The 115,343-nt window shown below is 50.3% G+C and carries 112 protein-coding genes, 4 tRNA genes and 4 pseudogenes (2 of these 120 running past the window's edge); 55 read left to right on the forward strand and 65 right to left on the reverse strand.

The genetic code is table 11. The features are described from left to right. Positions 1–422: the 5' portion of an acyl-CoA dehydrogenase family protein gene (locus JVX88_RS06225; RefSeq protein WP_211626468.1), read on the reverse strand. 382 nt of this gene lie to the left of the window's left edge; the window shows 422 of its 804 coding nt (coding positions 1–422); its start codon is at positions 420–422; its stop codon lies off the left edge, out of view. Then, positions 367–1,227, reverse strand: a complete 861-nt coding sequence (locus JVX88_RS06230; RefSeq protein WP_211626469.1) for a carboxypeptidase-like regulatory domain-containing protein — start codon at positions 1,225–1,227, stop codon at positions 367–369. Before JVX88_RS06230 ends, JVX88_RS06225 begins: the two co-directional genes overlap by 56 nt. A 526-nt stretch (positions 1,228–1,753) precedes the next feature. Between JVX88_RS06230 and JVX88_RS06235 the strand changes: the two genes are divergently transcribed. Genes JVX88_RS06235 through JVX88_RS06245 form a run of 3 tightly spaced genes read left to right on the forward strand, consistent with a single transcriptional unit; the run spans position 1,754 to position 4,644 of the window. Continuing rightward, positions 1,754–3,043, forward strand: a complete 1,290-nt coding sequence (locus JVX88_RS06235; RefSeq protein WP_211626470.1) for an HD domain-containing protein — start codon at positions 1,754–1,756, stop codon at positions 3,041–3,043. Further along, complete coding sequence (locus JVX88_RS06240) at positions 3,036–3,911, forward strand: energy transducer TonB (protein WP_211626471.1); 876 nt, start codon at positions 3,036–3,038, stop codon at positions 3,909–3,911. The genes JVX88_RS06235 and JVX88_RS06240 overlap by 8 nt, the downstream gene beginning before the upstream one ends. Further along, on the forward strand, positions 3,898–4,644 hold the full coding sequence (locus tag JVX88_RS06245; RefSeq protein WP_211626472.1) for a lysophospholipid acyltransferase family protein: 747 nt from the start codon (positions 3,898–3,900) through the stop codon (positions 4,642–4,644). The genes JVX88_RS06240 and JVX88_RS06245 overlap by 14 nt, the downstream gene beginning before the upstream one ends. A gap of 58 nt (positions 4,645–4,702) precedes the next feature. On the opposite strand, the gene rpoC is transcribed toward JVX88_RS06245, so the two are convergent. The 5 genes and pseudogenes from rpoC to JVX88_RS06270 form a co-directional block, all read right to left on the reverse strand. Continuing rightward, positions 4,703–9,010 (reverse strand): DNA-directed RNA polymerase subunit beta', encoded by a 4,308-nt coding sequence (gene rpoC / locus JVX88_RS06250; protein WP_211626473.1) that lies wholly within the window; start codon positions 9,008–9,010, stop codon positions 4,703–4,705. Positions 9,011–9,101: 91 nt separating this feature from the next. Next, positions 9,102–9,494: pseudogene (locus JVX88_RS06255) on the reverse strand (hypothetical protein); the annotation flags it as partial. Beyond that, on the reverse strand, positions 9,463–11,652 hold the full coding sequence (lon, locus tag JVX88_RS06260; RefSeq protein WP_211626475.1) for an endopeptidase La: 2,190 nt from the start codon (positions 11,650–11,652) through the stop codon (positions 9,463–9,465). The gene lon and the pseudogene JVX88_RS06255, both read right to left, overlap by 32 nt. Positions 11,653–11,769: 117 nt before the next feature. Then, the gene (gene nrdR, locus JVX88_RS06265; RefSeq protein WP_211626476.1) at positions 11,770–12,264 is read right to left on the reverse strand and encodes a transcriptional regulator NrdR; all 495 of its coding nucleotides are present in this window, start codon (positions 12,262–12,264) and stop codon (positions 11,770–11,772) included. A 16-nt stretch (positions 12,265–12,280) separates the two neighbouring features. Further along, entirely contained in the window at positions 12,281–13,360 is a 1,080-nt protein-coding gene (locus JVX88_RS06270; protein ID WP_211626477.1) for a lysylphosphatidylglycerol synthase transmembrane domain-containing protein, read from the reverse strand. Between the two features lie 242 nt (positions 13,361–13,602). On the opposite strand from JVX88_RS06270, the gene JVX88_RS06275 reads away from it, so the two are divergent. From JVX88_RS06275 to JVX88_RS06330, 12 genes are all read left to right on the forward strand, one after another. Further along, complete coding sequence (locus JVX88_RS06275; protein ID WP_211626478.1) at positions 13,603–14,196, forward strand: RNA polymerase sigma factor; 594 nt, start codon at positions 13,603–13,605, stop codon at positions 14,194–14,196. A 67-nt stretch (positions 14,197–14,263) separates the two neighbouring features. Continuing rightward, positions 14,264–15,037: an anti-sigma factor family protein gene (locus JVX88_RS06280; protein WP_211626479.1), complete on the forward strand. Its 774-nt coding sequence runs from the start codon at positions 14,264–14,266 to the stop codon at positions 15,035–15,037. 116 nt (positions 15,038–15,153) lie between these two features. Beyond that, positions 15,154–15,792 carry a LiaI-LiaF-like domain-containing protein gene (locus JVX88_RS06285; RefSeq protein ID WP_211626480.1) on the forward strand — a complete coding sequence of 213 codons (639 nt, stop codon included), beginning with the start codon at positions 15,154–15,156 and terminating at the stop codon, positions 15,790–15,792. A gap of 60 nt (positions 15,793–15,852) precedes the next feature. Continuing rightward, a complete protein-coding gene (locus JVX88_RS06290) occupies positions 15,853–16,065 on the forward strand; it encodes a hypothetical protein (RefSeq protein WP_211626481.1) in 213 nt (70 codons plus the stop codon). Positions 16,066–16,307: 242 nt separating this feature from the next. Further along, on the forward strand, positions 16,308–17,132 hold the full coding sequence (locus JVX88_RS06295) for a M23 family metallopeptidase (RefSeq protein WP_211626482.1): 825 nt from the start codon (positions 16,308–16,310) through the stop codon (positions 17,130–17,132). A gap of 130 nt (positions 17,133–17,262) precedes the next feature. Beyond that, complete coding sequence (locus JVX88_RS06300; protein ID WP_225931351.1) at positions 17,263–18,735, forward strand: S46 family peptidase; 1,473 nt, start codon at positions 17,263–17,265, stop codon at positions 18,733–18,735. Between the two features lie 54 nt (positions 18,736–18,789). After that, positions 18,790–19,494 carry an ankyrin repeat domain-containing protein gene (locus JVX88_RS06305; RefSeq protein WP_211626483.1) on the forward strand — a complete coding sequence of 235 codons (705 nt, stop codon included), beginning with the start codon at positions 18,790–18,792 and terminating at the stop codon, positions 19,492–19,494. Positions 19,495–19,762: 268 nt separating this feature from the next. Further along, positions 19,763–20,317: a phycobiliprotein lyase gene (locus JVX88_RS06310; protein WP_211626484.1), complete on the forward strand. Its 555-nt coding sequence runs from the start codon at positions 19,763–19,765 to the stop codon at positions 20,315–20,317. 346 nt (positions 20,318–20,663) lie between these two features. Next, a complete protein-coding gene (locus JVX88_RS06315) occupies positions 20,664–21,524 on the forward strand; it encodes a phycobilisome linker polypeptide (protein ID WP_211626485.1) in 861 nt (286 codons plus the stop codon). 141 nt (positions 21,525–21,665) lie between these two features. Then, positions 21,666–22,406, forward strand: a complete 741-nt coding sequence (locus JVX88_RS06320) for a phycobilisome rod-core linker polypeptide (protein ID WP_211626486.1) — start codon at positions 21,666–21,668, stop codon at positions 22,404–22,406. A 108-nt stretch (positions 22,407–22,514) separates the two neighbouring features. After that, positions 22,515–23,273 (forward strand): phycobilisome rod-core linker polypeptide, encoded by a 759-nt coding sequence (locus JVX88_RS06325; RefSeq protein ID WP_211626487.1) that lies wholly within the window; start codon positions 22,515–22,517, stop codon positions 23,271–23,273. 512 nt (positions 23,274–23,785) lie between these two features. Next, entirely contained in the window at positions 23,786–24,172 is a 387-nt protein-coding gene (locus JVX88_RS06330; protein ID WP_263975474.1) for a CpeR family transcriptional regulator, read from the forward strand. Positions 24,173–24,513: 341 nt separating this feature from the next. Here the strand turns inward: JVX88_RS06330 and JVX88_RS06335 are convergent, their stop codons facing one another. After that, positions 24,514–26,451: a protelomerase family protein gene (locus JVX88_RS06335; RefSeq protein WP_211626488.1), complete on the reverse strand. Its 1,938-nt coding sequence runs from the start codon at positions 26,449–26,451 to the stop codon at positions 24,514–24,516. A gap of 213 nt (positions 26,452–26,664) precedes the next feature. Between JVX88_RS06335 and JVX88_RS06340 the strand changes: the two are divergent. Both JVX88_RS06340 and JVX88_RS06345 read left to right on the forward strand, forming a co-directional pair. Continuing rightward, positions 26,665–26,970: pseudogene (locus JVX88_RS06340) on the forward strand (integrase core domain-containing protein); the annotation flags it as partial. Positions 26,971–26,974: 4 nt separating this feature from the next. Further along, positions 26,975–27,304 carry a transposase gene (locus tag JVX88_RS06345; RefSeq protein WP_211626490.1) on the forward strand — a complete coding sequence of 110 codons (330 nt, stop codon included), beginning with the start codon at positions 26,975–26,977 and terminating at the stop codon, positions 27,302–27,304. A gap of 106 nt (positions 27,305–27,410) precedes the next feature. Here the strand turns inward: JVX88_RS06345 and JVX88_RS06350 are convergent, their stop codons facing one another. The 3 genes from JVX88_RS06350 to JVX88_RS06360 form a co-directional block, all read right to left on the reverse strand. Next, positions 27,411–27,755: a hypothetical protein gene (locus tag JVX88_RS06350; RefSeq protein WP_211626491.1), complete on the reverse strand. Its 345-nt coding sequence runs from the start codon at positions 27,753–27,755 to the stop codon at positions 27,411–27,413. Between the two features lie 74 nt (positions 27,756–27,829). Beyond that, entirely contained in the window at positions 27,830–29,113 is a 1,284-nt protein-coding gene (locus JVX88_RS06355; protein WP_211626492.1) for an amidohydrolase family protein, read from the reverse strand. Further along, on the reverse strand, positions 29,113–30,435 hold the full coding sequence (locus JVX88_RS06360; RefSeq protein WP_211626493.1) for an amidohydrolase family protein: 1,323 nt from the start codon (positions 30,433–30,435) through the stop codon (positions 29,113–29,115). Before JVX88_RS06360 ends, JVX88_RS06355 begins: the two co-directional genes overlap by 1 nt. A gap of 267 nt (positions 30,436–30,702) precedes the next feature. Here JVX88_RS06360 and JVX88_RS06365 point away from each other — a divergent pair, with 267 nt between their 5' ends. Next, positions 30,703–31,137 (forward strand): hypothetical protein, encoded by a 435-nt coding sequence (locus JVX88_RS06365; protein ID WP_211626494.1) that lies wholly within the window; start codon positions 30,703–30,705, stop codon positions 31,135–31,137. Positions 31,138–31,241: 104 nt separating this feature from the next. Here JVX88_RS06365 and JVX88_RS06370 read toward each other — a convergent pair whose 3' ends face one another. From JVX88_RS06370 to JVX88_RS06385, 4 genes are all read right to left on the reverse strand, one after another. Beyond that, entirely contained in the window at positions 31,242–31,547 is a 306-nt protein-coding gene (locus JVX88_RS06370) for a hypothetical protein (protein ID WP_211626495.1), read from the reverse strand. A gap of 97 nt (positions 31,548–31,644) precedes the next feature. After that, positions 31,645–32,052, reverse strand: coding sequence for a cobalamin B12-binding domain-containing protein (locus JVX88_RS06375; RefSeq protein WP_211626496.1), 408 nt, complete (start codon positions 32,050–32,052; stop codon positions 31,645–31,647). A gap of 15 nt (positions 32,053–32,067) precedes the next feature. Further along, positions 32,068–32,796, reverse strand: coding sequence for a DUF3298 domain-containing protein (locus JVX88_RS06380; RefSeq protein ID WP_211626497.1), 729 nt, complete (start codon positions 32,794–32,796; stop codon positions 32,068–32,070). Further along, positions 32,793–33,644: a sterol desaturase family protein gene (locus JVX88_RS06385; protein WP_211626498.1), complete on the reverse strand. Its 852-nt coding sequence runs from the start codon at positions 33,642–33,644 to the stop codon at positions 32,793–32,795. The genes JVX88_RS06380 and JVX88_RS06385 overlap by 4 nt, the downstream gene beginning before the upstream one ends. Before the next feature lie 118 nt (positions 33,645–33,762). Between JVX88_RS06385 and def the strand changes: the two genes are divergently transcribed. Genes def through JVX88_RS06400 form a run of 3 tightly spaced genes read left to right on the forward strand, consistent with a single transcriptional unit; the run spans position 33,763 to position 36,427 of the window. Beyond that, entirely contained in the window at positions 33,763–34,284 is a 522-nt protein-coding gene (gene def / locus JVX88_RS06390) for a peptide deformylase (RefSeq protein WP_211626499.1), read from the forward strand. Positions 34,285–34,315: 31 nt separating this feature from the next. Continuing rightward, a complete protein-coding gene (gene pruA, locus JVX88_RS06395) occupies positions 34,316–35,884 on the forward strand; it encodes an L-glutamate gamma-semialdehyde dehydrogenase (RefSeq protein WP_211626500.1) in 1,569 nt (522 codons plus the stop codon). Positions 35,885–35,899: 15 nt separating this feature from the next. After that, positions 35,900–36,427: a hypothetical protein gene (locus tag JVX88_RS06400; protein WP_211626501.1), complete on the forward strand. Its 528-nt coding sequence runs from the start codon at positions 35,900–35,902 to the stop codon at positions 36,425–36,427. Here JVX88_RS06400 and JVX88_RS06405 read toward each other — a convergent pair. From JVX88_RS06405 to JVX88_RS06445, 9 genes are all read right to left on the reverse strand, one after another. Continuing rightward, entirely contained in the window at positions 36,347–37,594 is a 1,248-nt protein-coding gene (locus tag JVX88_RS06405) for an ABC1 kinase family protein (RefSeq protein WP_211626502.1), read from the reverse strand. The two genes, JVX88_RS06400 and JVX88_RS06405, sit on opposite strands and share 81 nt — an antisense overlap. 36 nt (positions 37,595–37,630) lie before the next feature. Next, positions 37,631–38,584, reverse strand: a complete 954-nt coding sequence (locus tag JVX88_RS06410) for a bifunctional riboflavin kinase/FAD synthetase (RefSeq protein ID WP_211626503.1) — start codon at positions 38,582–38,584, stop codon at positions 37,631–37,633. A 4-nt stretch (positions 38,585–38,588) separates the two neighbouring features. Next, entirely contained in the window at positions 38,589–38,759 is a 171-nt protein-coding gene (locus JVX88_RS06415) for a hypothetical protein (RefSeq protein WP_211626504.1), read from the reverse strand. Next, positions 38,743–39,597, reverse strand: coding sequence for a lysophospholipid acyltransferase family protein (locus JVX88_RS06420; protein ID WP_211626505.1), 855 nt, complete (start codon positions 39,595–39,597; stop codon positions 38,743–38,745). Before JVX88_RS06420 ends, JVX88_RS06415 begins: the two co-directional genes overlap by 17 nt. Next, a complete protein-coding gene (locus tag JVX88_RS06425) occupies positions 39,591–41,369 on the reverse strand; it encodes an FAD-binding oxidoreductase (RefSeq protein ID WP_211626506.1) in 1,779 nt (592 codons plus the stop codon). Before JVX88_RS06425 ends, JVX88_RS06420 begins: the two co-directional genes overlap by 7 nt. A 48-nt stretch (positions 41,370–41,417) precedes the next feature. Beyond that, positions 41,418–42,212 carry a helix-turn-helix domain-containing protein gene (locus tag JVX88_RS06430; protein ID WP_211626507.1) on the reverse strand — a complete coding sequence of 265 codons (795 nt, stop codon included), beginning with the start codon at positions 42,210–42,212 and terminating at the stop codon, positions 41,418–41,420. After that, positions 42,209–43,183 carry an ADP-glyceromanno-heptose 6-epimerase gene (rfaD, locus tag JVX88_RS06435; protein ID WP_211626508.1) on the reverse strand — a complete coding sequence of 325 codons (975 nt, stop codon included), beginning with the start codon at positions 43,181–43,183 and terminating at the stop codon, positions 42,209–42,211. Before rfaD ends, JVX88_RS06430 begins: the two co-directional genes overlap by 4 nt. 126 nt (positions 43,184–43,309) lie before the next feature. After that, the gene (locus tag JVX88_RS06440; protein ID WP_211626509.1) at positions 43,310–44,095 is read right to left on the reverse strand and encodes an SDR family oxidoreductase; all 786 of its coding nucleotides are present in this window, start codon (positions 44,093–44,095) and stop codon (positions 43,310–43,312) included. A 1,137-nt stretch (positions 44,096–45,232) separates the two neighbouring features. Continuing rightward, positions 45,233–45,958, reverse strand: a complete 726-nt coding sequence (locus tag JVX88_RS06445) for a SurA N-terminal domain-containing protein (RefSeq protein ID WP_211626510.1) — start codon at positions 45,956–45,958, stop codon at positions 45,233–45,235. Positions 45,959–46,045: 87 nt separating this feature from the next. On the opposite strand from JVX88_RS06445, the gene rpmB reads away from it, so the two are divergent. After that, positions 46,046–46,240 carry a 50S ribosomal protein L28 gene (gene rpmB / locus JVX88_RS06450; RefSeq protein ID WP_211626511.1) on the forward strand — a complete coding sequence of 65 codons (195 nt, stop codon included), beginning with the start codon at positions 46,046–46,048 and terminating at the stop codon, positions 46,238–46,240. A gap of 96 nt (positions 46,241–46,336) precedes the next feature. Here rpmB and JVX88_RS06455 read toward each other — a convergent pair whose 3' ends face one another. The 8 genes from JVX88_RS06455 to JVX88_RS06490 all read right to left on the reverse strand — a co-directional run bounded on the left by JVX88_RS06455 (position 46,337) and on the right by JVX88_RS06490 (position 54,176). Then, positions 46,337–46,717 (reverse strand): RidA family protein, encoded by a 381-nt coding sequence (locus tag JVX88_RS06455; protein WP_211626512.1) that lies wholly within the window; start codon positions 46,715–46,717, stop codon positions 46,337–46,339. Positions 46,718–46,856: 139 nt separating this feature from the next. Beyond that, positions 46,857–48,386 carry a S8 family serine peptidase gene (locus JVX88_RS06460; RefSeq protein ID WP_211626513.1) on the reverse strand — a complete coding sequence of 510 codons (1,530 nt, stop codon included), beginning with the start codon at positions 48,384–48,386 and terminating at the stop codon, positions 46,857–46,859. 246 nt (positions 48,387–48,632) lie between these two features. Next, a complete protein-coding gene (locus JVX88_RS06465) occupies positions 48,633–50,840 on the reverse strand; it encodes a RelA/SpoT family protein (protein ID WP_211626514.1) in 2,208 nt (735 codons plus the stop codon). Positions 50,841–50,965: 125 nt separating this feature from the next. Continuing rightward, a complete protein-coding gene (locus JVX88_RS06470; protein WP_211626515.1) occupies positions 50,966–52,021 on the reverse strand; it encodes a hypothetical protein in 1,056 nt (351 codons plus the stop codon). 70 nt (positions 52,022–52,091) lie between these two features. Continuing rightward, positions 52,092–52,568 (reverse strand): biopolymer transporter ExbD, encoded by a 477-nt coding sequence (locus JVX88_RS06475; RefSeq protein WP_211626516.1) that lies wholly within the window; start codon positions 52,566–52,568, stop codon positions 52,092–52,094. Positions 52,569–52,616: 48 nt separating this feature from the next. Beyond that, positions 52,617–53,066 (reverse strand): ExbD/TolR family protein, encoded by a 450-nt coding sequence (locus JVX88_RS06480; protein WP_211626517.1) that lies wholly within the window; start codon positions 53,064–53,066, stop codon positions 52,617–52,619. Positions 53,067–53,103: 37 nt separating this feature from the next. Further along, complete coding sequence (locus JVX88_RS06485) at positions 53,104–53,847, reverse strand: MotA/TolQ/ExbB proton channel family protein (protein WP_211626518.1); 744 nt, start codon at positions 53,845–53,847, stop codon at positions 53,104–53,106. Between the two features lie 107 nt (positions 53,848–53,954). Then, on the reverse strand, positions 53,955–54,176 hold the full coding sequence (locus JVX88_RS06490) for an energy transducer TonB (RefSeq protein ID WP_211626519.1): 222 nt from the start codon (positions 54,174–54,176) through the stop codon (positions 53,955–53,957). 19 nt (positions 54,177–54,195) lie between these two features. Between JVX88_RS06490 and JVX88_RS06495 the strand changes: the two genes are divergently transcribed. The 5 genes from JVX88_RS06495 (at position 54,196) to JVX88_RS40475 (ending at position 60,240) form a co-directional block, all read left to right on the forward strand. After that, complete coding sequence (locus JVX88_RS06495) at positions 54,196–56,067, forward strand: ATP-dependent helicase (protein WP_211626520.1); 1,872 nt, start codon at positions 54,196–54,198, stop codon at positions 56,065–56,067. A 55-nt stretch (positions 56,068–56,122) separates the two neighbouring features. Then, the gene (locus JVX88_RS06500) at positions 56,123–56,854 is read left to right on the forward strand and encodes a hypothetical protein (RefSeq protein ID WP_211626521.1); all 732 of its coding nucleotides are present in this window, start codon (positions 56,123–56,125) and stop codon (positions 56,852–56,854) included. A gap of 221 nt (positions 56,855–57,075) precedes the next feature. Continuing rightward, positions 57,076–58,506 carry an ankyrin repeat domain-containing protein gene (locus JVX88_RS06505; RefSeq protein ID WP_211626522.1) on the forward strand — a complete coding sequence of 477 codons (1,431 nt, stop codon included), beginning with the start codon at positions 57,076–57,078 and terminating at the stop codon, positions 58,504–58,506. Positions 58,507–58,679: 173 nt separating this feature from the next. Continuing rightward, positions 58,680–59,240, forward strand: coding sequence for a hypothetical protein (locus JVX88_RS06510; protein ID WP_211626523.1), 561 nt, complete (start codon positions 58,680–58,682; stop codon positions 59,238–59,240). Positions 59,241–59,445: 205 nt separating this feature from the next. Next, a complete protein-coding gene (locus tag JVX88_RS40475; RefSeq protein WP_211626524.1) occupies positions 59,446–60,240 on the forward strand; it encodes a hypothetical protein in 795 nt (264 codons plus the stop codon). A 14-nt stretch (positions 60,241–60,254) separates the two neighbouring features. On the opposite strand, the gene JVX88_RS06520 is transcribed toward JVX88_RS40475, so the two are convergent. Next, positions 60,255–61,631 (reverse strand): S8 family serine peptidase, encoded by a 1,377-nt coding sequence (locus JVX88_RS06520; protein WP_211626525.1) that lies wholly within the window; start codon positions 61,629–61,631, stop codon positions 60,255–60,257. A 62-nt stretch (positions 61,632–61,693) separates the two neighbouring features. Here JVX88_RS06520 and JVX88_RS06525 point away from each other — a divergent pair, with 62 nt between their 5' ends. From JVX88_RS06525 to JVX88_RS06545, 5 genes are all read left to right on the forward strand, one after another. After that, positions 61,694–62,470, forward strand: a complete 777-nt coding sequence (locus tag JVX88_RS06525) for a patatin-like phospholipase family protein (protein ID WP_211626526.1) — start codon at positions 61,694–61,696, stop codon at positions 62,468–62,470. A gap of 161 nt (positions 62,471–62,631) precedes the next feature. After that, positions 62,632–62,719, forward strand: a tRNA-Tyr gene (locus tag JVX88_RS06530). A 3-nt stretch (positions 62,720–62,722) separates the two neighbouring features. Next, positions 62,723–62,798: transfer RNA gene (locus JVX88_RS06535), tRNA-Gly, on the forward strand. 21 nt (positions 62,799–62,819) lie between these two features. Beyond that, a tRNA-Thr gene (locus JVX88_RS06540) sits at positions 62,820–62,894 on the forward strand. A 48-nt stretch (positions 62,895–62,942) separates the two neighbouring features. Further along, complete coding sequence (locus JVX88_RS06545) at positions 62,943–63,392, forward strand: hypothetical protein (RefSeq protein ID WP_211626527.1); 450 nt, start codon at positions 62,943–62,945, stop codon at positions 63,390–63,392. 133 nt (positions 63,393–63,525) lie between these two features. Here the strand turns inward: JVX88_RS06545 and JVX88_RS06550 are convergent, their stop codons facing one another. Both JVX88_RS06550 and JVX88_RS06555 read right to left on the reverse strand, forming a co-directional pair. Then, a complete protein-coding gene (locus JVX88_RS06550; RefSeq protein ID WP_211626528.1) occupies positions 63,526–64,065 on the reverse strand; it encodes an HD domain-containing protein in 540 nt (179 codons plus the stop codon). Positions 64,066–64,118: 53 nt separating this feature from the next. Further along, on the reverse strand, positions 64,119–65,918 hold the full coding sequence (locus JVX88_RS06555; RefSeq protein ID WP_211626529.1) for a SpoIVB peptidase S55 domain-containing protein: 1,800 nt from the start codon (positions 65,916–65,918) through the stop codon (positions 64,119–64,121). A gap of 192 nt (positions 65,919–66,110) precedes the next feature. On the opposite strand from JVX88_RS06555, the gene JVX88_RS06560 reads away from it, so the two are divergent. Then, positions 66,111–67,076, forward strand: coding sequence for an alpha/beta hydrolase (locus tag JVX88_RS06560; RefSeq protein WP_211626530.1), 966 nt, complete (start codon positions 66,111–66,113; stop codon positions 67,074–67,076). 14 nt (positions 67,077–67,090) lie between these two features. Here JVX88_RS06560 and JVX88_RS06565 read toward each other — a convergent pair whose 3' ends face one another. Further along, positions 67,091–67,774: an LON peptidase substrate-binding domain-containing protein gene (locus JVX88_RS06565; RefSeq protein WP_211626531.1), complete on the reverse strand. Its 684-nt coding sequence runs from the start codon at positions 67,772–67,774 to the stop codon at positions 67,091–67,093. Between the two features lie 4 nt (positions 67,775–67,778). Beyond that, on the reverse strand, positions 67,779–69,047 hold the full coding sequence (locus JVX88_RS06570) for an exonuclease SbcCD subunit D (RefSeq protein ID WP_211626532.1): 1,269 nt from the start codon (positions 69,045–69,047) through the stop codon (positions 67,779–67,781). An 82-nt stretch (positions 69,048–69,129) separates the two neighbouring features. Here JVX88_RS06570 and JVX88_RS06575 point away from each other — a divergent pair, with 82 nt between their 5' ends. Further along, positions 69,130–69,939, forward strand: coding sequence for an SDR family oxidoreductase (locus JVX88_RS06575; protein WP_211626533.1), 810 nt, complete (start codon positions 69,130–69,132; stop codon positions 69,937–69,939). A 2-nt stretch (positions 69,940–69,941) separates the two neighbouring features. Here the strand turns inward: JVX88_RS06575 and JVX88_RS06580 are convergent, their stop codons facing one another. The 9 genes and pseudogenes from JVX88_RS06580 to JVX88_RS06615 form a co-directional block, all read right to left on the reverse strand. Continuing rightward, the gene (locus tag JVX88_RS06580; protein WP_225931352.1) at positions 69,942–70,808 is read right to left on the reverse strand and encodes a 3'(2'),5'-bisphosphate nucleotidase CysQ; all 867 of its coding nucleotides are present in this window, start codon (positions 70,806–70,808) and stop codon (positions 69,942–69,944) included. Between the two features lie 279 nt (positions 70,809–71,087). Continuing rightward, complete coding sequence (locus tag JVX88_RS06585; protein ID WP_211626535.1) at positions 71,088–71,750, reverse strand: S1C family serine protease; 663 nt, start codon at positions 71,748–71,750, stop codon at positions 71,088–71,090. Next, positions 71,714–71,839 (reverse strand): annotated as a pseudogene (locus tag JVX88_RS40480) (amidohydrolase family protein); the annotation flags it as partial. The gene JVX88_RS06585 and the pseudogene JVX88_RS40480, both read right to left, overlap by 37 nt. Positions 71,840–71,875: 36 nt before the next feature. Further along, positions 71,876–72,094 (reverse strand): annotated as a pseudogene (locus JVX88_RS43895) (imidazolonepropionase-like domain-containing protein); the annotation flags it as partial. Positions 72,095–72,099: 5 nt separating this feature from the next. Next, a complete protein-coding gene (locus JVX88_RS06595; protein WP_211626537.1) occupies positions 72,100–72,498 on the reverse strand; it encodes a cytidine deaminase in 399 nt (132 codons plus the stop codon). Next, positions 72,495–73,124 carry a uridine kinase gene (udk, locus tag JVX88_RS06600; protein ID WP_211626538.1) on the reverse strand — a complete coding sequence of 210 codons (630 nt, stop codon included), beginning with the start codon at positions 73,122–73,124 and terminating at the stop codon, positions 72,495–72,497. The genes JVX88_RS06595 and udk overlap by 4 nt, the downstream gene beginning before the upstream one ends. After that, the gene (locus JVX88_RS06605; RefSeq protein ID WP_211626539.1) at positions 73,121–73,975 is read right to left on the reverse strand and encodes a purine-nucleoside phosphorylase; all 855 of its coding nucleotides are present in this window, start codon (positions 73,973–73,975) and stop codon (positions 73,121–73,123) included. The genes udk and JVX88_RS06605 overlap by 4 nt, the downstream gene beginning before the upstream one ends. 12 nt (positions 73,976–73,987) lie before the next feature. Further along, entirely contained in the window at positions 73,988–74,899 is a 912-nt protein-coding gene (locus tag JVX88_RS06610) for an ABC transporter permease (RefSeq protein WP_211626540.1), read from the reverse strand. Between the two features lie 9 nt (positions 74,900–74,908). Next, entirely contained in the window at positions 74,909–75,973 is a 1,065-nt protein-coding gene (locus JVX88_RS06615) for an ABC transporter permease (RefSeq protein ID WP_211626541.1), read from the reverse strand. A gap of 246 nt (positions 75,974–76,219) precedes the next feature. Between JVX88_RS06615 and JVX88_RS06620 the strand changes: the two genes are divergently transcribed. After that, complete coding sequence (locus tag JVX88_RS06620; protein ID WP_211626542.1) at positions 76,220–76,714, forward strand: Hsp20/alpha crystallin family protein; 495 nt, start codon at positions 76,220–76,222, stop codon at positions 76,712–76,714. A gap of 88 nt (positions 76,715–76,802) precedes the next feature. After that, a complete protein-coding gene (gene clpB / locus JVX88_RS06625; protein ID WP_211626543.1) occupies positions 76,803–79,418 on the forward strand; it encodes an ATP-dependent chaperone ClpB in 2,616 nt (871 codons plus the stop codon). A gap of 125 nt (positions 79,419–79,543) precedes the next feature. Here clpB and JVX88_RS06630 read toward each other — a convergent pair whose 3' ends face one another. Further along, positions 79,544–80,353: an FkbM family methyltransferase gene (locus JVX88_RS06630; RefSeq protein ID WP_211626544.1), complete on the reverse strand. Its 810-nt coding sequence runs from the start codon at positions 80,351–80,353 to the stop codon at positions 79,544–79,546. Between the two features lie 52 nt (positions 80,354–80,405). Between JVX88_RS06630 and JVX88_RS06635 the strand changes: the two genes are divergently transcribed. Next, a complete protein-coding gene (locus tag JVX88_RS06635) occupies positions 80,406–81,770 on the forward strand; it encodes a DUF512 domain-containing protein (RefSeq protein WP_211626545.1) in 1,365 nt (454 codons plus the stop codon). A 65-nt stretch (positions 81,771–81,835) separates the two neighbouring features. On the opposite strand, the gene JVX88_RS06640 is transcribed toward JVX88_RS06635, so the two are convergent. The 6 genes from JVX88_RS06640 to JVX88_RS06665 form a co-directional block, all read right to left on the reverse strand. After that, the gene (locus JVX88_RS06640) at positions 81,836–82,663 is read right to left on the reverse strand and encodes an energy transducer TonB (RefSeq protein WP_211626546.1); all 828 of its coding nucleotides are present in this window, start codon (positions 82,661–82,663) and stop codon (positions 81,836–81,838) included. A 115-nt stretch (positions 82,664–82,778) separates the two neighbouring features. Beyond that, the gene (locus tag JVX88_RS06645) at positions 82,779–83,228 is read right to left on the reverse strand and encodes a DMT family transporter (protein WP_211626547.1); all 450 of its coding nucleotides are present in this window, start codon (positions 83,226–83,228) and stop codon (positions 82,779–82,781) included. Between the two features lie 6 nt (positions 83,229–83,234). Next, positions 83,235–83,711 (reverse strand): nucleoside deaminase, encoded by a 477-nt coding sequence (locus JVX88_RS06650; protein ID WP_211626548.1) that lies wholly within the window; start codon positions 83,709–83,711, stop codon positions 83,235–83,237. Next, positions 83,712–84,554 carry a glutaminyl-peptide cyclotransferase gene (locus JVX88_RS06655; protein ID WP_211626549.1) on the reverse strand — a complete coding sequence of 281 codons (843 nt, stop codon included), beginning with the start codon at positions 84,552–84,554 and terminating at the stop codon, positions 83,712–83,714. 12 nt (positions 84,555–84,566) lie between these two features. Beyond that, positions 84,567–85,898 carry a DsbA family protein gene (locus tag JVX88_RS06660; RefSeq protein ID WP_211626550.1) on the reverse strand — a complete coding sequence of 444 codons (1,332 nt, stop codon included), beginning with the start codon at positions 85,896–85,898 and terminating at the stop codon, positions 84,567–84,569. Positions 85,899–85,967: 69 nt separating this feature from the next. Further along, positions 85,968–86,939 carry a cobalamin-binding protein gene (locus JVX88_RS06665; protein ID WP_211626551.1) on the reverse strand — a complete coding sequence of 324 codons (972 nt, stop codon included), beginning with the start codon at positions 86,937–86,939 and terminating at the stop codon, positions 85,968–85,970. 65 nt (positions 86,940–87,004) lie between these two features. Between JVX88_RS06665 and JVX88_RS06670 the strand changes: the two genes are divergently transcribed. Continuing rightward, the gene (locus JVX88_RS06670; protein ID WP_211626552.1) at positions 87,005–87,373 is read left to right on the forward strand and encodes a VOC family protein; all 369 of its coding nucleotides are present in this window, start codon (positions 87,005–87,007) and stop codon (positions 87,371–87,373) included. Positions 87,374–87,525: 152 nt separating this feature from the next. On the opposite strand, the gene JVX88_RS06675 is transcribed toward JVX88_RS06670, so the two are convergent. Further along, on the reverse strand, positions 87,526–87,831 hold the full coding sequence (locus JVX88_RS06675) for a DUF2695 domain-containing protein (protein ID WP_211626553.1): 306 nt from the start codon (positions 87,829–87,831) through the stop codon (positions 87,526–87,528). Between the two features lie 24 nt (positions 87,832–87,855). After that, the gene (locus JVX88_RS06680) at positions 87,856–89,106 is read right to left on the reverse strand and encodes a hypothetical protein (RefSeq protein WP_211626554.1); all 1,251 of its coding nucleotides are present in this window, start codon (positions 89,104–89,106) and stop codon (positions 87,856–87,858) included. Between JVX88_RS06680 and JVX88_RS06685 the strand changes: the two genes are divergently transcribed. The 6 genes from JVX88_RS06685 (at position 89,094) to JVX88_RS06710 (ending at position 95,363) form a co-directional block, all read left to right on the forward strand. After that, positions 89,094–89,393: a PA14 domain-containing protein gene (locus tag JVX88_RS06685; RefSeq protein ID WP_211626555.1), complete on the forward strand. Its 300-nt coding sequence runs from the start codon at positions 89,094–89,096 to the stop codon at positions 89,391–89,393. The genes JVX88_RS06680 and JVX88_RS06685 overlap by 13 nt on opposite strands. 29 nt (positions 89,394–89,422) lie before the next feature. Then, positions 89,423–92,290: a GH92 family glycosyl hydrolase gene (locus JVX88_RS06690; RefSeq protein ID WP_211626556.1), complete on the forward strand. Its 2,868-nt coding sequence runs from the start codon at positions 89,423–89,425 to the stop codon at positions 92,288–92,290. 9 nt (positions 92,291–92,299) lie between these two features. Next, the gene (locus JVX88_RS06695) at positions 92,300–92,548 is read left to right on the forward strand and encodes a hypothetical protein (protein ID WP_211626557.1); all 249 of its coding nucleotides are present in this window, start codon (positions 92,300–92,302) and stop codon (positions 92,546–92,548) included. A gap of 77 nt (positions 92,549–92,625) precedes the next feature. After that, positions 92,626–93,084, forward strand: a complete 459-nt coding sequence (nrfH, locus tag JVX88_RS06700) for a cytochrome c nitrite reductase small subunit (protein ID WP_211626558.1) — start codon at positions 92,626–92,628, stop codon at positions 93,082–93,084. A gap of 30 nt (positions 93,085–93,114) precedes the next feature. Beyond that, positions 93,115–94,584: an ammonia-forming cytochrome c nitrite reductase subunit c552 gene (locus JVX88_RS06705; RefSeq protein ID WP_211626559.1), complete on the forward strand. Its 1,470-nt coding sequence runs from the start codon at positions 93,115–93,117 to the stop codon at positions 94,582–94,584. A 68-nt stretch (positions 94,585–94,652) separates the two neighbouring features. Continuing rightward, positions 94,653–95,363 (forward strand): methyltransferase domain-containing protein, encoded by a 711-nt coding sequence (locus JVX88_RS06710; protein ID WP_211626560.1) that lies wholly within the window; start codon positions 94,653–94,655, stop codon positions 95,361–95,363. Here the strand turns inward: JVX88_RS06710 and JVX88_RS06715 are convergent. Both JVX88_RS06715 and JVX88_RS06720 read right to left on the reverse strand, forming a co-directional pair. Beyond that, a complete protein-coding gene (locus JVX88_RS06715) occupies positions 95,308–95,706 on the reverse strand; it encodes a nuclear transport factor 2 family protein (RefSeq protein ID WP_211626561.1) in 399 nt (132 codons plus the stop codon). The genes JVX88_RS06710 and JVX88_RS06715 overlap by 56 nt on opposite strands. Beyond that, complete coding sequence (locus JVX88_RS06720) at positions 95,707–96,906, reverse strand: argininosuccinate synthase (RefSeq protein WP_211626562.1); 1,200 nt, start codon at positions 96,904–96,906, stop codon at positions 95,707–95,709. A gap of 104 nt (positions 96,907–97,010) precedes the next feature. Here JVX88_RS06720 and JVX88_RS06725 point away from each other — a divergent pair, with 104 nt between their 5' ends. Both JVX88_RS06725 and JVX88_RS06730 read left to right on the forward strand, forming a co-directional pair. Beyond that, on the forward strand, positions 97,011–97,682 hold the full coding sequence (locus JVX88_RS06725) for a lyase family protein (RefSeq protein WP_211626563.1): 672 nt from the start codon (positions 97,011–97,013) through the stop codon (positions 97,680–97,682). Continuing rightward, a complete protein-coding gene (locus tag JVX88_RS06730) occupies positions 97,660–99,822 on the forward strand; it encodes an ABC transporter permease (RefSeq protein WP_211626564.1) in 2,163 nt (720 codons plus the stop codon). Before JVX88_RS06725 ends, JVX88_RS06730 begins: the two co-directional genes overlap by 23 nt. A gap of 20 nt (positions 99,823–99,842) precedes the next feature. On the opposite strand, the gene JVX88_RS06735 is transcribed toward JVX88_RS06730, so the two are convergent. Continuing rightward, positions 99,843–101,156 (reverse strand): hypothetical protein, encoded by a 1,314-nt coding sequence (locus tag JVX88_RS06735; RefSeq protein WP_211626565.1) that lies wholly within the window; start codon positions 101,154–101,156, stop codon positions 99,843–99,845. A gap of 157 nt (positions 101,157–101,313) precedes the next feature. Between JVX88_RS06735 and rdgB the strand changes: the two genes are divergently transcribed. The 4 genes from rdgB to JVX88_RS06755 all read left to right on the forward strand — a co-directional run bounded on the left by rdgB (position 101,314) and on the right by JVX88_RS06755 (position 102,987). Next, entirely contained in the window at positions 101,314–101,925 is a 612-nt protein-coding gene (gene rdgB, locus JVX88_RS06740; RefSeq protein WP_211626566.1) for an RdgB/HAM1 family non-canonical purine NTP pyrophosphatase, read from the forward strand. Between the two features lie 55 nt (positions 101,926–101,980). Next, a tRNA-Pro gene (locus JVX88_RS06745) sits at positions 101,981–102,057 on the forward strand. A gap of 108 nt (positions 102,058–102,165) precedes the next feature. Next, positions 102,166–102,447 (forward strand): HU family DNA-binding protein, encoded by a 282-nt coding sequence (locus JVX88_RS06750; RefSeq protein WP_211626567.1) that lies wholly within the window; start codon positions 102,166–102,168, stop codon positions 102,445–102,447. Positions 102,448–102,738: 291 nt separating this feature from the next. Further along, positions 102,739–102,987, forward strand: a complete 249-nt coding sequence (locus JVX88_RS06755) for a hypothetical protein (protein ID WP_211626568.1) — start codon at positions 102,739–102,741, stop codon at positions 102,985–102,987. Between the two features lie 64 nt (positions 102,988–103,051). On the opposite strand, the gene JVX88_RS06760 is transcribed toward JVX88_RS06755, so the two are convergent. From JVX88_RS06760 to JVX88_RS06770, 3 genes are all read right to left on the reverse strand, one after another. Beyond that, positions 103,052–104,884 carry a hypothetical protein gene (locus JVX88_RS06760; RefSeq protein WP_211626569.1) on the reverse strand — a complete coding sequence of 611 codons (1,833 nt, stop codon included), beginning with the start codon at positions 104,882–104,884 and terminating at the stop codon, positions 103,052–103,054. Between the two features lie 90 nt (positions 104,885–104,974). Next, positions 104,975–105,739 carry an MBL fold metallo-hydrolase gene (locus JVX88_RS06765; protein WP_211626570.1) on the reverse strand — a complete coding sequence of 255 codons (765 nt, stop codon included), beginning with the start codon at positions 105,737–105,739 and terminating at the stop codon, positions 104,975–104,977. Between the two features lie 70 nt (positions 105,740–105,809). Beyond that, entirely contained in the window at positions 105,810–106,199 is a 390-nt protein-coding gene (locus JVX88_RS06770) for a DUF1844 domain-containing protein (RefSeq protein WP_211626571.1), read from the reverse strand. On the opposite strand from JVX88_RS06770, the gene JVX88_RS06775 reads away from it, so the two are divergent. Continuing rightward, complete coding sequence (locus JVX88_RS06775) at positions 106,185–106,946, forward strand: asparagine synthetase B family protein (RefSeq protein ID WP_211626572.1); 762 nt, start codon at positions 106,185–106,187, stop codon at positions 106,944–106,946. The two genes, JVX88_RS06770 and JVX88_RS06775, sit on opposite strands and share 15 nt — an antisense overlap. A 34-nt stretch (positions 106,947–106,980) precedes the next feature. On the opposite strand, the gene JVX88_RS06780 is transcribed toward JVX88_RS06775, so the two are convergent. After that, positions 106,981–107,430: an SRPBCC family protein gene (locus JVX88_RS06780; RefSeq protein WP_211626573.1), complete on the reverse strand. Its 450-nt coding sequence runs from the start codon at positions 107,428–107,430 to the stop codon at positions 106,981–106,983. Between the two features lie 8 nt (positions 107,431–107,438). Beyond that, positions 107,439–108,614: a cyclic dehypoxanthinyl futalosine synthase gene (mqnC, locus tag JVX88_RS06785; protein WP_211626574.1), complete on the reverse strand. Its 1,176-nt coding sequence runs from the start codon at positions 108,612–108,614 to the stop codon at positions 107,439–107,441. Positions 108,615–108,727: 113 nt separating this feature from the next. Between mqnC and JVX88_RS06790 the strand changes: the two genes are divergently transcribed. Both JVX88_RS06790 and JVX88_RS06795 read left to right on the forward strand, forming a co-directional pair. Continuing rightward, on the forward strand, positions 108,728–109,258 hold the full coding sequence (locus tag JVX88_RS06790) for a DUF1905 domain-containing protein (RefSeq protein WP_211626575.1): 531 nt from the start codon (positions 108,728–108,730) through the stop codon (positions 109,256–109,258). A 365-nt stretch (positions 109,259–109,623) separates the two neighbouring features. Beyond that, positions 109,624–110,328 carry a DUF2306 domain-containing protein gene (locus JVX88_RS06795; RefSeq protein ID WP_211626576.1) on the forward strand — a complete coding sequence of 235 codons (705 nt, stop codon included), beginning with the start codon at positions 109,624–109,626 and terminating at the stop codon, positions 110,326–110,328. Here the strand turns inward: JVX88_RS06795 and JVX88_RS06800 are convergent. Next, positions 110,287–111,207: a menaquinone biosynthetic enzyme MqnA/MqnD family protein gene (locus JVX88_RS06800; protein ID WP_211626577.1), complete on the reverse strand. Its 921-nt coding sequence runs from the start codon at positions 111,205–111,207 to the stop codon at positions 110,287–110,289. The two genes, JVX88_RS06795 and JVX88_RS06800, sit on opposite strands and share 42 nt — an antisense overlap. Here JVX88_RS06800 and JVX88_RS06805 point away from each other — a divergent pair. Further along, complete coding sequence (locus JVX88_RS06805) at positions 111,194–112,618, forward strand: FAD-binding oxidoreductase (protein ID WP_211626578.1); 1,425 nt, start codon at positions 111,194–111,196, stop codon at positions 112,616–112,618. The genes JVX88_RS06800 and JVX88_RS06805 overlap by 14 nt on opposite strands. A 19-nt stretch (positions 112,619–112,637) precedes the next feature. Here JVX88_RS06805 and JVX88_RS06810 read toward each other — a convergent pair whose 3' ends face one another. Next, on the reverse strand, positions 112,638–114,671 hold the full coding sequence (locus JVX88_RS06810; RefSeq protein WP_211626579.1) for a DNA gyrase subunit B: 2,034 nt from the start codon (positions 114,669–114,671) through the stop codon (positions 112,638–112,640). Here JVX88_RS06810 and JVX88_RS06815 point away from each other — a divergent pair. Then, positions 114,631–115,343, forward strand: partial view of a serine/threonine-protein kinase gene (locus JVX88_RS06815; RefSeq protein ID WP_211626580.1) — the start only. 1,618 nt of this gene lie beyond the right edge of the window; only the first 713 of its 2,331 coding nucleotides appear in the window; it begins with the start codon at positions 114,631–114,633; its stop codon lies beyond the right edge, outside the window. The genes JVX88_RS06810 and JVX88_RS06815 overlap by 41 nt on opposite strands.

Raw genomic sequence — 115,343 nt, forward strand, 5'->3', positions numbered from 1 at the left:
TGTGCGATGCCGAGCATCTGTGCCCCAATGCCGATACGGCCTTCGTTGAGCGTTTCGATCGAGACCTTATAGCCTTTGCCGACCTCGCCCAGCACATTCTCTTTCGGCACCTTGCAGTTCTCAAAGACCAATTCTGTCGTTGACGAAGCCCGAATACCAAGCTTGTCCTCTTTCTTTCCTACAGAGAACCCTTCAAAGCCTTTTTCGACGATGAAAGCCGTAATACCCTTATAGCCTGCACTCGGATCGATCGTCGCAAAAACAATAAAGATCTCCGCCTCATTTCCGTTTGTTATCCAGAGCTTCTGTCCTGAGAGTTCATAATGGTCGCCCTTGTCAGCGGCTTTTGTCTTTAGTGCAAATGCGTCAGAGCCCGACCCCGCCTCGCTCAGCGCATAAGCGCCGACGCGGCTTTCGGCCATCTGCGTTGAATTTCTGCGTGTTGAATGCGATACCGAAATCACCGTGCCAATTGTTGCTGCCGCCTTTGGTTATCGCACTGATAACACCGCCGGTGGCTCCGCCGAACTCGGCTTCAAAACCACTGGACTTGACCTGCAATTCCTGAAGGAACTGGGTCGGAATGGCATTGTTAGCATTCAACGTACCTGTACGGAAGTTGGTAACTTCCTGACCATCAATGTAAAAAGCGTTCTCCGAACCGGATGCTCCGTCGATCGACACGCCGCCGGCAAGTCCTTCCGGACGCGTACCAGGGATCGTCTTCAGGACGCTGGTGAAATCGACACCCTTCGGAAGAAGTTCAATCCTTTCAGCGGAGATGGTTGTTTGAACCTTCGTTCCACCGCTATCGATAGGTGCCAGGTCAGATGCATCCACATCAACGACCGCGTCAGCACCGCTGACCGAAAGTTGAACTGTTACAGTTGTGGTATTATCAACGGCGACGCGGATATTATTGACAGCACCCGCTGCAAACCCTGAAACCGGATCCGTTGCAACATTGTAAACTCCCGGCGGAACCTGCGACAGCCGGAAAAACCCTTGACTATTTGATTGCACCGTCCGTCTGAAACCGCTGGTCGTACCAGCAGCACCCGTTGAGTCGGCGCTTGTAACGGTTACCGTTACATTTGGAACTGCTGCCCCTTGCGGGTCAGTTATAGTCCCTTCGATGTCGCCCGTCGTCCTCTGTCCCAAAACAAATGTTGAAAAACAGAGAACAAAGGCCGACGCGATAAAAAGTAGCTTTGACTTTTTAAGCATTTTCTTACTCCTAAGACTCTTAAGAATTCTTGATCTTTACTTCAGCCGAATACGCAAAACATATTTACTGCGTGCGCGGGAACGACTTCGTACATACTAAATGCAAAGATGATGCCATAGTTTGCTCGGTCATCCGGAACCGTCGGGATCGCGTGTTTTTGGGCATATTACAGCCGATTGACTGATTGACAGATCGAGTCCGGAAATGCGGTTCAACCCAAAATCCAGATTTTTGGATTTCCGATGATATTACTGGATATTGTTGGGGACTGTCGGAAATATGATGTTAGGTCATATAATTAGATCATGTTTGAAACTTAGCCGACGAGGTGCCATTAAATTGCTATAATTAAAGCGTTATCTTGAGGTTACGGGAGTTACATTACTGACTGGGAAGAACCTTTAGTCATCAATTTTTGTGTCTTCTTAATCTATTTTAAGGTCAGGGATTGGGCAACTTAACGCAGCTTGTTCATCTGTACTTCACCGCGGTGTTTTACGTATGAATATCGGTTGACGGAACGAAATGTTTACTTCTATAGAAAGAATTTACCGGGACTCGGTACATAACATTATCCGGTTGAAAACCGATACGCCCGAAGGCGAGCTGATCGCAGAGCTTATAGATTCGCGCGAGTTTCAGCGTCTTCGCCGAATCCGCCAGCTTGGGCTTGCCCATTTTGCTTATCAGGGGGCCGAACACACCCGTTTCACCCATTCGCTCGGCGCATTCCACCTGGCGACCCGGATACTTTTCAAGCTCGGCGTTTCGTATTCGGTTGATCCTGCCGATGCATTTGCGGTCCGCATTGCCGCCCTTTTGCATGACATCGGCCACGGACCATTTTCTCACGTGGTGGAGCCGATACTTAACTTTCATCACGAGGCATTTACCATCGCTGCGATAATTAGTGATGAGACAGAGATTGGCGCGCTTTTGCGCGAATTTGACAAAAGCCTTCCCGGGCGGGTTGCGGACATAATTCGCGGCAATTTTCGCCCGATGGCGCTTGCCCAGTTGGTCTCATCGCAGCTGGATGTCGATCGAATGGACTATCTTCTTCGTGATTCTCTGATGACCGGTGCCAAGTACGGCATTTTCGATATCGAGTGGATAATAAAATCACTTGAGATCAATGTCGAAGCCGATCACCTATATGTTTCTGCACCTGGCATCTCGGCCGTCGAGGACTATCTCCAAGCGCGCTACTATATGTTTCGGCAGGTATATTTCCACCGCACACTCCGCTCAGCTGAAGCGATCTTGCGCTCGCTTTTGAAGCGCGCGCTCGAGCTTTATTCCGAAGGCCGGGACCCCTGGTTCGCTGAGAACACCGCGTTTGAAAGTATCCTTGCGGGCCGTCCGCTTTCTCTCCGCGAACATCTTTCAGTTGACGATACCGATATGCTTTTCCACATCAAGCGATGGCAGTCTTCGACCGATCCGGTCTTATCTGATCTGTCAACTAGATTTCTTAACCGACGTCTTTTCAAGGGTTTCGATCTTGATATGCCTGAGCTGGAGCGGGCCGCTTTTGTTAAGCAAGCACAGGAATTGGTCGAAAGCCACGGAAAAGATCCCAGATATTATGTTATCGAAGATCGGGCCGGCGACGTCGCTCATAATTTCTATATTGCGGATAAAGGCCGCAAGAAAGACCTCATCTACGTTGAGGCCGGATTCTCTCGGCCAGAGATCCGCGAAATATCAGAGGTTAGTGCGGCCGTTCGCGGCCTTCAGGAAGGCTACCGCATCCACCGACTTTATTTTCCCGCGGAATTCAAAGACGAGATGCAGGTTCTATATCATGGCTGACCGGATCGGCATTTCAAACTTTAAAAGGACGCTCCTCTTCGCTGTCATCGGCTTGGCTGTGTGCTCTCATTATGTCGCGGCTCAGCGCGTTGCAATACTAACGCCAAGCGGGAATGAGCTCTCAGGCGAACTTGCGTCCGCCGTTGCCGAAAAGCTTGGATCCCGGATAAAGATAGATGACCTTGACCTCAGCCGTGCTGCCGCCGAATCCGTCTCTTTAAAAGAACCGTTTAACCTGCATCGTTCCGAAGCCGCCGCGCTAGGCCGTGTTCTTGGGACCACTCATTTCATCTTGCTGCGTGCGGAGGAGCTCCGCCGCACCTCTTCCGCGATAGAGGAATATTACGAAGCATATGCAGCCTTATATCTCGTGAGTTCGGCTACAGGCGAGCTGTTAAGTTGGCAGATATTCACCTCGGAAAGGCCCAGTTCATCAGAGGCCCGCAAAGAATTGATATCGCGATCCGATACTATTGCTGCCTATCTCACCGAGCAGGTCGTTACCTCAGCAAAAGTCGCTCAGCGAATAGATGGGAAAAAGTTTCCGGAGGTCCCTGAACCTGGAACGCCGGGCTTTCAGGACCTGCGGCCCCCGATGCCATATCGGCGTCTCCGTCCCGAATATACATTACAGGCAAATCTCTACGGCATATCCGCCACCGTCGAAGCGGAGGTCAGCATCGATACGGATGGCACTATCGTCCATTTGGATGTCGTTCGTTGGGCTGGCTTTGGATTGGATGAATCTGTTATTTCGGCGGTCCGATCAATGAATTGGCGACCTGCATCTATTGGGAATCGATTTTTGCCTATGCGGGTTTTGCTGCGATACAATTTCGTCAAGCTGGAAAAGGATGAAGACCGTTAGATCAACCGTCCGTTTTACGCTCCTATTTCTTTTAAGCTTCGGCATTTACGGCCTTTGGCTTCTTCTTAGCTTTGTCATTCCGAACAAGGTCTATTGGCGGCAGCTTATTTTTGAGCTTTGGTCGCGCGGGTTTCTGCGTATCGCCGGGATCGAGGTTGAAGTCATAGGAAGCCCGCCGCAGCCCCCATTCTTTTTGGTCAGCAACCATCTTGGCTATATCGATATTCCGGTCATTAGATCAGTTGTTCCCGGTGTTTTTGTTGCCAAACACGATATCGGCGATTGGCCTCTAGTAGGACGAATGATCACGAACATGGGAACCATCTTTGTGAACCGTGACCGTCGAAAGAGCATTCCCATCGCCGGCGAAAAGGTCATAGATCGGTTGAGCCAGGGAGAAGGCGTTATAGTTTTTCCGGAAGGAACAAGCACCAAGGGTGAATCCGTGCTTCCATTCAATTCCTCATTTCTTGAGTTTGCGGCAAGATCAGATGTTCCGGTCTCGTTCCTGTCGATCAGCTACAGAACACCGCCCGGCGAGCCGCCACCGAGCGAATCCGTCTGTTGGTGGGATGACACTCCTTTCATTAAGCACCTCTTAGGCATGTTTGGAGTGTCCCGATTCACCGCGATATTGAACTTTGGCGATCAGCCGATAACGGATCCAGATCGCAAGCAACTTGCGGCGCGGCTCCATTCAAACGTCTCCGGATCATTCATTCCGATGCTTTAACAAAAAAGGCCGGACATTGAGCCCGGCTTTTTTAGTTACTTACTTTACTTACTGCGGTCTAGAGTTCATCGTCATCGAGCTCGATCTTCATTGCCTCATCGATGTCGAACTCCTCGGTTCCTTCAAGATCGAGTGAATCCTCACTGATCTCTTCGTCATCCATACCGCTTGCCATGTCAGGATCCTCAACGCCCGGAATTTGTCCGAAATTCGGTAAGTCAAGCCCGCCGCGGATATTCGCAAGCTCGTCAAATTCATCTTCAACCTTGCGATTTTCCGTCGGGTCACGATCAACCTTAACGTTCCGATAGTATTTCATACCAGTACCGGCGGGGATCAGACGACCCATTATCACGTTCTCCTTCAGCCCGCGGAGATAATCCACGCGCCCGGAGATCGCCGCTTCCGTAAGCACGCGGGTCGTTTCCTGGAAGCTGGCAGCGGAAATAAATGAATCGGTCGAAAGCGATGCCTTGGTTATACCAAGAAGGAGCGGTTCACCAACAGCCGTCTTACCGCCTTCTTCTGCGACGCGGCGGTTCTCTGCCTCGTACCTGAACCGATCGACCTGTTCTTCCATAAGGAAATCTGTATCGCCAACCTCTTTTATCTTCACCCAGCGAAGCATCTGGCGGACGATAACTTCAATGTGCTTATCATTGATGTTCACACCCTGGAGCCGATAGACCTCCTGGATCTCGCTAACGAGATAGGTCTGTAAGGCCTCTGTTCCCAGGACGCGCAGGATGTCATGCGGGTTGAGCGGACCGTCCATCAACGGATCGCCGGCCTTTACATGATCGCCATCCTGAACGTTGATGTGCGTTCCGCGCGGTATATCGTATTCGCGTTCCGCACCATCCTCGCCGGTGATAATCACTTTCCGTTTGCCCTTTGAAATGGTTCCGATGGTAACGGTACCGTCTATCTCAGACATAACGGCAGTTTCGCTCGGTTTCCGCGCTTCGAAAAGCTCAACAACACGCGGAAGACCTCCGACGATATCCTTCGTCTTTGTGGTCTCGCGCGGGATCTTTGCGATGATATCACCGGCTTCGACCTCTTGACCGTCGGTAACCTGCAGGTTTGCCCGAATAGGCATCTGATAGGTCTTCAGCGTCTTATTTCCGCTCTTTATCTCAAGCCGAGGCTGATTCTTTTCGTCAGAGTCTTTGACCACAAGACGGATCTGGCCGGTTACTTTATCGATTTCCTGTTCGACGGTCCTGCCTTCCTTGAGATCCTGGAACTTCACGGTCCCGGTCGATTCTGTAAGGATCGCAAATGTAAACGGATCCCACGTCGCCAGCACGTCATCCTCCTTGACCTTTTGTCCGTCCTTTACGTGTAGCTGTGCACCGTAAACTATCTTGTAACGAGCGACCTCACGTCCGCGGTCATCAAGAAGACCTAGCTCGGACGGCTGCCGCCGCATCGAGATCATTTCTTTCTTGCGGTTCTTGATTATATTCCAATCGCCAATGAACTTGACCGTTCCATCCATCGCCGCAGTATGCTTGGTCTCTTGTTCGAGCCGAGCGGTACCGCCGACGTGGAAGGTACGCATTGTCAGCTGCGTTCCGGGTTCGCCGATGGATTGCGCCGCGATAACGCCGACAGCTTCGCCGATCTCTACAGTTTCGCCCGTTGCCAGATTTCGGCCGTAGCATTTCACGCAGATGCCGCGCCGTGATTCACACGTAAGCGGTGAACGAATCCGCACTTTCTGAAGACCGGAAAGCTGCACGGCCCCGGCAAGATCTTCATCTATCTCTTTATTCGCCTCAACAATGGTCGTTCCATCAACCGGATCGACGATATCGTCCAGTGAAGTGCAGCCAACTATCCGGTCGCGGAGCGATTCAACCTCCTCACCATTTCGGATGATCGCCTCAGCCCAAACACCTTTGAGCGTTCCGCAGTCTTCTTCAGAAACGATAACGTCTTGTGCAACGTCAACAAGTCGCCGCGTCAGGTATCCTGAGTCAGCCGTTTTGAGCGCCGTATCGGCCAGACCCTTTCGGGCTCCGTGCGTAGAGATGAAGTACTGCAGCACGTTCAGACCTTCGCGGAAATTCGCGACGATCGGCGTTTCGATGATCTCGCCGGAGGGTTTGGCCATAAGGCCGCGCATACCGGCAAGCTGGCGGATCTGAGCGTCAGAGCCTCTTGCGCCTGAATCAGCCATTACAAGGATCGGGTTCAATTCCTTTCGTTCCTTTTCCCGCTTCTTCATCGCATCGAACATCGCTCCGGCGACGCGGTCCGTAACCTCAGACCAGATAGCCGTAACTTTGTTCTCGCGTTCCATATTGGTCATCGTAGCTTCTTCGTATTGTTTCTGAAGCTTATCGACCTCTTTACGCGCTTCTTCAATGATGTCCCGCTTCGATGCCGGGGTAACCATGTCGTCAATACCGATCGACATTCCCGATTTCGTTGCATAAAGGAAGCCCATCGCCTTCAGGTCGTCAAGAAGAGCAACCGTCGCATCATCGCCGAGTCGAAGCTGACTAAAGCTGACAAGCGACTGAAGTCCCTTTTTCTTAAGGGTTCCGTTAACGAATGGAAGGCCATCGCGGGTCAGCCGTTCATTGAGGATCACACGGCCTGCGGTCGTTTCGATCACCTGATCGATGTTCTCGCGGACGGTCGCACGGATAACATCCTGCTGATTGTGTTCGACCGTAAGATCGATGAGGTCTCCGCGCCAGCGTAGTTTGATCTTGGACTGCGTCTCGATCACTTCCGCATCGAGAGCGAGCAGAACATCCTCGATCGAATTGAACGCCTTGCCCTCGCCTTTCATCTCGTCGCGCGCAAGCGTGAGGTAATAGCAGCCCAGGACGATATCCTGTGAGGGCACGGTGATAGGCTGTCCGCTCGCAGGCGATCGCAGATTCTTCGATGCAAGCATAAGAACACTTGCCTCGATCTGTGCTTCAGGAGAGAGCGGAATATGTACCGCCATTTGATCGCCGTCGAAGTCGGCATTGAAAGCCGTACAAACAAGCGGATGTATCTTGATGGCCTTACCTTCCACCAAAACCGGCTCGAAAGCCTGAATACCAAGACGGTGAAGCGTCGGTGCTCGATTCAAAAGGACCGGATGTTCTTGGATAACGCTGTCGAGGATTTCCCAAACGATGTCTTCCTGGCGTTCGACCATCTCGCGAGCCTGTTTGATAGTTGCCGCGTGCTGTTCCTTTTCAAGTTTGTGATAAATGAACGGCTTAAAAAGTTCGAGAGCCATCTTCTTCGGAAGACCGCACTGATGCAGCTTAAGCTCGGGGCCAACAACGATCACCGAACGACCCGAATAATCCACACGCTTTCCAAGCAAGTTCTGTCGGAATCGGCCCTGTTTACCCTTCAATGTTCCGGAAAGCGATTTCAGCGGACGGTTATTCGCACCGCGGAGAACGCGGCCGCGTCGGCCATTGTCAAAAAGCGCATCTACCGCTTCCTGAAGCATTCGTTTTTCATTGCGAACGATGACCTCAGGGGCGCGAAGCTCTATGAGCTTTTTCAACCGGTTGTTTCGGTTGATCACGCGGCGATAAAGATCGTTTAGATCGGAAGTGGCAAAACGTCCGCCATCGAGCGGCACCAGCGGACGCAGTTCCGGCGGGATTACCGGCAACACGTCAAGGATCATCCACTCAGGGTTGTTGCCGGAGCGTGCAAACGAATTAGCCACCTTGAGCCGTTTTGAAAACTTCAGCTTCTTCTGCTGCGACGTTTCATCGCGCATCTTCTGTCTAAGATCGTCCACCAATTCGTTGATATCGATCTTCATCAGAAGCTCTTTGATAGCCTCGGCCCCCATCTTGGCAACGAACTGGTTTGGATACTCACGCGAAAGTTCGCGATACCGTTCATCGGTCAGCAGGTCCTTTTCCTTCAGGTCAGTAACGTCGCCGGGATCGATAACGATGTACGTTTCGAAATAAAGTATCTTTTCCAAGTCCCGCAGTGTGATATCAAGCAAATGCCCGATCCGTGACGGCAAGCCTTTGAAAAACCAGACGTGCGAACACGGACTAGCAAGCTCGATATGCCCAAGCCTTTCGCGGCGGACCTTACTTTGCGTTACTTCAACACCGCATTTGTCGCAGATTACTCCTCGGTGCTTCATCCGCTTGTATTTTCCGCAGAGGCATTCCCAGTCTGAGACCGGGCCGAATATCCGCGCACAGAAGAGCCCATCGCGTTCCGGCTTGAACGTTCGATAGTTGATGGTTTCCGGCTTCGTGACCTCGCCATGGGACCACGAGCGGATCTTATCCGGCGACGCAAGCGAAATGCGGATCGCCTCATAGTTCGTGGTCAATTGTGTTTTGCTTTCAGTATTGAATCGAAACATTTTTTCTCCGTTAGTCCAGAAGTCTTGTCAGTTAGGGAAGTCCAGAGTTCCTGTAACCCTTATCGGACCTCCACTACTTTCCAGACCATGGTCAATCTGCCCCTACCAAAGTATCGACGCCCGCAGCAATAGCTTCCGGATCGATCTCGTCCTCTTGGATCAGTTCAACGTCAAGGCACAGGGACTGAAGCTCGCGCACCAGAACGTTGAACGATTCCGGGATGCCGGGCTCAAAATCCGACACGCCTTTCACGATCGTTTCATAGATCTTTGATCGGCCCGCGACGTCGTCAGACTTGCAGGTCAGCAATTCCTGAAGGATGTGAGCGGCTCCGTATGCTTCCAGAGCCCAAACCTCCATCTCACCAAACCGCTGTCCGCCGAATTGCGCCTTACCGCCGAGCGGCTGCTGGGTGATAAGCGAATACGGCCCAATCGAACGAGCATGGATTTTATCGTCCACAAGGTGCGACAACTTGAGCATCCTTCCGAACAGCACGCTGGGAGAGAACCGAAACAAGAGCGGTCGCCATGGTGATCCCTGCACTTGGACCATCCTTAGGGATAGCACCTTCAGGTATATGAATGTGAATGTCAAAATTCTCCAGAATATTTTGATCTATCCCTAATTCCTCCGCTCGAGCTTTAGCAAATGAGAAAGCCGCTTGGGCAGATTCCTGCATCACTTCGCCGAGCTGTCCGGTAAGCATAAGCTTTCCCTTACCCTTGGTCTTTATGGCTTCTATGAAAAGTATGTCTCCGCCGACCGCTGTCCAGGCGAGGCCTGTAACCGTGCCGATCTGGTCTTTTGCAAGGGCGGTCTCATTGTAAACTTTTGGTACCCTCAAATATTCAGGGACGGAATCTGCCGAGATCTTTACAGCCTTAAAATCACCTTCCAGTTCTGCTTTTTTGCGTGCGACCTTGCGGGCGATCTTTCCGATCTCTCGTTCCAACTGCCGTACCCCTGCTTCGCGGGTATATTCAGTTACGATCCGATTTATTGCCTGACGCTCAAATGAGACATCTTTTGGATCAAGGCCATTCTCAGAGATCTGTTTCGGTATAAGGTGGCGCCGGGCTATCTCAAGTTTTTCTTCGGCTGTGTAACCCGAAAGCTGAATCACCTCCATCCTGTCTCGAAGGGCGGGTTGGATCGTCTCCAGCATATTCGCCGTGGTCATGAACATAACGTTCGAAAGATCGAATGGCACGCCGAGATAGTTGTCGCGAAATGCAAAATTCTGTTCAGGGTCTAAAACCTCAAGAAGAGCAGAACTTGGATCACCGCGGAAATCCGCCCCGACCTTATCGATCTCATCAAGCATTATCAGCGGATTGTTCGTTCCGGCCTGCTGGATCCCCTGAATTATCCGTCCGGGCATTGCTCCGACATAAGTTCTTCGATGGCCTCGGATCTCCGCTTCGTCGTGAAGCCCACCCAGACTAAGTCGAACGAACTTACGGTTAAGAGCACGAGCGACAGAACGCCCCAAAGAAGTTTTTCCGACTCCGGGCGGGCCGACAAGACATAGGATAGAGCCTTTCGGTTTTTCGATAAGTTTTCTGACCGCAAGAGCCTCGATCATTCTTTCCTTCACCCGTTCAAGTCCGTAATGATCTTCATTTAGAATGCGTTCAGCTTTCTTCAGATTCAGATTATCTTCAGACCGTTTTGTCCAAGGTAGTTCGGTCATTATATCCAGCCAATTACGCAAGGTTGCTGTCTCGGCTGTATCGGGATGCATCCGCTCAAGTTTTTTTAACTGTCGAAGGGCTTCCTCTTCCGCCTGTTGGGGCATTTCGGCCTTCTGGATCTTTTCTCGATACAGTTCAATCTCTTCGTAAAGCTCGTTACCTTCGCCAAGTTCGGCTTGTATTGCTTTCAATTGCTGCCGCAAGAAATATTCACGCTGTGAGCGGTCCATATCTGCACGAGCCTGGCTATTGATCTCCTGCTGAACCGTAAGAACATCGATCTCTTTGCCCAATAGTTCGTTTACTCTGTGAAGCCTTTCAACAGGGTCCGATATATCCAAAACACTCTGGGCGTCTTCAACCTTGAGTTCCAGGTTTGATGCTGAAAGATCTGCAAGCCTTCCCGCATCGTCCAGATTTGCGATTATTGCAAGCACTTCGGGCGAGATGTTCTTGCCCATACTTGCGGCCCGATCCATCGCTGTCCGCACGTTTCGCATCAGGGCCTCGACTTCCAACGAATTCTCAGGTGCAAGCGGTTCTGAAACAGGTGTGATCTGGGCACGAATGTGATCGCCGCCAGTGTTGACCGCGTCGATACGCGTACGTGATAGACCCTGGATCAATATTCGGATACGCCCATCAGGGAGCTTGAGCATTCGCATTATTATCGCGACGGTTCCGGTAGAAAATAGATCGTTCTTTCCCGGATCTTCGACATTCACGTCCTTTTGCGAAACAAGCACGATCATCCGGTTGTCTTTCAGAGCCTCTTCAACGGCGCGGATCGACTTGTCCCGAGAAACAAAGAGCGGGACGATCATAAAGGGATAAATGACGATGTCGCGGAGCGGCAATGCGGGCAGATCACTCGGGATCTGCATCATCGGCTCAACAACCTCGCCTTCCGTAAGGGAAATTGGGAAATCTTCGATCTCGGCCATAAATTTTCAGTTTATGCGTAAGTGGGGTCGCAATCAAGGAAGGCTGTTCGCCTTGAGCGAGATAAGACGCTTGCTAAATTATCCTAGACAAAAATTCAGTGATAATGTTAGTAAGCCCTATTTCTTACTCTTAGAAGCTTTCGGGGCATTGCGTTTATCGCGGGCACGGACAAGATCCTTTAGCTCTGTCATAAATTCAGAGACATCTTCAAATTCAAGATAAACCGATGCAAATCGCACATAGGCAACCTTGTCCAACGACTTCAACCGACGCATTATTATCTTACCGATGTCGCTGGTAGGTACCTCACGGTCGGGCGAATCTTGGACCACCTTTTCGATATGGTCGGCTATGGCTTCAAGCTGACCTGTGGAGATCGGCCGCTTTTCGCAGGCCCTCAATAATCCGGCAAGGATCTTGTTTCGATCGAATGATTCCCGTTTCCCATCCTTTTTGACCACCATGTATGGGATCTCGTCGATCCGTTCGTAGGATGTGAATCGGCGTCCGCATTCAAGGCATTCTCTTCTTCGGCGGATGGCATCCCCCTCTTTCGTTTCGCGTGAATCAACGACCTTATCTTCAAGATGGGCACAAAATGGGCATCGCATAGATTTGAGCAGTGTTTCAATTCTCGACCATCTGGTCGATGGTTCCATTCGGAGGTTCCGAGACGATCTCTTCGACCGCCTGCTCGCTTGAGAGCAGACTCCGAAAGCGTTCAATACTTATATCGCCGTGAAGGAAATAATACAAACCGAAGATCAGTGCCGGAGCGAAATAGACAAGATGCATCGCGATCGAAACTGCTGCCGCATCTTCAACACGCATATCCGGTCGAAGCAGCAACAGGCTTGCAGCCGTAGCCGTGTGGAAAGCTCCTGCAGCACCGCCCGGTGTCGGAACAACGGAGCTTACAACGGCGAAGCCCATTATGAAAAGTGAATCGCTGAAATCGAACGGCAGTCCAAAAGCCAAGAGCACGAACCAAGTCGGGAAAGCGATAGAGAGCCAAAGAACGATGGTCCAGAAGGTTACAGAAAGCAGCTCTTTCCAATCTTTCAGTATCGACAGCGCCGCAGCAAGTTGCTTGAACAAACTCAAAACGATACGCCTGATCTTTGTTGGGATGAATTTTCGATCTGTCAGGCGATGAAGGCGTTGCAGAATTCGCGGGGCAACGCGCTGATACCAAAAGAGCAGGACAAACCCTACTATCACGATCCCGAGTATCACATAGCCGGCATTTGATACATAAGCGAACTGGTCTTCGCGGCCCGGAGGCGGAACGAGCCATAACAAGTTGATCGCAAAGAATGTGGCCAGCGCGGCCAGGTCAAAAAGCCGCTCAAGCCCAAGCGTAACAAGAGCCGCCGAGGGGCGGACACGTTTGTCACGCATTGGAAGCCACATTGGCCGAACTATCTCACCGGCCCGGCCGACAAGGAGTATCGCAGCGAAGCCGACCGTTGTTGTCGCGAAGAGCTCTTTCAGGCTTGAAGAAGTGATAGGTCCAAGTAAAACTTTCCATCTGACAGCGCGAAGCAGATAACCAAGACAGATAACAAGTACTGCGGCCCCAAGATAGAACGGATCTGCCCTAACGAGGCTTTGGCGGACCTGCTGCCAATCCAGGTCCTTTCCGAAGAACCAGAAAAGAAAAGCAGCAAAAAGGAGAAGAATTGTAAATCTAATGTACTTTTTCAAAACCCGGAGTCCGATCCAGTATTCAAATGTTCTCGGCCGTGCTTGCCCGACCAAACCTTTGAAGATACCGTAAAAGTGGAGAAATGGCTAATTGAGGCCTTTTAGCAGCGACCGGCGAGCCTTGGCTATGCGGCAGAGCAATTTGTTGGGAACTTCCACTATGATCGGTTCGTAGTTAATGTTCGGCTGGTAAGTTTTTTTGGCCGTTTCGCAGACTTTAATGCAGGCGGGAGATCGATATTTTGGAAGCTTTGAAGGCTGCCCCGCAGATCAATGGTGCTGAACTCGTGCGTAAAGCGCGGAGTGGTGATGCTATTGCGTGGGAAGAGATAGTGACCACATTTTCACGCAGGATATTCAATCTTGCGTATCGGTTCACTTCGAATGCCGAAGCTGCAGAAGATCTGACACAGGAAGTATTTATCCGGATATATCGAACGCTGGATCAATACGATCCAAGGCAAGGAGATCTTTCGAATTGGCTGATGCGGCTCGCGCGGAATTTGATAATTGATGATTATCGTCATCGGCAGCGAAATCCGCAGAATTCCATGGCTGATGCAGTAGATGATCATCAATATCATCTGCGTGCTATAGGTAATTCCGCACAGCGGGAAATGGAGCGGCGGGAACTTGCTGCACAGGTGCAGCAGGGTATTGATAAGTTGCCGCCCGACTTGAAGACTTGCGTCATCCTGCGGGACATCGAGGAGCTGAGTTATCAGGAGATCGTAGATGTTTTACAGATCCCGGAGGGAACGGTCAAATCGAGGATAAACAGAGGGCGAATCGAATTGGCGAAGATACTTAGACGGATGCGTGTTGTGGCGATGTAATGAAGGTCAGCAAAAAGAGAAGTTTCAAGGGGTCAGGTTAGTAATGGGAAGTGCATTTGAGAAAGCAATGAATTGTGCGGAGTTTGAATCGAGGCTATCGGAGTATGTAGAACGAACTCTGGATAAGCCTGCGCGTCGTGCCGCATCGGCCCATCTTCTCAAATGTCCCATCTGTCATGCTTTGGTCAATGATGTGAAGCGTTCGATATCCGTCTGCCGGGAGATGGCCGGCGGCCAGAACGCATTGTCCAGACTTGAAGCAAAGATACTCGCCAGTACCGTGCCGGACGCAGCTCTCCGGTGTTATGAATTTGAAGAAAGTCTCACAGACTATCTTGACGGGTTCCTGCCTGCTAATGTCTTTCATCGCTGGGAGCGGCATGCCGTTATATGCGAGCAATGCACTGACCTGCCCGGTGAGGTCGTTAGGTCGCTTGCAACGCTGGTTGCTTACAAGCAAGAGGAACTTCCCGTTCCCCTGGGATTGCACGAACGAATAATGAACTTGACGGCTTGGGCTGAAGGAAGGCAATGGCGAGGGAAGGATCGATCCTGGGGATCGCGTTTTGTTGATTGGATAAGCAGCATACGAGTTCCGGTCGCCGTTCCTCAGCTCGCACCTGTTGCGATGATGCTGATGTTCGCATTTCTGTTCATCAGCCAGACCGTTTCCTCTGATGGTTCCTTGAGTGATGTTTACGCAAAAAGCGTCCAGCTTGCGGAGAAGACCTATCGCCAAGGCACGGCCGCCTGGAATGGGCAGCCTGTACAGAACGGTGGGCTTGATGCTCCGATAAACAGTACGACATTCGTTGAGAACGAGGGGGGCAAAAAGGAATGAATTGCGCGTACCACACTCAGAATATTGCGGTTGTGCAGTGTAATAGCTGCGGACGACCGCTCTGCCCGACCTGTGACCACAGGATCAAAGGTTTTCCCTATTGTCAGGATTGTATTGTGCACGGCGTCGACCTTTTGAGGCAGAATTCACGCACTAATTACGTCCCGTTCGTGAAAAAGCGAACCTCACCATTTTTTGCTACGTTATTGTCTTTTATCTGTCCGGGGCTCGGGGCCGCCTATAATGGCCAGACAGTTAAAGCCCTCGTGTATTTTGGCGTTTTCGTCGGGCTCTTCCAGATGGCAGTGCTGACGGGATACGCTCTATTCTTTTTTGGCTTTATCGGCATGTGGCTGTTCTCGGCGTTAGATGCGTGGCGAACGGCACAAATGATACGCTCCGGTCTTACCCCGGATGTCGCTGAAGATATTTTTGTAAAGAGGTTCTCAGGCAATCCAAAGCTTTGGGGCATCATCCTAAGCGTGCTTGGATCACTTTTCCTTCTTCAGAACTTTTTCAATATGCGCGGATTGATGAGGGCACTTCTTCCGGCTTTGTTGATCGGATTGGGCATATATATTCTCCGAGGCTACATATTCAAGCCAAAGGAAGAGGAGTCCAGCTGGAAAGATTTTGATAGCGTTCGACCGCTTCCGGTATTTTCTGCGGCAACCGGCGAACACAGAGATACTACGGGCCGCTTTGACGGCGGGGGCGAAGATCGTTATCGGAGGGAACACGACCGCTGGAGTTGAGGAATATTTTTCTTTTGAACTTCGTGCAGTTGGATTAGTATAGAACAAGGAGTTTTCAGTATGTCAGTTTTCCTAAAAGCAGCAGGGATCGGTGGGAGCCTGTTGGCCCTGATCGCTCTTCTTATCGCCTTCTTTAAGAGTTTTATTGCCTTTATCGGTTTCTTGACCGGAGCCATAAAGGTCATCATCGTTCTTCTATTCATTGCCTTGATCGCGGCCATCGGCTATTTGGTCCTCAAAAGTTGGAATGAAGCGAAACGGGCTAGAGATTAGGTATTTTTGTTAAACTCTGTTACACTCTTTTCGGTTCGCGCAGGTTCCGCTCACTTGCCAAGCCGCGGACTGGAGGCTAAAATAAGACTTTCCGTTCAATTTCGAGCAGGCAGGGTAATCTAAAAATAAGTTTTTGTTCATTCAGGTCTCGCGTTAGTCGCTAGCGGCTTGCCCCACGTGATTCCGTTTGCCGGAACGATGGAATTCCGGTTCGAGATCAACTAAAGGAGCTTTACAGCATAATGCAGAAAGACTCAAGGTTCTTTTCATTTCTTTTCAAAAGCAGTTCAAAAAATAGAATTTATGTTCGCCGCGTTCTGGTCCCGAAAGGGATCGTTCAGAACGGGCTTCTTATTATTTCATTCGTTTTTATCATTTCGGTTTTTTCTTTAGGCGTTGTCGGTGTTTCCAATTTCAGTATTCCCAGTTTCGCTGAAATGGCCGGCAACGCGGTTCAAAACAATCAGACCATTTCCAAAGTTGAGATCAGCGCTTTACCAAGATCGATCGATTATTCCCGGCCTGATGGTGCGGCGGATATGGCGCTAAACAGCGGCGGACCGTATTCGCCAGAACAGTTGGTCTCTGATGACCCGGAAGTCGAAGATAGACTCAGATTGATACAGGTTACCAGCGACCCCATGACGATACCAAATATTTGGGCCGTTACCGGAAAGATCAATAATGAATTTGGTTTTAGACGAAATCCTTTCGGCGGACGCACGTACGAGTTCCATAACGGAATGGATATCGACGGTGAACGTGGAGACCAGATCGTTGCTCCAGCCTCAGGGACTGTTACCAAGTCCGGTTGGCAGGGAGGCTACGGGAACATGGTCGAGATCGATCATGGGAACGGACTTTTCACTCGATACGGTCATATGGCAAAAGTCGAGGTCGAAGTTGGCGATCGCGTGTCACGTGGGGTTTTGATCGGTTACGTTGGATCTACCGGCCGCTCGACAGGACCGCACCTTCATTATGAATTAAGGCTGGGAGATAGGCCGATAAATCCGCGCCGGTTTTTACCGCCGGAACCGACCGATATTTCGCGGGCTTCGCGATAAAGGGCTTTTGCATCAATAGATCTAGCGGGTCGAAACTTCGGCTCGCTTTTTCATTTGATGGAACACCTCATTAAAAACGGCTATACTTTATTGTCCTATATTTCCAATAAACTTTTGGGGAACTTACTGTATGAAACTTAGAAATCGCCCGTTCGTTGCCACTCTATTGGTGGCATCGATCATCTTTAGCAGCTTTACATTTGCCGTCGCCCGCGACGAGGGAATGTACAAGCCGGATATGATCGCAAGCCTCAATCTCAAAGATCGTGGACTGAGGATAAAACCTGAAGAGATATATAATCCGGCAGGTGGCGGATTGACCGATGCCGTGATCCGTTTAAGTATAGGCTGCACGGCAGAATTCGTATCGCCAGAAGGGCTGATACTTACCAATCACCACTGTGCGTTTGATGCGTTGGTCTCAGCCTCAACGCCGAACAATGATCTTGTTGAAAACGGATTTCGTACTGACAATCGGGCCGGAGAGATAAGCGCTAAGGATTATTCGATCTTCATCACTCAGCGAATAGAGGACGTAACAGCACGCATACGTCAGGGAACTGCCGGGTTGGCAGGAGAAGCTCTTGCAGCGGCCATCAAGAAAAACATAGATGAATTGACCGCAGCAGAACAGGCAAAAGCTCCGGCCGGTTCTACCGTTCGTATTCAGACACTTAACAACGGATATTTCCACTATCTTTACCAGATACAGCAGATAAAAGACATTCGTGTGGTTTATGCTCCGCCGAGGAACATTGGGGTATTCGGCGGCGATCCAGATAACTTTGAATGGACGCGACACACGGGTGATTTCGCATTTTTACGTGCGTACGTGGCCCCGGATGGCAGTTCCAAGGAATATTCGCCGTCAAATGTTCCATTCAAACCGCGCCGTTTTCTTTCGATGAATATAGGCGGGCTGAAAGAGAACGATTTTGTTTTCGTACTTGGTTATCCGGGAAATACCACCAGGTATCGGGAGTCGCAATCGATAGAATATGCACGCGATGCGAATTTTCCATTTCTTTCGAGCTGGTTGGCTGCCCGAGCTGATGCTCTTCGGCTGATCGGCGAAGGGGACGAAGCGAAACGCATAGAGCTGCAAAGTGACATAGCTAATTTCGACAACGCACGAAAGGTTTATCAAGGCGGCGAATGGCGTTTACGACGTTCAAAAGTCGTGGAGCAGAGGCGTGATGAAGAGGCCAAGTTTGCGGCCTGGGTATCACAGGATCCGGCTCGACGTGCAAAGTACGGCACCGTGCTTTCTGAGCTTGCGGCCGTATCTGCTGAATCGAATAAGTTCGCCAAACGCGACATACTCGTTCGCCGGATGCCGGATGCAAGCTGGCGCGATTTTTGGCATTTTCTGCGCTGCATCACCTACGGAATTGCGGGCCAGCATCTCGACTATACGAGTCCAGAAGGGCTGCACTATATGCGGTTGCTCTATCAGGAACTGCAGGTGCCGCTCGATGCAATGGTGGTGGGCCTCGAGGGCATTAAAACCGCCAGCCTCAACCGGGTAGAACTGGGTCAACCGGACGCCCTAGCGCCCTATTTTGATCACCTGATTGTCCAGTTAAGCCAGTTTCGCGCTTAGATTCTCACGGTCAATGGGGTCATTGTTGAATCGGCTGATGCGTTTGATTGATCTATGATTGCTGCGGATGATGAACTAATCAAAGCCTCAATTCAAGGCGATGCCGACAGGGCAGCGGTGCTGTTGGCACAAGGAGCAAATCCCAACACGACAGGGGTGACAACGGCCATTGGCCGCGGCAATACGGCGCTGATGTGGGCGGCCGTCGAGGGGCATTGGGCTGTGGTGCAGCTGTTGTTGCAGCAGGGCGCAGACCCCAATTGGCGCAATTCGGCGGGGTTCTCGGCCCTGATGTATGCGGCAGAATCGGATCGACGCGAGATTGTAATCACGCTTTTGGATGCCGGTGCCGCGATTGAGGGGACCAATGCTTACGGGGAAACGGTGCTGATGGCGATTGCTCGCAAAGGCCATGCCGATATTGTGCAGCGACTGGTTGCTTTGGGTGCCCCAATTAATGCCGGGAATAAGATTGGAGATACGGCGCTGTATTTAGCAGTAGATAACGGCCATGCTTATGTGGTGAAAACGTTAATCGCGTTGGGGGCTGAGGTCAATACCCATAATCTAGGTGGCTGGACACCTCTGATGATGGCCTCGGCTAGAGGTGACCTCGATACAATGGAAATTTTGATTCAAGCGGGGGCCGATCTGCATGCCAAAAACAACTGGGGGGCAACGGCCTTGAGTGAAGCCCGACGCTCGTTTCGTTCTCATCAAGCCGTGGCGTTACTCAAACAGGCCGGCGCGATGGAATGAGGTTTGAGGGATGCGCGTCGGGTCTTGGTCGGAGAATGGCTGCGGTCTGAGTGGGTGGCGCTACGTCAGAATCTGGCTCTCAGCAATCGCTGCGAGTCCGCTCGCCAATAGCACTTACAATATCTCCTAGCATCGGGTGCAAACCACCCTCGCCAAATTCAACCTTTGCAACTGAACCTGCAAAATCGAGACCGCAAACCGCAAACCGCAAAGGTCTCTGACCGAGATGCGACGCGAACCAACCTTAGCCCTTCATCCTCTCTTTTTCATGAGTACCCTATCAACGTTTCACCAATTTTTTGACCATTGTGTCGGCAGCTGGAAGACCGAGCGTACCTATCATTATTTGACTCAGCCGCTGGTGGAGCGCTCGCATACCGATTTTGTGATTCATCCGCTCACGGTAGAGCAAAAGCAAACGGTGTTGCGCGATAACCAGTATGAGCCGACGGCTGTCGAGGCGTTGCCGGGATTTCATCTGGAGTTTAATACGGTCTCGGAAACGGGTGAAACGGTGGCGCAGGCGTTGAATATGCTGTTTGTGCCGAAGGGCGAAGCAGAGACGATTCTGAGCGGAGATTATCTGCGAGACCGGGCCTACGAGGAAGCCCGTCCGATTATTTCCCAGTTTCGCTTTAACCCCAACACCGGGGAACTGCTAATGAAAACCTACTATACACGAGTGGTCTCGGTTGACTCGATTACGCTGGTCAATCCCCGCCTGCGGATTCGCAAAATCCTGAACTATCGCCGTCCGGCTGAGGGTGAACCGCTGACCGATGTGATGCTGGTGGGGTTTGGGGTTGAACAAAAAGCCGATTAAGCGATTGCATGCAGCGATTTGAGATATCCCTGAACTTTGCTTAGAACCGGCTGCTCAGTGGCCTCACCCTCTCAGCTACAAAGTTCACAATTCTTGATGAGCATTGTTACAACCTTGTATGAATATTAGATCATAACAATGCGTATAAAGCTTATAAAATAGCTGCAACGCTACTTCTACCGTGGGTTTCTGTGGGACTCTACGGTGGAATGGCACGATGGCCCTCTGGGCCGTGCGAAGCATGATCAAGACCAAGGAATCGAGTTGCACGTTTGGGTAATTCTGAAATTCCTTAACATCTTGAAACAATTCTTCTCAACCGCTGTTGTTTAACAGGAGATTGTGAATGGCTTTTGGACCAGCGTCCCGATTGGGGGTTAGCCTGTTTGATGAAACCCCGCCCCTGGAGCGGGTGCCCGGTAGTTCGGCCGACGAACTGGAAACGATGATTCGGGCGGTGTATCGGCAGGTGTTAGGCAATGCCTATGTGATGGAAAGCGAGCGGCTGGCAGTGCCGGAATCGCAGTTCAAGCAGGGCGATCTGAGTGTGCGCGAGTTTGTGCGGGCTGTGGCCAAGTCGGATTTGTATCGGTCTCGTTTCTTTGAGAATGTGCCGCGCTATCGCGCCATTGAGCTGAATTTTCGCCATTTGCTGGGGCGAGCACCGGATGGCTACGAGGAAATGAAGCAGCACAGTGCCATTCTCGATACGCAAGGCTTTGAGGCGGAAATCGATTCCTACCTCGATGGCGATGAGTACCAAAATCGGTATGGGGAAAACATCGTTCCTTACATTCATGGCTATAAGAGTCAAGGCAAGACGATGGTGCAGTTTACCCATACGTTTGAATTGGTGCGTGGCGCGTCGAGCAGCTCGCTGAAGGGCAACCTAGCCGGTAAAAGCCCGCGGTTGAACGCGCTGGTGATTCAGGCAACCCCCACGGCGGTCGTTTCTCCGGGTAGCAGTGGAGCGACCTTCCGCACGCCACCGGGTGTGGCCCGGACGCGCTTGGGTGTGGGCGCTAGTGAAGGCGGTAAGGTCTACCGGATTGAAGTGACCGGCTACCGCTCGAATACGGTCAACAACATTTCTAAATTCCGTCGCAGTAATCAGGTTTATCTGGTTCCTTACGAGAAGTTATCTCAAGAATATCAACGCATTCATCGTCAAGGTGGAGTGATCGCTAGTATCACGCCGATCGATTAACGGCGTTTCTGCGGTCGTTGCATTGTCTAAAGTGTGTGTACGCTTTAGACCTTTTTGCTATTCCTAAACTCGTATTTTGCGCTCTGCAATATGCGTTATTTCGCTGTGTTGACATTTCATAATTAGTCAGGAGATCCATCGATGTCATTAGAACTGTGGCCAACGAGCAGTCTCGAGGATGTAGAGACGATTATTCGCGCGGTGTATAAGCAGGTTTTGGGAAATCCGCATGTGATGGAGAGCGAGCGACTGGTGGCGGCTGAGTCTCAGTTGTGTAACCGCACGATCACGGTGCGAGAATTTGTGCGGATTGTGGCGAAATCTGACTTTTACCGGTCGCGCTACTTCGAGCCTTGTGCCCCTTATCGGTTTGTTGAACTCAATTTCAAGCATTTGCTGGGCCGTGCGCCGCAAGATCAAGCGGAAGTGTCTGAGCATATCCGCCGCTGTGTGGAACAGGGCTACGATGCGGAGATCGATTCGTATATTGATAGCGAAGAGTATCAGTCGGCATTTGGGGAAAATATGGTGCCCTATTTCCGGGGCACGGTCAGCCAACCGGGCCAAAAGCAGGTGGTCTACAACCGCATGTTTGCCCTCGATCGGGGTCCGAGCCAAATTGACAGCGCGGTGCGCAGCTCGCAGCTCGTCTATGCGGTCGCTACCAATAGCCCGACGCCAATTCGGCCTGCAACGAGCCGCGGGGGAGCCTATGCTGCGACTGAAAAGCTGTTTAAGATCGTGGCCACTGGCGCAAAATTCGATAGTCCGCGTCGTCGCAGCACCACTGAATACATTGTTTCTGGCAGCAAAATGACGCCCCAAATCCAGCGGATTAACCGCACGGGGGCTCGGATTGTCAGCATTACTGAAATTGCCTAAGCAATGATCTGAAATCGTCTGAATCGGTCTGACTCTGGATCTGTGGGTGGGCTATGCTCACCCCACTGGTCTCAACTTCAATCATATTCACCTTTAGGAGCGTTGCATATGGCACTTTGGGTAATGGCATCCGAGCCAGTGGAACTGCGGCCAGCGGCTAGCGAAGCAGAGTTGCAAACGGTGATTCGTGCGGTTTATCGCCAGGTGTTGGGCAATCGACACCTGATGGAAAGTCAGCGACTTACCGAGGCCGAATCGCTGCTGCGCCAAGGCGAACTGACGGTGCGAGGGTTTGTGCGGCAGGTGGCGCAATCGGATCTGTATCGGTCGCTGTTTTTTGAACCGTCTTCGCCTTATCGTTTTATTGAACTGAATTTTAAGCATTTACTAGGGCGTGCCCCGATTGATCAAACGGAAATTGCAGAACATGTGCAGCGCTATGTTTGCGATGGCTATGCGGCCGAAATTGATTCCTATCTCGATAGCAACGAATACCAGCGCAGTTTTGGTGAACATCAAGTCCCCTATGAGCGCGGTAGCCAAACTCAAGCGGGACTAAAAGCGGTTGCCTTTAATCGCAGTTTGGCGTTGATGCGTGGTTTCGCCGCTAGCGATAGCGGCAGGTCTGCTCAGTTGATTACGGATCTGGCGGCTAATTTGCCCACTCCGATTCTGGCCCCAACGGGCGCAGGAGCCTATACTAATTCGAACAAACGGTTCCGGCTTACGATCGCGGCGGCCAATCTCGGTCCACGCACCAATCGTAGTCGATTCACCGTAGAGGTTAATTATGAGCAGTTGTCATCCAAAATTCAAAGCATTCATAGAACGGGTGGCAAAATTGTTCGCATCAGCGAAGTGACTTGAGTGGAGGATAGGGGCTAGCTGTCAACTCTTGGAGTGGAGCTAGTCCATGGCTGCACGATGGTTGGGCAATCAAGAGTCTGCGAAACCGTGGCAACGGTCGAATATCGTCGTGCGGAAACCCGCTCGTCTGGGACGGCATCGATTAATTAGGGTCGGATTATCAAATTTATATCGCAATCTATGGCTGCAGAATGTAACTTTATACGCTGAAGCTGAATAAAAAACGATGCTTAAACCGATTAAGTTCGGGTGTTTAAAGTGTCGCGACCATGGTTCGGTAATAGTCAAGCGAAAAAGTTTGCTGTTTCGGGGCTGCGTTGAATCTGTCTATCTATGGTGGATTGAGTGTAATGGTTGTTAAACGTATTCAGTGAGTGAGGTAGAAGTGATCGAGACGCGCTGGGCAAGTTGGAAATGCGGATTGGGTGTGCGAACGTACGAATCAACGCACACCCCTGTCTGGGATTCAGGCTTTGGCACTCTATGGTTTGAGAAACGGGAGAGTTTTACTGATGACATCCCCCTCATTCAAGCCCTCGCTTAACCCTCTGCTCCCGGTCGAGCTAGAGACCATTAAGGCTAAGATGCTGCCCCCTGTAGCGCAAAAGAAAATGCAAGGCTGGATCCGTAGTCGCCATCTGGTGTGCTCGGGACATTTTTTTGTGTTTGAGACGGTTGACTATAGTGCGGTAGAACGATTTACAGAATGTGTGACTGTGTTAGGAGGAACTCTAATATCTGTGGAGCCGATTGATAAGATCTGGATGGGCGGTCATCGGCAGGTGATCCTTTACCAGGCTAAGGCAAGTTTACATACACCGTGTCATGATCTTAGACATTATTGGGTTAAATACGGTAGTTTCAGAACTCGTTTTGATGGGCGTGAGTCCATCTCGTAAATTGCATCGATGCAGCTCCCCTACCCCCACAAAGGCGGATGTGAATTCTGCTTTTGATGCGTCTAAAGCGCTTGAAGCTATTTGGGGTTAGATTCCCCGACCCTTGGGGCGTTCGTATTTGGCCATGTGAACCGAAATACCCCGCCGCAAGCGGCAGGGTGCGTTTATTTGTAGGTTGATAGATAGCTCCAAGTGCTGCAGCTATCTATACTCGTTTAAATCTATCAAATTAAGTACGGTTAACATGGTTAACATCGCTATACTTAATAGTTTGCTTTGTACAAGTATGGATGTCTTTGCGAGCAATGGATTTGCCTTGATGGTGATTGCTCTGCTCGTATTTAGGCAGGATATTCTGCCTCAGTGCTGTCTTGTGCTGTCTTGTGCCAACGTCCGTTGGCGACATCCTCAATTGAAGGTAGGCCGGCAATGGTATTGCGCGACCGGTTTTGCATCAGTCCTAGGCCATAGTGACTGTGATGTGCTTCAATTTCTGCGGTGCGGGTTCCTGGCGCATTCGCCTTACCAATGACAGCTTCCCAAGTGGTCTGCCCACATAACTCACCCCGCACCCGGACCTTCTTCAGAGCAGCGACCCCAATCATGATTCTGTGGCTGCGCACTCGTCCGGGTGCATCATTATAGGCGATAATCTGGTCAATAGCGGCATTGACCTTTTCGAGTGCCACTTCACTGGAGCGATTAGGCTTGAGGGTGTCTCCTCTCATCTGCTTAGACTGAGTAGCATGCAGATTGATCGTGGATGCCCCAATCCCAATTGCTGGTTCATCCCCTTGCATCTGGGGCGATTGTAGCGGTATGGAGGGTGTGATTTGTGCTTGTCCTGGTTCAAGTGAGGTCTGCTGCTCACGAGATAGCAGTACCTCGGTCAAACGAGACATCTGCCGGGTTAGAGTCAGCATCTGCTGCGAGAGTTGTTCCCAGAGCGGTGGAGTAGTTTCAGGAGAAGGTGAAGTGACTGGTGTTTTGTCCACTGCTTCGATTGCCTTTGCTGAGATCCCAGTTGTTCCCTCATCGTGCTTCACTGTTTGATCTACCTGTTGCTCTGTTTTAACCAAATCAATCAAATGAATGATATCGGCATCTGGTTCTTCCGCCTGCTTGCCCGCAAGCTGCTGCTCGACCCAATCGAGGAAGCGGCTAATCCGGTCGGGCTGATTGTCTGCCACAATCCCTAATTGCTCCAGACACATCTGTAACCGTTCCACATCGGTGCGCCACAAACGCACCTTCGCCTCCCGCTGCTTCTTGGGTGGTAGTTGAGCCAGTGCTTCTGCCATCTGTGCTACTTGCTTGCGCTCAAATGCTTCAATCACTTCAATGCCTCCCAACCCCAACTTAATTCCCTGCCTGCCATCGAGATTGCCTTTACCATCGCCAATCTTGTAATCGTTGTAATGCCTACCCGCGGCCAGCGATCGGCGTAATTCTTTCCCTTGTGTATCCAACAGTGCAAAATGCCCTTGAATCTGTGCCTTAAATTCATCCGCATCGACAGTTGGTGGACAATACCAAAACACAGCAATTGCCCCATACACAGAGCGAAACAAATGGGTGTAAAGATTATCTTCCCCCTCGCGTACTGGCACTAACCCTGAAAAGTGCTTATCACAAGCTACTGCAACCGCATGGCTGTACTTAGCATTGATCTGCCGGACCGATAGTCCCTGACAGTTCACCCACCCTCGCAACTTCCTTAATGCTGCAATCACTCGGTCTGCTGTTGTCAGAGTGGGAATCTCAAACGACAGTCGCTGACTTTCGCCTTTGCGCTTGAGTGCTCCGGTAAAGCGCACACTCCACTGCGATTGCTTCTCGAACTCAGCCGTTGCCAAAATTTCACTCGATCTTCGCCCGGTAAGCACTGTCAGCCCTGCTGCCACTGCTGCCCAATCTCGTGATTCCAACAATCGTACTGCTTTTGCCACAATTGCTTCCGGGTCATCAATCAGCTTTACATGCTCATTACGTCGTGCGACTGCCTTCTGACTCAACTCATTAATGGCTATCCATTGCGCTGTTGAAAACTTCATTGATTCCAACGCTATATGTTCTGAGTCAATCGCCTTGAGTGCATTTCTCACCTCCTGCATCACCCCTGCCTGCTGCCGTAGTGTCGTCAATCCATGTTCTACCCACTGCTGCTTCATCCACTCTGCCCACTGCTTGGCAATTGTTTGACCTTCTGGTGTATCTTGAAGCGAACGAACCGCTGGCAAATACTGCTTCTCAAACAATTCTTTGAGCCACTGCCGCATCACTTACTCCACCTTCTTGCTCTCTATCTTGCAACTATTGCTATCCATACATAATAACACCTGAAAATATAAAATATATACCTGAATCTGTGCATATAAGCAATCTATATCTCATTCAAAAACTATTTATACCCGTATCTTTTTATTCGTGTATCTAACCTGTTGGCAGCTTGCATTTATATATGACATGCCTACTTAACTTTCTACTTTTTTAGGGCAAGTCAGTATGCTAGTGGCGATTACCGCAGAGCACTGCAAACAGCAGGAATTGGTTGTAGTATGAGTCGGAAGGGGAATTGCTGGGACAATGCAGTAGCTGAGAGTTTCTTTGGTACTCTAAAAATAGAATTAATTGATTCAAGGGGATTTATCACAAGAGAGGATGCAAAGAGTACGATAGTGGAATGGATAGAGGTATTCTACAATCGACAGAGATTGCATTCGACGTTGAACTATCTTTCCCCTGCTCAGTTCGAACAGCAGTATTGGGTATCCCTAAGACAACCCGCAGCAGCTTAACCTAATGGATTGGCAAGCAGAGATCGCCGGTCAACAGCTTCATCGAACGGGACAACTGACGGTAATCGTTCTCGACAATGCCTCAGTGCATCGCAGTAAGCTGAGGCAACTCCAGCAGCAGCGTTGGCAGCAGCAAGGACTGATTCTGTTTTTCCTGCCGCCGTACAGTCCTCAAATGAATCGGATTGAAGAGGAATGGTTGCATCTCAAACGGGATGAACTGGCGAGTCAGGTGTTTGAGGATGAGGTAGATTTAGCCGATGCAATTATCGAAGGAATGGAGAACAGAGGTAGGAATGGAGGGTATACCGTGAAGCGTTTTAAGTTTAATTAGGTTGAGCTACTTAAAAGAGAGTAACCATTATACAAACTGTTTATCTATACATACTTTATTCGGCCACATAAGAGCCTTGAAAAATATTTGTATGCATGAGATATACTTAATTATCTGCAAGCAATTTGTATGGATAGAACATCAACGGACGTGTTCGCTTATCTGAGATGCCGTCAACTGTATATGCCATATAAAAATAACGAGCTTCGGTCTCGCCTGATACAGCATTTCGTATCGGCATATATCCGGTCGTTACCGTGTAATTTATTTGACGGCCGCCGATGCGTGCAGAGTGTTTTGTAACTACCGGAGGATCATCATTTGGCAAGGGTGGGGCCGGCGTTCCCGATGCCGCAGGGCGCGGTGATTCGGCAGGACGCGGGGCAGTCTGCTGTGCAAACAAAACAGGGACGAAAAGTGCGAAAATGAATAAAGTTCGGATAAGCATCATTTCTGTCACAAAAGCTAGAGGTTAGATCGAAAATGATCGGGCTATGGGAGGTGCCCGATCATGCATAGCTAGAGTTAGCGAACAGTCTCGCTTACTATACGCCCGTTGATTATTGTACCGACACAATGTGTCGTCCACTCGAACGGATCACCGTCATAAAGAGCCAGATCGGCATCTTTACCGACAGCCAATGAGCCAACTCGGTTATCGATCCCGAGCAGTTTCGCTGCGTCAATTGTTATTGAGGCCAGGGCATCCCGCTTCGAAAGTCCGTTGGCTGCAGCCATTGCGGCCTCGAATAATACAACGCGCGTTTTTGGAACATAGCTCTCATAACCACTTTGGAGTGCGATCAGGATACCCGCAGCACGCAGCTTTGATGCAGTCTCCAGCGAGAGATTCTGTCGATCACCGCCGGGGCGGGCCATTGTCGGATGAACGATGACCGGAAAGCCTGATGCTTTTATCTCATCGATCAGCATATGTGCATCCGCCGCGCCGTCGAGAACGATCCGAATGTTGAACTCTTTAGCGATGCGGATCGCGGTCATAATATCGACGGCAGATTCCGCAGTGATCAGCATCGGTACCTCTCGCTTTATTACACGCACCATTATTTGGGTCTTGAGATCGGTTGATGGCTCCGTCTTTTTTGCGGCTTCCTGTGCCTTGATCAATTCGGCCCGAAGCATCGCAGCCTGTTTCGATCGTGACCCAGGCGAACGCCCCTGGCCGGCGTTGGCTGCGTTTCCAAGCGTTGCAGCGATCATCGCCGTTGGGATGATGGTTGCCTCATCAACGTTCTTTCCGGTCGTTTTTGCGATCATAGTCTGGCCGGAGACCAGAGCGGAAGGCTGATGCCCCGTGTGGATGGTCGTTACGCCGAATTCCCGCACCCATTCGACCAACTTTTCTTCTGCGTTATAAGCATCGATAGCCCGAAGTTCGGGCTGGAAACTTCCGCCGCCGTCAAGTGCCATTTGATCATGAGGTTGGTTCAAATAGCCGTTCAGGCCAATCACCGTGTGGGCATCGATAAGGCCGGGTGTTACAACCTTCGCCGTGATCACGCGGTAATTTGCCGGGATCGAGACTTGGGATTCGGTCCCGACCGCCTGGATCTTCCCGTTGTTTATGAGAACTACGCCATTGGTGATGGGTTCGCCGGCCATTGTCCACACAGTTTCACCTTTGACCGCGATCTGGGCAGATGCGAGGGAGGACATAAGCACCACGGCAAAGATGCCAAAGAACAGGGAAATGAAACGGCTGCGGCCGAGCTTAATTCTTATGGCTTCATCGAGGAATGCTAATGTTCCGGTTTTCTGCGAACTTGAGCTAAACATCTTGACTTTCATTAGTTTCCACCTCCCAGGTCGCCATCAAAACAGTGCAGATCAGAATGGGCGATCTCATCAGTCGTCGCTCCGCGTCCACCAACGGCAAAGATATAATCTTTCGGATCGTTTCGGTCGAAGACCTTTTGTCCGTCAACCCACGTTTCGAGAACGTGTGTGTAAACACTGAGCGGATCCCCGGATAGAATGACTATGTCTGCATCTTTACCGACCTCAAGCGAACCGATACGATCCTGAAGATCCATCATTATGGCGTTTGCCATCGTAACCGCGTATAAAGCTTTGTCCCGCGACATTCCGGCTCGAACGGCTAATCCGGCGGAGCGGAGAAACCAGCGGGAATCGGTGATACCATCATCGGTGTGAAATCCGACAAGAGCCCCGGCTTTCTCTAATGCGACCCCGTTCTTAAAATCTATATCGACAGTCTCAAGCTTTCCGCCGGGCGAATCAATAAAGATGATCGAAGCAGGAGCTTTGGCGGCCGCGATCTCATCTGCAACCTTCCACGCCTCAGATACGTGCTGAAGAACTATCCGGAATCCGAATTCTTTTTGTAATCTAAGAGCGGTGAGAATGTCGTCATGCCGATGTGTATGAAAATGCACCATCCGCTTTCCGTCAAGCACCTCTACAAGGGCTTCCATCGCAAGATCTCGCGGCGGTAATTTGCTCGCATCGTTGCCAGCCTTTTTGATCTTGTCACGATACTCCTGAGCCTTAATGAACTGGGCTCGGACGAGGGCTGCAGATTTGGCTCGTGTTCCGGGGAACGCACCGCCGCCGGTCCGCAGGGAATTCGTTCCATTCGCAAATTTGATGCCGCCCATATACTTGCCATCTTTATCGTAGATGAGCATATCGTCGATCTTGACTGCATTGTCACGGAGCTTCAAATAAAGCGTTTGGCCGCTGTCTAAGTGTCCTGAACCGGGCATCACGTTAACGGTCGTCAGGCCGCCTGCCTGTGCACGCTGGATACCGGCAGAACGGACGTTGAAGCTATCGAGTATCCTCACGTCAGGCTGGATCGGTGACGAAGCATCTGCTCCGGAACCGCCACCGATGTGGCTGTGGGTGTCAACAAGTCCGGGCATGATCGTCTTGCCGGCCATATCTCTGATCTGAGCTCCGGCAGGAGGTTGGACGTTCGCTCCGATCGAGATGATCTTTCCATTATGAATGACCAACGTTCCTCTCTCTATTGGCTGTCCGATTATCGGGATGATCCGAGCATTTGTAAATGCTATGGGCGTTTGTTGTCCGATTATCGGACACACGCAAAGCACTAATGCAGAAATGCATAAAAGAACTTTTTTCATTTTTGGTTCCTCATTTAAGCGGTTTATAGAAGGTGTGTATTGATAAAGTGCTACGAAATAGTGTTCGTGTCAAGAAATCGTGAACGAAATGGTGCGAATTCTTCCTTTGTTAGGTACATCAATATGCATTTTGTCGAATAGTGATGTTTGACGAGACGCCTGTAGAAGCGTGTAGAAACGGGAATTTTATGGATTGCTCAAGGAACTGGCACAAGAATTGTTGTAACTAAACATCGCAATAAACGCATACAGGGGGAATGTTGATGTATGAAGAAATTCTTTGTTTTTACTCTTTTGATAGTATTTGCCGTATCAATGGCAGTTCCTGAAGCATTTGGCCAGACGCGTCGCAAGAAGAAAAAGCATCCTGGGCTTGCAACAAATATCGCTATAGTTGCCGGCAGCACTGCGGCCGGAGCATTGATCGGCCGAGGTCGAAACGGTGCGATGATAGGAGCCGGAGCCGGATTGCTTTACGCTTCGAGCCGTAAAGGAAGCAAACGTCGAGCTTATAACTCGAATTATCGCCGCGGGGCGAAGATCGCGGGCGGCACGCTCCTTGGAGCAGGACTTGGTGCTTGGGCAGGAGGTAAAACCGGAATGGCGCTAGGCGCACTTGCCGGTGGCGGTGCAACGTACCTTTATACCAAGAATGGTAAAAGATATTACAGGGCAAGCAACGGAAGAGTTTTCTACCGATGATCGATCAATAAGCTCTGATCGCTTGAATATACAGACTAAAGATGGGCAGTCGATGTGATCGCTGCCCATTTCTCATGCATGCCTAGTTTTTTCCAATAAAAAGATCAATAAATAATCTTTTTACTTCGGCTTACGACCTTTCGTCCACCCTGCCATGTTCTCACAGTTACCCATCGGCCACCGCGATAAACGCGGCGAGTAACCCATCGGCCGCCGCGGTAAGTGGCGCGACCAACACGTTTTGTTCCGCGGGCAACGGTCCGAATAGCTCCTGGACGACGTTTCCGCTTAACACGTGTCTGAGCAGCATTTGCCTGCATAGAGGTGTCAGAAGAAGAAATGCTTCCGCCAATAAAAACTAGCGATAGCATCATAACGGTGGCAAAGAAGAGGGTCTTGAGTTTCAACATATTTTCAAATCGACTCCATGTGTAATTATCAGATTTAGTTCAACAAGCGTTCGAATCGTAATTCTCGGTAGCAGAATGAATAAAGATCAAAGATCGCTTAATTTATGCCGTTCCTTACATTTGCCCGGATGAAGGAAACAATATCTTCTGTGGATGTTCCTGGTAGAAATACTTCTGCGACGCCTTTTGATTTGAGTTCCGGAATGTCCTCTCCGGGAACAATGCCACCAACCAGTACTAACGTGTCGTCCATTCCGTTCTGCCGCAAAAGCTCAACGATACGTGGGCAAAGCGTTTTGTGTGCCCCACTAAGGATCGAAATACCCACAGCGTCAACATCTTCTTGTAGTGCAGCCGCCGCGATCATTTCAGGTGTTTGTCTAAGGCCGGTATAGATAACTTCCATCCCGGCATCGCGAAGGGCTCGGGCTATAACTTTTGCGCCGCGGTCGTGGCCGTCCAGCCCAGGCTTAGCCACTAAAACACGAATCTTTCTTTCGCTCATCTGCGGATTAGTATATTAACGAATAAACCTTCCGAGCAAACCGTCAGCACGTATGTAAGGGCGAAGTGTTTGCCAATCCAGTTGGAATTCTTCATTCGGCTCAAGTGGACGTATAACTCGCGGAAAGCCGAAATCATAGAAAAATGTTACGCCATCAGCCGTTACAGTAAAATCTTCCGTGTTTTCAACAGCAAACACTTTCCCCTCGAGGAGATCAGAAATATCAACATCGTCGATATCGGTTCGCTCTTTTGCTTCGGCGATTGCTTGCTGAATTGATCGCTGCAATTGGGCATCGATGGTTCTCGCAAGTCCTGTCAGATCTTTGAAAACGTCGGTCGGTCGTACACGTTTTCCAGTCTTACTATCGATCACCACGTGTTTTGTAGAACCGTCAGGATAGGCACTCGAACCTTCGATCCAAAGATCGACGGAAAGCAACCCGTCCCGATTGAATTTGACCGCGAAATCAGCTTCGTCTAACCACTGGATCTCGTTCAATTCGTCTTTTAGAGAAAAATCAAAAAGCTTGAAGTAATCAAGCTCTGCAGAAATACGTTTGGCGACCGCAGGCGTTGTCCCCCTGACAACCGGGTAGTTGATCTTGAACGTGCGTTTATATTCAGAGTGCGGTTTTGGCCTTTTATACGTCACTGGGCGTTTGGTGATGGTGAGCGTTTGGGCGAAAGCAGGTGTGATACATAAGAAAGCGAACAGGATTAAGAGAGTTATATGTTTGATCATGAATTTTGTGCAGCGCGGACGTTCTGTGCGAGTTCCTCAATATCCATATTTGGGGAGCCGAAAATACATTTCAATTTTCCGAGCAGCGTCCGACGTTGGCGCATAGCGTCGCGCATTTCCACCCATCCGTGCGTGTTGATCCAGAGCGGGTTAAAACTTTTGATCGGTTTGATTATTCCATATTTCGGCTCTTCTGATTCTGGGACAAAGCTGCCGAATAATCTATCCCAAATTATCAAAACACCGGCGTAGTTCTTGTCCAGATAGGGATTGTTAACCCCATGATGAACCCGATGATGTGAGGGTGTATTCAGCACATATTCCAATGGCCCAAGGGTCTTTATGAACTTGGTGTGTATCCAAAATTGATAAATCAGATTAAAACCGTGCATCAAGGCGAACATCCAGGGGGCAAAGCCCAGAAGCATTATTGGAGCATAGAATATCCAATGGAGGAGCCCTGAAAACCAACTCTGCCGGACGGCAACGCTTAGATTGTAATGTTCACTTGAATGATGTACGACGTGAAAGTTCCAAAAAAGCCGCATCTCGTGGCTTACGCGGTGGAACCAATAGTACGCAAGATCATCCACGAAAAACAGTAATACCCACGACCACCAGGCATCGGCTGGAAATTTATATGGAGCAAGTTCGTAAGCGGCTGTGTAAATCACCGCAACGAATACGCCAAATAGTATCCCGAAACCTACACTTACAAAACCGACGAAAATGTTCGTCCATGCATCACGTGCTTCATACGCATTCGCTCTACGCCGATGCGAGTACCATGCCTCGAGCCCGATTAAAAGGGCGAAGACCGGGATCGCGATTATCGTCGGCTTTAGCACAGCAGAAGCATTTTATAACGGATCGTTCAAAACGGAAAGGTAGTTCGTTGAGGCAGAGATCCATACGGACCTTTCGTTAAATTAAACTCACAGGAAAGGCGTGATATAATTATTCTTTATGTCCGAACTGAAGATCGTTCATTATCCCGACCCGGTCTTGTTATCCGTCGCCAAGCCGGTAACGGAAGAAGGTTTTGGCAGCCAGCTGAAAAAATTGGTTGACGATATGTTTGCGACGATGTACAAAGCTGGCGGCGTCGGGCTCGCAGCTCCTCAAGTTGGGATCTCAGAGCGGGTATTCGTTATGGACACGCCAAACAAAGAAGGCGGCTCCGATAAATATGCGTTCATCAATCCAAATATCATACACGTAGAAGGAGAACAGCTCGGAGATGAGGGCTGTCTTTCGTTTCCCGGACTATATCAACAGGTTAAACGCGATATGCGCGTTATAGTTCGGGCTCAAGACGTCGAAGGAACGGAGTTCGAATTAGATGTCAAAGACCTTGCCGCAAGGTGTGTTTTGCACGAGACAGATCATTGCGACGGTATTGTTTTTCTGGACAGAATGACCGTGTTGAAGCGAGAGTTAGCAAAAAGAAAGATAAAGCGATTACAACGAACAGGAAAATGGGAATGAGATCGGGCAAGATCCACAAAAGGTAAAAGCTATGCAAACACAAAGAGTATTAGACGAATTCAGGAACGAACCATTCACAGATTTTTCGAAGCCGGAGAACGCTAAGGCGATGAAAGCGGCGATCGAGCAGGTGCGGTCGGAGTTAGGCCGCGAATATCCATGTTTGATCGATGGTGAGAAGATCACGCTAGAGACCAAATTCCAGAGCTACAACCCGGCAAATAAAGATGAGGTGATCGGGGTGTTTTCTGAGACTGACGAGGATCTTTCGCTTGTTGAGAAGGCTATAGACGCGGCCACAGAAGCTTTCAAGACGTGGCGATTTGTTCCAGCTGCTGAGCGGGCGGAGTATCTTTTTAAGATCTCAGACATTATGCGAAAGCGAAAACATGAACTTTCCGCATTGATGGTGCTAGAAGTGGCGAAAACTTGGGCTGAGGCAGATGGAGATACCGCAGAAGCGATCGATTTCATGGAATTCTACGGACGGGAAATGCTCCGTTGGTCCCAAGAACAGCCGATCACAAAGATCCCTGGTGAAGATAATAGCCTTGAATATATACCGCTTGGAGTCGGAGCAATTATACCACCCTGGAATTTTCCGCTTGCAATAATGTCGGGTATGACGATGGCCGCTGTGGTTGCTGGAAACACCGTTGTTCTCAAGCCTTCCTCCGATTCTCCGACGATTGCGGCAAAGTTCATCGAGATCGTAGAGGAGGCAGGATTACCAAAGGGCGTGGTAAATTTTCTTACCGGTGGGCCGCCGACCGGCGAAGCAATGGTAACAAGCCCGAAAACACGATTTATCTCGTTCACAGGTTCTAAAGGAGTTGGACTCCACATCAACGAAGAAGCCGCAAAAACCCGACCTGGCCAGATCTGGATAAAGCGTGTCGTTGCAGAAATGGGAGGAAAGGATGCAATTATCGTAACAGATGATGCAGACCTAGAGTCAGCGGCTGTCGGCATTGTGCAAGCTGCCTACGGATTCCAAGGGCAAAAATGTTCGGCCTGCTCTCGTTTGATCGTGGATGAGAAGGTTCACGATGAGCTTCTCGAAAAGGTCATAAAGCTTACGGAAGACCTTAAGGTTGGGCAGCCTACGGAAGGTGATACGAATGTTGCGGCAGTGATAAACCAACGTGCTTTTGATAAGACGCTGGATTACATCAAAAAAGGTGTTGCCGAAGGTGGGGAAATCGTTACCGGCGGCACCGGTGATGATTCGCAGGGTTACTTTATTCTCCCAACAATAATCGACAACGTTAAGCCCGGAGACACGATCGAACAGGAAGAGATCTTTGCACCTGTTCTTGCCGTCATAAAAGCTCGTGATTACGATCATGCATTGGAGATCGCGAACGGTACGGAATTCGGCTTGACCGGTTCGGTGTATTCAGCTTCGCAGGAGCGATTGGATCGGGCGCGGCGTGAATTCCATGTAGGAAACCTTTATTTGAACCGCAAATGCACGGGTGCGCTGGTCGGGGTTCATCCGTTTGGCGGCTTCAATATGAGCGGCACGGATTCGAAGGCAGGCGGGCGTGAATACCTGCTGCAATTTATGCAGGGTAAGACGATCTCGCAAAAGATCTGAGGTTCGGAGGAATTGATGCAAGGCATATCAAAAGTATTTTTGTCAGGTTGTTTATTCGTGTTCCTTTTTGTGGGCCATGTGCCGGCCTCTGGTCAACAACGGACAACGAATGCTGTCATCCAAAAGCCGATCATTTTTGCAGTATTGAACGACGGCAAGATGATCGAACCCATCGGATACATCGATAAAGGGATGATGGAGGCTCCTGCGGATGGCTCTGATCCTGAGAGCGTAGTAAAGGAATTCAATTCCCGATATTATCGTCCAGGCACTCGATATGACCTTATCTTCGGCGGAGCAAGAAATGGTACTGTTACGGTGAAAAGTTCTGATCACACCTCCGAGTGTTCGAAGAATATGGCTCAGGTAACTGTTACATCGACTCGGACAAAACTTGCCGGAAAGGTGATGGCCCTCGCGACCAATGCGAAACTTTCTAAGCCTGGAAGCGGCGTACGTCGCTTACCGACACCTGCTGAACGTGTCGCTGCCGAGCAAATTGCCGGGATGCGGATCGGCGTGAAAGAACCCGTCTTCGAGTAATTGCTTCAAATAGGTCCGGATCAAAAGCCGATTGACCTTTTCCGGCGCGATACCCTGCGTGCGAAGCCGCTCAAGGTCAGTAACTTTGGTGCCGTGTATGTATTCCATCGTCAGCACTTTTGAGGTAGTAGCATTCCAATAGATCCGCGGCACGTGAACATTCTGCCAGTTGCTGAATGAAGCACGAAATCGTTCCGCATTCTGCCCCTCGGCAGCATAGTCCATCTCCTCGTGTATGGTCTCATTAAATTCGCGGAGCATCCCGGACCAATCAGCGTTCTCATTAAGCTGCGGAAAGCGTTCGGCAAAATCCGCTACCTTTCGCAGTATCTCAAGGTCGCCTTTGATCGTAGCCTCAAGGTTTGGCCGCTGTACTTTAACCGCAACTTCTTCACCGGTATGAAGCCGTGCCCGATAGACCTGTCCGAGCGACGCCGCTGCAACGGGTTTTAACTCAAATTCCTTATAGACATCGTTTATCTTCCGCCCTAATTCTTTCTCGATCCGAGCAAAAGCGATCTCGTTATCGAATGGCGGTACATTATCCTGCAATTCCCCGAGCGCAATAACGAACGGCAATGGAAGTAGGTCTGCCCGCGTGCCCATCGATTGTCCGATCTTTATAAAGGTAGGCCCAAGCTCGATCAGTTTTTCCTTGAGCCAAACGGCCTGTTTCTCTTGGTTCGCCTCGCGGTTTAGTTCGCCTCCAAGAAAAATGCGGCGAAGCAAGAGCATTATCTTATGAAAGAACCAAAGCCGAATACCGTATAGCTTTTCGCCATACACAGCTGCCCGGGTCAAACGCTCGGCCGTCTTCATTCGCTCGCGTGCGTGGCGAAGCTGGCCCTTACGATGCATTTCGTATTGGTCAAGGTAAAGATAAAGCGCCAGTTTACCGATCACCGCCGAGACATGCACAATTCGAAACCATCCGCGAATGCCGGTATAGCGTCGTTCGACCTCGGCTTCTTTCTTTGCAAGAAACTTCTCCTCTGCGATCCGCTGATCGTTCGTTACGTATTTTGCGATCGGCAATTTATCCGTGGCGATCATTGGGCGCGAGCCATTTCCTCCGTTACGGTCGAGGGGCATCGGCACCTTTTCGATCACTGCAATGGCTTGTTCTTCATTTACTTGCTTCATCCAGATAACGTCTTCGCTGTCCAAGCCTTTTTCGATGCGGTCCGATGCTAAGGATTTGCATCAAAGTATTTCAAGCATATTCTTTACGCCCGGACGTCTGAAATAGTTCCTTGCCTGATCGGTATCACGCTCGATCTGTGCCCGCAACTCATCTATTCCAGTGAATTTATGCTCGTCGCGAATGCGGTGCAGGAATCTTACGCGGAGTACGTCGCCGTAAAGATCACCATCGAAGTCAAAGATGTAAGATTCGATAGAGGGCTCAGCATCCTTTTCAAATGTAGGCCGGATACCAATGTTGGTTATACTTCTCCGCCACGTTCCTTCTACCAGCGTTGCTGTCGCATAAACGCCGAACTTAGGTATCACACGATTGTGCGGACGAAGATTCGCGGTCGGGAAGCCAATGGTCCGGCCGCGTTGTGCCCCGCGCTCGATCACGCCTTCAACGCCGTACGGCCGGCCGAGCATCCGCCGTGCAACATTTATCTTCCCTTCGCTCAAAAGCTGCCTGATCTTTGATGAGCTGATCCGATGTCCGCGGAGCCGAACTTCGGGAACTTCTTCGGCGTAAAACCCGAGTTCGCCGCTCATTCTCCTTAGAAGCTCGATGTTCCCGCCTCTACCACGCCCGAAGGCGAAGTCTTTGCCAAGATGCACCTCCTTCACCTGCAGCCTTTCGTGGAGTATTTCGCGGACAAAACCTTCGGCCGGCTTTTGGGCAAACTCACGGTCAAAGGCAATTACAATGGTCTGCTCGATGCCAAGCACCTCAAGATTCGCAAGCCGCTGGTCAAGGGTCTGCAAGAGCGGTGGTGCGGACTCCGGGTGCAAAACAGCACGTGGATGCGGGTCAAATGTGATCGCGGTCGCAACTGCCTCTACCGCTTTTCCACGTTCGACGACAGTCTGCATTATCCGTTGATGCCCCAGATGTAGCCCATCAAAAACGCCGAGCGTCAAGACGGTCGGCTTTTGAATATTCGCGTTCTCTGTACCGTGAAAGATCTTCATTCCGTCAATCGCCGCGATGCCTGTCCGTTACCAGGTAGTTTCTCACATAATCCGCGATGGTTAAATCAGGTGATATCATGTCGGCGATGTGATCAGGCATCCGGGTATCCGTAAACATCGCCCATTCTAGTCGCACAAAAACCAGATGATACAGATACTTACGAACTGTAATCATCTTCACGGCCTAATGCATTCGGATTTTCAAGAAAAAAACTGCATTCCATTTTTCGTATTTCCTCACCGATCTGTTTGACGATGCTGATACTCGCAATCTTTGGCGTATCCGCAGTATCGATCGTCGGTTCAATAACCTGAGTGCGTATCTGAAAATGTGCTCCTTTCGGTGGGTAATTTGAAAATGTTCTCTGTTTCGGACTGCGAATATGCACGCAGAGTACTTTCGCGCGTCCAAGAGCATTGATGATCTTTCCGGTGCCGAAACGCAATCGTTCAATATCAAATCGGCCGGTGCGGCTACGCTGGCCTTCTGGAAATATCAATACGATATTGCCCTTGCTGAGTAAATATCGGCAAAGATTGAGCACCGCATTTTTGTGTGCGGCTGAGCCTTTGCGGTCAATAAAAATGCATTTCGTCAGATAAAGGACGGCGTGATATACAGGATTTTTCTTAAAAAAATCGCCTGCCGGTATGTTCCACATCATCGCGCGGTAATTGCGGACGTACCAGAAGTTTGACGCAAATGCCCAGATCAGCAACGCTGAATCAATGAACGTAAGATGATTGGCACAGATCACTAGGGGTACATTCTCACGTTCGCGCATCGCCCATATTTCGCGAAATTGTCGGCGGATCGTCGCCATGTTTTCAATGCGATACCCCCGAACGTATTTCATCAAAAAGATGAGTAACGCACCGAGCGGCAATAAAGCAACGCGGCAAATGTTTGACTGAAACCGCGTTTTCTCTATCTGCCACAGTGGCGGGTCTGTAACGTCGCGACGTGGCAGTCGGCTATTGATAATTTCGATCAGTCGTTCAGCTCTCAACATCCTCTACCCAACTTCTGATTCCCAACCCCGAAAATATTGTTTGGGTCGAGGGCTCGTTTAACGTCGCCTTTCCATTTGAGCATCGCTTCGGACATTATTTCCGGCAGATACTGCTCACGGATCTTTCCAACGCCGTGATGATGCGAGAGTGATCCCCCGTTTGCCAAGATCTCTTCGCGGGCAATATTTTCAAGCTCCAAATAAACATGCGAGGGGTCATCGACTCCCTTGAAATAAAACCCGAAATAGAAATAAATAGCCACGCCGGTCTTATAAAGCTGGGTTATACGCGATGTAACAAAAGGTCGTCCCGGAAGGCCACGTTTTGCGTATTCATCAAGGAGGCGTTTTTTCACGTTCACGCAAATCGGGAGTGCATCACTCCAGGAACAGCTCGTCTCAAATGATTCGGCAATGATGTGGTAGTTCATCAAAAAATCGCGGATATATGCGATGCTATAAGTTAACTGATAGCCGCGACGCCCGTTCTCGCTTCCAGCTTTCATCCCGCCGTGGCGTTTTGCGATCCGGTACACGTCGCGTTTCTGCCCATCGACCTCATGCCGTGTGCCCTCAAAAACTAGCGTCAGCGCGACCATCTTATACGGGTCAAAACCTTTTACCTTTGTAACAAAAAATTTCTGAGCCTTGCCCTTTAGGGCGTCAAGCGAACTCTCGGATGCCGGTTTCAGTGCCTGTCCAAATTGAAACTGCAGATTATCAACTAGCCGGCAGCTTGCTGGCGGCGTCGATTCACGAACTAGATCACGCATGAATGCGAAGCCGCTCTCGTAATTCGGGAATATGACCGATCCGTATTCCTGAACTTCAGGTAGTGGGAAAAGTTTGACGATCGCAGACGTTACTATGCCTAATGTTCCCTCCGAACCAAACAGCAAACGGCGTAGGTCAATGCCGGTCGATTCACGCGGCGACGGTTTCCGGCGTTCAAGCTTTCCTTCGCTTCCGACTACGGTTACGTCAAGCACAATATCCTCGATATTCCCGTATTTATTCTTCTTCATCCCGCTCGCGTTGGTCGCGATCCAGCCGCCCAGTGTTGAAAATTCCACGCTGTCCGGCTCGTGGCCCATCGTAACGCCGTACCTTGCAAGGCCTTGCATTATATGACGGCCGACAGCACCAGCCTCGATACACGCCATCATATTCTCTTTGTCTATCCAGCGAATGCGATTCATCCGCCGCATATCGACCGATACGACCATACGCGATTCATCTTCACGGCAACGAAGCGCGTCGGTCACATTCGTACCGCCGCCAAACGGGATCAGCACAACATTGTTAGCATCGGCCGCAGTAACGAGTTCAGCAACCTCGTCTTCGCTGATCGGATAAACTACAAAATCTGGAATGCGCCCGATCCGACCGTATTTGATCGCGAACATTTCCTCCTGCGTGTGCCCGTGACCATGCCGCAAACGAATCTCGTCGTCGAAACTTATACGGTCTGCCGTAATTGTTTTCGTAATGTGGTCAAGAAAATCCTCATTGCGCACTGGAGCCGGCACCGCAGTCGGGTAAGAGCTTTTGAACACGTCGCTCGTATCAACATTGACATTCAAAACCTCGCGTATCCAAGGCAATAGTCGTGGTAATTCTTTTCCGCTCAATTCGTAACGTGTACCGAGTATGGTCACATTGCCACGTTCATTCACCGCAAACGCCGTATCGGCAAAGCCCCAATTTTCGTAACTTTCTCGTTCGTCCTCGCCGATTGCGATCGGTTCGGGCGTGATCAAATTATTTTCCACGATAAAAATATTAGCCGCCTGTTAAAAAGGATTGCTTGAACGAATCTGCTATCTAAGAAATGAGGTAACAGAGCTATGCCTGATCAGATCGCTCGGAGCAATACCGAGTGCAGATCGAAAAGTGCGGGTCAAATGAGCAGAATCTGAAAAGCCGGCAGAATGGGCAGCCGCTGTCAAGTTTTCGGCCGTAGCAAGCATATGTAGTGCATCGCGCAGCCTAAGCCATAAAAGATATCGGCGGACCGGCACACGCAGGTGCTCGGAAAAAAGGTGCGAGAAACGACTCTCTGAAAGATCGACCTCAGCAGCGATATCTTTGATCAAAATACCGCTTTCACGGCCAGATCGGATCCATTCGATACTTTGAGCAACCCTAGGATCGATCTCCGCGGGAAGAGAATCAGAGATACCACCGACCAGATATACAAGATCTGATAACATCCTTTGCAGTAGGACTGGCTCATTCGTATTTGCAATTGGTGAAAGTGAATCACAAAGAACTGAGTAATGTTTTGTCAGATCTTGCGTTCCGAGCTGTGGGGAAAAACCGCTCAGTTTTTGTCCGAGCTCACCTTCCGGTGCGACCAACAGCATATACATTTTCACACCGCCACCATTTATCGCGTGCGGCGTCCCAGCCGGTATGACACACGCTGTAAGTGGAGTATATTTGCCACTATCGCCATCGCGGATATAGAACTCGCCACCAAATGAAACACAGAGTTTTATCGCGGGGGATTCATGAAGATCAGCGTCACCCGAGTTTCCGAAAAAGATCCCGTAATCCTCCCAAAGCAGGACTTTACCGATCCATCGCGACCTTGCACTGCCGATTGAGGTCATAGATCTTCGTCACCAAGATATCTGCCTTTCAAGAGGTAATTCTGTACGTAGTCCTTAATGGCCGTATTGAGTGGTGTAGTTTCGGCAGCATAGCCGGCACGGCGAATGCTGGAAAGATCGGCCTGAGTCTGGTATTGATAACGATCGCGGAGATGTTCGGGCATATCGATGAACTCAACATTCTTTGGACGGTCAAGAGCATCAAAGATCGCATCAGCAAGAGCATTCCAGGTCTTCATTTGCCCCGAACCGACATTGAACAGCCCGCCGATCTTGTTTCCCATAAAATGCAGCGTCATATCGACCGCATCTTTCACATAAACGAAATCGCGACCAAATTCGCCATCCTCAAAGGCAGGGTTCGCGCTCTTGAACAGCTTCAAGCTCCCCGTCTCATTTATTTGGCTGAATGCTTTGTTCACTAGTGAACGCATATCGCCCTTGTGCCCTTCGTTCGGGCCAAAGACGTTGAAGTATTTCAGCCCGACGATCTTTTCAAACATTCCGTGTCGGGCCGCATATTGATCAAAGAGATGTTTCGAGTAGCCGTAAATGTTCAGCGGACGCAGCTTGTGCAACTCTTCGTGGCCGTCCTCCATCCCCGCCGACCCGTCACCGTATGTCGCTGCTGAAGATGCGTAAATGAACCTGATTCCTTTCTCGACGGAAAAATCTGCCAGGTCCTTTGTATATCCAAAGTTGTTAATCAACATGTATCGGGCGTCCTTCTCCGTGGTCGATGAACACGCCCCCATGTGAATGATCGCCTCGGCGTCGCGGAAGGCTTCGATGTAGTCTATGAAGTCATCCGCATCAATATAATCTTTAAATTTTAGCGGCACAAAATTCTTCCACTTGTCGGTCTCGTCCATTCGGTCAACGATCAATATGTCGTCGTGACCTAGCTCATTCAGCCGCCAAACAACAGCACTTCCTATAAACCCGGCCCCACCTGTAACAATGATACTCATACTAATTTTTTATTTTCCGATTTTTTCAGACCGAAACTACAATGGAACTTATTGAGCTCTTCTCAACACAAAAGGCTAACCACCGTAAATACAAGTTTTTTGTATAAATTATGATATAAGATCACATTATCCAAGACTGGTGCCAAGTAGCCACTGCCCGCCATCAACTACTAGTGTTACGCCGTTAATATAGCTTGCGGCGTCAGAGGTTAGAAACAAAGCAGCGTTTTCGATGTCAGCGATGCGTCCGAATCGGCCGAGAGGTATCTTTTTGGTTATCTTCTCCTTCAACGGTTCGGGCAGCAGCCGCTTCATTCCTTCTGTATCCTCGATCGGGCCGGGTGCGATCCCATTGACGCGGATGCCATATCGTCCCCATTCTACCGACAGATTCCGCGTGATCGCATCTACTCCGGCTTTTGCGGCAGAAACATGTATCTGCATAGGTGTCGCAAGGTAATGCAGCGTAGCCGAGATGTTAAGTATCTGGCCTCGTGTTCGCTTTAATTCCTCAAATGCCGCCCGACAAACATTAAATGTACCTTTCGTATCTATATCGACTACCGTTCCAAAACCATTGGGCGACAGTTGATCTGCGGCACAAAGGAAATTCCCCGCGGCTCCGTTCACCACTATGTCGATCTGGCCAAAATGTTCTATTGTTTTCGAGATGGCATTCTCAACCGCATCGAAATCCCGAACGTCAGCCGCAACGGAGAAGCATTCACCGCCTCCGGCTTCTATCATTGCCTTCATTGCGGCAAGGTTTTCTTCCTTTCGACTGGTTATTGCGACCTTGGCCCCATGTTCGGCAAACGCCCGGGCAACACCTCCGGTTATTCCCGTCCCTCCGCCTGTTACAAACGCGACCTTTCCCTGTAAAATGTCATCTGCAAATACTTTATCGGCCATATTCGCAAGATGTTATCACAGTTAGTTCGCCAAATTGATCTTGAGATGTGTGGAAGTGATGGCTCCGGCGCATATCAGAAAAGTAGCAGAGGTAAGCAAAGCCTTCCATTCCGATCTAAGTTATTAAATTCTATTTTTCCTGCCGCCTTATCGGCGATCCTTTTATCTCTGGCTTGTTCATCGCCGCCGACAGATGTCCGTTCGGTAATGCCGGCCGATGCCCTTGTTTATCTTGAAACAAAAGATCTTGGAAAGGCGGTCGGGATAATAACGAACAATCCGAAACTCAAGGCGTCATTAGCCCAACCGCCCGACACAAGCCTTCTAGACGGGATGGAAATGGCTATTTCCGTTACTGGCTTTGAGACCACCGAAGAACAGCTTAATGAAGAGAATTCGGTTCTGAACTTTCAGCCTCGCTTCGTAGCCGCTATCGAGACAAGACTTTGGAATTTTCAGGTGATCTCTTTCGTCGAAGAGCATCTTGGACTCTTCATTAGCGAAATGTATGGCGGTGAGGCGACACTTGAAACCTCTGATAAGTACGGGGGGAAGTATTTCGTTTGGTCCGGGCGAAATGGACGTAAGGCATACGGGCTTGTGGTAGGAAGCTTGATCCTGTTCGGAAATGACGAATCGGCTCTTGAACGTTGCATATCAGTAAAAAACGGTAATGAAGAAAGCATTCTGAAAGCACAGCGTGTTCCGGAATTGGATGGACATGCGGTTGGGCAAATATCCCCCGAAGGCATTGCACAGATCGCGAATCTCGCTTCGATCTCTCTTGCAAAGCGGGCAAGCGACGAAGCTGATGTTCAAAGTGTTGTCGCACGCATTCTACCAGAGATCCTTCGAGGTTCGGTTAAAGACGTGACTTGGGTCACGCGAGCAACGGAAACGGGAGTTGAGGACACGTACGATATCTCGCTCCAACCTGAATTAATAAAAGTGTTCCGTGAGACTATTGTTCCTTCGAAAACTGCACCTGACAGAAACCTGTCATCCAGGGTGGCGGGTCTTGGCGAAAGCATCACGCGCTATGATCTCCGTGATCCACAGATCGCCTGGCGGAGCATTCTGCTTTCGGCTCCGACAGTAACTGATCAGGTCGGTTCGGGATTGATAAATGCGTTCGCATCAAGTCTTTTTGAACCTTACGGCATTGACGACCCAGAAGTCTTTCTTGGATCGGTCGGGTCCCTCAATGTCGCTCTTTGTCGTATCACCTTCGCCAAGGTCACGCGGATCGAAGACGATCGCACCTAGCTGAGCTCCTCTTTTCCGCTTGAAAGCATCACGATTGGATTCAAAGAATTGAGTTATCTCACTGTCACGCGGCGGTTCGATCTTTCCAGTGATCTTATCCTGTAACTTTTGTATGGCGAGCCCCTTCTTGATCGCTGTGCGAGCGGAGGCTTCAGTCTCACCTATCTTTTTCATCTCCTCTTCGAACTGCTCCGCGGAAAGACGGCTCTCGGTCTTGCGGCGATTGAATTCTGCCGTAACCTCGTCTTCAGTCGGAACAGTACCCTCGGCCTCCGCCTTTTGATACATCACTTCTTGTTCGATAAGTGACTGGAGTATCTGGAGCCTTGCCCCTGCGAGTTCGAGCGGTGAGAATCGGCTTTCCTGACCTTGGGCTTGCTGTTTGACGGCCCTTTCGACATCTTCCATTTTGATCGGTTTGCCGTTTACGGTTGCCGCAGTCTCGTTAGGATTTACCCCAGTGCCGATGGTCGGACCACCGTTTCCACAGGCCAGAGAAAATACCGCACTTGCGATAAACGCAGCGAACGGAATTCGACGGAAAAGAAATTCTCGTGTTAACGAGACATACGCTTTATTTGAACGGATTTTCATCATTACTTGACTTAACTCTACAAAATTGCTATAAAACTTGTTTTTGAGTTTTTATAAACTCTCGACCCCGATACCGGAGGCAATGATCTAATGGCACAACGATGCGACGTTTGCGGGAAAGGACCGCAGTTTGGAAACAATGTTTCACACGCTAATAACAAGACCCGACGCCGATTCAACCCGAATCTGCAACCTGTAAGGGCTCAACTTCCACAAGGCGGAAATCGCCGAATGAAGGTCTGTACCCGTTGCATCAAATCGGGTAAAGTTGTCAAAGCTGCATAACTCCTTATTGAGTTATATTTTTATCGAACAGTTGCCAAATGCTCTGACTTCAAGTGCATTTGGCAATTCTTTTTCTTTAAAACCACTCGCCAGCTTCTATACCGTCGCAATACAGTCGATCTCGACCCGGGCATCGCGGGGTAAACGTGCCGCCTGCACAGTAGCACGAGCAGGTTTGTTTAGATCAAAAAATCGCCCATAAACCTCATTCATCGCCGCGAAGTCATTCATATCCGCAAGAAAAACGGTCGTCTTGACCACATTTCCCAAACTTGACCCGGCGGCCTCCAAAACGGCACTAAGATTTTTCAATACCTGTTCAGTTTGTTCCGCCACGTCTTCGGAAACAAACTCACCGGTCGATACGTCTATCGGGATCTGGCCAGAACAAAAAACCATTCCGCTGACCTTTATTGCCTGCGAATATGGGCCTATGGCTCCCGGTGCATTTTCGGTTGAGATACTTTCTATGCTCATGGCAGTGAACTTCCCCTTGTGGCAAACAAAAGTGAAATAATAACAGAGTTTTTCTAATTTTCAAAACGAAAGCGGCTCCAGTTATCTGTAGCCGCTTTTTGTAGTTTTGCAGGATCTTTCCTGCCTTCAGCCAAAGCAGTTATGGCCGTGAAGTACAAAGGCTGTAGCTACCGCTGCCGCTATAAGAGTTCACACGCCAATAATAATACCCCGCGGCACCATTATAGCTAATGCTTTCATTAGATGTCGTACCAGTAGAACTTGCCACAACTACCCACGAAGCACCATTCCACCGATAAAGCCTCAGATCAAAGTCGGCATTCGAAGGACCAGTCAAAACCCCTGAATGAATCCCAGAGATGGTGCTTTGATAGTATGTGCCGTTCGGATGGATATGTGCTTGACCAGACGAAAGTGTGCCGGTATATGTTCCCCCGCTGCATGTTGGCGGTGGCGTTCCGCCTCCACCTGACAGTAGCGAATAAACAAGGACATTGGGTGAATCTGTACCAATGCCTGTCAAGCGTCCCGTGGTACCGGTATTAACGATCGCATCTCTAACAGTATTGTTGGAAGCTCCTGTATTTCCCTGCAAATAAAGAGCTGCAACACCTGCCACATGCGGGGCCGCCATTGATGTTCCGCTAATTGTGTTTGTTGCCGTATTACTGGTATGCCATGCAGAGGTAATGGAAGATCCGGGTGCAAAGATATCCAGGCAGCTTCCATAATTTGAAAAGGACGACCTAGCATCTGTGTTGGTTGTTGACCCAACCGTTATGGCAGCGGGAACTCGTGCCGGTGATGAATTACAAGCGTTGGCGTTACTATTTCCAGCCGCTACGACATAGGTTACCCCGCTATTGATCGAGTTATTTACCGCATTATCGAGAGCAGTTGATGCCCCGCCTCCAAGACTCATATTCGCTACTGCCGGTTTTATATGGTTTGCGGTTACCCAATCGACTCCTGCAATTACACCAGAATTTGTCCCGCTACCGCTACAATTTAGGACGCGAACTGCGTAGAGCCTAACCGATTTTGCAACACCATAAATCGTTCCCCCGACAGTACCGGCTACATGCGTTCCATGTCCATTACAATCATTGGTATTTTGTCCGTCTCCGATCGCGTCATAGCCAATAAATGCCCGCGAGCCGAATTCAGTATGTGTACGCCGAATGCCAGTATCGATAATATAAGCATTGACCCCACTTCCGGTCGGCGTATACTCATATGTTCCATTAAGCGGTCTATCCCGTTGATCGATCCTGTCAAGTCCCCATGTCGCATTGGTCTGTGTTGCTTCGATGGAAACATATGCGTCTTCCTCGATGTGTTTCACCCTTACATCCTGACTTAATTCTATTGCCTGTTTCTCAGACATCTCGATAGAAAACCCGTTCAAAGAATTTTTGAAGACTTTGTCCACTCTACCCTGATAGGCAATCGACAACTCCGATGCAAGAGCCTCGGCATTTGAAGTAATACCACGTTCCCCAGCAGCCCAATCCTCTAAAATCACAATATATCGACCCGGTACAGGATTTTCGGCACGCTCGATCTTACTTTCCTTCCCTTTTTCCTGGCTCTCCACCGAAGGGGAGAACACCGCAAGCCCTACACTGATAATCACGGCAATTGCCACGACAAACATTGATTTTCTCATTGTTCTTAATTTTTCTCCTTCTGGGTTATGCCTGTTAGGACAAGCATATATTTTCGCACTGATAAAAGGTACGAAAGCGAGAGTAAAATAAATAAAAAGAGAAAAAACTTACGAACCTGTCGGGTTTGGATATTAGATAAGTTAGGATCCCGACAACGTCCGAGTGGGCTAATTTGGAGGGATATTACACAATCTAAGATAAAAAGTAAAGCTTATACTAGTATAAATTTTTCTTTATACTATGAGTCACGTATTTATACGCTCGACATCGATCACACCTGGCACTTGCTGAATAGAACTCAACACACGATCAAGATGTTTCTTATCAAACACTTCGACCGTTACCTCGATCAGTCCCCGGTCGTCACGCGAAACATTAGCCTTTGCATCGCGAATTCCAGTCTTTATCTCAGCTATGGCATTGGTGATGCCTGCCAGCATTCCCGTGCGGTTCTCCGTTGTAACAAGTATTCTAACCGACTGGATCTCGTCTTGATCCGTTTTTGCCCAATCCACTTCGACGATGCGGTCCTTATTTACCATCAGCTGCAGCACGTTCTTGCAGCGCTTGTTATGGACAACGATCCCCTTGCCAAGCGATATGTATCCAATTATCTCTTCGCCGCGGAGCGGATTGCAGCATCGGGCACGCGTGGTCAAAAGATTATCAACGCCCTTAACCACGATCGCATCTTCACCGAGCCCTATGAATTTCTTGACCGCCTTTACGCCACTTTCGATCCGTGTTTCCCTTCTCTTTTCCGGATCAAGCTCAGCAAATTTCTCAGCACCTAGATATTTGGAGATAACATTTCGTGGGAGGGTCTTGCCATATCCTATTGAGGCTAGCAAATCCTCAGGTCTGCCAAGACCATATTCATTTGCGATGCGTTTCATTTCCACATCGTTATTGATAAGTTTTTTGTGAGGTACACGAAAGCGGTCTGCTTCTTTCTCAAGTAATTTCCGACCTAGCTCTATTGAATCTGCACGCTGTTGTTCGGCGATCCAGTGTCTTATACGGCTACGTGCTTTGGCGGTAATGACGTAATTTAGCCAGTCGCGGGACGGCTTAGAATTTGCGGTCGTCATTATCTCTACGACATCGCCATTTTGCAGCTCTGATTTAAGCGGGACGATGCGTCCATTAATCTTGGCTCCCGTGCAGGTATCCCCGACTTCGGAGTGAATAGCGTAAGCGAAATCGATCGGTGACGCTCCGCGCGGAAGTTGGATGACCTTACCCATAGGGGTAAATGTGTAAACATCTTTCGGAAACAGATCAAGTTTCAAAGATTCTATAAACTCTTCCGAATCCTCATTTGTCTGTGTGGTCTCCACCAAAGGAAGAAGTAGTTTTTCGACCGTTTTTCTTAGTTCGTCCAAGCTAGCATCTTCTTCTGCCTGTCCTAGTTTTTTCTCTTTGTATTTCCAGTGTGCTGCGACGCCCTCTTCCGCAATATGGTGCATTTCCTCGGTCCGGATCTGCACCTCGAATGGCTGCCCTCCATCGCCGATAACCGATGTATGGAGAGACTGATAAAGATTATCGCGGGGGATAGCGATCCAGTCCTTAAAGCGTTCCGGGACCGGCGTCCATGTGTCGTGCATAACACTTAGGGTGAGATAGCAGTATTTTTTGTTATTAGGAGTGATTATTCGCGTTGCGATAAGGTCGTAAACCTGTTCGATTGTGATCTTCTGCTTCTTTAGTTTCTTCCAAAGCGAGTATAGCCTCTTAACACGTCCTTGTATCTCGACAAAAGGTACGTCATTGTCACGGAGACGGGTCTCTACGGTTTGCCTGATACGCTCCAGCGTAGCTTCGAGCTCGGGGCGACGGCTATCAACATCTTTTGCTAGTCGTTTATACTCTTCTGGGTATAGATTCTGAAATGATAGGTCCTCAAGTTCACTCCGGACCTTACCCATTCCAAGTCTATGAGCAATAGGAGCATAAATGTCGAGGGTTTCCTGTGCAATGCGCGCACGTTTCTCGGGTTTGAGAAACTGCATTGTTCGCATGTTATGAAGCCGATCCGCTAACTTGATCAGCACTACGCGAACATCCGTGATCATAGCAAGGACCATCTTGCGGACATTCTCAGCTTGCTGCTTCTCCTTTGAAAGATCGCTTATCTGGGCGATCTTTGTGAGCCCATCAACAAGATGAGTTATCTCATCACCAAAATATGATTTTATGGTGTCAAGATCGACAAGCGTATCCTCAACGACATCATGAAGCAATCCGGTTGATACGCTAACCTCGTCAAGCCGCATTTCGGCCAGTATATTTGCAACCTCCAGCGGATGTACCAAATAAGGTTCGCCTGACGCTCGTTTTTGTCCCTTGTGGTGAAGAGCGGAGAACATATACGCTCGGCGTATAAGCTCCAAGTCGGGGTTTGGCCGGTTCAATTCGACCTTATCAATAATGTCCTCGATACGGATCATCTTGATATCTCTTGATATATTCTATCGAACTTCAACACTGGGAATCCAAGAAAAAGTCACTGATCAGAAATATAAAAAGTGCCCGTCAGTAATAACGGGCACTCAAGATCACACAGACTAAAGATCTATTTCGCAGCATTCGCATTTCCGCTCACTGCTTCAAGTGCAGCAGCCTGTGCGGCGGCTATGCGCGCGTCTTTTTCTGCCTTAATGTTCCCGACCAAAGTCTTTAATTCATCGGATTCCTGTTTACGCCGGTCCGCTTCGGCACGAACAGCGGCAAGATCGGCCCTACCCTCCATCTCTGCTAGACGTGCCGCCTGGGCAGCCATGCTTGCACGATAAGAACGAGCAGACTCAAACGGGAGTATGCGTTCTTCAAGAAGGCTTAATTGATCGTCAGTCAGTGATTTCACATTGGTGTTCGCGGCGTTCTTTACAAAATCACTTTCTAACTGGTAGGCCTGGTTGAACAGTTTTTCCCCTTCGGAGATGCAATTTGTTAACTTGGTCATATCTTCAGGGTTTTCCGGTTTGACATACTGATAGACATCCTTCCCATCCCGTTTGACCGTTTTTCTGACCTTTTCGTTGTTAGTAATGTCGTTAGCACATGTATTGTATTCCAATCCGAGAGCCACGATCGCTCGTACCCTGGCAGTGTCTGGAAAGCTTTCATCACCAGCCACGCGCTGCTGCCATTCTTTCGCTGCGGCTTGCTGCTCAAGCGCATTGTTTAAGCTGGCGATCGCACTTGATGTGTTGTTAACTGCTGATAGCGCAGAGAAATACCGCTTGGTCTCAGCTTGACTTGTCGGATCAGCTTCATAAGCAGTCTTGGCAGCAGCATACTCACGAAGCGACTGTGGGATCGCTTTGTTATATTCGACGAGGGCCCTTTCCGCAAGCGATTTTTCACTACGATTAGCGCTGTATCGTTGATGAAGCGTTCTGGCAAGGAAAAGCTGTGCGGTTCGCCCTTCAAGCGTTTCCCCTTCAGGGTCGCGTTCTGCAGCCCTTCGGAAGAGATCCTCTGCCGTCTCAAACTTTCTATCGCGATAAGCTGTTGAACCATCGACCAGATTCTTTCTGGACATGATCCTGTTGTAATACGAGCAATTCGTAGTGACCAGGACCGCTAGAGCGATCAGCACAATTATCCCAAAACGAGATGATCTCATTTTCGACTCCATTATGATTCCGATTTTTTGAGCGCCGAAGAGCGGTCATGCCGTCCGGAGCTATAAAATACTAATTTGACAGATCGTCGATCTGTAGGCCAATAGGTGCGGCTCCCGCCATCTTAACGGCATCAATAACCTTGACAACATCACCGTATTTAACTGATCTTGGCGATTTGATGAACAAAGTCTTCTCCGTCTCATTTGAATTCGGACGGCGCACATTATCCCGCTCGCGCTGAGCAAATATCTCTTTTAAGCGATTGGTCAGCGCGTCTGGCTCCTCGATAGTGCCTTGGTTTTCATTGTTTAGTGAGAGGCCCCGAGTTGCAGGATTTATCGTTACCACAAGACTCAACGGATTCGGCTCAACGACCAGATTTTCCTGCTTCTTCGGCTCCGCTGGCACCTTTGCTTCAAACTTGCTAGGTTTGACCGGCGTAATGATCATGAAAATGATCAACAGTACGAGCAGTACGTCGATCAGCGGTGTGACGTTAATGTTCGGCGTTGCTCCATCTTTGGAGCCGCCAGTTGACATTCCCATAACTTCTCCTGATGGGAAATGGCCGTAATAAGAACGGCCATTTTGACCCTAATTTGCCGCTTGCTGCGGCGTCCCCTTCTTCTTATCCGCTACAAGTCCGATCTTGTCGATCTCTTGCTTGCGAATGGTATCTATCGCCCTGACAACCGTTCCGTAATCAACATCGATGCCCGCTTTTATATAAACGATGCGCTCCTCGGCGGTCTTATCTTTCATAAGGGTCTTGACGCGTTCACCAAGCTCCTCGATCGGATACGGATCCTTACCGATATAAAAATCGTTGTTGTTAGGGATAGCAAGCACCACCGAAGTATCTTTGGTAATATTTGCGTCCTCGTCAGGTGAATTCAGTTCTTTCGGGATATTAACTGTAACCCCCTGTTGGAGCAATGGTGTTACGATCATGAAGATGATCAGCAACACGAGCATTACATCCACCATTGGTGTTACGTTAATGTCCGAATTATATTCATCGGTCCCGCCGACCTTTGCACCCATGGCAATGAACCTCCAATGGTAAAACTAGACCAATAAACTAAGCCTTAAGGTTCTTCGTACGCTGGCGGATGAAGTAATCGACCAATTCCGAAGCCGAATTCTCCATTTCCACGCCGAAGCTCGTGACCTTGTTCGTAAAATAGTTGAACAGCCACACGGCCGGAACTGCCACGCCGATACCAAAGGCCGTTGCAACGAGAGCCTCAGCAATAGCTGCACCAACAGCACCGATACCAGCATTTTCAGCCTGTGCCAATGCAACGAACGCACCGATGATGCCCACGACCGTTCCGAATAGTCCGACGAACGGAGCAGTTGAACCTACAGTAGCAAGACCGGAAAGTCCACGCTTTAGTTCGGCCGTTTTGACAGCTATGGCTCGCTCAAGGGCACGCTTGGAAGCTTCCATCTCGTCAGCGGTTATCTCACCAGCCCCCTGATGTGCGCTAAACTCCTTCAAGCCAGACGATACAACCATCGCAAGGTGCGAATCTTTGTGGCGATCACTAATACTGATAGCCTCGTCAATATTGCTGTTCTTGAGAGCCTGGGCTACCTTCGGCGCATATTGGCGGGACTGCTGCTTCGCCTTGTTATAGGTAAGCCAGCGTTCGATACCGACGGCGATAAGATATACAGACTGGATGAGCAACGTGATAATGACCGCCCATCCGGGGATCGTCAAGCTTGAGATGATGTCGTAAAAGCCGAACGAGATCTTTCCGTCCGCCGAAGCAGAGAACAGTAGAAATGAGCCCATCAGGCTAGCGAAAAAAGTCATGGTTTTTCCTCCAAAGAATCGTGAAAAAGTCTATGTATTGCCGGATCTCCTTAAGATCTTATTGCGGAGAGGCACGAACTCTTCAGCCTCTCCACGATCGCCCCGATTTATGGAGCGACAAAGTTATACGTGATCACTCCCGAAACCTTTACTGGTTGTCCAGAAAGCATTGTCGGGCTGAACTTAGCCTGTCGGGCTGCCGCAGCGGCTGCTGCACGAAGCAACGGATGACCACTTACCGCGCTTGCCGAAACGACATTACCATCCTCATCGATCAGCACCTGGACCGTAACTGGGCCTTCAGCCCTGACAGCACGTGCTGCCGTCACAAATCGCGCAGCCCGCGAAATGCTAAGACGTGTGGAGGCTTTGACCGGTTCACAGAACGTTCATCGCGTGTGGGGCGGAACGTTTCACCGGATCGCAAATCTGATATTGCGGCGGCACGCAGTCTCACTTGGGTTCAATGCTAACTACTCGATACTTGACAGCGAAGACGCGAAGGACTTTATAAACGTATGCATTGATGATGCCGCGGTCGATACAAGGGCAAAGCGGTTTCCGAAGGCCGAAGTATTGCAGGACATCATAAGCTACGCTACAAATACTGACTTGCCAATAGAGAACGTCATTGCAGGAAAGTATCCGTATTTTGAGATGCTTACCGCGCAGATCAAGCGCGTGGATGCGATATATCACGCCAGAAAACTTGAGCGGAACGTGATGGACTATGACGATCTGTTACTGAAGCTCAAGCAGCTCTTGACCGAAAAGCGAGAGATCACCGAGCTTTACACCGAACAGTTTCAGCATATCCTGGTCGATGAATATCAGGACACGAATCGTTTGCAGGCGGAGATAATCGACCTGCTTGCCGCAAAGCATCGAAACGTAATGGTTGTCGGCGATGACGCTCAATCGATCTTTGCATGGCGCGGTGCTGAGTTCACGAACATCTACGAATTTCCGAAGCGCTATCCCGAAGCCGAGCTTTTCAAACTCGAAACTAATTATCGTTCAACACCAGAGATATTAGGGCTTGCGAACACTTCGATCGCATCGAACCGACGGCAATTTCCAAAGATGCTGAAGGCGGTAAAGCGTTCGCGGGACGTGAAGCCTGCGCTCGTTCCGTGTTCAGACGTTGATCAGCAATCGGCCTTTGTCGCATCGCGTATATTAGAGCTGCGCGATGAAGGGATCTCGCTTGAGGACATCGCCGTTTTATATCGATCACATTATCATTCGATCGAATTGCAGCTGGAACTTTCCCGACGGAACATTCCATACAGAGTTCGATCCGGCGTGCGCTTTTTTGAGCAAGCTCACATCAAAGACATTGTGTCATATCTGCGAGTGTTGGTGAATCCGCGCGATGAATTAGCTTGGAAACGGATACTAAAGCTATTGCCTGGCATTGGAAACATTACGGCAGATCGTGTTTTTGAGTCGATAGCTACAAGAATTTCCGGAACAGAGATATTGCCCGGAAGTTCACAGGGTCAGACCGGGCCTCTGACTACAGTAACGGCGCTAAAGAATGCCACTCAGGTGTCAAAAACCGGTCGTAAGGGGCTTGAAGATCTGGGCAGCTTACTTGAGATGCTTGTATCGAACGAATTCCGCGATCAACCCTCAAAACAGATAACTTATGTCTTCGAGAACGGTTACGAGCAATATCTGCTGGAAAACTTTGAGAATGCCGATGCCAGGAGCGAAGATATACGGGGGCTGGCCCAGTTCTCACAGCGTTATGAGACGACGGAGGCATTTCTTTCTGAACTCGCCCTTCTTGCTACAGAACGATTCAAGGAGCCGCAGCCGCTTGTCGGCGAAGAAGTGGTCGAAGGCGGCGACGAAGATGAACTTTTAACGCTTACTTCGGTACATCAGGCAAAGGGCCTTGAGTGGAAGGCGGTCTTTATCATTTGGGCTGCGGAGGGCAAGTTCCCAAGCCCGCGTTCGCTGAAAGAGATCGAATCTGAGGAAGAAGAACGTCGTCTCTGGTACGTTGCTCTGACACGTGCAAAAGATGAACTATATCTAACTTATCCGCTGTTGATGACGGATTATAATCGCCAGACCGTCCTGCAAAAGCCCTCACGTTTCATCAGCGAGTGCCCGCCAGAATTATTCGAGATCTGGGACCTTGAAGAAGAACTCCCCGCGCGAGACGCAATGCCGAGCATCAAGGACCTACCTACCGAATATCTAAATTGAGCTCCACTGATATGAATGCCGCTTGCGATCCGCGTATTGATGCGAGGGCAATTATATGGCTACGAATATCGCAGTTTTCAATCCGCGTCTTTCTGAGCGAAAGCTATTGTTGGCGACGGCGATAGGATTCCCGCTCGTTGTATTGGTAGGTTATGCGCGGACATATTACTTTAGTGCATTCTTCGATGTTCCGGCGGTGGCGAATAGATTGGTGCATACACACGGCGTGATCATGTCCGCTTGGGTGCTCTATTTCGTGATGCAGACCGTGTTTATTCGAACAAGAAACATCAAGCTCCATATGACGATGGGAATGATCGGTGTTGCGCTCGCTGCGTTGGTAATAGTGGTCGGGCTTTTGACCGCGTATGATGCACAATTGGTTCGCCATGCTGCTCCGCCGGGAGCCGATCCGCATGCGTTCTTCCTGCTGCCGGTAAGCGATATGGTGATCTTTGCGGCCTTATTCTCAGCAGCCATCTATTATCGAAAGAAAGCGACCGAACACAAGTGCCTGATGTTCCTGACGGCGATAGCCTTTATGCCCGCTGCATTGTTCAGACTCCCGGTAGCTCCTCCGCAATACGCGGAATTGTGGGCATTCGGGGTTCCGGGTTTGATAGCGTTGGGTGCGCTTGCTTGGCATTGGTATAAGACCGGCAAATTGAACCGTCCATTCGCGATCGGCACCGCTCTGATCGTTGTGATGATCCCGCTGCGGCCGGTTGTCGCGCATTCCAATGCTTGGCTTTCATTCGTAGCGTGGCTGGTACCGTCGGCCGGCTGAACATCTCAAAAAAACCATACTTCCAGGCCGGTAAATTTACCGGCCTTTTTGCGCCAAAAAATGTACATCCGCCAAAGCAACCAAATTTCCCGCTCAGGTAACTAACGCAACAAGACGACGAGCCGCTCCCGCACAGCCGGGAACATTAAGATCTAAAAATTGTCTATTTGTGTGTTTACGAATCAGCGCTGTTCGCACAGCCGTAAGCGGAGGTTACCCGTATGTCCAAGATACCATCTTTGAATTCGATCCGTGTCACAAAACCCTGTAATGAAGCATGGGAAGAGATGCACGGAAATGAAGGGGTGCGGTTCTGTTCGCATTGTGAAAAGAACGTTAATTTCATCTCCGCGATGACGCGGAAGGAGGCCCGTCGGCTGGTGCGCGCTTCCGGAGGAAACCTCTGTGTCCGCTACGTTGAACATCCTGAGACCAAAGAACCGCTGTTTTTGCCTCCGCTGTATAACATATCCCGAAGGGCTCCGGCGATGGCGGCGGGTGTGCTCGGCGCAGCGCTTAGCTTTGCCTCAACGGGCATCGCACAGGATCCGCCTGTTCGGGAGATCGTTGCTATCGAACGACCGGCGGATGAAAAAGAGGAAACGATCGCAAAAGCAGCGGTCGGGAATTCCAGGATCGCCGGAGTTATTGCTGACGCACTGGGTGCGGTCGTTCCCGGAACGAAGATAAAGCTGAGTAATGCTAACGGGGATTTTGAGGAAACGCGCGTAAGCAGCTTCGACGGAAGTTTTGAATTCAAAAACTTGCGCGCGGGCAATTATTCGATCGAGCTAAAGGCCGATGGATTTCGTGACCAAAACGTTGTAAATATCACCCTTGATGACAACTCTGATTGGTTTCGGACGCTATCTATAGATATCGGTGTTGTCCTTGCTGGGGCCGTTGCGGTCAGTTACGAAGTTGAATTCAAGAACGACCTTTCTCGGGCGGTCTATTCCGAAGAGCTTGATGACGTGCTTGAGCTTCTTGCCCGCGGTGCGGATCCAAACGAAGAAGAAGAGAACGGTGAAACGCCGCTATTCATATCGGTAGCCGATGGTACTACAGAGATCGCTCGTGCGCTTATTAACTTCGGCGCTCGTGCTGATGCCCGAAACAAGAAAGGTGAGAACGCGCTGTTCCGGGTTGATGAAGATACGCCGGTCGAACTGGTCGAATTGCTCCTTGAGCGCGGCGCGTCTATCGATATCGAGAATGAAGAAGGCGAAACGCCTCTTTTTGCCGCGATAATGAATGGTTCTACCGAGGTAATAAAGATGCTCGTCCGTCTCGGTGCCGATGTAAATGTAAAGAACAAGGACGGATTCACGGCGCTGATGGCAGCGGCGGAGAATTCCACCGTTGAGATCATGCGTCTCTTGTTAGAAAAAGGGGCGGATCCACGTGCCGTGGAAAATGACGGATGGACTGTTCTTATGCATGCCGCATACGAGGATGACATCGAAAAGGTCCGACTGATCTTATTCGCCGGGGCTGATGTAAATGCACGCAATCAGAAAGGCGAAACGGCTTGGGACATCACTGATGACGAGGATGTACGTGCGCTTCTGGTCGGGTTTGGGGCGACGCCGGGAAATTCTCGGTCGAGTGATGACGACGACGACGACGAAGATACAGATGGCAAGGGCTAAGCGCCGGCATAAGATCATCTCCTAGGACCGAAATAACCTTTAATCTGCGTAACTTTTCCCTTCGCCGAATATTTCGCTTGACTAGTCGCCGATTTAGCAGTATATCAAAGCTTCCGGCGGCGCTTTTGCGTTAGCCCTGACGCAGCTGGCATTTCTCCTGCAAGGAGTTGGAAATGGGCGCGAAAGAACAAATGATCGAGATCCTGCGGGACCGTGATACGGGCCGGATCAGGATTAATTATCGAAACTCGGGAACTACCGCTATTATCAATCGCGATTCTTTCATACGCGTAGCAGATGCTCTTGCCGCAGGCTCCCTACACGTTGTCGAAGGCAGACATTCGGCGAATATGATCACGTATAGTTCGCGCCGCGAAGGCAACAACGCCGCGAATACGTTCTATCTAGGAAACAATCGGCGCTGGTCGCGCGATTTCAACGCTCTTGTCGTACACGAAGCGGTTCACGCATTTTTCGATCTGGAACGAACAACGATCCCCTGGCTTGACAACGAGACCGTTGCCTATATCGCACAGGGATATTATTTGAGAAATTCGGGTTATCCGGCAGCTCGTCTTGAAGAGGATGAGCCATATGAGATCGGCTATCGGGTCGCTCAGGAACTTGCCCGCGGCCGCAGCGGTTCAGATTGGATTTTCGTGCTTCGCGACAAGCTCAACACAGATTCTAGGTATTCCTCTTACATTCACGGGACATTCACCGGCACGGGTTGATGGGAAGGCACACAAGCAGCATCAGCTCTCAGACTTTCGTTCATCTTGTGGTGTGAACGAGGTTCTCTTGGTCTGATCTGCTCGCATTCACGATCCACTCATTTCTTTCGCTTCGCCAATTTTCTTCGAATGATGTTAAAATCCGCCAAGAGCCGAACTATCAAGCTCCCCACAGCCAAGTTTGCGATCGGCACGGAAAATAAATATGAAATTTTGCCCGACCTGCGACACTCGCTACGACGAAGAGATACTACGCTTTTGTATGAAGGACGGCACACCTCTTGTTGACGAGGAAGAGCCTAAATTCATTGAAATGCCTAGCGAAAGCATCGATCATCCGGTCGAGGACGATCCGTCCGAAGTTACGGTGATCCGTAAGGTCAGGCCTCCCGTGCCCGGTCAGCCTGCAGGCGAGATCGAATTTGAGCCTAAAGAAGAACCGGCTCCGCGTATCGTTGTGCCGATGTCACAGCCCGAACCGCCGCGAACGCGAGTTGTGGCCGCTGCACCCGAAGCCAAGAGTTCCAATACAGTAATGGTAGTTCTGCTTACGATGTTTGGGACGATCACTCTTTTAGCTCTCGGGGCAGGTGCGCTTTGGCTTGCGTTGAAGTTCAGCGGGGATTCGAATACGAACGTAAATGTAAACACAAGCGCGCCGAACGCCAATGCCGGGCTGAACACTAATATGGATATTAGCAATGCCTTCGATTTCGGTAACGTGCCGGTTCAGATGTCCAACCAAAACACGAATGCGAATGCCCGCACGCCAACCCCGACGCCTTCTCCCTCGCCGACCGCGACCGCAACGCCGCGTCCTACCGAGACGCCAATGCCGGCATCTACGCCCGACGATGAAGAACCGAGACCTGCGCGCACGCCGACGCCGGCACCTGTGAGGACTCCGGTCCCAACGCCGACGCCTGTGATCATCCGGCCCGGAGCCACACCGACGCCCGCAGTCACTCCGAGACGAGTCCCAACGCCTCTAAATCGCTAAGGTACTTGGCGATCTCAGCTGCGAAGATCAAAGGCGGATCCGACCGCGCGCCGCGGATCGATAACCCCCCAGCCTTGCCGGTCAACTTCGTAATGCGGCAGGCGTTCGGCGGTTGCGATCAATATGCGCTTTATCTGTTGCGGCGAGAGGTGTGGATTTGCTTCGAGCATCTGGGCGGCCAGCGACGAAACGATCGGGGCTGAAAAAGATGTTCCGTCGACGTATTTATAATGCTTTGTTATAACGTTCTCACGGCGGAGCTTCAGCAAGATGATCTGCCGAATCGAGTGCACCGGCCGGTCGAGCGCGGCATCAAGTTCATCATCGATGCCCGGATTTGCGCGAATTATCGAATGCAGGTCATCGTCATTGGCCTTATCAAGCGTATCCAGGAGACTTGCCTGCTGAGCGGTTGGCGTGTTCGGCAATATGGGCGCCGGGACCCAGATCGAAGGGGCGATCACCTCCGGCTTTTGCAATCCGTCGATCGTTGGCCCATAGGATGAGCGATACATTCCGCGTTTCGCACGATTGACCGAATTATTGTCATCAAGACCGCCTACTGCTATAGCCGAAGGGGCGCTTGCCGGCGGCACGACGGGATGGTTAGGTAAATGTCCGGAGTTTCCCACCGCGCAAACCACCGTAATACCGGCAGCCGTGCAGCGTTCGACTGCCTGCGAAAGCGGATCGGACAAATAATGCTGCTCCTCATCACCGCCCGCCGATATATTTACGATCCGAATGTCATATTTGCCTTTGTTCGCAAGTACCCACTCCAATCCATCAAGAATGTTCTGGTCGGTAATGCGGCCTGTTCGTGCGAGCTTCACGAGAACGACGTCAGAATCTGGGGCGAGTCCGCGATAAAAGCCATTTGAAAGCGAGCCGTTGCCGGCGGCGACAACGGACGTCATCATTCCATGCCAGCTTGCGACGTCCGGCTGAAACAGCGAATTCAGGTCGCCGTCAGCATCAAGAAGATTTCGATACGCAATTATGCGATTCTTTGGCGTGGTCAGATCGACGTGCGGATAAAAACCCGAATCAAGGAAAGCGATCGTAACTCCTTTGCCGGTAAAACGTTCGTCGGCATCAAGTCTGAGCGGAGTTGAAAGGACGTGTGAGCCGTCCTTCTGCATCGCGGCATCTGCGATGATATGCTCTTTAGCCCTTTCAAATAACCGAACGCAGCGGGCACAGACCGCTTGGAATTCCTGAGTGTCCGGAGCATTTGCGCCAATCAGCTTTTGCAGGTCCTCTTCTAAGACGCGCAGCGGCACGAATTCGTCACGCGTTTCGCGTGAACATACGGGACAGACGGTATCGCCTGCGGCAATATCGGCCGAAGTTCTCGTCTTTTCGTGTGCTAGGGAGCCGGTCGAAGTCATCAGGGCGTTTCAAGTTTTCCATAATGGACGGTTAAAATCAACGCTGTCAGGAAATTGCCGATATGACAAAGGTCGGTCTTGCGTTATCGGGCGGCGGAGCCCGCGGATTTGCCCACATTGGCGTGCTAAAAGCGCTGGTGGAGAATGGTGTTCCTATCGATATGATCGCCGGTACGTCAGCCGGGTCATTTGTTGGCGGGGCATTTGCGTCTGGGCTTTCGGTCGATGAGTTGATAGAGATCGGCCGATCCGTGAGCTGGTTCGGTGTATCAAGCCTTTCTTATTCGCCACGGGGATTACTTTCAAATTCAGCAATGACGGGGTTTATTGAAAAGCATTTTCCGGTTTCGCGATTCGAATTGCTTTGTGTTCCATTTGCCGCGGTCGCGTGTGATCTGGAATCGGGGAGCGAGGTGATTTTTCGTGACGAGGGTGATCTGGCCACCGCTATCAGGGCAAGCTGTGCGATCCCGGGCGTTTTTGTGCCTGTAAAAGATAGCAGCGGTCGATATCTCGTCGATGGCGGTGTTACCTCGCCGATGCCGACAAAGGCGGTACGCAAACTCGGGGCTGATAAGGTGATAGCAGTTGACCTATTGTCATGCGGGACAGGTTTTGGCGGTGTTCCGACAACGTTTATCGGCACAATGATCCAATCTGCGATGATGCTTGTACGTACAGCTTCAAAAAACCAGCATTATCGTGCTGACGTAATAATAGAACCGCAAATCGCTCATATCCGGCCTGATGAACTCGGCAAGCGCGATGAACTTATTGAACTCGGCGAAAAAGCCGCACTTGAAAAGATCGAGGATATTCATCGTCTTGTTGTTAAATGAGTTATTCAGATGCACCAAACCGGCACCCCTTCAAACGTTTACTTTTGCTGCCTGGGACACCAGAAAACCTCCGATTTGCGCTTGCGCGCTTTCCGCGCCTTCGTTATTATTGGAAATTTGCTAATTAGCTCGAAAAGACGGCATTAGCAACACAAATAAAGGCAAGGGTGGTCGAGTGGTTAATGGCACCGGGCTGTAAACCCGGCGGAGTAACATCCTACGCAGGTTCGAATCCTGCCCCTTGCACCATGAGCGGGAGTAGCTCAGTTGGTAGAGCGTCAGCCTTCCAAGCTGAATGTCGCGAGTTCGAGTCTCGTCTCCCGCTCCATTGAGTTTTTTTAGGGCATTCGCCCGAGTAGCTCAGGGGTAGAGCGCTTCCTTGGTAAGGAAGAGGTCACGGGTTCAAATCCCGTCTTGGGCTCCAGAGTTGTTAGCAGTACGACCACTTTGATTTAGACCGGAGACAACACAGTTGCCCGACAACGAGCAGACGCTCGAGGCAGCGAAAGTGTTGGTCAAGGAAGGATTTATTGTTCTACCTTACTTTACCGACGACTTGATAATGGCAAAAAAGCTACTCGATGTCGGCTGCCCTGCGGTGATGCCGCTGGCCGCGCCGATCGGGTCGGGAATGGGCGTGCAGAATCCTGCAAATCTCCGCATAATGCGCGAGCAATTGCCGAACGCGACAATCATCGTCGATGCGGGTGTCGGAGTGCCGTCGGATGCAGCGATCGCGATGGAACTCGGTGCAGACGCGATCTTAATGAACACCGCTATCGCCGAAGCCGGCAACGCCGCCCAGATGGCGACAGCGATGAAGCTCGCTGTGGAGGCAGGCCGACTAGCGTATATTGCCGGCCGAATGCCGAAGCGGCTGTATGCCTCTGCCTCCAGCCCCATAGCGGGAGCTATTAAATAGTCAATATTGCAGTTGCAGTGATGGTTCTTGGCAGCAATATCTAAAAATTCCAGTATGTTTACTGCCCAACTTGTTTTTTTGGGCTGAAGAAAGGTGATGGCTGAAAAGTGCCGGACTCTCACCGGGGCAGAACTTATGCGAGCTTTTTGCGGGCTCGCGCCACCGATTCTTCAAAGTATTTTTCAAGCGAGGGGTTTACGCCTCGGAGACCGGCAACGACACTCTCGGCCCAGTCGAGATATTCCAGGTGTCGGTCTCTTGACCAATCGACAGGAGAATGATCGGTCAAGTCTCTTATGTTGCTGATCTTGTCTGCGAGCTTGATCACTTTCGCACCGGGAGAAAGGTGTGGAGCGTGTTCTATCTGTGCTTGCTTTCGTTGAGCTCTTGGAAGGCTCATATCGTCTGTAACTTCAAGGACAAGACTTGTAATCGGTTTGCCGAATCGTTGAAGAAGTTCTTCTTTGGTAGTTTCGGTGTCTTCAATAGTGTCGTGAAGAATGGCGGCAGCTAAAACCTCCGGGTCGTCAATGCCTCCAATCTCACACAGCATATTGGCCACATCGAGCAGGTGATTGATGTAGGGCTGTGCGTCACTACCCTTCCGGCGCTGATCTCGATGGCGCTGGGCAGCAAAGTTCGCAACCCTTAGTATCAGTTCAATCGCGTTCAAACTCCATTTTCTGCAGGATTGACAGTATGCAAAGCTTTAAAACCCTGATCCTGCTACTTTATTACCTCTATCGTCAGTTTTTGTTCACCGGTAATTATGAATTCTGATGGTGGAACCGCCATCTCCATCAAGATCGCAGAGACCGACGATCTGATGCCGCCAGTAGCTCTTTCGCTATTCAGTGTTGCCAAGAACGAAGGCGGGAGATCGGGCATTTCATTCGAACCGACAATGGCACCTTGGCTTGTCCGTATCAATTGCAGATAGAGTCTGTCGGGGATCTTTACCTGATTTATAGTCAGAACGAGATCAGACAGATTTCTCGGAACGAAATGCTGAACTGGTGACGATCGCTGCACGACGGTGCCATCTCCAAGGACTATTGACATCTTACCGGTCGGAGCACCTAAGGGGATCTTGACGGGTATTCGCTGCATAACCATTCGACCAGTGTTTGTCATCGCGAATGCCTGCATCTCGATCGATTCGCCTGGGCGCACCCGATCTTTATTAACGGAGATACGCTCAAGTGTTGCTGTTCGGCTTCCATCAATGGAACGAAGCCTTACCTCGATGGATTCTATCTGGAGTCCGTCAAAACCGCTGCGGAATAAAGTCGCCAATGGGGAAGCGATCGAACCTGCCGCCATTGCGTTTGCCTGAGCCCCGGAGAAGCGCCTATTAACGCGGATGGATCCAGTACCCTTAAGCTTAACATCACCGGAGACTGTAACCACTGAATCCCCAAGCCCGCGCTCCTGTGCGATCAAAGCATTTACAAGACCTATGTTCACAAGTAGGGGCGTCAAAAAACTGTCACGTACTACCTCGAAAGAGAGCAGTTCCTCGCCACCACGGCTTGTGTCCAGAATAACGCGAACTGGTATCAGTGCTGGTTCCTGGCCGAGCCGTCCAAACACGCCGGTAGCTCTATCCTGAGTCATCGTGCCGACCATGTCGTGCGGAACAGCGATCTTGAAGGAGTTGTTCATATTCGGCACGACCGTTACCACACTTGACTCTGACATTGGTAATTCCGAACTGCCTAGGCTAAGAAACGGGTGGCCAAATGCATATATTCGGTCGCCATCACGAAGTGTTACCGTTCCCGCAGCGGCAATACTGAAATCGCCGCGTGTCAGGTGCATTGAGACCGATGAGCCGCCTAGAAGGGTTTTTTCATCTGCCTTTTTCATCGGGCCTATAGTGGCTGAGCCGCCGGGAGAGGCAACGGGCACCAGCCCCGCTTTCAGAAGCTGCGGAGCAAACATGTCCAAAACTGCCTGCGAGATGCCATTGAAAGTTAATGGTGTGCCGATCGGGCGAAACGTCTGACCCGCAGCCGATGCAAGAACGGTATTAGAATACGCATCCGTATCGACCGATCCTGAAACAGGGTGTGTTGGGATATTAAAAGACGACCAGTTCGTTGAAACCAATTCAGCAAACGAGAACGCGGTCGATTCAGTCGTTGCTTTAGCCGGCACACGTTGCTCAAATATAGACAGCATCTGCTCAATAGGCGTTATCCCGCACATCGGCTCTTTCGAGAAAGGAAAGCTGTAAGAAATGGCACCGATCAGTTTTCCATCGACGAAAACCGGCGAACCTGACATTCCGGCAAAAACGCCGGTGCGTTCTGCTTTTCCTCCACTGATCCTCCCCACGATCATGTCTTGTTTGGGGCCGATAGCCCCCGGGACGACGCCGATGATCTCTACATTGAACTCTTCCGGCTCAGTTCCATCAAATACCGTTCGAGCGATGCCTTTCATTCCGCTTTTGACCTCTGTCAGAGTCATGATGCGGTCGGGCGCAACCGCAGAGGGTTGGCTGGCGGGCTGTCCTGACATAAATTGAGGTAAAAGGAGTATGGCCGAAAGAGAAATGACTAGGTTTAAGCAAAATTTTGACCGCATATTCCAATAATTCTCGAACTATGTTAGCATTTTAGATAGCTGTTCAGAAGCACTTTCTGTTGCTTCTAATTGAGACTCCTTTCCTTTTACTACCGTTGCCTTTCGCAAACGGGATTCGTCAACAATATGGCACGAACTACTCGCCTTGTTAAAAGTGTTTCAAAATTGATATTACCCGTGATCTTTCTGTCCTTAGCGGCGATTGCGTCAGCTTCGATCTGGCTATTGCACGAAGTTTCGCAGCCAAGTAGGCTTGAGTATTTGGTCACACCTGAAAAATACGGGCAGCTTAGCGCGAAAGGTGCGCAGGTCACGGATGAAAGCTGGCAAAGTTCTGACGGAACGACCGCTCGTGGGTGGTTGCTTAGAGGTACTCCAAATGCACCGGCGGTCCTCCTGCTTCACCGTTACGGGGCCGATCGTTCACACGTTTTGAATCTAGGTGTGAAATTGAATGAAGCAACTAATTTCACGGTCTTGATGCCCGATCTACGAGGTCATGGTCCACAGCCGGCGGTTACGCAGACAAGTTTTGGCGGTTGCGAGGCTTCGGACGCATCGGCAGCGATAGTATTTCTGCGGTCACTAAAGACTCCTGAAGGCTTGACCCTAGTGGGAAAGGATATTGGTATCTATGGCCTCGAGCTAGGGGCCCTTTCAGGCCTTTCGGCTGCTGATATCGACAAAAGCGTGAAGGCTTTGGTGTTAGACTCCGTTCCGGCCTCATCAGCGCACCTACTTGAAAGTTCGATAGCCAAAAGATACCCATTCGCGAGTTCCGTAACAGGTAAACTTGCCGATCTTGGAACCCCGGCCTACTATTACGGCGGCTGCTACAAACCTGAGCCGGCTTGTGAGATCGCAAAGCGATTAGGTGAGCGTCGGGTAATGATCCTCGGCGGCGTAGATGCCGAAATGTTTCAAGAATCAGGTTCGCGTGTCGCGAAATGCTTTCCATTGAACAGCATTGTTGAAACGAAAACCGATCTTAGCCCCTCGGGTTACAGCATTTTTAGTGCATCAATAGAAATATCGTCGGCTTACGAACAGCGCGTTATTGATTTCCTGAAACAAGCGCTCACACTTCAGTAGCTCAAGATCTCTATCTAGATGTCCAGCTTTTTTTTCGAGTGTCCATTTGTCTGGGAAAGCCGAAGTATTTCTGCACCTTCCTCGATCTGACTGACCGACTGAGCCAGAATGTCACGAAGCCGGGAAAGTCTTTCCGATGTCAGGCTGGTCTTTAGCAGCGAATACTTCAGCTCGTTATCAAGATTGAACGCGGCTGTTACAAGGAACGATAAAGTTTCCGGTTCAGCACGCGGGACCTCTGGCGGATGCCCCCGGCTTCCGGCCATTCGGTAAGCGGCCTGAGCCATTCGCTGAAATAATTCAAATGCCTCGTCTGCGAGCGGTGTTATCAGACTCTCGTCCTCAGGCTCATCCTCAAAAAATTCGATATCTGCAACCAGATATGGGGTCTCACGTTCGACGTATTCGATCAATCTATAGCGAACCAGTCCGCTCGTGACTATATTCGATCTTCCGTCATCAAGTTTCTGCACTTCTTTGATCTCGGCCGCACAGCCTGTGCTTCCAGATTTCGGAGTGTCGGATCCGCTTTCAACATCCAGGAAATTGACACCGAATATTTTCCTCCCCGCCATTGCATCCTCAAGCATCTGCCGATAACGGGGTTCGAAAATATGCAGGGGCAAGACCTCATTCGGTAAAAGAACCAAAGGGAGCGGGAAGATCGGGATCTCTTTGATCCCTTTGACTTTATTCATAGAACTAGGCATTTTCTCTTCTGCTCCCCAGAAGTTTTTGTGAAATAAATTCGGCGATCTTCTCCGGTTCGTCGCCGAGCAGAGCCTGTTGCTTCGCTCCAATAACGGCCTCGGAAATATTTTGCCGGTTTGTGCGAAAGCGCTTGTCGCGAATCACCAGGTCTTCGACGACTCGTTTTTCTAATTGATCTCTACCGATATTCTCATCTTCATCCGCAGCAACGGCATATTCGATCGGTGTCGAGTGATTCTTTACACGCACATGCAGCGCTCCGGTCATTTTCTGCGTTTCATCGCGCATTTTCTTCATTTCGAGCTGCGAATTCGGAAAGCCGAGCTGCCCGGTGAGAGTTATCTCGATGATCGGTGCAGGATCACCTTCGACTGCTGTCCGTGCATCTCTCGAAACCATCTGCAAAACACTTTCTGTTATCTCTTGCGGTTCCGAAAAAGGCGTTACGTCAAACTTCAAGCGCTGGAACGGCCTGTATACGTAGTCCGTAACATGTTTTGCGGTAACAGAATTGTCTTCGCCGATCTCGACCACGAACGCGCCGCGTGTTTCGCGGAACTCGGCAATGTTCGTTACCTCGATGGAGCCTGGATTGAACGCCCAATTGTCGATCTCGTAATGCATATGCGTGTGGCCGAGAGCAACATAATCGGTTACGGCCTTTAATTCACTCAATGCCTGTATGGAAAGAGCGGGGATCGGATGAGTTTGATGGCCCTCGACGTCGGTGTGGAGCATCAGCAGATGAAAGGCGCCTTCGCGGCGGTTTTCGCGGATGGCTTCTGTCAAAAGCGGGATCGCCCAATTCGCGGCGGCTCCGAACCAGTGCGAACCAAACAATCTGGCACGCCCAATGTCGATAAATCCTCCGCGTTTCGCATCGTCGCTCCAGGGTTCGTAACCAAGTTTTCCGTCGATATTGGTAGGCTCGAGCAAATGCACGAGATTCCAGTTTGCCAAACTCCGCAGCCAGCTATAATCACTGTCCGTATATTTCTGATCGTGGTTTCCTTCAATGGAAACGACCGGAATTCCAGCGTCTTTCAGCATCTGCAAACCGGCAACGGCGTAATTCATCGTCTCCGGCGGCACATTTCTTTTGTGGAAGAAATCTCCGCACATTATCACGAAATCGACCGCTTCCCCGACGGCATATTTCTGTAGAACATCGATCCACGCATCAAAAAAATCGCGCGGACTTTCCGGCAAATTGTAACGTGTGCATCCCAAGTGAACATCAGCGATGTGCAGAAACTTCATTTTATGATCTAGTATATCAGAGACAGGGCAATCGTTTGAGACTGATCTCCCACGGAGTTGGTAGGTTTATCCGATAAAGGTTATGGAAAAGGTGGTTTTGATAACGGGTGCATCGAGCGGGATCGGCCGGGAGACCGCGAAATTGTTTCAAGCGAAGAATTGGCGAGTCGCGGCGACAATGCGAAGGCCGGAAGAACACGCCGATTTGCAAAAGATCGCCGATATCGAATGTTTTCGGCTGGATGTGACCGATGCCGGGTCGATCCGTACCACGGTCAAAGACGCGCACGATAAATTTGGCAGGATCGATGTGGTCGTCAACAATGCTGGTTACGGCTTGCTCGGCGCGTTCGAGGCCGCGAGCGATGAACAGGTTCGCAGGCAGTTCGAGACGAACGTTTTCGGCCTGATGGCGGTGTGCAGGGAAGTGATACCGATATTTCGTAGGCAAAAACGCGGCACGATCGTAAACGTTTCGTCCATCAGCGGGCTCGCGGCACTTCCTTTTTCATCGCTCTACGCCGCAAGCAAATTTGCCGTCGAAGGTTTTAGCGAATCGCTTGCTTATGAACTCGAACCGTTCGGTATTCGCGTCAAAATTATCGAACCCGGCCCGATCAAGACCGATTTCTACGACCGTTCCAAAGAGATCGCAAAAAGCGAAAGTGTCCACGTTTACGATGAACGCTTCGAAAAATTCATAGAGGTTATGAACAAAGGCGGTGTGGACGCTCCGGGCGGCGAGATCGTCGCCGAAACCATCTGGAATGCCGCGACCGACGGCACGAACCGACTCCGCTATGGCGTAAATACAAAAGCAATGCCGGCATTGAAGCGAACTCTTCCCGAGGCCGCATTCCGCAAGATCGTCAAGATGGTATTTTTGAAATGATCTCAGCCGCGGTTCGCTTTGCCTCTCAGCCTCAGCCTTCCGAATTCGTTCAGCAACGGGCGAAGACGACGGATAGTTTTATCGTGGACAGCCCCGTTAGTAGCTACGATCCCGCCGTAGTTTTGAACATCTGAGATGTTGTAATGTATAGCTTCGCCGAAAAGGTCAGTTAGGCGACCTCCGGCTTCTTCCAGAATTATTTGCGGAGCACAGGTATCCCAAAGTTTTGTCCGAGGTGAAAGATGTATATAAAGATCGCAGGTCTGTTCTGCAATAAGTCCGATCTTTAATCCTACAGAACCCCGCTGAACCTCCCCGCGAATTCCAAACTCTTTCAAGATAGAGTTTATTTTTGGACTACGGTGATTTCTCGAAACTGCCATTAACATTCCCGAAAAATCTGTCGTGTCATTAACCCTCAGCTTCTTGATCTCTCCATTCGATTCGGAATACGCCCCGCTTCCTTTCAAGGCGTAATAAAGAATCTTATGAAAAGGCAGCAATACGACACCGACGACCGGTTCGCCGTCAATCGCCAATCCAATCTGAACAGCAAAATCGCCGTCGCGTTTAACAAATCCGGCAGTGCCATCGATCGGATCGATTATCCATACGCGGTTCTTCGAAAGGCGCCTCTCGATCACGTCAGATTCCTCTTCAGAGAGGATCCCGTCAGCCGGAAATTCCTTCTCAAGTTCCGCGACGATCAATCTGCTAGCCGCACGATCCGCTTCAGTTACCGGCTCATAGTGATCATCGACCCCAAGCTTTTCTTCGGTAACAATATCGCCGTCATAGTGATCTAGGATCATGCGACTTGCATCTTTTGCAATCCGAATAGCAGTCGATAATTCGCGTGTGAGATCCATCTACAAAGATTATAGACAAGGAAAGCGTGTCAGGCGATGTCTATCCGCTCCGTTATCCCACATCTTGGACACATAAGCGTTCTACGTTCCGGATCGGACCATTTCGCTAATGCTAAATTTGTTAATTGAGGGATCTTGGATTCTGATTCGCCTTCGGACAATATTCTGGAACAGCCTATTAAAGCAGAACGGCTTTGGCCAAGTTCGCGATCGCAATGCCTGCAAACCCAGCCAAAGCCTTCATTAAAAAAATCGTTTGTCTCCAGTCTATTCAGATACTTATTCCTCGCGTGTCCGAGGAGATGTTCGCGGCTGTGACGGTGTGGCTATCAGCCGAACAGGTACAGCGATGCGCTGTCCGCCGCGGTAAACTTCCACACGAACCGTATCACCGAACTGTTTTCGGTCAAGGAATCGATAGAGATCATCTACGCTGTTCATCTTCTCTCCGTCCACGGCCAGAATAATATCACCCAGCAAAGTAGAGCCATCTGTGTCACGGGAAAGACCACGGATACCTGCATTAGCGGCTGCTCCACCGGGAAGCGTTGCTGCGACCAAAAGCCCTTCTTGAACTGGGAGCCTGTACCCGCTCGCAAGGAGATCGGTGACTTGCCTAAGATCTGCCCCAAGTTTTGGTCGCCTGACCTCGCCAAATTGTATCAACTGGGGAATGACGCGCTTTGCGGTATTCACAGGAACCGCAAAACCGACTCCAACCGACCCGCCCGCCGGCGACAATATCTGCGAGTTTATACCGATCATCCGCCCGAATTTATCGAGCAAAGGCCCGCCTGAATTGCCCGGATTGATGGAAGCGTCCGTCTGGATCGCCGCATCTATCGGCCTGTCGTTCCGTGCACGGATCGGGCGCTGAAGGCCTGAGATGACGCCCGTCGTACATTCTTTGCTTCGGCAGGAAAGATGTATTTTGTAAGCCATTCCTGCAGGTCAAGATCGTCAGCAATTCCGCGAAACAAGACCATCGGAATATGCGTGTGTGTGTTTATTAAGCCCGGAATGACCGCCTTGCCAGCGGCATTGACCGTCTGTTTTCCGCTATAGCTTTTTGTGATATCAGCCCGTGTTCCGACCGCAACAATCTTTCCGCCGCTTACAGCGACAGCCCCGTCCTCAATAACACGCCGGTCGGCGCCCATCGTAACAATGGTCCCCCCGAGTACTAAAATGTCTGCTTGCTTCTTCGGCGAGGCGAAGACAAAGAAGGAGTTCAGCAAGATAAAGTAAAGAAAGATTGAAGACAACATTGATCTTAATAGTTTCATAACCGTTACTTCAAAAACTTCGAATCGAATGCACGCGGGAGGAGTTCGCTCATTTGAATGGTTTCGGTCTTGCCGTGGAGGTTTGAGAGTATTACGGGAACGTCACCGCAGAATTCCCAGATGATCTGGCGGCAGACGCCGCAAGGCGGGGTCAGTTCCTCGGTGTCGCAAACGACCGCGATCCGACCAAATCTTGTTACCCCACGAGAAATGCCTTTCCAGATCGCGACACGTTCCGCGCAAACGGTCAGTCCGTAGCTGGCTGATTCTACGTTGCAGCCGGTGTAGATGTCACCATCTTCGGTTTCGACAGCGGCCCCGACCTTAAAGTTAGAATATGGAGCGTATGCATGGTTTCTTACATCCACCGCTGCTGAAATTAATTCTTTCTCTGAATGTATCATTGTGCTGGAATCGAGCGTTCCTCCAGTAATTTTTCGCGCACCAGACTGCATAGTAATTCGACGCTGATCCCTGTGTTTGAGCCCTCTGGTATGATGATGTCCGCGTGGCGTTTGGATGGCTCAACGAATTCGAAATGCATTGGCCTAACGGTGCGGTAGTATTGGTCAATAACTGAATCGACTGTGCGGCCCCGTTCGGCGATATCGCGGCGGAGCCTTCGGATAAATCGAATATCGTCCGGTGTATCCACATAAACCCGCATATCCAGCAGGTCCAAAACACGCGGTTCGGCAAAGATCAAAATACCCTCAACAATAACGACCGGCTTTGGCGGAATTATTTCGATCTGGTCGCTTCGTGTATGCGTCTTGAAATCATAGAGCGGCATCTCGACCTTAAGACCTTGCTTGAGCCGCATCAGATGATTGACAAGCATATCACTGTCGATCGAATCCGGATGATCGAAGTTTGCCTGATGGCGTTCGTCAAGCGGCATGTCAGCCAGATTCCGATAGTAGGAATCTTGCTCGACAAGTACGACGCGCTCACGCCCAACCGCTTCAACGATCTTGCGAGCTATTGTAGTTTTGCCTGATCCTGTTCCGCCGCAGATTCCAATTATCATAATCTTGAGATCACTCGTTTCAACAATTCTTGGAACACGCTAGCTACGCGAGCTCCGGTCTCCATTACCTCTTCGTGATTTATAGCCTCTTCGGTCATTCCGGCAGCAAAGTTAGTTATGCATGAAATACCCGCCACACGCATTCCCAGATGGCGGGCGGCGATCGCCTCAGGAACCGTTGACATGCCAACAGCATCGGCACCAAGCAAACGATACATACGTATCTCGGCAGGTGTTTCGTACGTCGGTCCGGAAAGGGCGCAATAAACACCGCGATGGAGGAAATCAGTCAGCCTTGGATCGGCCCCGCTCTCTAGCCGCTCTTGGGCGATCTTGTCTGCTTCTGCGACTATGATCTCCTGAAGCTCACGATCATAAACGTTTGTCATATCAGGAAATCGAGCACCAAAGCGTTCATCATTCGGCCCGCGAAGCGGATTAACACCCATCATGTTTAAATGATCGGAGATTAGCATCAGACTGCCCGGCGACATTTCTGTATTGAGGCTTCCGGCGGCATTTGTCAGGATCACCGTTCTGATTCCGAGCACTCCGAAGGTCCGCATTGGAAACATTACCTGCTCCATAGAATAGCCTTCGTAATAGTGGAAACGTCCCTGTTGAACTGCGATAGGGATTCTGTTTGCCTTGCCAAGCACTAACCGTCCGGCGTGTCCTTCGACGGTCGAAAGAGCAAAATGGGGTATCTCCTTGTATTGGATAGAAATGGCATCCTCGAGTGTGTCCGCGAATGCACCAAGACCACTGCCCAAAACAACGGCCACCTTTGGCGTTAGATCTGATCTTGAGCGTATGTATTGGGCGGCTTCTTGTGCGTTTTCGTAAATCATCTGGTGCGGGGATCAAAGCTCTTTTCTGTATGGTTTGCCCAGCGCTTTTGGTGCCCGGCTCAGGCCGATAAATCCGGCAAGAACAATTATTGTCAAAACATACGGGATCATCTCAATGAACTGGACCGGTATCGGTTCATCGCCGATCTTTGCCCAAGAAGCCCCCTGTATTTGTATTGTTATTGCCTCCGTAAATCCAAAGAATAGACAAGCGAATAAAACGGGGATCGGCCGCCATTTTGCGAGTATCAACGCGGCTAGTGCAATAAAGCCGCGACCTGCGGACATTCCGCGTGTGAACAAAGATGATTGACCAGTAGAGAGAAACGCACCGCCGATCGCTGCCAGAACACCGGAGATCAATACCGCGACGTACCTGAGCCGTACCACATTTATACCCGCCGCATCGGCTGCCTCAGGATTCTCACCTACTGCCCTTAGCCTCAGGCCGAATGGCGTTTGGTACAAGACATACCACGCTACGGGAACAACCAACAGCGCTAGCACAGAAACATATGATAATCCGCCGAACAAAATAGGTATCTTGTGCGCCTGATCTATCTGCGGGGTTGAACCGGTAGAGTCGTAAATGACTCCGCTGATCAAAGCCGGAAGCCCCAGCATCAAGAAGTTTATCGCCATCCCGGCAACTACCTGGTCCGCTTCAAAATGTATTACTGCAACAGCATAGATCAAGGCCGTGATAACGCCAGCACCGATCCCACACATGAGCCCTAGATACGGATCACCTGTCTGAAATGTAATGACCGCTGCAGTAAAAGCCCCGGCAAGCATCAAGCCTTCTAGGGCGATGTTTATCACTCCAGACCGCTCTGAAAAAAGTCCGCCCATAGCAGCGAAAAGCAACGGCGTCGCCGAAGTTATTGCGGAGAACAGAAATGCCAATGTCAGGAAATCTTGCATACGGCCACGTCAGCGTTTAGCGTAACGCTGGAAGCAGGCAACAAACAGGATCATTATCGCCTGCAATACAAAACCAAGGTCCTTTGAAACGTAACGGGTAAAACCATCTACAAATATCTCGCCGCGAAGCAAAACCCCGAAGAACAGAGCCGCGATCAATACTCCGAGCGGGTGGTTTCTGCCAAGAAGGGCAACTGCAATTCCAAGAAACCCCCATTGTGCCGAAAAGTCATGGTAGTAGTTGTAACGAGTTCCAAGCACCTCACCGATCGCAACCATTCCGGCGAGAGCTCCCGAGATGGTCATTGCAACAACTATCTGTTTTTTTGGAGATATGCCTCCGTATTCGGCTGCTGACGCATTCTCGCCTACTGCCCGCAATTCATAGCCCCATTTCGTCTTCCACAAGAAGACATAAACCAACACACACATTATCAGAGCCAGAATGAACGCGACGTTCAGCGGTACGTCAGTTGTAAGGAATGGCAGGAACTCGTTCAGCCGCGGAATATGCGCCGCCTCACCGATCGGTGGTGTTTCAAGTATTGGACCCGGGTTCTTGTAGTGATACTGGGTTAGATAACTGACCAGAGCGATCGCGATGAAATTCAACATTATTGTGTTGATCACCTCATGCGAACCGAAGCGGGCTTTCAGTAATCCCGGGATCGCCCCCCAAATACCTCCGACGACGGCAGCAGTTATGATGCAGAGCGGAACCAATATGAACCAAGGCAGGCTTGCCCAAGCCCAGCTATCATTACCCACCATCGTGCCGCCAAGCTTGATGCCGACCCAAGCGGTTGCGAATGCTGCAACATAAAGCTGGCCCTCGGCACCAATGTTAAGCAATCCGCATCGAAATGCGACTGCCACAGCAAGACCGGTAAAGATCAGCGGTGTTGCATAGTGCAGCGTCCAACCAATGTCGCGCAATGAACCGAACGAGTTAGATAGCAACAGCCAATAAGCGCTTATAGGATCATCTCCAAGCGCGAAAACTATCAACCCGCCGACGATGAATGCGGCAATCACAGCTATGATCGGCCAGGTGATCTCACGAAAGACCTGCATCTTTAAACTTGGTGCAAACAAACTCAACAAAAATCGGAATGCAAATTTTGGACTAAGTGAAAAAGTGTCTCTAAATATAACCGAAAAAAAAGGAAAGTGTCATCTTCGGATGAATAAATAGTTCGTAAGATTTTGACGCAGAGAATCTAATTTTATACTTGACAGTAGATTACTCATATTTTATTATTAACTCAGACTAATTATTTAGTCGTTCAAACCAGTCAAGTTTTAGTTTGGAGGACCAAAATGATGAATGTGATCAAGTATGACCCGTTTCGCGAACTTCGTGGGCTTCATGACGAGATGAATAGGCTTTTCAGCTCTGCCTTACCTGATAGGGTTGAATTTGCCCGAGGGGCTTGGAGTCCAAGTGTGGATATCTTTGAGGATCAGGACAGATTGATCGTAGAAGCTGAACTTCCCGGATTGAACCGTGAAGATTTTGAGGTTTCGGTGGAAAATAATGTGCTTACATTGAAGGGTGAGCGCAAATTTGAGAAAAAGACCGAGGGCGACAACTATCATCGTGTTGAAAGGTCTTACGGATCATTCACGCGGCAGTTTACGCTTCCGCAGACCGTGACTGCTGACGGGGCTACTGCCGATTTCGAGAACGGGTTGCTTCGCGTTTCGTTGCCGAAGCGAGAAGAGACAAAGGCACGCAAGATCGAGATAACTGGCGGCACTACGGCTGCGAAAGCGATTGATACAGAGGCCAAGTCATCGACTGCGAATGCCTAATGGGCTTTGTTTTTTTTTCGGCGTGTAGGGGCGACGCAGGGCACGAATGTGCTCTGCGTCTCTCTCGTCTTTGAGTTAAAATATAGTTATGCGATTCGACAGGTTTACAATTCGAGGACAGGAGGCTGTCCAGGCAGCTATCGGTGTTGCTGAGAAAAATCAAAATCAGCAGGTCGAGCCGGAACATATTCTCCTCGCGATGCTGGAGCAAAAAGAGGGAGTTGTGCGGCCGATCCTTGGAAAGATCGGGGCTAATTCATCTCCTCTGATCAGCGAGCTACAGGCTGCAATAGATAAGATGCCGAAAGTATCCGGCGGGCAGCAATACTTCAGCTCTCGCACGAATACCATCTTTCAGGAGGTTCAGAAAGAGGCAGAGAAAATGGAGGATGAATACATCTCCACTGAACACCTGCTTCTTGCTATCGCCTCTGAAAAAGACGGTGATGCGGGACGTATCCTTCGGTCGAATGGCATAACCCGCGAAGATCTTGAAAAGGTCATCAACGATATGCGCGGCGGTTCGAGGATAACTGACCAGAACGCTGAGGAGAATTTTCAGGCCCTTGAAAAATATGCACTGGACCTGACCGAACGGGCAAGAAAAGGAAAACTTGATCCGGTTATCGGCCGAGACGATGAGATCCGGCGAACAATTCAGATACTTTCCCGACGCACAAAGAACAATCCGGTATTGATCGGCGAACCCGGTGTCGGTAAGACAGCGATCGTGGAGGGATTGGCACAGCGAATTGTATCGGGCGATGTTCCTGAGACCTTAAAGAACAAAAGGTTGGTTTCGCTCGATCTGGGAGCGATGCTCGCCGGCGCGAAGTATCGCGGCGAGTTTGAAGACAGACTAAAGGCCGTTCTGAAAGAGATCGAGAAAGCTGAAGGCCAGATAATTCTATTTATTGATGAGTTGCATACGCTCGTTGGTGCAGGTGCAAGCGAGGGGGCGATTGACGCTTCGAATATGTTGAAGCCGGCGCTTGCCCGTGGCACGCTTCGCGCCGTCGGGGCGACAACGCTTAACGAGTATCAGAAATACATCGAAAAGGACAAGGCTCTTGAGCGGCGTTTTCAGCAAGTCTATATCGGCGAGCCGACCGTTGAGGACACGATCGCGATCTTGCGCGGACTAAAAGAAAGATACGAGGTCCATCATGGTGTCCGCATTAAGGATGCCGCCATAGTTGCCGCGGCGACCTTGTCGAACCGCTACATTACTGACCGCTTTTTGCCTGACAAGGCGATCGATCTGATAGACGAGGCTGCCTCACGTATCCGGATCGAGATCGATTCGCTGCCTCAGGAGATCGATGAGCTTGAGCGAGAGATACTTCAGCTCGAGATCGAGAAGCAGGCGCTGTCTCGTGAGACCGATGCTAAATCCAAAGAAAGGCTTAATGACATCGAAAAACGTATCGCCGATCTGCAGGAAAGATCTTCCGCAATGAAGGCCAAGTGGCAATCCGAAAAGGAAGAGATCGAAAAGATGCGCACTGGCAAAGAGCAACTTGAGGAGGCGAAGCTTGAACTCGATCGCGCCCGTCAGGCAGGTGATCTTACCAAAGCGGCTGAACTTCAGTATGGAAGGATTCCGGAGCTTGAGAAACAGATCGAGTCCGAACAGAAGCGGTTGGAGGAGCTACAGAAGGACGGCGTCTTCCTCAAAGAAGAGGTCGACGAAGAAGACGTTGCAGAGGTCGTTGCGAAATGGACAGGCGTTCCTGTGTCGAAAATGCTCGAAGGGGAGATGCAAAAGCTTGTCAAGATGGAAGAGAATCTTGGCCGCCGGGTGATCGGGCAAAATGAAGCACTGTCGGCAGTATCAAACGCCGTTAGACGTGCAAGGGCCGGTTTGCAAGATCCGAATCGGCCGGTTGGTAGCTTTATCTTTCTTGGCCCGACCGGTGTCGGTAAAACAGAAACTGCGAGGGCACTTGCGGAATTTCTTTTTGACGACGAGCGTGCAATGGTGCGGCTTGATATGTCGGAGTATATGGAGAAGCACGCAGTCGCCAGGATGATAGGTGCCCCGCCGGGCTATGTAGGATATGACGAAGGCGGCCAGCTGACCGAAGCCGTTCGGCGTAGGCCGTATTCGGTAGTTCTGTTCGATGAGATCGAAAAAGCGCATCCGGATGTGTTTAATGTTCTTCTCCAAATTCTAGACGATGGCCGCCTTACCGACAGCAAGGGGCGCGTTGTCGATTTCAAGAATACGGTCCTGATAATGACTTCGAATCTCGGCTCCCGCGAGATACAGGCGGCTGCTGAGAATCCGCTTGCGGACAGGGACATTCGTGCGAATATACTTCAAGTGTTACGCGACCATTTCAAACCGGAGTTTTTGAATCGGATCGACGATATCGTTGTATTCAAGCAACTCACCAAAGAGGAGATCGCCACTATAATCGATGTTCAGCTTGAGAAACTGAGGGCGAACCTTGCAGAGCGAAACATAACGCTTGAATTGGAAGACACGGCTCGTGAACTGATCGTAAGGGAAGGCTATGATCCGGTTTACGGTGCCCGCCCCTTGAAGCGTGCGATCCAGTCGCTGATCCAAAACCCGCTTGCCGTAAAGCTGTTGAACGGCGAGATCGGTCCCGGCCAGACGGTTCGCATCGCTGCTGAAGGTGATGAAATGAGATTTATAGCCCTCGGTGCAGAGCATAGGATGGCGGGAGGATCATAGAGGTCATTAAACAAAGCCGTATGTTTTCTTTCACAGGGCACGGCTTCATTAATAGTTGAACTTTAAAGTAAATGAGGCGGAGGTGAGGATCTAGAATATAAAAAATGTCTATGATTATCTTCTGTTCAATGGGTACTAAATCTATCAACAGACATTTTAAAGCAATGGACATGATGTTTGTCGTCGTTGGGAGGTGGGCTTATCTCAGTGAATCCCAACGCTGTTAATGCACTCCTTACAAGTTCACGGTTCCTGGCCGGCTCGGGATAATGGTGTATCTCTATAAGAAGATATCGGCATTTTTTCAACTTGGCCGCGCTTGGCCCAGCGAATATCTCGAACTCGGCTCCTTCGATATCCATCTTGCAAATATCGATCGCGTCCCGACCAAGTTTCTCGATCGCCTGGTCGAGCGTTATTCCAGGAACACTTCTTTGTTTGCCTGATCCGGACCGAGCGGTTTGGTAGATGTTATCAGAGGTGCCGGCGGCTCCCTCGGCGAATGCGATCATGCGACTTTCCCCGCAGACAGCCGCATTAAGACATTCGGCCTCAACTCCAAAGTTCAGTCCAATGTTTTGTTTCAACCTTTCGAATGTTGCAGGGTTCAATTCTATCGAGAGGAGTTTCCCGATCGGATATCCTTCAGAACGAAGTAATAGCGGAAAACCACCGTTATTTGCTCCAATGTCCAAGACGGTCAGTTTCTCAGGCAACTCCATCATTTCAAGAAACACACGGTACATATCCGATGTGAGTAAGGCACGTGCGCCGTTAGCGTCTCCCGCAGAATGATCAGTAATAAACTTGAGGCCTTTGTATTGGTAGGTAAGAGTTGTTTTTCCTGGCCGAAAGAGCCGTTCAAATATCAGTTCAAAGCGGTTATCAAATTGCCAAAGTTCACGGATCCCTTGTATCTTTTTGCTGAGTCCCATTGACTGATCGGTTTATTGAAACGCCTCAAGGTATTTTACACCTGAGCCGGTATTGAAAAGCACACTTTGCCCGGGTGACCGCATCGTTCGCGTTAATGGCAAACCGGTTCGCGATTATCTCGATTTCCGCTTTCAGACTGCCGGGGAGACCGAGCTTGTTTTTCACGTCAAAAAGCCAAACGGCCATACGGAAGAGATTGAATTCGACCGCGACGAGAGCGAGGACTTCGGGCTTACGTTCGAGCAAATCGTACCCCGGCAATGCGCGAACGAATGTCTTTTTTGTTTCTGCAAGGGAAACCCGGAAGATGCAAGGCCGTCACTTTTCGTCCGCGACGAGGACATTCGCCTTTCGTTCCTCTATGGAAATTACACGACTCTCTCTTCGATCACGCCCGACGAGATGCGGCGGATCATAGAACAGCGTCTATCTCCGCAATACGTTTCGATACACGCTACCGATCTAAAAACTCGAGCCTATCTTCTGGGGGTTGATGAGTCGCGTGCGGATATTTCTGACAAACTTAAAACGCTGCTTGATAACGGCATCGAAATACACGCTCAGGTCGTGCTGTGCCCGACGATCAACGACGGGGCTATCCTTGAAAAGACGCTTCGCGATCTAGCCGAACATCATCCGAAAATAGTTTCGGTTGCGGTCGTTCCGGTCGCCTTGACCCGATACAATACTGACGAGCGACTTACGCGAGTTACGCCTGAGTTTTGTCGGCGCACGATCAAGGAAGCAGAGCGGCTACAAAAAGAATTTCGAAAGACGCTTGGTGTTACCTTTGCCTTTCTTGGTGACGAGATCTACCTCAAAGCCGGGGTAAACATTCCCTCGCGCACACACTATGGAAACTATCCGCAGATCGAGGATGGCGTCGGGATGGTTAGAACCTTCATCGAACGATTTGAACGGATGCTCGACCGAAAGCGCGATGCAGAAAAAAGAGCAGAAGCCGTAACCATAGCACGTGAATATTTTCGTAATACGAGAACACACCCGGAAGCCCGTATTCCGGCGCGCAAAATGACATCAGGACCGCTTCTTAAATTTGCAAATGGCGCCAAGCTTTGCGGGACGATCCTTACCGGTGAGATGTTCGCTCCGCTACTCGGCGAGATGGTGGCAAAGTACGATCGCCTAGCCGGAACGCGTCTTTCGGTGATCGCGGTACCGAACACCTATTTCGGCGGTGACGTTTCGGTCGCGGGATTGCTGACGGGCCAGGATCTTCTAGCGATGAAGGATAAAATAGTCGGCGATTTCGCCATCATCCCCAAGCACACGATCAAATCCGATGAGCCAATACTGCTTGACGGAATGACGTTCGACGAACTCAGATCCAAATTTCCCGTTCCGATATATGATCTAGACACGGAAGGTTTTATCGATCTTCTTTCTCGCCGATAGTTTAATAGGTCCGAACATCTCATGGTATTTCGGACCCGTCTAGCTAACTGAACGATTTGACCAATTTAATTAAGCTGAAAGTTGTATGTGATTATACCAGTGGCCCGAACGGGCTCATTCGATAGTAGCGTAGGCGTGAACCTTGCCCGACGCGCGGCTTCTTCAGCCGTGCGACGAAGCATCGGATGGCCATTCAAAGCCTTCGCGGAGATCACCGAACCGTCGCGATCGATCGTTATCTGTATTTGTACTGACCCTTCCGCCCGCACTGCTTTTGCCGTTTCAGGATACGCCGGCTTCGGAAGAGATACCGCCTTTCCGTTCACCGGTCCGAGCGAAACCACCGTGTTCCTATTTGATTCTGGCCGCTTTATTGCCGGGGGAGGTTCTGCCAGCGTCTTATCCGATACAACAGCTACTGATTCGCCGAAGCCACCCGTTCGTGAGATTCCAGAGCCTGTGCTCCGGCTCTCATCTGAATTTGTCGCCGGCCCCGGCGGATCAAGATCGAACTTTCCTATAGTGAAACGCCCATCAGGCCGTTCTTTGAATTCGATCTTACCTGTCGCTACGGGTACGATCTTATTGGGTGTTTCGCTTATCTGTTGTATGGCTGCGGTTCGCATCGGCAGATCAGACGCCCGTCTGGTATCTCGCGGCACAGGATCATTCTCACGCGGGGGTTCAGCTTCCGGAGCATCGACGATCACCGGTGCCAGTATCTGGGAAACATTCAGATCTCCATTTCCGATATCAAAGTTCGCACCAAATATACTGATTAGCAGGCCGACGATCAATATCCCGCTCATCAAGAAGGTTGATGCGGCAAAATAGCCGCTGCGGCCTTTGTTCTTGCGTGTGTCGGTACCGGATTCTATTAATTTGTCAAGCATTCTAAGTCCTCCCTGCAGCATACCGGTGCCAACGGTTGTTCTTATAGACAACCTTAGGAAGAATTTGTTCCAGGAAATCTGGGTCAGATAATTTGGCAGGTCTGCATCTTTGCGATCAATATTTCCTGATCAATACGACGCCGAGTATGACAAGTATCGCTCCGCACACCCTTGCGAAAGATACTTCCTTTATAGGAACGTCGAGCAGACCAAAATGATCCATTACGAGACTCATCAGCACTTGGCCGGCGATGATCAAAGTAACAGTGGTTGCGACGCCAAGTTTGGGCAAAAGGACAATTGAAACTGCTACATAGAATGCACCAAGCAAACCACCGATCCACGAGATCGGTGACGCATTCTTTGCATTAGCTGCGTTTGCGATCGGTGTTCCGGTGATCAGAATATATGAGAGCAAAGCGATCGTCCCGACGCAAAAAGAAAGGAACGCCGAGATCAATGGACTTCCCACTGAATCCGCTAGCTTACTGTTAACTCCGACTTGCAGCGGAAGAAAGGTCCCTACGATCAAAGCAAGAAGAATATAAAAATATATGCTCGACATCCCTTCCTAATATTCAACTTTGTCCGGTTTTGCGCTCCATTCGTCAAAGACCAGCAGGCTTTCCTCGCGGAGGAGTTTGATCATCGGGATACGTCGCTCATCGCGGGCGACGCTCAATTCCTCGTAAATATGCTCATCGTCGAAACCGGCATTCGCAGCGTCTTGACGCGTGCACGCGATATATACCCGGTCCAGACGTGCCCAGTAGATTGCGCCTAAGCACATCGGACACGGCTCGCAGGAAGCGTATATTGTGCAGCCGGCCAATGTAAAAGAACCTATCTCCGCACACGCCCGGCGAATTGCGACTACCTCAGCATGCGCCGTCGGATCGTTAGTTGCGGTTACCCGGTTGCCGCCTTCGCCGATAATGAGTCCGTTACGTACGACAACAGATCCGAATGGGCCTCCGCCATCGTTCATTCCTTCGCGGGCCAGCTCGATCGCCCTGCGCATATATGTTTCGTGTTGTGTTGATCTCATTTAGGATGCAGGCTGGAGCTTTATCTCGTAAATGTTCCGCCAAAGTTTGCCTGTAACAAATATCCTGTCAGATTCCGCATCGTATGCGATCCCATTAAGCACTTCCGGCCGGCGCTCTTCGAGACCGGTGGCATTCTTGCGGCGTTCTTCGTCTGCAAGTTTTTCAAGGTCGATCCGCCCAACTACATTTCCTGTGCTGGGGTCGATACGGACAATAATGTCCCTCTGCCAGATATTTGCCCAGATCTCTCCTTTTATCCATTCCAGTTCATTTAGCTGCATTACTGGCCGTCCGCGTTCATCCTTTACAACTATCGTCTTGACCGTCTTGAAATTCTCAGGATCAATAACGCGGATCACGTGGGTGCCGTCGCTCATGTAGAGGTTAGTTCCATCTTCCGTCAATCCCCAGCCTTGTCCAGAATAAGTAAATTCCTGCAGTAGCCTGAAATCGGATAGGTTATACACGAACGCCTTCCCGTTTCGCCATGTCAATTGGAATAGCTTGTCATTGAGAATGGCTATCCCCTCACCGAAAAGTTCTCTTGGTATCTCGTGTTTCTGAAGGACCTTTCCGGTGTTGAGATCCACTTTGCGGATAGAGGAGATGAACCAATCTTTTGCCTCACCACCAGTGCCCTCATAAAGGAACCCTCCATGATAAACCAGTCCCTGGGTAAACGCGGTCGGGTCGTGTGGATACGTCTTTACGACTTCGAATGAATAAGTCGGTATTGCTCTTACGGGCGAGGTCGCCTGCCCGTTGGTAACTATTGCATTGTTCGCGGGAGCGTTTCCGCCACAACCTGCAAAACCAAAAACGACCAATAATAATACCACCATTCGCATAAGCTGCTATTTTACTCTATTTAGGGTCCTTTCGATCGCGACACGAAACTTTGGCTCGGAGAGCCCATGGTGTTTTATGCCATTGATGTAAACAGTTGGTGTTCCGCTAACGCCATATTTGTTTCCGTCCGCAATATCTTTTCGGATCTCTTCAGCGTTCTTCGGATCGGCTATGTCTGCCTTGAATCTTTCGAGATCAAGCTTAAGTTCGCCCGCATATCGCAAAAGCGAAGCATCATCGAGCGAGCGCTGATTGCCGTAGAGTATCGCCCCATACTCGAAATATTTTCCTTGTCGCGCGGCCGCGTTAGCAGCCAAGGCGGCTCGAAAGGCATTCTCATGAATGGATTCCAACGGAAAATCACGGATCACCAGACGCACCTTACTGCCAAACTCTACGGCAACCTTTCGTGCGACTGGACCAAACGCTGCACACGCACCACACTGAAAGTCATTGAACATAACGACGGTGACCGGCGCCGTTGCTGGGCCGAGAAATGGGTCATCATCCGCCGAGACCTCCAAAACAAGAGGCATAGGCTCCGGCAGCAATATCTTCGCTCCGTATTTTGCGAATAGACGGCGCTGCAGGTCATACCATAAATTCGTCCGTTCAGCGTCAGAAAATTCGCGCATCTTATCGGTTATCTCCGCCGCGATCACCGCACCGGGATCAGTTCCCTTTTCCACGGCTTCCTTATCGATCAGTTTCATCAGCAATGCGTCTTCTGTGGCAGCATAAAGCTCTTCATAGATATGCACTTCGACGTCATTAAGAGCGATGCGCTCCTCGTTCTCGAATTCACCCACTGTGTAATGCTTTCCATCCAGTATGAATAGAACATCAGCCGGCTTTCTTGGAGCCGCGTTAACATCTGTACCGAGTGAGAAACGATACTTTGTTTTTAGGCGGGTTAGCAATTCATTCTCTGCTTTCTCCTCAGGCTCTTGCATCAGAAAACGAACGATCTGCGGTCGTACTTCCTCAAGAGAGCGGTTGCCGATCGCTCCTCTGTTAGCATCGTAAATGGTCTTGATCTCCACATCCGTCGGTTGCTTTAACCTCTTGAACTCATCAGCGAGCACCTGTTCGCCGGTAGTGCCACGCGATCGACCCTCAGCGTTCAGTAGCATTTCCGCGATCTTCTTTTCAAGGATTCGCTTCCGATTTGATGCTGCAACTTCCTTCTGTTTCTCGTAAAGTGACCTGGCGTTCTCTGAAAGGTCCGTTGGCGTTATCTTTATTCCGGCCGCGGTAGCCAACTCGCTCGAAGGGTTCTGTGCAAATACAAACGCACTGAAGGCAAAGAAGATAACAACTATCGCAAATCTATCCATATTTTTCTTGAGAAACGGTTTCTTTCTGAGCAACTAAGGCCTCAAGATCAAACCCACAGATCATTTTACCTACTCCGGAAAATTGAGTAAGCCACGTTCGATCCTTATCGCTTCCTCCGGTGCCGGGAAACCAAACATAGAAGGGTGGAACACCTTTGCTAATATCTCAACCCCATCAATTATTCGCGGGCCTGGACGCGAAAAATAGCTTGTCGCATCGATCGCCCAAACTTCTCCGCGCTTGATGGCTTCCATTTCCTTCCACTCTATTGGGAAGTATGTATTTTCAAGTTGCCGCATAGTATCGGCAATATAATAGCCACACGGTACAAGCACGAGCACCTCAGGATTCGATTCAGCGATCGCTTGATAGGTTGTCGTTACTGAACGGCTTCCGGCCTGGCCAAGCACACAGTGTCCTCCAGCTTTTTCAACTTGTTCGGGCACCCAATGTCCCGGGGCGAACGGCGGCTCAAGCCATTCAAGCATCATTACCTTCGGCCGATGTCCAAGAAACTCGATCTTCTGCCAAATTGCTCCAAGGCGGCCTACCAGATCCGCCACTAGATCATCAGCCCTCTTTCGAACGCCCGCTAGCTCTCCGACGGTTACGATCGTGTCGAAAATGTCTTCTATCGAATTCGGCTCAAGCGAGATCACCGTTGCTTCCGCAGTATAAGTTCTCGCAGCTTGATTCACTATCTTGTAGTTGACCGCGCAAACGTCGCAAAGCTCCTGCGTGATTATAAGATCAGGTGAAAGCCTCTCTAGCAATGCTGTATCTAGATCATAGATCGTCCCGTGGCCGTCAAGTTGTGAACGAACGGCGTGGTCTATCTCAAGGCTGGTCATCGTTTCATGCGAAATACGACTAGAGGTAAGATGAGGCCTGTCCGAAATATCCTCCGGAAAATCGCACTCGTGCGTTATACCAACCAAACTTTCCTTGAGACCAAGCGCACAAACGATCTCTGTTGCCGATGGCAGAAGCGACGCGATCTTCATATCAACCAAATTATCACACGAACGATCGGTAAGCATTTCGAGCTGATTTCTTTAAGAAACGTCCCGGCGGCGCTAAAATACTGCCAAGAGAGGAAGTTTACATGAGTGAGATAAGATTCTCGGGCACCGTCGATCACGTGGCCGTCAAATGCGACGATCTGCAGAATTCGGTCGAGGAATACAAAAGGCTTGGGTTCAGTGTGGAAACCCTTTATGACGATTGGGCAATGATGCGTGATGTAAAGGGCTTCGGCATCGCTCTGCTTCCTCCCGGATCAAAACATCCTCCGCACTTTGGGCTTCGCGTTGAAACGATGGAAGAGCTTATTGCCGCCGCCGAAAAGGAAGGCCGCCCGATCAAACCGCATCGCGACGGAACTTCATCGTTCTACACAAAAGGCGTCGATGGCAACATTGTTGAACTCATCTATTATCCACCTCATACAAATCAACATGGATCAGGATCCTAATTCCTCTTGTGTTTTCTGCGTGGTCCCTAACGCGTATTACATTCTGGTCATACCGGCAAATAACATTTGCTAACTCAGATGTCTCACACCACAGCCTTCATCGGACAAGATGGCAAATCTGATAAAAAATAGTGTAATAAAATCCAAGATTACTAATCGTCCCCAAATTTCGCGCGCCAAATAGGAGCGATCTGTTCCATTATTTTGCAGTCACAATACCCGCCGTTTGCTGTTAGCCAGTGGGTCAATTTCCCGAAATCAAGACGATTGTCCATCATAAATTTCATCGCGTACTGCAGACTGTGATTACATTCGCTCTCAAAAAGTTCGTCCTCGATATGGTCTAGCAACGCGCTGATGGTTGCCTGCCCTGCGGGAAGGGTATCGAGAAATTGTTCAAGCTCTTCACCCGAAAGTTGCTCAAGGCTTTCTATCTCACGTTTTTTAAGGATCGGCATAGGTCCAGTTTACCTGAGTTGCAGCTATTGTTTCATATATCCGGTCCAATGAAATAGCCAAGTCGCGTAAGTATTCGTGAATAAAGCAAAAGCATAAACAGACCATTCCAGCCGGCTGATACGCTCACGCGAACTTTCAAGTAAGATGATAAACAACCATGGCAGACAGACCATCGCATATCGGTAGCCAAACTGCCATCCACCGGAATTACCGTGCATCCACAGAACAGTACACAATAAAATAAGCGCGCACCAAGAAAGGTACTTTAGGGTTGCGTCTCTAGCGCCGGAACGCAATGCAAAAAGGATGAACGGACTGCTGATCAGAATTGAACTGCTAAAGCCATTCGGTCTTAAATATGGAAATGTTGGTCGGTACTCCCAAGGCTTGAATAGCATTTCCCAAATCTGTCCCGGAATATACCAGACAGAGAAAATCCCGTGGCGATACCAGGGCTCTTGCAAAACTCCGGGAATGCGGGAATAGCCAAAATCACTGAGGGAATCGAACCTGACAAAATTATACGCAAGGGTGAAAACGCCAAGTATGAACGGGATAACACAAAATGAGAATATTTGACGCCAACCGGCTCGTATGAGTTGAGCGACCTCATTCAGGCTTGTAGATCCGCTCTCCGAATTCTTTCGGATCAGAAGATAGATAAAGATCGGTGCGGTAAGCAAAAGCTCTGTTCTGTTCCCGAAAGCAAGCGCGAAAAATGCTCCTGCAATAAACGGCCTTCGATCAAAAATAGCGAAATAGATAGCGCCGAATCCGCCAAGCATTGCAAAACCTAACGCAAGCTGCCAGGCTCCTCCCATTGTCAGATTCGTCCATGCAAAGGTCCCGAATAATATGCCGAACGTCATTAGAATTGACCTGATTCCGGGTACTCCGTACCTATTCGCGATCAAGAACATAAATGACGCAGAACCCGCCGCGCACAACGCGGAGAGGAATGCGGATGGCATTTCATTGATGATTCCAAGTGACTTTAAGACTGCGGCAGGGATCATTGTGAGGACACTGCCGAGGGGAAAAACAGAATAGAAATAACCACCATACGGGACAAACTCATTGAGCCATGATGGCTGGGGAAGCGTAAATCCTGTCGAGCCGCGAAGCAACTGGCCAGCTACTCGAAAAGTGTAGTCATAATAGTGACTCGGGGCGGGATTGGTGAAAAAATAAACTATTCCCGCGGCAAGGGAAAGGAGCGCGATCCGGGATCTGGTCAGCGATGACTGTCCATCTTTCTCTGTTGAAAAAACCATTCGCCGTCACATTCGACGGCTATTTCCGCGTGCCTGAGGATGGGGTATATGAATTCCAAGTTGATTCGACCTGGGATGCGACCATTCTGCTCGGTGATAATAAGATCATCGACGATGCCGGTACAAAAGACCGCAAGATCCGCTCGGCGATCGTGCCGCTGAAAGCCGGCTTGCATAAGATGTCACTGCGATACAACCATCGCGGCGGCGATCCGCATTTTAGATTTCGCTGGGGCATCAAAGGCCGCGGCCTCACCCAGGCTTGGGGCGGCGAGTTTGTGCATTAGGAAAGAAGTCAGAAGTCAGGAGTAAGTGCATGAGAAATTACAGTTGTCCGCATGCTGTGAGATCTTCGGACCCGTACCGAACTGGCCGCCTGCTTACGCTGGCGGTTCTGACACTGCTCACCGCATACTGCTCGCTGCTCACCGCGCAGACGCGCGATTATACTCGGTGGGTAAATCCTTTCATCGGCACGGGCGGCCACGGGCATACGTTTCCGGGGGCGACGATGCCGTTCGGAATGGTCCAGCTCTCGCCCGACACGCGCATCGACAACTGGGACGGCTCTTCCGGCTATCACTACTCCGACGACATCATATACGGCTTCTCGCACACTCACCTCTCGGGCACCGGTATCCCGGATGGAAGCGACATTCTGTTCATGCCGACCACTGTAGAACCGAAAATGCCGGAAGGAGGCCGATCGATCACAGATGGCCGATATCACCAGAAGTTCTCGCACGCGAATGAACGAGCCGAGCCGGGCTACTACACTGTAAAGCTTGATGACAATATTCTCGTCGAGCTTACTGGAACCGAGCGAGTTGGGTTTCACCGATATCGGTTTCCAACCGGATCGATGCAGCGAGTGATCATCGATCTTGAATGGCGCGATCGAGCGTTGAACTACTGGCTCAATTCGATCAGCCGTAATGGAAATCTGCAGGTTGAAGGCTATCGCACCTCATCTTCTTGGGCCAAGAACCAGAGGGTCTATTTTGTCGCGGAGTTCAGCAGGCCATTTGGGTCGATTAAGCTTGGTCGAGACCGTGTAGATCCGAACGCTGAGACACGATACGCGGTGCTTGGATTTGACGAGAGATCCGGAGAGGAACTGCTTGTCAAAGTCGCCATCTCCTACGTCTCGATCGAAGGGGCCCGCAAGAATCTCGAGACCGAGTTGCCGCACTGGGATTTTGACAAGGTTCGTGCGGATGCCAAAGCGGCGTGGAACAAAGAGCTGTCGAAGATCGAAGTTACCGGCGGGACGGAAGATCAGAGGACCGTTTTCTATACCGCGCTTTATCACACGATGATCCACCCGAACGTCTTTAATGACGTGGATGGCAGGTATCTCGGCCATGATCGGAAAATTCATCAACTTCCGGGCTACACATTGCAGAAACCCGCGCGTCAGCAAGGGCGTAACGCTCAACGTTCGAGTAAGGCTCTTGCTGATGCGCGTGCCTCAGCATCTGACCATTACACCGTTTTTTCGCTCTGGGACACGTTTCGGGCGGCGCATCCGCTATACACCATCATCGACCAGCGGCGGACGGTCGATTACATCAATTCGTTCATTCGGATCTATGAACAAGGCGGGCGGCTGCCGGTATGGGAATTGTGGGGCGAAGAGACCGACACGATGATCGGCTATCACTCCGTCAGCGTGATCGCCGACGCGATGGCAAAGGGCATCAAAGGCTTCGATTACGAGAAAGCGTACGCCGCCGCAAAACATTCCGCCAACCTCGACCACCACGGCCTTGCCGCGTACAAACGCCGCGGCTATATCTCAGGCGAAGACGACAACGAATCTGTTTCGAAAACCCTCGAATACGCATACAACGACTGGTGCATCTCTCTGATGGCCGAACTTTTGCAAGGCCTGGCCGTAGAGCGGATGAAGATTTCCCCCGATGCGCAGACCCAACGGGCCATTGACCAATACAGAGCAGATGCCGGCAACTTTCGACGACGCTCGCGGTACTTCGAAAACCTATTCGATCGCGAAACCGGCTTTATGCGACCGAAACGCAATGGCGGATTTATCGAGCCCTTTGCACCGAACGAAGTTACCTTTCACTTCACCGAAGGGAATTCCTGGCAGTATTCGTTCTTCGTTCCGCATAATGTCCCGCGTTTGATCGACCTGATGGGCGGGAGCGAGAAATTTGCCGCAAAGCTCGACGAGCTTTTCACGACCGAGCAAAAATTGACCGGCCGCTTTCAACCGGACATCACCGGCCTGATCGGCCAATATGCCCATGGCAACGAGCCTTCGCACCACATTCCGTATCTTTATAACTACGTTGACCAACGCGGAAAGGCGCAGAAGTACGTCCGCAAGGTAATGGACGAGTTTTACAAGAATGCACCCGACGGCCTGATCGGCAACGAAGATTGCGGGCAGATGTCCGCCTGGTATGTGCTTTCTGCTTCCGGCTTTTACCAGGTCGCGCCGGGAACGCTATATTACGAGTTCGGAACGCCGCTCTTTCCTGAGATCAAATACCATCTCGAGAATGGACGGACCTTCACGATCCGGGCTGCGGGCCTCTCGGAAAAGAACATTTATGTGCGTTCGCGCTCGCTGAATGGAAAGCGTCACCCCCTCGCTACACTTAGCCACGCCGACATTATGAACGGCGGTGTGCTGGAATTTGAGATGGCAGAAAAGGCCGATGATATTGACGGTTTCCGATGCTGCAAGATCGTGACCAACGATGTCGCGGTCCCGGTCATCAACGGCCCGCGAACCTTTCGCGAAAAGGCGAGTATTTCTATCAAAACTATCTGGCCGGGAATGAAGGTCTTTTACACGACTGACGGCACAGTTCCAAGCGAAAGATCAAAGCAGTACCTAGCACCATTCGAGGTAACCGAAACCGCCGAGGTCAAGGCGATCGCTGTCGATGAAAAAGGCAATCGCAGTCTGCCAGTCGAGGCCAGGTTTCAGAAGCGAACGAACGATTGGACGGTAAAACTCAATTCAGAATACAACCATCAATATCCCGGCAACGGCGAAGACACGATCATCGACGGGCTTCGCGGGAACGCGAATTTCGCGGCCGGTGAATGGCAAGGATTCTGGGGACGGCCGTTCGAAGCGGTGATCGACTTGAAACGGCCGACACGCATTAACCGCGTCGGCGGCAGCTTTCTGCAAACCGTTCGTTAGTGGATATGGATGCCCGACCGCGTCGAGTTCGAAGCCTCGGGCGACGGCATTGCATTTCAAAAGATCGCCGAGATAAAAACGAATTTTCCAGTCCGGGATGAAACACCTCAAGTAAAGGAATTTCATTCCAATTTATCGCAGCCGATAACCGCCCGATATATCCGTGTGAGGGCATTCAATTTCGGCAAGATCCCAACATGGCATCTCGGCGCCGGCGGTGACCCATGGATCTTCGTGGACGAGATATTTATCGATTGACCGAAGCACTGCGGTTCCGTATAAAGATTGACGCCAGACTGATTCTTCTATAACATTCCCGACCAGATTCTTCTGGCGTGTCATTATATCTTCTAAAATTGATCGTGGCGGGGATCGGGCTTGGCCTTGCGATCGGGGTCGGGTTCTTTACTTTCTGGTACGGCAAGGGGTATTCCTATATGACCAACAATCCTGAAGCCTGCGCTAATTGCCACATTATGAATGAGCAATACGATGGTTGGCTCAAATCTAGCCATAAGGCCGTGGCAAGCTGCAACGATTGTCATACCCCGCCCGACACAATCGGAAAATATTCAACAAAGGCTTGGAACGGATTTTGGCATTCGTATTATTTTACCGTCGGCGGATTTCATGAACCGATCAGAATAAATGAGCGAAACCGGCAGATCACTGAGCAATCATGCCGAACGTGCCACCAGACTATGGTTCACTCGATCACCGTCTCTGAATCGGTAAAAGAGTTCGAGCAGGTTTCCTGCATAATGTGTCACCGGAACGTAGGACATATGCATTAATGGGCACTTTCTTGATTGAAGAGGTCATGAATGAGCGAAGAAAAAATTGAAAACACCGCTGAGTCTAATGAAGCAAAAGCGACAGCAGCTAAGTCTCGACCCAGAATGTTCGGGTTAAAGGTTGTGGTTCTTGCCGCATTCGCATCATTTGCCGCGGCAATACTTGGCTTGGCTCTGCTCACGAACATCTTTGAGCGAAAACAGGAAGCGCGCAATCCATTCTTTCGCGTTGTTGAGCTTAACGACGAAACTTATGACCCGGCCGTTTGGGGAAAGAATTTTCCGTTGCAATACGATAGTTATCTCCGGACGGTAGATCAGGTCCGAACACGATTCGGGGGAAGCGAAGCGATACACAGAACGCCCACCAAGGCCGACCCGCGTTCGATCGTTGCGCAATCAAGGTTGGAAGAGGATCCGCGATTGAAGACTATGTGGGACGGCTACGCCTTTGCGGTTGATTTTCGCGAAGAGCGTGGGCACGCCTATATGCTTGAGGATCAAACATTTACTGAACGCCAAGCGGTGGTGCAGCAGCCGGGTACGTGCATAAACTGCCATGCTTCTGCCTATCCGGCATATAAAAAGCTCGGCGATGGCGATATTTTTAAAGGTTTCCACGAGCTGAACAAGATGCCTTGGCAGGAAGCTCGGAAGGAAGTTTCTCATCCGGTCGCCTGTATCGATTGCCACGATTCTCAGACGATGGCGTTGCGTATCACGCGTCCAGCTTTTATGGAAGGCATAAAGTTCGTTAAGGCCTCGCAGGGAATTGAGAATTACGATGTAAATCGTGATGCCACCCGGCAAGAGATGCGCTCATATGTTTGCGGTCAATGCCACGTTGAATACTATTTCAAAGGACCGGAGAAAACCCTTGTTTATCCCTGGCAGAAGGGATTGAAGGTCGAGAATATGCTTGAGTATTACGACGAGGTTAAGCATAAAGATTGGACACACAAGCAGACCGGTGCCGAGGCTCTAAAGGCACAACATCCTGAGTTTGAAATGTATAATCAGGGGATTCACGCCCGCGCAGGCGTTTCGTGTGCTGATTGCCATATGCCCTACGAGCGTCAGGGAGCAATGAAGATAAGTAGCCATCACGTACGGTCGCCGCTGCTGAGCATAAACACATCATGCCAGGTCTGCCACAAAGGAACCGAGGAAGAACTTAAGGTTCGGGCAGAAACCATTCAGGAAAGGACTTACAATCTTCGCAGTATCGCAATGGATGCTCTCGTGCAGTTGATCCAAGACATTACGGCAGCAAAGAATGCCGGCGCATCCGATGCGGATCTAGCTGCATCACGTGACTTTCAAAGAAAGGCTCAATTCTTTTTGGATTTTGTCGAGGCAGAGAATTCGATGGGCTTTCATGCACCTCAAGAAGCGACGCGCATTCTGGGCGAATCGATCAACTTTTCCCGCTTGGGTCAGGTTTCGCTCAGAAGTGTTAAGCTTTCAACGAATCTAGCAGCTTACCGGGCTTCGAGTTGATACTAAATCCTTTGATCTGATCGTGAAACGTCCGTCGTTCTGGCGGACGTTTTTGCTATTCTCTTTATGTGTTCAAATCTCGTTCGACAGAGCCGGAGCGGATCGATACCGGCGATTATTCCCTCGCCGAATACCAGCTTTTTCTAAGGGAAATAGCGTTCATTAACCGATTCTTGGGCGACGGCCTGGCATTAAAGAAAACCTTGTTTCGTGAGATCACGCGGGGCAAGGCCACTGAATTCTCGCTTTTGGATGTCGGGTGTGGCGGCGGAGAGCTGTTGCGGATCACAGCAGAATTCGCTCAGAGGCAAAACATAAAGACGCGTCTTGTTGGATTGGATCTGAACGAGATCGCCGCGGAAGCTGCCAAAAATAAGCTGATAGATGTTCCGGAGCTAACCATATTACGTGGCGATGCATTCCGACTGCCGTTCGCCAGCAATTCTTTCGATTATGTTATCTCTTCGCTCTTTCTACATCACCTCGACGACGAGCAGATCCCGCTCGCCATCAGCGAGATGTCCCGCATTGCCAGGCTTGGAGTCTTTGTTATCGACCTTGAGCGCAGCCGCGTCGCATATTACCTTTACAAACTTTTCTGTTTTGCTTTTCGCATCTCGCCGCTTGTAACGCAGGATGGAGCTTTGTCTGTGAAGAAAGGGTTCAGGACAAGCGAATTTACTTCATACTCACCAGGCGCAGTTTGCCGTCGCTCTTTTCCATTCAGGCTGGTCCTTTCTCCACCCGCTGGAGCATTTCACCCATCTTCTGATGAATGAGGTTGATCGCCTTAAGCGGACGAATCATCACCTTGAATTCGGTGATCTGCCCCTCATTGTTCCAACTGATCAAATCGATGCCGTTGACCATGATGCCGTCGATCTGGGTTTCAAACTCAAGCATGGCATCGCTCTTGCCAGCGATCTCACGAACATATCTAAAACCGTCATTGCCGAAAACATTTATAGCCGCGGTCAAATACATCGCCGTTTTCGCCTTCCCAGCTTGCGGGATATGAACCACCGGCGAATAGAAAACGACATCATCCGCCAGCAACGCATCAAGCAGCCCCGCATCCCGCGTGCGGAGCACATCGTGCCATTTATCAACAATTGTTGCCATCTAATCCAAATTCCTTAGTCTCAGCCGCAACGCCTGGAGTTTTATAAAACCTTCCGCGTCGTGTTGGTCGTAGGCTCCGGCGTCGTCTTCGAAGGTTACGACACGTTCGCGGTAGAGCGAATTTGGCGATTTACGGCCGTTGATTATGACGTTACCCTTGTAGATCTTTAGGCGAACGTCGCCGGTCACAGCCTCTTGAGTTTGGTCGATCATCGATCGTAGGATCTCGAATTCAGGTGCGAACCAGAAGCCGTAATAGACCGATTCGGCAAACTTGGTCCCGAGCGCATCTCGGAGGCGCATCACCTCGCGGTCCATCGTTATTGATTCGAGCGCGCGGTGGGCGGCCATCAGTATCGTCACGCCCGGTGTCTCGTAAACACCCCGCGATTTCATCCCGACAAAGCGGTTCTCGACCAGATCGACGCGGCCGATGCCGTGCTCTCCTCCCAAATGATTCAGCTTCGAAAGCAAATCTACCGGGCTGTATTTTTCACCATCGATCGCAGTGGGCTCACCTTTTTCGAAGGAGATAGTTATCTCCTGTGGTTTGTCTGCCGCATTCTCCGGCGACTTGGTTAATAAGAATATACCTTCAGGAGGTGCGGTCCATGGGTCTTCCAAAATGCCCCCCTCGTAGCTTATGTGCATCAGGTTGCGGTCCATCGAATATGGCTTCTCGGCCGAAGCAGTCACAGGAATTCCGTGTTTCTCGCAGTATGCCATTAGGTCCGCACGGCCCTTGAAATCCCAATGCCGCCAGGGAGCTACCACCTTTATGTCCGGCTGAAGAGCATAATAGGTAAGCTCAAAACGCACCTGATCGTTTCCCTTACCGGTCGCTCCGTGTGCGACCGCATCCGCACTTTCGCGCTGTGCGATCTCGATCTGACGTTTTGCGATCACGGGACGGGCAAGCGATGTGCCGAGCAGATAAACGCCTTCATACAAAGCGTTTGCCTTGACCGCCGTCCAGACAAAATCTTTAACAAACTCTTCCCGGAGATCCTCGACGTAAAGCTTAGAAGCACCGGTTGCGATCGCTTTTTCTTCAAGCCCGTCAAGCTCCTCGCCCTGGCCGACATCCGCTGTGTAACAGATGACTTCACAGTCGTAGGTCTCTTTCAACCAGAGCAGCATCGCCGATGTGTCCAGCCCGCCGGAATAGGCAAGTACGACCTTATTGATCTTTTCTTTCATTTAAGTCTAGTTTTAAGAATAGTTTCAGCTATAAGCTTTAAGCCGTGAGCTACTTTCACGAAACCTATTGTACGATCTACAATTATATTCTCACGGGAATAAGTATGAGCAAATCGGGCAAGTTATGGGGCGGTCGATTCACCGAAGGCCCGAATGAAACGTTCTCTGAATTCAATAATTCGTTTAGGTTCGATCGTCGGTTGTTTGCAGCGGATGTCCGATGCAGCATCGCTCATGCGCGCGGGCTCTCGCATGCAGGTTTGCTGACCTCAGATGAGGCAAAAGCGATAATAGAGGCATTGGAGGAAATGCTCAGTGATGCCAAGAGCGATAGCTATTTTGAGGCACCCTTAGAGGACGTCCATTCTTTTATCGAATCAAAGTTAATTGAAATGGTCGGCGATGCAGGCCGAAAACTCCACACCGGACGCAGCCGGAACGATCAGGTCGCAACAGCTTTGCGATACTGGCTACGTGGTGAAATAGACGAGATCGAGGAGCTTGTGCGGTCAACCCAGTCCGCTTTGCTCGACTTGGCAGAGCGTCATCGAAAAGCGGCGATCCCTGGCTACACACATTTACAGAAAGCCCAACCGATCCTTTTTGCGCACTGGTGCTTGGCTTACTTTGAGATGCTGAAGCGGGACCGGGATCGGCTTGCTGATGCCAGGGATCGGGTTAACGTGATGCCGCTTGGGTCAGGCGCCTTGGCGGGAACAGGCTTTCTTAAAGGGGATCGAACCGCCTTTCCCATTGGTTGGGAGTTTTGTTCTTGATGATGGTTCTGATTTCGACCATTCGCTTTTGGCCAATAACGGAGCAGTTGTGGCCCGGATCTTACTTGAAGATCTTAGCGTTGCGGTCGGCGATCGCATCAAGATCGGCGGCGGGGAATTTGAGATACGCGGAACTTTCGATCAGGAGCCAGGAGGGGCAAGCGGATTCCGCCTTGGCCCGAGGGTCTTCATTCAAAAACGTGCGTTCGAAGAAGCTGGGATCACGCAGAGCTCAAGCCGTGTAAGACGAGCAATCCTATACCGGACATCGAACAACCCCACCGGTCTGGTCGGGCGGCTTCGGGACGAGCTGAAAGGAACCACGCTTCGGGTTCAATCCTATCGCGAGACGCAGGAAAGGCTCGGCGAGCAATTCGCTCGAACAGAGAATTACCTTGCGCTGACAGGCCTTTTGATACTCGTACTCGGCGGTGTGGGTGTTTGGAACGTGTCACGAGCATTCGTTGAACAAAAGCGAAAGGCCGTCGCGGTGCTAAAATGCCTTGGTGCAAGCGGGAATCGGATCATAGCCGTCTATCTTTTTCAGGTAGTTACTCTAGGCCTGATCGGTAGCTTGTTCGGATTGGTGCTTGCCCAATTGGCTCTCTGGTTAGTTCAAAGCCATTTCGCGGAAGATCTTCCGGAAAAGATGTCGTACACAATAGCCTCGGGCACGGCTTTACAAGGCATAGCATTGGGTGTTCTGATCTCGACGCTTTTCTCGATCCTTCCGCTTCTGCAAGTTAGAAATATCAAACCTCGTCTGCTTCTAAGAGATGAGACCAATGCCAGCCTTCGAAAGCTTGACCCGCTCAAGTGGGTGATAGGCGGGTTATGCATTACTGGTGTTCTCGCCCTTGCTATTTGGCAAGCTGGATCTTTAGTGGTCGGCATTTTCTTCATCGCCGGCTTGGCGATCACCTCAGCAGTTCTATTCGCAGCAGCGCATTTGCTCGTTAAGCTGCTGAGTCGGCTAAGGGGCTATGGGCCTTTCGCCTTCCGTCAGGCTATAAATTCTCTTTATCGCCCGGGAAATCAAACGCGTGTTGTTTTATTGGCCGTCGGACTTGGAGCATTCGTCGTGCTTGCTGTGCAATCGCTTCAAACTAACCTAGTGCGGGAGTTCGATTTTACCCGTAATCAGCGGCTTCCTGCTCTTTTTTTTGCCGATGTTCAGAAAAGTCAGGTAACGGATCTTGCGGAGGTTATTCGGGAAAAGATCGGCGAAGAACCGGAGATAACCCCGACAGTTCGGGCCAGGATCGCATTTGTAAATGGCAAACCGATAGATTTCGGCAATCCGGAAGTTCGCCAACAGCAAGGACAGATCGGACGCGAATTTGCGGTTACTTACCGACCTCAGCTTGATGCAAACGAAAAGGTGATCGCCGGTCGATGGTGGGATGTAAACAATAAGACTGTTCCAGAAGTCTCTGTGGAAGAAGTGATGGCTTCGCGGCTTAAGGTCATTCCGGGTGATTCGATCACGTTCGATATCTCCGGGCGAACCATTACGGCACGCGTGGCTGGGATAAGAAGCATAGATCTACGAAATACAAGGACTGCATTTATATTTGTGTTCAGTCCCGGCGTGCTTGAGCAGGCTCCCCAGAGTTTTGCTGCGACAGTATTGAAGCGGGTGGAGCCGACCGAACGACAACGCTTGCAGCGACAGGTTCTGGATAGATTTCCAAATGTTCAGATATTCGATGTGGCCGACATAATCTCTGCCGTTCAAAAACTGATAAACAATTTCGTTCTTGCGATCTCTTTCGTCGGCGGCTTTGTTGTTTTGACGGGTATTTTAATACTTATCGGTTCGATAGCACTGACAAAGTCTCAACGTATCTATGAGAATGCGATCCTGAAAACACTCGGGACCCGACGCATTGGGCTCGTTTCGATACTTTTTGGGGAATACGGAATTCTGGGGCTATTGGCAGGAATGATCGGCTCCGGGTTCGCTGCGATACTGTCTTGGGCCGTAAGTAGCTTTGTGTTGGATATACAGTGGCAGCCGGAACCAATGCTGCTGATCTTGGGTGCGATCGTTACCGCAGTTATTGTGATGCTGGTCGGTGCGGCAGCGAGCTTCGATGTTTTATTCAAGAAACCTCTTTCAACGCTTCGCTCGCAATAAAGAAAGATCTGGCAGGTATGTTAGTGGTCCTCAAGCGGATGATTCGCCAGCACAGCACGCATATTGACTTGACCCAAAAGCGTTTCCAGATAGGCTCCAAAACGATGAAGAATGGGAACAAGATCGGTCAACTCTCGCGTGAACTGCACTTCTTCGATAAAGCGTTCGAGCGTTTCTTTATCCTTGTAATATAAGAAGTGCATTGCTTCGTGCGTGAAGAATTCTACTGTGTTGCGCATATTCTCAATATTACTTTGAGAAGCATTTGCCTCGGCTTCTTTCACCGACTTCAGCAAACTGACAAGGGCTGAGCGAAGCACCAGAGATTGTTCAAGTTTTGTCTTGAACGCCGGGAAGATGTCGGCGACAACTTTAGAAGGGTCGAGCGATCTGGCAAAACTTGTGATCACCTCTTCAAAACTTGCCGATAAGAGCGACTGAGCCACCTCGATCCGTGCATAAACTATCTGAGCGGGCCGAATACCTAGAACATTTAAAAGTTCTTGCTGAAAGGCTTTCTTAAGTTCCAGCGAGGTCGTGTAAGAGGCGGCGTCCAGTGCGATGAAGAAATCCGATTCCTCATCGGAGAGCATCGCAAGCCGATGATTGATCTGTTGGATCAGATTAGTGGCTTTCTCGTGAACGAAAGCGAATATCAGCAGAGCAGGTTTCAACGGTTCATCGTTGCGGAGCATCCTTGAGATAACTGTCAATGCTTTATGAACTGAAGCATATTCACGTAACACGCCAAGAAGCTCGGCCGTTTCGAGATCTACGCGATCTGCTGCAGAGATCATCTTTTTCACAGCCTCTGGAAGCGAACTTTCGCCCGGATCGCGTGCAAGCGACTGAAAACGGTCAACGGCGCTCGAGTTGATCAGGCGTTCCTGTATGGAGGTCCGCCAGGCTTTCCATTCATGAGCGCGCATGCTGCCGGCACGAGCCAAGCTTTCATTGAGCACAAGCAGCGAGCGTATCACTTCGGCGATCTCAACATACATTTCTCCCGTTGCGATCGGCTTGGCTTGGGGATCGTCAAATTCGGAATATCGCAATCGCGAGAGCAGCTCAGAAGCACGCAGCAGCCCTGCGCGCGTCAAACGAAGGGCCTTGTACCAGTTCCGCGAATCAAAACTCCGAGCGCCGGCATCCATAAAGAGATACTCGAATCCGGTAGCAAAGGCTTCTATTCCTGCAAGCCAAAGTCCTAGCTCATAGGCAAGCTCTGCAGGTGCAGTAGGACGCGAATTGTCTAAAACGCGAATATCTATCACGGCTCCGTTATAGATAGTTCCGGGCACAAATACAGGTTGACTTGTGATAGTTGCTGTCAAGGTATGGTCTCCTAAGCGGGATAAAGCGGTGAGCGGCCGTGGGAAACTGCCATTTATTTTATACACTTAATCCTGCTGTTTTGGCAATACTTAAGTTTTTATTTAGCAATGCAGCGCTACGGACTGCGAATTAAATTGTGAGGTTTTCGAAGCTCCTGTGAAAGACTTTGGCAGAATCTTGATCGGAACGCATAACACGGGCAAAGCCGGCGAATTGCGGGCACTTCTTTCTGACCATCCGTTCGAGATCTTGGATCTGAACTCCTTTCCTCATCTGCCCTCGCCGGAGGAAACCGGTCTCACTTTTCAGGAGAATGCAGTAATCAAGGCAACCGGCTATGCAAGAGGTTCCGGAATGTATTCAATGGCTGACGATTCGGGGTTAGAGATCTATGCTCTTGAGGGGGCCCCCGGCGTTCATTCTGCTCGTTACGGCGGACCGGAGCTTGATGATGCCGGCAGGATCGCATTGGTCCTAAAACGACTTGAGAATGTGCCGCCGGAGAAGAGGTCCGCGCGCTTCGTAGCGTCGATCGCTTTAGCATCGCCGGATGGCGACCTGCGATTTGTATGTGAGGGGGAATGCAGAGGAAGGATAGCAGAATGCTCTCGAGGTGCAGGAGGGTTCGGATATGACCCGATATTCATTCCCGAAGGATATGATGAAACTTTCGGCGAGCTTCCTGCCCAAGTTAAGGCAAGGATCAGCCATCGCGCGCGGGCGATCTCAATTTTTATTCGATATTTACTTGATTTTTCGGGCATCTGACTTGACCTTGCTTAATTTCGCTTGTAGAATTCGACACTTGATTCTGGGGTTTTCACGGGGCGTAGCACAGCCTGGTAGTGCGCACGGTTTGGGACCGTGAGGCCGCAAGTTCGAATCTTGCCGCCCCGACCATCAGGCTGGAAAGTTTCCCTGAATAGTTTGCCGGAGATCGCATTCCATTCGCAGGCAAGGATCAAAGTCAGTTTTTAATTTCAATCACCTTGGAGGTTAATCAATATTATGGCTCGTATGACACAAACGGAGATCATCAACAGCATGGCTGAAGCAAGCGGCATGAGCAAAAAAGACGTTAAGGGATTTTTTGATTCCCTCGCAGAGCTTGCTACTAAAGAAGTAAAGAAGAACGGTGAGTTCACTGTTCCCGGATTCGGAAAGCTGGTCAAAGCTACTCGAAAGGCAAGAGAAGGACGAAATCCTGCTACCGGTGCGGTTATCAAGATCCCTGCAAAGACCACCGTAAAGTTTCGTCTCGGCAAGGCCATGAAAGATGCTGTGAGCTAGATCGCCAAGGTTGGATACGATAACTTTTAAAAAGCCGGTAAACATCTGAGTTTACTGGCTTTTTTGTGTCTGGATGAATTTGCGAAAAAGTTCACAACCTGAAAAAAAAATGGTGACATTGTTAGAATTTTCTGTTAACATATTATTACATTGATGGTTCGAGCTTCCGAGCGATTGGTCGATTGAGACGTTTATCCACGTAGTATTTCGATGCGTCGCCTTTTTTATTGATTGCGAGGCCCGTCAATGGTTTGGATAACGTAAATTTTACGTAGTAAAGGAGAAGAACAAGTGGCAGCAGCTAAACCGATGACTTTGCAGGACAGGATCCTGCAGATCGATCATATTCAGGCTCGCCGGTTCTCAAAGCTGACCGGTGATTGCGTTGAGATCGCGACTGAAGGGATAATCAGGCACCTCCGTGCGTGCGCTCGCATGGACGTTAATCCTGATGCCTCGGCGGTCCGTGAGATCATTGATGATGCGTTGAATGGAAGGCGGGTATTTGCCGAAACTTCCAACGATCTTCTTGCCGCCTAATCGTCGCCTGGATCTTTAATTAGCAATACATACTGGACCGCCATTGTTAGGCGGTCTTTTGTATTTACTTCAGCCTGACCTCGTAGAGAATGTGGTCGCCGATAGCCTCCGAATCAGTTATTTCGTACCATCTCTCGAGATTTTCAAGGTTGGGAGGATCATCTCGGCGAGCGACAAAATACGAAATGGTCGGTGTCCGGGCATTCTCGATGGAAAAGTTCTTAACATACTCTCCAAATTTCCTGACCTCGGCATCGATCTCACCGTATGTCAGAGGCTTTGCATCCACGCTAAGTCTGTCTGTATGCCGTCCCCATCCGAAAAGAGCTATCTGCGACACGAAATCATTCTTCAATAGCCAGTCGAGCGTCTTTTCCGTCGCTCCTGAATAATAAAGCTGCTGGTAGTACCGTTCTGTGCTCTCTTGCCAAGAGAGCCCGGCAAACACGTGTTGATGTCGAGCCCAAAGAATATTTTGTGGAGCGACGGAAGGCATATCATCGGCAAATATGCCGTCAAATGAAAGAACCGTCATGCGATGAGGGTCAGGGTGCTGTTTGGCCAATTCTTCCAATCTTTTTGCCACTAGCAATCCTTTATCCCGTTCGATATTCGCTTCGTCAAGCACGCGAACTGTGTAATGACATTCAACAAAGCCCCAAAAGACCGCCGCAACAAACAATAGTGACGAGATGATCCTCACACTGGTTCGTCCTTGCCCAAGCTTCGTCCGCCACAGAAGGCCGATAGAGCCAAAGACTGCTAAGGCAGCAACGTAATTTCCTATGAAGACTTGATAGTGTATCGGCTGAAGCGAACGCCCGGTTATCACCTGTTGATTGAATACAACGAATGAGACCAATGCCAACCCCAGCACGAACAAAACGGCACGATCTTTAAGCTCAAAGCGCTTTAGGGCGACGCCAACGATCAGCATCAGCAGAACGCCAAAGCTAATGTATTCAGGAAAGCGGAAGAAGTCCGGCATCCGCGTATGAACAAGCAATTGGACGTGGTCCATTGTCTCGCCTCGCTGCGAAAGCAGATATGCATAAGGCAGTAATGCCAGCACACATCCCGCACCGACGAAAGCAAGCCGTTTCAGATCATCTCGCCAGCCCTCAGGCCGCTCGATCAGCCATACAAGGAATAAACACCCTAGAAACGCCTTAGCCGTCGTCCATATATAGAAATAGCTGTAGAGGCAATATGAAAATGCCACGATCGCGACGCCAACAAAAACAAGACTCTTTCTGTTGATCGCTGCTCGTGCCAGATCCGCATCATTCGCCTCCGTGGTGCGTCCCTGACCGATCAGCATCCACAGCGACCCGACAAACAGGAAAAAAGCCGGCATTCCCAGCGCGGGAATATATCGGCGAAAACCAGGAAAGTTCGGATATGAGAATCCATCGAAAAAGATCTCAGACATCGCTCCTTCACCGGCGGCGACGGTGCCGAAGGCAAAGACTGCAAGAGCGGCGGCCATCGCGTACCAGTTGTCACCGGTAAGTCGCCCCAAAAGCCAGAAAGCTAGGAATGCGGCAAAGAAACCGGCTATGGCCCCGGCCAATATCATTGCCATCGGTGTGCCGACACCAAATATTCGAGCGGGGATGGAGATCGTATAGGGAGCGGCGAATTGAATAGAGAAAAGTGATTCCGGTTGCGGGACTTCGGGGGTTTGGTCACGCCCGGAATAAGGGTCGTTTTTTCGTGGGCGTCCATCGATCAAGGCTCGCACATATGAGGCATAAGCGACCTCATCGATGTCATTGTAGGCATAATGCCCGTTCCATTCCGAACCGCGCAGATAGAACATCTTCATCTGCGGGTAAAGGCAAAATAACGCAAGGAATATCCCGGCAAGAACACCAAACCGCCAGCGGAGTTTCATAAACAAAAAGAAAAAGTTAACACATCAGAGCATACGTGTCGCGCAAACCGTTAGAATTAGTCATGTCACTTTATACATTTCCCGAGTGATTCACTCATTTGAAACGACCAAGCCGTCGTAGGATAAGCTGACGTTGTCGGGTAGCAGCTTCGAATCGCGCGAATGAAGAATGTCGTGATTGAGGTGTGTCAGGAAAGCGCGCTTTGGCCGAAGTTCCTCAATTATCGAAAGAGCTTCTTCAAGATGCAGATGTGTAGAATGAGGCTTTATTCTTACGCAATCAAGTACGAGAACATCCAGATCGCGAAGGCCGTCCATCGAATCCGGCGGAATCGTTTTTAGGTCAGTTGCATAAGCGAAGTCGTTAAACCTATAGGCGATAACCGGAAGCTTCCCGTGGATTACCTCCAGCGGTGTTATCTCTATCTCCCCGATGCAGAATGGCGATCGGTGCACCACGGTATGAGGGATCAGTTGGGGCAGGCCGCCGCCAAAATGTGTCGGCTTAAAGATGTATTGAAATATGCGGCGGAGATCGGTCCATGCGACCTCATTTGCGAAGACCGGCATCGCGCCGTATCGGAAATTCAGCGGCCGGATGTCATCAAGCCCGAAAACATGATCTACATGGCAATGTGTTATTAGCACGGCATCGAGCCTTCTGATATTCGCTCGTAGAGCCTGCTGTCGGAAATCGCTGGAAGTGTCTACAAGAATTGTCTTGCCTGCGTGTTCGATAAGGACCGAGACACGAAGTCTCTTATCACGCGGATCGTTTGAAAGACACGTCTCACAATCGCAGGCGATCGAGGGAACGCCGGTAGATGTGCCTGTGCCGAGAAATGTTAACTTCATGGTCCGGGAATATTTGCGTCCTCAGGAAGTCTCGAAAGTCCTTCCCAGACTTCCCGGACATCCTTTGTTTTCAGGACTTTTTCCCTAGTATATCTGCTGCGCCGAATTTCTGTGCGGCCTGAGCCTTAAGTTTCTCTTCGGTAGCTCTGACCATAGTCACATACTGCATCCTTAGGTCCGCAAGCAATCCGTCAAAGATCCTTGATTCTTGTGGAGATAAATTGCCTTTGGTCTTTTCCTTGATCATTGCCAGGACATCAAGCCAATACTTTCCCGTGTCAAGGTCGAGCGAACGCTGACCGGTCGCCGGATGGGGTACCGCGCCCAGAGCGGCAGCTGCATTCGTCGCCAATGTCGAAAGAAAGTTGATAAAACTTGCCGGGTCATCCGCGCCAAGAAGTTCTTCATCATCAAGCTGGTCAGCGAACTTTTTGCCGGCTATCCGATGTACTACGCACACACTGTGGCGGCGAAATATCTGGCGATCCCGTCGATATTGCGTCGTGGTTTGATCGAGCCCATAGTTAACGCGTTGCCGGTTTCTACGACGAACTTGTCGTTCGATTACAAGGCAAAGCGATTCATCCGTGCGGCGAATTACGATGCGGTCACAAGACACCATTCGTGGTTTGGTTCCTTTTCATTAGACCAGCACGAGGAGCTCTTTTCCAAAGATCTGCTTGCCCAAACCGATGCCGATATTTACCGCGGCGTGCGTGAGCTTGTTCGCCGCTCTGACGCGAAGAACATCATCGAACAGATGCAGTACGCTGACATCAATTACTATCTAGCCGAGGATATCCTGACGAAAGTGGACAGGGCGGCGATGGCCGTAAGCCTCGAAACGCGTGCGCCATTTCTCGACCCGCGCATCGGGCAATTCGCCGCTTCGATCCCTGTGGAATACAAGCTAAACGGTAAAGCGGGCAAGGTGATCTTGAAAGAAGCGATGCAGCATCTCCTGCCGCACGAAATACTTCATCGCCCCAAGAAAGGATTTGGCATCCCGATCGCCGAATGGCTGAAGGGACGGCTCAATGCTCTGCTGCGCGATATGCTCGCACCTGAACGGATCAGAGATCAATACCTGTTCAATGCAGACTATGTGCAAAAACTGATCCGCGAGCACGAAACTGGAAAAGCATCGCACCACAAAGAGCTTTGGACGCTGCTGGTCTTTCAGCTTTGGCAAGAGAGTTTTTTGTAGGCAAGTAAATTGAATGTGCTGATCAGCAAAGATCCTAAGAAACGCCCGTGCAGGCAATTTGCCTTAGCATGTGATTCCTTCGCTCCACAATATTCCGCAAACGGCGCCGCACGAAAAGCAGATCTGCAACTGTGCCCAATATCCCGAATGGCGATCTCCATTTAAGCGTATCGCGCATCAGCGTACCGCCGTCTTTTGGGGTGAATTCGTGAATATGACGAAACTCGCGAAAAGCTCCGGAGATCATCGTGTCAGTAATAAGACGATCCGGCTCAAACTCACTAACTTCGACAATAAGCACCTGCTTCATTCCAAACACTTTGCTTTCAAATCGCACACGCTGCCCAAGCCCGAATTCACCTTCGACGAAAGTATGTGTTGCGGTAGGCAAGCGCGGATCGCGGACAAGCGTAAAACACTTGTTCGGCGGCGCCTCTATAAACGATTCGATCTCAAGTTTGGAGGTGTTTGTGCTTACTGTCACCAAATCGATCAGTCTGCAAATGCCACGCTTAGTTGTTTGAGCTTCATCGATTCACTTTGATCGAGTAAGTCGATGTTCTCGCGATTGATGTAATTGTAGAGTATGTCGCGTTGCTGCGGGCGATAGCCGGCTTCGCGGATCTGGTAGCGGAGGTCGCGTTCGTTGGCTTCGTTGTTAGCACCGGCGGCCGAGACGACATTTTCTTCGATCATTATCGAGCCCATATCGTCCGCACCGAAACGCAGTGCGGCCTGTCCCAAGCGTATGCCCTGCGTCAGCCAAGACGACTGTATGTGCTGTATATTGTCGAGGAAGAGCCGCGAAACCGAAAGCATCTTTAGATAATCGACACCGGTCGGTTCTTCGGTGATCTTGCGGCCGAGGGCAGTATTCTCGCGTTGAAATGTCCAAGGAATGAACGCGGTGAACTCGCCGTAATTCGGATCGGTCTTTTTCGCTTCAAGTGCTTCGTCCTGAACCTGGCGGATGCGTTCGAGATGGCGGACGCGGTGCTCAATGCGGTCACCAATGCCGAACATCATCGTCGCGGTCGAGATCAGGCCGACCTTGTGCACGGCTCGCATCACGTCAAGCCATTCTTTGGTAGTGCACTTGGTCGAAACGCGCTTGCGAACCTCGTCGTCAAGTATCTCGCCGCCGCCGCCGGGCATTGAGTTGAGTCCTGCTGCTTTCAAACGCCGAAGTATTGTCTCGTAATCGAGCCTGGAGATCAGCGAGATATTGTGTATTTCCGGCGGCGAAAAACAATGCAATTGAAACTTTGGATACTTCGCATGCAGCGTTGATAACAGCTCTTCGTACCATTCGATATTAAAATCCGGATGCAGCCCGCCCTGCATCAGCACACCGGTGCCGCCCAGAGCGATCGTTTCGTCGATGCGTTTGCATACCTCATCGATAGAATGGACATATGTGTCCGGCTTTCCGGGCCGCCGATAAAACGCGCAAAATGTGCAGACGACGTTACAAACATTCGTATAATTGATATTGCGATCGATAATGTAAGTAACAACTTTCGGATCATTCTTGCGGTTGCGGATCTCATCGGCGGCAAGACCGATGCGGACAAAGTCATTTGATCCGAGCAAAGCTGTCGCGTCTGCGGCGGTCAAACGCTCGCCCGCAAGCGCCTTATCAAGTATCGGTTGGATAGAACGTTCCATCTGAGCTCCTGATACAATCTTATCAAAACGAAGGCGGATTTATTAGATAGCTTCGGACACTTGAGCCACAGATCCGGAATAACTGAAAACAAATAACTTATAACTAAAGATCTATGAAAAAAGCGGCGAAGCGGGTCAAATATAAGGCGCTTTTCACTAACGCGGCCGAACAGGGAGGCGGCTGGCACTTTCTGGTCGTTGACCGAAAAACAGCGGATAAACTCAATTTTGAAGGGAATTCACGCCGCGTTATCTGCACCATCAAGGGCGGCGAATCCTTCCCCTGCGCCCTGATGCCCTGGGGCGACATCTTCTACATAATGGTAAATAAACAGCGGCGTGCGGCGCTAGGACTTGAGGTTGGGCAGATGGTCGATATCGTCCTTGAGAAAGACGAGAGCAAATACGGAATGCCGATGCCCGAGGAACTTCAGGAAGTTCTCAACCAAGATTCTGAAGGCGAAACGATGTTTGAAAAACTAACCCCGGGCAAGAAGCGCTCTATGATGTATTTTATTGGCAAGATAAAAGATATCGATCGTCGTATCCATACCTCGCTCATCTTCGTCGAGCACATTAAACGAAATAACGGAAAGATCATTCAAGAAGAACTTTCTGAGGAGTTAAAACGGCCTGTTTTTTGATTTCATGGTGGCAAAATCTCTCTTGTTTCCCGTCTTTAAATCTGGAATAGCTTTAACCGCGAAAGAAATTATGTGAGCGTGATATGTTCCGTCTTCTGGCTTCGCGTAATAGATGGGGGTTTTTATGGAAAGACGAGATAACGAACAAATTGGTACCGCCGATCTCGGCTTACTTATCTTTATGATCGTCGCCGTGTGGCTGCTGCTGTTCCAGTCGGGTTTGTTTTAACTCCAACGTTCGCTTAAATTTCGAAAGCTCCGTCCTCGGTCTCACGCAAAATTCAGGAATTCTTCAGGAAATTCTAAATATTTTACCAATCTTTATCATTATTCTGGGCCCTGATCGTAAAGAAAGGGGTTTCTGAATGATGATGAGAGTTGATCTGAGTGTTCCAAGACCTTTTGCCTTTGACGTATTCTCACTTACACTCAAACGCGTTTTCCTTATCTTGGTCGTTGCCGGCGCGGTCGCATTCTTTTTCATGGCGGCGGTCAAGTATTTCAGTTTCACTGAGTCCAGCTACACACGCTGGTGGGTTAACCGTTGGGCGCTTCTTACTCACGTGATCGCCGGGTCGATCGCGTTGTTTGCTGGCCCGATACAGTTTATTTCCGTGATCCGAGATCGATACCTCCGCGCACATCGGAGCATCGGCTATCTTTATTTTGGCGGTGTAGTAGTTGGCTCACTGACCGGTTATTATCTTGGTTTCTATTCAGTGGTCGGGCCGCTGCTTGGTTATCCTTTGATAGCTCTGTCCACAGCTTGGCTGCTATCAACCGTTATCTCGGTTGCTTATATTTTGAGGTATCGCGTGAATGAGCACAGACTATGGATGACGCGCAGCTACATTCTTACTTATTCGTTCGTCTTATTTAGAGTCTTGTTTGAGCTGCCTGTCCTGAGGGAATACCCGCCAGCGGTTCGAGCAGGTACCATTATGTGGTTTGCGTGGGTCGCACCGATACTGGTTTATGAGATCGGAAGAACGATATGGAATCTGCGATATGAATACATCCCAAAGTCCTTAGGTACAAAAGACCAGTTCGCGGCGACGTCCGATCAATGAATGCTTCGCTGCCAGGTCCAGAAAAAGCTGTAAGCCTTCCCCCATCTCCTTATCAACCGAATAGGAAATATTTTCGGTTAGGTACTTCACCATCTCATCTTCTGTAAGCTTTATTTCTGCAGCATAGTTGGCGGCGATCTCTTTAATGTGTGAAAGCCCCTCGTCACGGGCGGCGGCAAGATCTATCGCGATCTTCTCCCGCTTCGTCATCCACATCGCAAATATAAAACCGAGTCCTGTATGCTGGTGCCAAAGCTCGGCGAGGTCATAAGACCTTAGTCCCCGGGTCCCTGATCTTCCAGCTGCTGCCGAGACAGTCAGGGCAGGGTCGCCGATGAGAAGAGCTGCGTCTGAGTGCTCGAGCATTGCCTCAACATTCGGTTCTCCGTTCCGCCATTCGGGCTCGAACCCAAGGAACTCACGAAAGATAATCTTCGTCAGAACGACGGAGGTTTTTGAGGAAATATCGAGGGAAACAGATTTTACATTTTTGAGTTCTTCGTCTTTTGTAACAAGGCAAACGCTGCGAACACGGCTTTTTGCCCCGACACATACGTCCGGTATCAGCCTTACGCTTTCTATGAACTGTGATGCGATCACCGGGACGAGTGCCGCATCGACGCGATCCTGCGAAAGCAGCTCAGCCGACCGGGCTGGCGCGTTATCAAGTATCAATTCCGCCCTCCCATGGTTGTGCCCATAAAGGAAAGACCATACGAGCGGCGCGGTATTAGAATAACTTGAGGCTGATATCCGTATAAGTTCGGTCAGATATTGTTCTAGCGGTTCTTTTCCGCAATTCAGATGTTTGAGAGCAAGTTTATTTGACGCGGACACACGCATCAAGTAAGAAGTAAGTATTACGATGTTCACTTCCATTCATTTCAGCTCTGGCGGACGAAGAACTACGCGAGCCTCAGATCCGGTGGTAATAGAGCAGCTTCGAGCGATCGTCGGCCCGGAGAATGTGATCGTTGATCCGGAACGTGTTGAACCATACGGCGCGGACGCGGTCAAAGAAAAATTCCCTCCTGAAGCTGTCGTCTTTCCGGCAACGACCGACGAAATGGCGGCGATCCTTAAGCTCGCGAATGAAGTGGTCTTTCCGGTAACGGCCCGCGGCGGCGGCGTGGGCTATACGGGCGGCGCAGTCCCAATAGACGGCGGCATCGTTATCGGGACGGATCGAATGAAAAAGATCCTAGAAATAAACGTAGATGACCTTTATATTACCTGCCAGCCGGGGCTTACAACGTTTGAGGTCCAGCAGGCCGCAGCCGCACACGGACTGATGTTTGCCCCTGATCCGGCAAGTTATAAAGATTCGTTCATCGGCGGAAATATCGCGGAGAATGCCGGCGGCATGCGGACACCGAAATATGGCGTTACGAAGCATCACGTTCTCGGGCTTGAGGTGGTAACGGCCGCCGGCGACGTTATCCGTACAGGCGGAAAGACGGTCAAGAACGTTGTTGGCTTTGACCTTACCGGATTGATGTGCGGTTCTGAGGGAATGCTCGGCATCATTACGGAAGCGACGCTGAAATTGCTTCCGATGCCTGAAGCAACATCCACGGTCAGGGCAAATTTCCGGTCAATGAGGACGGCGTGCGACGTGCTGACAAAGTTCACGCCGGAGGGCATTCTGCCTATGGCAATGGAAGTGATCGATAAATTCTGCGTTGCGGCAGTCGAGGAAAATTTTGCGTTCGGGCTTTCGCGGGAGGCCGAAGCAATATTGCTGGTCGCCGTGGATGGCTCAAATGAAGAGGTCGAGCGACAGGCAAAGATCATTGAACGGATAATAGCAGAGAACGGCGGCTTTGATATTCTTCGCGCTCGTTCGAAGGAAGAAGAGGACAAGCTTTGGGACGTGCGGCGAGCGATCTCACCTTCACTGATGAAATATGGCACGCTGAAGATAAACGAGGATGTGGTGGTGCCGCGGTCAAAAGTGCCTGAGCTGGTTGCGGAGATCGAGGAGATAGGCAAACGTCATAATACCTTCGTAGCGAATTTCGGACATGCCGGCGACGGCAATATCCACGTGAATTATGTCGTTGACCGAGAGGACGCTGAAGCCGTTGCTCGCGCCCGCGAATGCGTTGCGGAAACGTTTAGGCTCTCCGTCGAGCTTGGTGGAACCATCTCCGGCGAACACGGGATTGGCTATGTGAAAGCACAGTATCTGGACTATGCCATCGACCGCCCAACCCTGGAGATGATGAAAGCGATCAAAAAAGCCTTCGACCCGAAAGGTATATTGAATCCGGGGAAGATGTTCGTTTGAATGACCTTGTCACCACCAACTAAACGTCGAGGTTCTTCACGTCCAGCGCGTTGTCTTCAATGAACTTTCGCCGCGGTTCGACCTGGTCTCCCATAAGCACGGTGAATATCTCGTCGGTTTCGACCATATCCTCAATGCGAACCTGCAGCAGCGTCCGCTTTTCCGGATCCATCGTCGTTTCCCAGAGCTGTTCGGGGTTCATCTCGCCCAAGCCTTTGTATCGCTGGATGGTAAGGTCTTTTTTTGCAAGTGAAGTTACCTTGTCAAGAAGGTCTGTCCTCGAGGTAAGCGTTTCGCTCGTGCCATTGGTGCCGAGCGTGAATGGCCCCGGATAGTTCGATTCAAGCTCACGATTCAGTTCTACCGAACGCTGGAATTCAACATAACTTGCCATGTTCCAGTCGAAGACTAGTTTTGTGCCGTTCGGATAATTTATCTCTATCTCGTAAAGACCGTGCTCAAGGTCCGGGATCAACTCAGTCTCAAATCCGGCATCGGCAAGCCGCGATTCGACCTCGGCCATCAACTCCTCTTGGGCGAAGACCTTTTTTAGCCGAACACCGTGTTTTTCCAAAACGCCTTCACGCCCGCTGAACGCATCCAACAAAACAGAAAGCAGTTTTTCATCGCCACCAAGACGACGCGCAAAGCGGTCGAAATAGTTGTTGAACTCGGTGGTTTGCTCCAGAGCTTTTGTCAACTCCCTACCTTCGATCGCACGGCCATTCATCATTACTTCGACATTGTCCGTTCCCTGACGCATCAGGTAGCGAAACATCGATCGCTCGTCCTTGATGTATTCCTCTTTCTTGCCTCGCTTTACCTTATAAAGCGGCGGCTGCGCTATGTAAACGTAACCGCCTTCAACCAACTGCGGCATCTGACGATAAAAGAAGGTGAGCAAAAGCGTGCGGATATGGCTGCCATCCACGTCGGCATCTGTCATCAGGCAGATCTTGTGGTAGCGGAGCTTTGATACATCGAAATCCTCTTTACCGATACCGGTGCCCAGTGCCGTAATAAGCGCCTTGATCTCACCGTGGCCGAGCATTTTGTCGAATCTGGCTTTCTCCACATTGAGGATCTTACCTTTTAATGGTAGAACGGCCTGGTTCTTTCGGTCGCGTCCCTGTTTTGCAGAGCCGCCGGCGGAATCGCCCTCGACGATGTAGATCTCCGACCTCATCGGATCCTTTTCCTGGCAATCGGCAAGCTTTCCGGGCAATCCCGATCCGGTCATCGCGCTTTTACGGACTATCTCACGAGCCTTTCTGGCGGCCTCGCGCGCTCGCGCAGCATCAACAGCTTTGCCGACGATCTTTTTCGCGACTGAAGGATGCTGTTCAAAATATTCACCCAGCTTTTCGTTGAGGAACGATTCGACAGCTCCCTTGACCGGAGAATTAAGTTTACCTTTTGTCTGCCCTTCAAATTGTGGCTGAGGTATCTTTACGGATATGACCGCGACCAGCCCTTCCCGCACGTCGTCACCAGAAAGCGTAACCTTGGCATTCTTCATCAGGCCGGAGCTTTCCGCATAATTGTTGATGGTACGCGTGATAGAGCTTCGAAAACCGGAAAGATGCGTTCCGCCATCGACCGTGTTGATGTTATTTGCAAAGGTGAAAATCTTTTCGTCGTAGCTGTCGTTGTACTGCATTGACACTTCGATCGAAAGATCATCAGAAGTGTGCTCGAAATATATCGGCTCGTCGTGCAGCGGGCTCTTGTTCTTGTTAAGGTGCTTTACGAATTCGGCGATGCCGCCTTTGTAGTAGAATTCGTGCGAACGCTCCGGCTGCTCACGTTCGTCTTTGATCGAAATGCGGATGCCTTTATTTAGGAATGCCTTTTCACGAAGCCGCTCCGAAAGCTTATCAAAGCTGTATATGGTGCTTTCAAAGATATCGCCATCCGGCTTGAAGGTGATCTTGGTCCCGCGCTTTGAGGTTGTTCCTGTTTCAGCAAGCGGAGCCACCGGAATACCTACCTGGAATTCCATCTCGTGCGTTTTGCCGTCGCGCCAAATTTCCAGCTTTAACTTAACCGCCAAGACGGCAAATTTCAAACGCTTCGAACGCGAAGCCCAGCTCTGCTCACAGCTTGACCACCCGAACATCTGCACGATCTATGACTTCAATGAGGCGAACGGTGTCTTTTACATCGCAATGCAGTGGGTGGAAGGAAAGAACGTCCGACAGCTCGTGGCGGGCCGACCGCTTGAATTAAAAAGCGCCGTATCTATTGCGATACAGGTTACTGATGCGCTTGCATATGCCCATTCAAAGAACATAATCCATCGCGACATCAAGGCCGGAAATGTTATGGTAACGTCGGCTGGACAGGTGAAGATACTCGACTTCGGCCTTGCAAAACTTCTTGAGGATGAATATGCAGATTCGCACAGCGGCAGTGATAGGACGGAAATAACTGAGCTTGGTATTCCTTACGGTACGGCAACCTATGCCGCACCCGAGCAAGCACGCGGCGAAAGGGCCGACGCCCGCTCGGATATTTTTTCTACAGGCGTGCTTCTTTATGAAATGCTGACCGGTATCTGGGCATTTCAGGGGAAAACTGTTATAGACGTACGGCATCAGGTGCTCTATGGCACGCCAAAACCGCTTACGGAGATGCGACGTGAACCGTTTCCGGAAGTTCTGCAAAAGATCGTTGATCGAGCATTGGCAAAAGAACAAAAAGACCGCTATCAAAAGATCGCAGA

It is taken from the genome of Leptolyngbya sp. 7M (assembly GCF_018128485.1).

Bases quoted from the DNA above. Each gene is read 5' to 3' on its own strand.
- JVX88_RS06230 (WP_211626469.1), bottom strand. From the start codon at position 1,227: ATGCTTAAAAAGTCAAAGCTACTTTTTATCGCGTCGGCCTTTGTTCTC.
- JVX88_RS06235 (WP_211626470.1), top strand. From the start codon at position 1,754: ATGTTTACTTCTATAGAAAGAATTTACCGGGACTCGGTACATAACATT.
- JVX88_RS06240 (WP_211626471.1), top strand. From the start codon at position 3,036: ATGGCTGACCGGATCGGCATTTCAAACTTTAAAAGGACGCTCCTCTTC.
- JVX88_RS06245 (WP_211626472.1), top strand. From the start codon at position 3,898: ATGAAGACCGTTAGATCAACCGTCCGTTTTACGCTCCTATTTCTTTTA.
- rpoC (WP_211626473.1), bottom strand. From the start codon at position 9,010: ATGTTTCGATTCAATACTGAAAGCAAAACACAATTGACCACGAACTAT.
- lon (WP_211626475.1), bottom strand. From the start codon at position 11,652: ATGGCCGAGATCGAAGATTTCCCAATTTCCCTTACGGAAGGCGAGGTT.
- nrdR (WP_211626476.1), bottom strand. From the start codon at position 12,264: ATGCGATGCCCATTTTGTGCCCATCTTGAAGATAAGGTCGTTGATTCA.
- JVX88_RS06280 (WP_211626479.1), top strand. From the start codon at position 14,264: ATGAATTGTGCGGAGTTTGAATCGAGGCTATCGGAGTATGTAGAACGA.
- JVX88_RS06290 (WP_211626481.1), top strand. From the start codon at position 15,853: ATGTCAGTTTTCCTAAAAGCAGCAGGGATCGGTGGGAGCCTGTTGGCC.
- JVX88_RS06295 (WP_211626482.1), top strand. From the start codon at position 16,308: ATGCAGAAAGACTCAAGGTTCTTTTCATTTCTTTTCAAAAGCAGTTCA.
- JVX88_RS06300 (WP_225931351.1), top strand. From the start codon at position 17,263: ATGAAACTTAGAAATCGCCCGTTCGTTGCCACTCTATTGGTGGCATCG.
- JVX88_RS06305 (WP_211626483.1), top strand. From the start codon at position 18,790: ATGATTGCTGCGGATGATGAACTAATCAAAGCCTCAATTCAAGGCGAT.
- JVX88_RS06310 (WP_211626484.1), top strand. From the start codon at position 19,763: ATGAGTACCCTATCAACGTTTCACCAATTTTTTGACCATTGTGTCGGC.
- JVX88_RS06315 (WP_211626485.1), top strand. From the start codon at position 20,664: ATGGCTTTTGGACCAGCGTCCCGATTGGGGGTTAGCCTGTTTGATGAA.
- JVX88_RS06320 (WP_211626486.1), top strand. From the start codon at position 21,666: ATGTCATTAGAACTGTGGCCAACGAGCAGTCTCGAGGATGTAGAGACG.
- JVX88_RS06325 (WP_211626487.1), top strand. From the start codon at position 22,515: ATGGCACTTTGGGTAATGGCATCCGAGCCAGTGGAACTGCGGCCAGCG.
- JVX88_RS06330 (WP_263975474.1), top strand. From the start codon at position 23,786: ATGACATCCCCCTCATTCAAGCCCTCGCTTAACCCTCTGCTCCCGGTC.
- JVX88_RS06335 (WP_211626488.1), bottom strand. From the start codon at position 26,451: ATGCGGCAGTGGCTCAAAGAATTGTTTGAGAAGCAGTATTTGCCAGCG.
- JVX88_RS06345 (WP_211626490.1), top strand. From the start codon at position 26,975: ATGGATTGGCAAGCAGAGATCGCCGGTCAACAGCTTCATCGAACGGGA.
- JVX88_RS06350 (WP_211626491.1), bottom strand. From the start codon at position 27,755: ATGATGCTTATCCGAACTTTATTCATTTTCGCACTTTTCGTCCCTGTT.
- JVX88_RS06355 (WP_211626492.1), bottom strand. From the start codon at position 29,113: ATGAAAGTCAAGATGTTTAGCTCAAGTTCGCAGAAAACCGGAACATTA.
- JVX88_RS06360 (WP_211626493.1), bottom strand. From the start codon at position 30,435: ATGAAAAAAGTTCTTTTATGCATTTCTGCATTAGTGCTTTGCGTGTGT.
- JVX88_RS06365 (WP_211626494.1), top strand. From the start codon at position 30,703: ATGAAGAAATTCTTTGTTTTTACTCTTTTGATAGTATTTGCCGTATCA.
- JVX88_RS06370 (WP_211626495.1), bottom strand. From the start codon at position 31,547: ATGTTGAAACTCAAGACCCTCTTCTTTGCCACCGTTATGATGCTATCG.
- JVX88_RS06375 (WP_211626496.1), bottom strand. From the start codon at position 32,052: ATGAGCGAAAGAAAGATTCGTGTTTTAGTGGCTAAGCCTGGGCTGGAC.
- JVX88_RS06380 (WP_211626497.1), bottom strand. From the start codon at position 32,796: ATGATCAAACATATAACTCTCTTAATCCTGTTCGCTTTCTTATGTATC.
- def (WP_211626499.1), top strand. From the start codon at position 33,763: ATGTCCGAACTGAAGATCGTTCATTATCCCGACCCGGTCTTGTTATCC.
- pruA (WP_211626500.1), top strand. From the start codon at position 34,316: ATGCAAACACAAAGAGTATTAGACGAATTCAGGAACGAACCATTCACA.
- JVX88_RS06400 (WP_211626501.1), top strand. From the start codon at position 35,900: ATGCAAGGCATATCAAAAGTATTTTTGTCAGGTTGTTTATTCGTGTTC.
- JVX88_RS06410 (WP_211626503.1), bottom strand. From the start codon at position 38,584: ATGAAGATCTTTCACGGTACAGAGAACGCGAATATTCAAAAGCCGACC.
- JVX88_RS06415 (WP_211626504.1), bottom strand. From the start codon at position 38,759: ATGATTACAGTTCGTAAGTATCTGTATCATCTGGTTTTTGTGCGACTA.
- JVX88_RS06420 (WP_211626505.1), bottom strand. From the start codon at position 39,597: ATGTTGAGAGCTGAACGACTGATCGAAATTATCAATAGCCGACTGCCA.
- JVX88_RS06430 (WP_211626507.1), bottom strand. From the start codon at position 42,212: ATGACCTCAATCGGCAGTGCAAGGTCGCGATGGATCGGTAAAGTCCTG.
- rfaD (WP_211626508.1), bottom strand. From the start codon at position 43,183: ATGAGTATCATTGTTACAGGTGGGGCCGGGTTTATAGGAAGTGCTGTT.
- JVX88_RS06440 (WP_211626509.1), bottom strand. From the start codon at position 44,095: ATGGCCGATAAAGTATTTGCAGATGACATTTTACAGGGAAAGGTCGCG.
- JVX88_RS06445 (WP_211626510.1), bottom strand. From the start codon at position 45,958: ATGATGAAAATCCGTTCAAATAAAGCGTATGTCTCGTTAACACGAGAA.
- rpmB (WP_211626511.1), top strand. From the start codon at position 46,046: ATGGCACAACGATGCGACGTTTGCGGGAAAGGACCGCAGTTTGGAAAC.
- JVX88_RS06455 (WP_211626512.1), bottom strand. From the start codon at position 46,717: ATGAGCATAGAAAGTATCTCAACCGAAAATGCACCGGGAGCCATAGGC.
- JVX88_RS06460 (WP_211626513.1), bottom strand. From the start codon at position 48,386: ATGAGAAAATCAATGTTTGTCGTGGCAATTGCCGTGATTATCAGTGTA.
- JVX88_RS06465 (WP_211626514.1), bottom strand. From the start codon at position 50,840: ATGATCCGTATCGAGGACATTATTGATAAGGTCGAATTGAACCGGCCA.
- JVX88_RS06470 (WP_211626515.1), bottom strand. From the start codon at position 52,021: ATGAGATCATCTCGTTTTGGGATAATTGTGCTGATCGCTCTAGCGGTC.
- JVX88_RS06475 (WP_211626516.1), bottom strand. From the start codon at position 52,568: ATGGGAATGTCAACTGGCGGCTCCAAAGATGGAGCAACGCCGAACATT.
- JVX88_RS06480 (WP_211626517.1), bottom strand. From the start codon at position 53,066: ATGGGTGCAAAGGTCGGCGGGACCGATGAATATAATTCGGACATTAAC.
- JVX88_RS06485 (WP_211626518.1), bottom strand. From the start codon at position 53,847: ATGACTTTTTTCGCTAGCCTGATGGGCTCATTTCTACTGTTCTCTGCT.
- JVX88_RS06495 (WP_211626520.1), top strand. From the start codon at position 54,196: ATGCTAAGACGTGTGGAGGCTTTGACCGGTTCACAGAACGTTCATCGC.
- JVX88_RS06500 (WP_211626521.1), top strand. From the start codon at position 56,123: ATGGCTACGAATATCGCAGTTTTCAATCCGCGTCTTTCTGAGCGAAAG.
- JVX88_RS06505 (WP_211626522.1), top strand. From the start codon at position 57,076: ATGTCCAAGATACCATCTTTGAATTCGATCCGTGTCACAAAACCCTGT.
- JVX88_RS06510 (WP_211626523.1), top strand. From the start codon at position 58,680: ATGGGCGCGAAAGAACAAATGATCGAGATCCTGCGGGACCGTGATACG.
- JVX88_RS40475 (WP_211626524.1), top strand. From the start codon at position 59,446: ATGAAATTTTGCCCGACCTGCGACACTCGCTACGACGAAGAGATACTA.
- JVX88_RS06520 (WP_211626525.1), bottom strand. From the start codon at position 61,631: ATGACTTCGACCGGCTCCCTAGCACACGAAAAGACGAGAACTTCGGCC.
- JVX88_RS06525 (WP_211626526.1), top strand. From the start codon at position 61,694: ATGACAAAGGTCGGTCTTGCGTTATCGGGCGGCGGAGCCCGCGGATTT.
- JVX88_RS06555 (WP_211626529.1), bottom strand. From the start codon at position 65,918: ATGTCAGGACAGCCCGCCAGCCAACCCTCTGCGGTTGCGCCCGACCGC.
- JVX88_RS06560 (WP_211626530.1), top strand. From the start codon at position 66,111: ATGGCACGAACTACTCGCCTTGTTAAAAGTGTTTCAAAATTGATATTA.
- JVX88_RS06565 (WP_211626531.1), bottom strand. From the start codon at position 67,774: ATGAATAAAGTCAAAGGGATCAAAGAGATCCCGATCTTCCCGCTCCCT.
- JVX88_RS06570 (WP_211626532.1), bottom strand. From the start codon at position 69,047: ATGAAGTTTCTGCACATCGCTGATGTTCACTTGGGATGCACACGTTAC.
- JVX88_RS06575 (WP_211626533.1), top strand. From the start codon at position 69,130: ATGGAAAAGGTGGTTTTGATAACGGGTGCATCGAGCGGGATCGGCCGG.
- JVX88_RS06580 (WP_225931352.1), bottom strand. From the start codon at position 70,808: ATGGATCTCACACGCGAATTATCGACTGCTATTCGGATTGCAAAAGAT.
- JVX88_RS06585 (WP_211626535.1), bottom strand. From the start codon at position 71,750: ATGGCTTACAAAATACATCTTTCCTGCCGAAGCAAAGAATGTACGACG.
- JVX88_RS06595 (WP_211626537.1), bottom strand. From the start codon at position 72,498: ATGATACATTCAGAGAAAGAATTAATTTCAGCAGCGGTGGATGTAAGA.
- udk (WP_211626538.1), bottom strand. From the start codon at position 73,124: ATGATAATTGGAATCTGCGGCGGAACAGGATCAGGCAAAACTACAATA.
- JVX88_RS06605 (WP_211626539.1), bottom strand. From the start codon at position 73,975: ATGATTTACGAAAACGCACAAGAAGCCGCCCAATACATACGCTCAAGA.
- JVX88_RS06610 (WP_211626540.1), bottom strand. From the start codon at position 74,899: ATGCAAGATTTCCTGACATTGGCATTTCTGTTCTCCGCAATAACTTCG.
- JVX88_RS06615 (WP_211626541.1), bottom strand. From the start codon at position 75,973: ATGCAGGTCTTTCGTGAGATCACCTGGCCGATCATAGCTGTGATTGCC.
- JVX88_RS06620 (WP_211626542.1), top strand. From the start codon at position 76,220: ATGATGAATGTGATCAAGTATGACCCGTTTCGCGAACTTCGTGGGCTT.
- clpB (WP_211626543.1), top strand. From the start codon at position 76,803: ATGCGATTCGACAGGTTTACAATTCGAGGACAGGAGGCTGTCCAGGCA.
- JVX88_RS06630 (WP_211626544.1), bottom strand. From the start codon at position 80,353: ATGGGACTCAGCAAAAAGATACAAGGGATCCGTGAACTTTGGCAATTT.
- JVX88_RS06640 (WP_211626546.1), bottom strand. From the start codon at position 82,663: ATGCTTGACAAATTAATAGAATCCGGTACCGACACACGCAAGAACAAA.
- JVX88_RS06645 (WP_211626547.1), bottom strand. From the start codon at position 83,228: ATGTCGAGCATATATTTTTATATTCTTCTTGCTTTGATCGTAGGGACC.
- JVX88_RS06650 (WP_211626548.1), bottom strand. From the start codon at position 83,711: ATGAGATCAACACAACACGAAACATATATGCGCAGGGCGATCGAGCTG.
- JVX88_RS06655 (WP_211626549.1), bottom strand. From the start codon at position 84,554: ATGGTGGTATTATTATTGGTCGTTTTTGGTTTTGCAGGTTGTGGCGGA.
- JVX88_RS06660 (WP_211626550.1), bottom strand. From the start codon at position 85,898: ATGGATAGATTTGCGATAGTTGTTATCTTCTTTGCCTTCAGTGCGTTT.
- JVX88_RS06665 (WP_211626551.1), bottom strand. From the start codon at position 86,939: ATGCTTACCGATCGTTCGTGTGATAATTTGGTTGATATGAAGATCGCG.
- JVX88_RS06670 (WP_211626552.1), top strand. From the start codon at position 87,005: ATGAGTGAGATAAGATTCTCGGGCACCGTCGATCACGTGGCCGTCAAA.
- JVX88_RS06675 (WP_211626553.1), bottom strand. From the start codon at position 87,831: ATGCCGATCCTTAAAAAACGTGAGATAGAAAGCCTTGAGCAACTTTCG.
- JVX88_RS06680 (WP_211626554.1), bottom strand. From the start codon at position 89,106: ATGGTTTTTTCAACAGAGAAAGATGGACAGTCATCGCTGACCAGATCC.
- JVX88_RS06690 (WP_211626556.1), top strand. From the start codon at position 89,423: ATGAGAAATTACAGTTGTCCGCATGCTGTGAGATCTTCGGACCCGTAC.
- JVX88_RS06695 (WP_211626557.1), top strand. From the start codon at position 92,300: ATGCCCGACCGCGTCGAGTTCGAAGCCTCGGGCGACGGCATTGCATTT.
- JVX88_RS06705 (WP_211626559.1), top strand. From the start codon at position 93,115: ATGAGCGAAGAAAAAATTGAAAACACCGCTGAGTCTAATGAAGCAAAA.
- JVX88_RS06715 (WP_211626561.1), bottom strand. From the start codon at position 95,706: ATGGCAACAATTGTTGATAAATGGCACGATGTGCTCCGCACGCGGGAT.
- JVX88_RS06720 (WP_211626562.1), bottom strand. From the start codon at position 96,906: ATGAAAGAAAAGATCAATAAGGTCGTACTTGCCTATTCCGGCGGGCTG.
- JVX88_RS06725 (WP_211626563.1), top strand. From the start codon at position 97,011: ATGAGCAAATCGGGCAAGTTATGGGGCGGTCGATTCACCGAAGGCCCG.
- JVX88_RS06750 (WP_211626567.1), top strand. From the start codon at position 102,166: ATGGCTCGTATGACACAAACGGAGATCATCAACAGCATGGCTGAAGCA.
- JVX88_RS06760 (WP_211626569.1), bottom strand. From the start codon at position 104,884: ATGAAACTCCGCTGGCGGTTTGGTGTTCTTGCCGGGATATTCCTTGCG.
- JVX88_RS06765 (WP_211626570.1), bottom strand. From the start codon at position 105,739: ATGAAGTTAACATTTCTCGGCACAGGCACATCTACCGGCGTTCCCTCG.
- JVX88_RS06775 (WP_211626572.1), top strand. From the start codon at position 106,185: ATGTACTACGCACACACTGTGGCGGCGAAATATCTGGCGATCCCGTCG.
- mqnC (WP_211626574.1), bottom strand. From the start codon at position 108,614: ATGGAACGTTCTATCCAACCGATACTTGATAAGGCGCTTGCGGGCGAG.
- JVX88_RS06790 (WP_211626575.1), top strand. From the start codon at position 108,728: ATGAAAAAAGCGGCGAAGCGGGTCAAATATAAGGCGCTTTTCACTAAC.
- JVX88_RS06795 (WP_211626576.1), top strand. From the start codon at position 109,624: ATGATGATGAGAGTTGATCTGAGTGTTCCAAGACCTTTTGCCTTTGAC.
- JVX88_RS06805 (WP_211626578.1), top strand. From the start codon at position 111,194: ATGTTCACTTCCATTCATTTCAGCTCTGGCGGACGAAGAACTACGCGA.
- JVX88_RS06800 (WP_211626577.1), bottom strand. From the start codon at position 111,207: ATGGAAGTGAACATCGTAATACTTACTTCTTACTTGATGCGTGTGTCC.